Source organism: Corynebacterium jeikeium, from assembly GCA_003955985.1.
GTDB lineage: Bacteria > Actinomycetota > Actinomycetes > Mycobacteriales > Mycobacteriaceae > Corynebacterium > Corynebacterium jeikeium_D.
The window spans coordinates 1,787,818-1,903,160 of sequence record CP033784.1 but is presented as its reverse complement, the minus strand read 5'-3'; the positions used below and the strand labels follow the sequence as shown (position 1 = coordinate 1,903,160).

General features: G+C 59.6%; 99 protein-coding genes, 1 tRNA gene and 9 pseudogenes (2 of these 109 only partly in view). 58 read left to right on the top strand and 51 right to left on the bottom strand.

The annotated features are described in order from the left end of the window. Window positions 1-488, top strand: partial view of a recombinase family protein gene (locus EGX79_08350; protein ID AYX82192.1) — the 3' end only. Its footprint begins 1,024 nt before the window's first position; the window shows 488 of its 1,512 coding nt (coding positions 1,025-1,512); its start codon lies off the left edge, out of view; it ends in the stop codon at window positions 486-488. Window positions 489-1,028: 540 nt separating this feature from the next. On the opposite strand, the gene EGX79_08345 is transcribed toward EGX79_08350, so the two are convergent. After that, the gene (locus EGX79_08345; GenBank protein ID AYX82191.1) at window positions 1,029-1,433 is read right to left on the bottom strand and encodes a MerR family transcriptional regulator; all 405 of its coding nucleotides are present in this window, start codon (window positions 1,431-1,433) and stop codon (window positions 1,029-1,031) included. A gap of 169 nt (window positions 1,434-1,602) precedes the next feature. Here EGX79_08345 and EGX79_08340 point away from each other — a divergent pair, with 169 nt between their 5' ends. Further along, a complete protein-coding gene (locus tag EGX79_08340; protein ID AYX82190.1) occupies window positions 1,603-3,162 on the top strand; it encodes a SulP family inorganic anion transporter in 1,560 nt (519 codons plus the stop codon). Between the two features lie 169 nt (window positions 3,163-3,331). Here the strand turns inward: EGX79_08340 and EGX79_08335 are convergent, their stop codons facing one another. Beyond that, window positions 3,332-3,808 carry a hypothetical protein gene (locus EGX79_08335; protein ID AYX82189.1) on the bottom strand — a complete coding sequence of 159 codons (477 nt, stop codon included), beginning with the start codon at window positions 3,806-3,808 and terminating at the stop codon, window positions 3,332-3,334. A gap of 161 nt (window positions 3,809-3,969) precedes the next feature. Between EGX79_08335 and EGX79_08330 the strand changes: the two genes are divergently transcribed. The 3 genes from EGX79_08330 (at window position 3,970) to EGX79_08320 (ending at window position 6,391) form a co-directional block, all read left to right on the top strand. Then, entirely contained in the window at window positions 3,970-4,377 is a 408-nt protein-coding gene (locus EGX79_08330) for a recombinase family protein (GenBank protein ID AYX82188.1), read from the top strand. Between the two features lie 170 nt (window positions 4,378-4,547). Further along, a complete protein-coding gene (locus EGX79_08325; GenBank protein ID AYX82187.1) occupies window positions 4,548-5,570 on the top strand; it encodes a DUF4192 domain-containing protein in 1,023 nt (340 codons plus the stop codon). 395 nt (window positions 5,571-5,965) lie between these two features. Continuing rightward, the gene (locus EGX79_08320) at window positions 5,966-6,391 is read left to right on the top strand and encodes a single-stranded DNA-binding protein (GenBank protein AYX82186.1); all 426 of its coding nucleotides are present in this window, start codon (window positions 5,966-5,968) and stop codon (window positions 6,389-6,391) included. Window positions 6,392-6,960: 569 nt separating this feature from the next. Here the strand turns inward: EGX79_08320 and EGX79_08315 are convergent. The 4 genes from EGX79_08315 to EGX79_08300 all read right to left on the bottom strand — a co-directional run bounded on the left by EGX79_08315 (window position 6,961) and on the right by EGX79_08300 (window position 10,591). After that, complete coding sequence (locus EGX79_08315; protein ID AYX82185.1) at window positions 6,961-8,307, bottom strand: hypothetical protein; 1,347 nt, start codon at window positions 8,305-8,307, stop codon at window positions 6,961-6,963. Window positions 8,308-8,562: 255 nt separating this feature from the next. Next, window positions 8,563-8,793, bottom strand: a complete 231-nt coding sequence (locus EGX79_08310; protein AYX82184.1) for a hypothetical protein — start codon at window positions 8,791-8,793, stop codon at window positions 8,563-8,565. 1,042 nt (window positions 8,794-9,835) lie between these two features. Beyond that, window positions 9,836-10,135 carry a hypothetical protein gene (locus EGX79_08305; protein AYX82183.1) on the bottom strand — a complete coding sequence of 100 codons (300 nt, stop codon included), beginning with the start codon at window positions 10,133-10,135 and terminating at the stop codon, window positions 9,836-9,838. A 171-nt stretch (window positions 10,136-10,306) separates the two neighbouring features. Beyond that, entirely contained in the window at window positions 10,307-10,591 is a 285-nt protein-coding gene (locus EGX79_08300; GenBank protein ID AYX82182.1) for a helix-turn-helix domain-containing protein, read from the bottom strand. 65 nt (window positions 10,592-10,656) lie between these two features. Here EGX79_08300 and EGX79_08295 point away from each other — a divergent pair, with 65 nt between their 5' ends. After that, window positions 10,657-11,907: an IS1249 family transposase gene (locus EGX79_08295; protein ID AYX82181.1), complete on the top strand. Its 1,251-nt coding sequence runs from the start codon at window positions 10,657-10,659 to the stop codon at window positions 11,905-11,907. A 25-nt stretch (window positions 11,908-11,932) separates the two neighbouring features. On the opposite strand, the pseudogene EGX79_08290 reads toward EGX79_08295, so the two are convergent. After that, window positions 11,933-12,034: pseudogene (locus EGX79_08290) on the bottom strand (DNA-binding protein). Window positions 12,035-13,873: 1,839 nt separating this feature from the next. Here EGX79_08290 and erm point away from each other — a divergent pair. Next, complete coding sequence (erm, locus tag EGX79_08285) at window positions 13,874-14,728, top strand: 23S ribosomal RNA methyltransferase Erm (protein AYX82180.1); 855 nt, start codon at window positions 13,874-13,876, stop codon at window positions 14,726-14,728. A 102-nt stretch (window positions 14,729-14,830) separates the two neighbouring features. Here erm and EGX79_08280 read toward each other — a convergent pair. The 4 genes and pseudogenes from EGX79_08280 to merA form a co-directional block, all read right to left on the bottom strand. Further along, a pseudogene (locus tag EGX79_08280) lies at window positions 14,831-15,152 on the bottom strand (hypothetical protein). Between the two features lie 488 nt (window positions 15,153-15,640). Further along, window positions 15,641-15,910 carry a peptide chain release factor 1 gene (locus tag EGX79_08275; GenBank protein AYX82773.1) on the bottom strand — a complete coding sequence of 90 codons (270 nt, stop codon included), beginning with the start codon at window positions 15,908-15,910 and terminating at the stop codon, window positions 15,641-15,643. A 192-nt stretch (window positions 15,911-16,102) separates the two neighbouring features. Continuing rightward, window positions 16,103-16,453 (bottom strand): hypothetical protein, encoded by a 351-nt coding sequence (locus EGX79_08270; protein ID AYX82772.1) that lies wholly within the window; start codon window positions 16,451-16,453, stop codon window positions 16,103-16,105. Next, window positions 16,450-17,871 (bottom strand): mercury(II) reductase, encoded by a 1,422-nt coding sequence (gene merA, locus EGX79_08265; protein ID AYX82179.1) that lies wholly within the window; start codon window positions 17,869-17,871, stop codon window positions 16,450-16,452. The genes EGX79_08270 and merA overlap by 4 nt, the downstream gene beginning before the upstream one ends. Window positions 17,872-17,969: 98 nt before the next feature. Between merA and EGX79_08260 the strand changes: the two genes are divergently transcribed. After that, window positions 17,970-18,359, top strand: coding sequence for a heavy metal-responsive transcriptional regulator (locus tag EGX79_08260; GenBank protein AYX82178.1), 390 nt, complete (start codon window positions 17,970-17,972; stop codon window positions 18,357-18,359). Between the two features lie 43 nt (window positions 18,360-18,402). Here the strand turns inward: EGX79_08260 and EGX79_08255 are convergent. Continuing rightward, window positions 18,403-18,652 (bottom strand): annotated as a pseudogene (locus EGX79_08255) (LLM class flavin-dependent oxidoreductase). 111 nt (window positions 18,653-18,763) lie between these two features. On the opposite strand from EGX79_08255, the pseudogene EGX79_08250 reads away from it, so the two are divergent. Beyond that, a pseudogene (locus EGX79_08250) lies at window positions 18,764-19,174 on the top strand (recombinase family protein). Between the two features lie 30 nt (window positions 19,175-19,204). Here the strand turns inward: EGX79_08250 and EGX79_08245 are convergent. The 5 genes and pseudogenes from EGX79_08245 to EGX79_08225 all read right to left on the bottom strand — a co-directional run bounded on the left by EGX79_08245 (window position 19,205) and on the right by EGX79_08225 (window position 21,828). Beyond that, window positions 19,205-19,342, bottom strand: a pseudogene (locus tag EGX79_08245) (IS3 family transposase). Next, window positions 19,335-19,567, bottom strand: a pseudogene (locus EGX79_08240) (hypothetical protein). Before EGX79_08240 ends, EGX79_08245 begins: the two co-directional pseudogenes overlap by 8 nt. Then, window positions 19,492-19,686: a hypothetical protein gene (locus EGX79_08235; protein ID AYX82177.1), complete on the bottom strand. Its 195-nt coding sequence runs from the start codon at window positions 19,684-19,686 to the stop codon at window positions 19,492-19,494. The pseudogene EGX79_08240 and the gene EGX79_08235 overlap by 76 nt, the downstream one beginning before the upstream one ends. A 14-nt stretch (window positions 19,687-19,700) precedes the next feature. After that, the gene (locus tag EGX79_08230) at window positions 19,701-21,182 is read right to left on the bottom strand and encodes a multicopper oxidase family protein (protein AYX82176.1); all 1,482 of its coding nucleotides are present in this window, start codon (window positions 21,180-21,182) and stop codon (window positions 19,701-19,703) included. A gap of 70 nt (window positions 21,183-21,252) precedes the next feature. Continuing rightward, complete coding sequence (locus EGX79_08225) at window positions 21,253-21,828, bottom strand: hypothetical protein (GenBank protein AYX82175.1); 576 nt, start codon at window positions 21,826-21,828, stop codon at window positions 21,253-21,255. A gap of 404 nt (window positions 21,829-22,232) precedes the next feature. Here EGX79_08225 and EGX79_08220 point away from each other — a divergent pair, with 404 nt between their 5' ends. The 6 genes and pseudogenes from EGX79_08220 to EGX79_08195 all read left to right on the top strand — a co-directional run bounded on the left by EGX79_08220 (window position 22,233) and on the right by EGX79_08195 (window position 28,372). Further along, a complete protein-coding gene (locus EGX79_08220; GenBank protein AYX82174.1) occupies window positions 22,233-22,955 on the top strand; it encodes a DNA-binding response regulator in 723 nt (240 codons plus the stop codon). Beyond that, entirely contained in the window at window positions 22,952-24,079 is a 1,128-nt protein-coding gene (locus EGX79_08215) for a sensor histidine kinase (GenBank protein ID AYX82173.1), read from the top strand. The genes EGX79_08220 and EGX79_08215 overlap by 4 nt, the downstream gene beginning before the upstream one ends. Before the next feature lie 111 nt (window positions 24,080-24,190). Beyond that, on the top strand, window positions 24,191-24,517 hold the full coding sequence (locus tag EGX79_08210; GenBank protein AYX82172.1) for a copper chaperone: 327 nt from the start codon (window positions 24,191-24,193) through the stop codon (window positions 24,515-24,517). A gap of 51 nt (window positions 24,518-24,568) precedes the next feature. Continuing rightward, the gene (locus EGX79_08205) at window positions 24,569-26,764 is read left to right on the top strand and encodes a copper-translocating P-type ATPase (protein ID AYX82171.1); all 2,196 of its coding nucleotides are present in this window, start codon (window positions 24,569-24,571) and stop codon (window positions 26,762-26,764) included. A gap of 88 nt (window positions 26,765-26,852) precedes the next feature. Then, window positions 26,853-27,538 (top strand): annotated as a pseudogene (locus EGX79_08200) (DUF305 domain-containing protein). 671 nt (window positions 27,539-28,209) lie between these two features. After that, window positions 28,210-28,372 (top strand): annotated as a pseudogene (locus EGX79_08195) (oxidoreductase). Between the two features lie 76 nt (window positions 28,373-28,448). Here EGX79_08195 and cadA read toward each other — a convergent pair. The 7 genes from cadA to EGX79_08160 form a co-directional block, all read right to left on the bottom strand. Beyond that, a complete protein-coding gene (gene cadA / locus EGX79_08190; GenBank protein AYX82170.1) occupies window positions 28,449-30,341 on the bottom strand; it encodes a cadmium-translocating P-type ATPase in 1,893 nt (630 codons plus the stop codon). Beyond that, the gene (locus EGX79_08185) at window positions 30,338-30,697 is read right to left on the bottom strand and encodes an ArsR family transcriptional regulator (protein ID AYX82169.1); all 360 of its coding nucleotides are present in this window, start codon (window positions 30,695-30,697) and stop codon (window positions 30,338-30,340) included. Before EGX79_08185 ends, cadA begins: the two co-directional genes overlap by 4 nt. Before the next feature lie 82 nt (window positions 30,698-30,779). Beyond that, on the bottom strand, window positions 30,780-31,847 hold the full coding sequence (locus tag EGX79_08180; GenBank protein AYX82168.1) for an LLM class flavin-dependent oxidoreductase: 1,068 nt from the start codon (window positions 31,845-31,847) through the stop codon (window positions 30,780-30,782). Between the two features lie 314 nt (window positions 31,848-32,161). Further along, a complete protein-coding gene (locus EGX79_08175) occupies window positions 32,162-32,704 on the bottom strand; it encodes a DUF488 domain-containing protein (protein AYX82167.1) in 543 nt (180 codons plus the stop codon). Window positions 32,705-32,893: 189 nt separating this feature from the next. Next, a complete protein-coding gene (locus EGX79_08170; protein ID AYX82166.1) occupies window positions 32,894-34,606 on the bottom strand; it encodes a SulP family inorganic anion transporter in 1,713 nt (570 codons plus the stop codon). A gap of 394 nt (window positions 34,607-35,000) precedes the next feature. Further along, complete coding sequence (locus tag EGX79_08165) at window positions 35,001-36,212, bottom strand: IS110 family transposase (protein AYX82165.1); 1,212 nt, start codon at window positions 36,210-36,212, stop codon at window positions 35,001-35,003. Between the two features lie 254 nt (window positions 36,213-36,466). Beyond that, window positions 36,467-36,709 (bottom strand): hypothetical protein, encoded by a 243-nt coding sequence (locus tag EGX79_08160; GenBank protein AYX82164.1) that lies wholly within the window; start codon window positions 36,707-36,709, stop codon window positions 36,467-36,469. A gap of 388 nt (window positions 36,710-37,097) precedes the next feature. On the opposite strand from EGX79_08160, the pseudogene EGX79_08155 reads away from it, so the two are divergent. After that, window positions 37,098-37,277: pseudogene (locus EGX79_08155) on the top strand (hypothetical protein). 16 nt (window positions 37,278-37,293) lie between these two features. Here EGX79_08155 and EGX79_08150 read toward each other — a convergent pair. Continuing rightward, window positions 37,294-37,734, bottom strand: a complete 441-nt coding sequence (locus tag EGX79_08150) for an amphi-Trp domain-containing protein (GenBank protein ID AYX82163.1) — start codon at window positions 37,732-37,734, stop codon at window positions 37,294-37,296. 205 nt (window positions 37,735-37,939) lie between these two features. Between EGX79_08150 and EGX79_08145 the strand changes: the two genes are divergently transcribed. Further along, window positions 37,940-38,434, top strand: a complete 495-nt coding sequence (locus EGX79_08145; protein AYX82162.1) for a 2'-5' RNA ligase — start codon at window positions 37,940-37,942, stop codon at window positions 38,432-38,434. A 98-nt stretch (window positions 38,435-38,532) separates the two neighbouring features. On the opposite strand, the gene EGX79_08140 is transcribed toward EGX79_08145, so the two are convergent. The 5 genes from EGX79_08140 to EGX79_08120 all read right to left on the bottom strand — a co-directional run bounded on the left by EGX79_08140 (window position 38,533) and on the right by EGX79_08120 (window position 43,898). After that, window positions 38,533-39,417, bottom strand: coding sequence for a hypothetical protein (locus EGX79_08140; protein ID AYX82161.1), 885 nt, complete (start codon window positions 39,415-39,417; stop codon window positions 38,533-38,535). 146 nt (window positions 39,418-39,563) lie between these two features. Further along, window positions 39,564-40,805, bottom strand: coding sequence for an MFS transporter (locus tag EGX79_08135; protein AYX82160.1), 1,242 nt, complete (start codon window positions 40,803-40,805; stop codon window positions 39,564-39,566). A gap of 51 nt (window positions 40,806-40,856) precedes the next feature. After that, window positions 40,857-41,381 (bottom strand): CBS domain-containing protein, encoded by a 525-nt coding sequence (locus tag EGX79_08130; GenBank protein ID AYX82159.1) that lies wholly within the window; start codon window positions 41,379-41,381, stop codon window positions 40,857-40,859. 295 nt (window positions 41,382-41,676) lie between these two features. After that, entirely contained in the window at window positions 41,677-42,549 is an 873-nt protein-coding gene (locus tag EGX79_08125; protein AYX82158.1) for a patatin family protein, read from the bottom strand. Window positions 42,550-42,647: 98 nt separating this feature from the next. After that, window positions 42,648-43,898 (bottom strand): glutaminase, encoded by a 1,251-nt coding sequence (locus EGX79_08120; protein ID AYX82157.1) that lies wholly within the window; start codon window positions 43,896-43,898, stop codon window positions 42,648-42,650. A 152-nt stretch (window positions 43,899-44,050) separates the two neighbouring features. Between EGX79_08120 and EGX79_08115 the strand changes: the two genes are divergently transcribed. Together EGX79_08115 and EGX79_08110 are read left to right on the top strand one after the other, a co-directional pair. Further along, the gene (locus tag EGX79_08115; GenBank protein ID AYX82156.1) at window positions 44,051-45,484 is read left to right on the top strand and encodes a GuaB1 family IMP dehydrogenase-related protein; all 1,434 of its coding nucleotides are present in this window, start codon (window positions 44,051-44,053) and stop codon (window positions 45,482-45,484) included. Between the two features lie 167 nt (window positions 45,485-45,651). After that, on the top strand, window positions 45,652-46,101 hold the full coding sequence (locus EGX79_08110; protein AYX82155.1) for a nucleic acid-binding protein: 450 nt from the start codon (window positions 45,652-45,654) through the stop codon (window positions 46,099-46,101). Here EGX79_08110 and EGX79_08105 read toward each other — a convergent pair. Continuing rightward, window positions 46,098-47,051, bottom strand: a complete 954-nt coding sequence (locus tag EGX79_08105; GenBank protein AYX82154.1) for a DUF808 domain-containing protein — start codon at window positions 47,049-47,051, stop codon at window positions 46,098-46,100. The genes EGX79_08110 and EGX79_08105 overlap by 4 nt on opposite strands. A 171-nt stretch (window positions 47,052-47,222) precedes the next feature. Between EGX79_08105 and EGX79_08100 the strand changes: the two genes are divergently transcribed. Then, window positions 47,223-47,930 carry an isochorismatase family protein gene (locus EGX79_08100; protein ID AYX82153.1) on the top strand — a complete coding sequence of 236 codons (708 nt, stop codon included), beginning with the start codon at window positions 47,223-47,225 and terminating at the stop codon, window positions 47,928-47,930. Between the two features lie 62 nt (window positions 47,931-47,992). On the opposite strand, the gene EGX79_08095 is transcribed toward EGX79_08100, so the two are convergent. Next, window positions 47,993-48,547 (bottom strand): gamma carbonic anhydrase family protein, encoded by a 555-nt coding sequence (locus tag EGX79_08095; protein ID AYX82152.1) that lies wholly within the window; start codon window positions 48,545-48,547, stop codon window positions 47,993-47,995. 97 nt (window positions 48,548-48,644) lie between these two features. On the opposite strand from EGX79_08095, the gene EGX79_08090 reads away from it, so the two are divergent. The 4 genes from EGX79_08090 to EGX79_08075 all read left to right on the top strand — a co-directional run bounded on the left by EGX79_08090 (window position 48,645) and on the right by EGX79_08075 (window position 52,286). After that, on the top strand, window positions 48,645-48,977 hold the full coding sequence (locus EGX79_08090) for an antibiotic biosynthesis monooxygenase (protein AYX82151.1): 333 nt from the start codon (window positions 48,645-48,647) through the stop codon (window positions 48,975-48,977). Beyond that, a complete protein-coding gene (locus EGX79_08085; GenBank protein ID AYX82150.1) occupies window positions 48,977-49,594 on the top strand; it encodes a hypothetical protein in 618 nt (205 codons plus the stop codon). The genes EGX79_08090 and EGX79_08085 overlap by 1 nt, the downstream gene beginning before the upstream one ends. A gap of 186 nt (window positions 49,595-49,780) precedes the next feature. Next, on the top strand, window positions 49,781-50,647 hold the full coding sequence (locus tag EGX79_08080; protein AYX82149.1) for a 3-hydroxybutyryl-CoA dehydrogenase: 867 nt from the start codon (window positions 49,781-49,783) through the stop codon (window positions 50,645-50,647). 280 nt (window positions 50,648-50,927) lie between these two features. Then, complete coding sequence (locus EGX79_08075; protein AYX82148.1) at window positions 50,928-52,286, top strand: phosphatase PAP2 family protein; 1,359 nt, start codon at window positions 50,928-50,930, stop codon at window positions 52,284-52,286. A gap of 8 nt (window positions 52,287-52,294) precedes the next feature. Here EGX79_08075 and EGX79_08070 read toward each other — a convergent pair whose 3' ends face one another. The 3 genes from EGX79_08070 to EGX79_08060 form a co-directional block, all read right to left on the bottom strand. Continuing rightward, window positions 52,295-53,446 carry an aminotransferase class I/II-fold pyridoxal phosphate-dependent enzyme gene (locus EGX79_08070; GenBank protein AYX82147.1) on the bottom strand — a complete coding sequence of 384 codons (1,152 nt, stop codon included), beginning with the start codon at window positions 53,444-53,446 and terminating at the stop codon, window positions 52,295-52,297. Window positions 53,447-53,542: 96 nt separating this feature from the next. Then, the gene (locus tag EGX79_08065; protein ID AYX82146.1) at window positions 53,543-55,126 is read right to left on the bottom strand and encodes a glycerol-3-phosphate dehydrogenase/oxidase; all 1,584 of its coding nucleotides are present in this window, start codon (window positions 55,124-55,126) and stop codon (window positions 53,543-53,545) included. A 622-nt stretch (window positions 55,127-55,748) separates the two neighbouring features. Beyond that, window positions 55,749-57,443: an FAD-binding oxidoreductase gene (locus EGX79_08060; protein AYX82145.1), complete on the bottom strand. Its 1,695-nt coding sequence runs from the start codon at window positions 57,441-57,443 to the stop codon at window positions 55,749-55,751. 224 nt (window positions 57,444-57,667) lie between these two features. On the opposite strand from EGX79_08060, the gene EGX79_08055 reads away from it, so the two are divergent. Then, window positions 57,668-58,627, top strand: a complete 960-nt coding sequence (locus EGX79_08055; protein ID AYX82144.1) for a diacylglycerol kinase — start codon at window positions 57,668-57,670, stop codon at window positions 58,625-58,627. A 55-nt stretch (window positions 58,628-58,682) separates the two neighbouring features. Here the strand turns inward: EGX79_08055 and EGX79_08050 are convergent, their stop codons facing one another. From EGX79_08050 to EGX79_08025, 6 genes are all read right to left on the bottom strand, one after another. After that, the gene (locus EGX79_08050) at window positions 58,683-60,599 is read right to left on the bottom strand and encodes an ABC transporter ATP-binding protein (protein ID AYX82143.1); all 1,917 of its coding nucleotides are present in this window, start codon (window positions 60,597-60,599) and stop codon (window positions 58,683-58,685) included. Window positions 60,600-60,658: 59 nt separating this feature from the next. Next, window positions 60,659-62,011, bottom strand: coding sequence for a hypothetical protein (locus tag EGX79_08045; protein AYX82142.1), 1,353 nt, complete (start codon window positions 62,009-62,011; stop codon window positions 60,659-60,661). A gap of 32 nt (window positions 62,012-62,043) precedes the next feature. Then, entirely contained in the window at window positions 62,044-63,855 is a 1,812-nt protein-coding gene (gene treS, locus EGX79_08040) for a maltose alpha-D-glucosyltransferase (GenBank protein AYX82141.1), read from the bottom strand. 108 nt (window positions 63,856-63,963) lie between these two features. Continuing rightward, window positions 63,964-65,343: a hypothetical protein gene (locus EGX79_08035; protein ID AYX82140.1), complete on the bottom strand. Its 1,380-nt coding sequence runs from the start codon at window positions 65,341-65,343 to the stop codon at window positions 63,964-63,966. Beyond that, the gene (locus EGX79_08030; GenBank protein AYX82139.1) at window positions 65,344-65,832 is read right to left on the bottom strand and encodes a hypothetical protein; all 489 of its coding nucleotides are present in this window, start codon (window positions 65,830-65,832) and stop codon (window positions 65,344-65,346) included. Window positions 65,833-66,063: 231 nt separating this feature from the next. Further along, a complete protein-coding gene (locus tag EGX79_08025) occupies window positions 66,064-67,338 on the bottom strand; it encodes a carboxylesterase (protein AYX82138.1) in 1,275 nt (424 codons plus the stop codon). A 108-nt stretch (window positions 67,339-67,446) separates the two neighbouring features. Here EGX79_08025 and EGX79_08020 point away from each other — a divergent pair, with 108 nt between their 5' ends. After that, window positions 67,447-69,501, top strand: a complete 2,055-nt coding sequence (locus EGX79_08020; GenBank protein ID AYX82137.1) for a M3 family peptidase — start codon at window positions 67,447-67,449, stop codon at window positions 69,499-69,501. Between the two features lie 75 nt (window positions 69,502-69,576). Beyond that, window positions 69,577-69,792 (top strand): hypothetical protein, encoded by a 216-nt coding sequence (locus tag EGX79_08015; protein AYX82136.1) that lies wholly within the window; start codon window positions 69,577-69,579, stop codon window positions 69,790-69,792. Between the two features lie 361 nt (window positions 69,793-70,153). Here the strand turns inward: EGX79_08015 and malQ are convergent, their stop codons facing one another. Then, on the bottom strand, window positions 70,154-72,373 hold the full coding sequence (gene malQ / locus EGX79_08010) for a 4-alpha-glucanotransferase (GenBank protein AYX82135.1): 2,220 nt from the start codon (window positions 72,371-72,373) through the stop codon (window positions 70,154-70,156). Window positions 72,374-72,527: 154 nt separating this feature from the next. Here malQ and EGX79_08005 point away from each other — a divergent pair, with 154 nt between their 5' ends. From EGX79_08005 to EGX79_07950, 12 genes are all read left to right on the top strand, one after another. Beyond that, window positions 72,528-74,360, top strand: a complete 1,833-nt coding sequence (locus tag EGX79_08005) for a long-chain fatty acid--CoA ligase (GenBank protein AYX82134.1) — start codon at window positions 72,528-72,530, stop codon at window positions 74,358-74,360. A gap of 205 nt (window positions 74,361-74,565) precedes the next feature. Continuing rightward, window positions 74,566-75,252, top strand: coding sequence for a hypothetical protein (locus EGX79_08000; GenBank protein AYX82133.1), 687 nt, complete (start codon window positions 74,566-74,568; stop codon window positions 75,250-75,252). Continuing rightward, complete coding sequence (locus EGX79_07995; protein AYX82132.1) at window positions 75,249-76,412, top strand: coproporphyrinogen III oxidase; 1,164 nt, start codon at window positions 75,249-75,251, stop codon at window positions 76,410-76,412. Before EGX79_08000 ends, EGX79_07995 begins: the two co-directional genes overlap by 4 nt. A 9-nt stretch (window positions 76,413-76,421) precedes the next feature. Then, on the top strand, window positions 76,422-77,459 hold the full coding sequence (gene hrcA / locus EGX79_07990) for a heat-inducible transcriptional repressor HrcA (GenBank protein AYX82131.1): 1,038 nt from the start codon (window positions 76,422-76,424) through the stop codon (window positions 77,457-77,459). A gap of 2 nt (window positions 77,460-77,461) precedes the next feature. Further along, window positions 77,462-78,592, top strand: coding sequence for a molecular chaperone DnaJ (gene dnaJ, locus EGX79_07985; GenBank protein AYX82130.1), 1,131 nt, complete (start codon window positions 77,462-77,464; stop codon window positions 78,590-78,592). Window positions 78,593-78,636: 44 nt separating this feature from the next. Next, window positions 78,637-79,416, top strand: coding sequence for a 16S rRNA (uracil(1498)-N(3))-methyltransferase (locus EGX79_07980; GenBank protein AYX82129.1), 780 nt, complete (start codon window positions 78,637-78,639; stop codon window positions 79,414-79,416). A 12-nt stretch (window positions 79,417-79,428) separates the two neighbouring features. Then, the gene (locus EGX79_07975) at window positions 79,429-80,457 is read left to right on the top strand and encodes a PhoH family protein (protein AYX82128.1); all 1,029 of its coding nucleotides are present in this window, start codon (window positions 79,429-79,431) and stop codon (window positions 80,455-80,457) included. A gap of 16 nt (window positions 80,458-80,473) precedes the next feature. Beyond that, entirely contained in the window at window positions 80,474-81,007 is a 534-nt protein-coding gene (gene ybeY, locus EGX79_07970; GenBank protein ID AYX82127.1) for an rRNA maturation RNase YbeY, read from the top strand. Next, complete coding sequence (locus tag EGX79_07965) at window positions 81,004-82,332, top strand: HlyC/CorC family transporter (protein ID AYX82126.1); 1,329 nt, start codon at window positions 81,004-81,006, stop codon at window positions 82,330-82,332. Before ybeY ends, EGX79_07965 begins: the two co-directional genes overlap by 4 nt. Then, complete coding sequence (locus EGX79_07960) at window positions 82,319-83,278, top strand: GTPase Era (protein AYX82125.1); 960 nt, start codon at window positions 82,319-82,321, stop codon at window positions 83,276-83,278. The genes EGX79_07965 and EGX79_07960 overlap by 14 nt, the downstream gene beginning before the upstream one ends. 4 nt (window positions 83,279-83,282) lie before the next feature. Continuing rightward, entirely contained in the window at window positions 83,283-84,032 is a 750-nt protein-coding gene (recO, locus tag EGX79_07955) for a DNA repair protein RecO (protein ID AYX82124.1), read from the top strand. A 19-nt stretch (window positions 84,033-84,051) separates the two neighbouring features. Next, window positions 84,052-84,783, top strand: coding sequence for an isoprenyl transferase (locus tag EGX79_07950; protein AYX82123.1), 732 nt, complete (start codon window positions 84,052-84,054; stop codon window positions 84,781-84,783). A gap of 36 nt (window positions 84,784-84,819) precedes the next feature. Here EGX79_07950 and EGX79_07945 read toward each other — a convergent pair whose 3' ends face one another. Further along, window positions 84,820-85,314, bottom strand: a complete 495-nt coding sequence (locus tag EGX79_07945; protein ID AYX82122.1) for a transcriptional repressor — start codon at window positions 85,312-85,314, stop codon at window positions 84,820-84,822. Between the two features lie 190 nt (window positions 85,315-85,504). On the opposite strand from EGX79_07945, the gene EGX79_07940 reads away from it, so the two are divergent. Genes EGX79_07940 through EGX79_07930 form a run of 3 tightly spaced genes read left to right on the top strand, consistent with a single transcriptional unit; the run spans window position 85,505 to window position 87,863 of the window. Continuing rightward, complete coding sequence (locus tag EGX79_07940) at window positions 85,505-86,890, top strand: glycine--tRNA ligase (GenBank protein ID AYX82121.1); 1,386 nt, start codon at window positions 85,505-85,507, stop codon at window positions 86,888-86,890. Continuing rightward, a complete protein-coding gene (locus EGX79_07935; GenBank protein ID AYX82120.1) occupies window positions 86,890-87,459 on the top strand; it encodes a hypothetical protein in 570 nt (189 codons plus the stop codon). Before EGX79_07940 ends, EGX79_07935 begins: the two co-directional genes overlap by 1 nt. Then, a complete protein-coding gene (locus tag EGX79_07930; GenBank protein AYX82119.1) occupies window positions 87,447-87,863 on the top strand; it encodes a hypothetical protein in 417 nt (138 codons plus the stop codon). Before EGX79_07935 ends, EGX79_07930 begins: the two co-directional genes overlap by 13 nt. 8 nt (window positions 87,864-87,871) lie before the next feature. Here EGX79_07930 and EGX79_07925 read toward each other — a convergent pair whose 3' ends face one another. Continuing rightward, window positions 87,872-89,887 carry a TPM domain-containing protein gene (locus EGX79_07925; GenBank protein AYX82118.1) on the bottom strand — a complete coding sequence of 672 codons (2,016 nt, stop codon included), beginning with the start codon at window positions 89,885-89,887 and terminating at the stop codon, window positions 87,872-87,874. 46 nt (window positions 89,888-89,933) lie between these two features. On the opposite strand from EGX79_07925, the gene EGX79_07920 reads away from it, so the two are divergent. Beyond that, the gene (locus tag EGX79_07920) at window positions 89,934-91,226 is read left to right on the top strand and encodes a deoxyguanosinetriphosphate triphosphohydrolase (GenBank protein AYX82117.1); all 1,293 of its coding nucleotides are present in this window, start codon (window positions 89,934-89,936) and stop codon (window positions 91,224-91,226) included. Between the two features lie 4 nt (window positions 91,227-91,230). Here the strand turns inward: EGX79_07920 and EGX79_07915 are convergent, their stop codons facing one another. After that, window positions 91,231-91,734: a ribonuclease gene (locus tag EGX79_07915; GenBank protein AYX82116.1), complete on the bottom strand. Its 504-nt coding sequence runs from the start codon at window positions 91,732-91,734 to the stop codon at window positions 91,231-91,233. 120 nt (window positions 91,735-91,854) lie between these two features. On the opposite strand from EGX79_07915, the gene EGX79_07910 reads away from it, so the two are divergent. Further along, window positions 91,855-93,786, top strand: coding sequence for a DNA primase (locus EGX79_07910; protein ID AYX82771.1), 1,932 nt, complete (start codon window positions 91,855-91,857; stop codon window positions 93,784-93,786). A gap of 14 nt (window positions 93,787-93,800) precedes the next feature. Here EGX79_07910 and EGX79_07905 read toward each other — a convergent pair whose 3' ends face one another. Both EGX79_07905 and EGX79_07900 read right to left on the bottom strand, forming a co-directional pair. Next, window positions 93,801-94,433 carry an MBL fold metallo-hydrolase gene (locus EGX79_07905; protein ID AYX82115.1) on the bottom strand — a complete coding sequence of 211 codons (633 nt, stop codon included), beginning with the start codon at window positions 94,431-94,433 and terminating at the stop codon, window positions 93,801-93,803. Continuing rightward, window positions 94,430-95,587 carry an S-(hydroxymethyl)mycothiol dehydrogenase gene (locus tag EGX79_07900; protein AYX82114.1) on the bottom strand — a complete coding sequence of 386 codons (1,158 nt, stop codon included), beginning with the start codon at window positions 95,585-95,587 and terminating at the stop codon, window positions 94,430-94,432. Before EGX79_07900 ends, EGX79_07905 begins: the two co-directional genes overlap by 4 nt. Window positions 95,588-95,863: 276 nt before the next feature. Between EGX79_07900 and EGX79_07895 the strand changes: the two genes are divergently transcribed. After that, a tRNA-Asn gene (locus EGX79_07895) sits at window positions 95,864-95,938 on the top strand. Window positions 95,939-96,365: 427 nt separating this feature from the next. After that, window positions 96,366-96,803, top strand: a complete 438-nt coding sequence (locus tag EGX79_07890) for a hypothetical protein (GenBank protein ID AYX82113.1) — start codon at window positions 96,366-96,368, stop codon at window positions 96,801-96,803. 181 nt (window positions 96,804-96,984) lie between these two features. Here EGX79_07890 and EGX79_07885 read toward each other — a convergent pair whose 3' ends face one another. From EGX79_07885 to EGX79_07875, 3 genes are all read right to left on the bottom strand, one after another. Further along, complete coding sequence (locus EGX79_07885; protein ID AYX82112.1) at window positions 96,985-98,505, bottom strand: aldehyde dehydrogenase; 1,521 nt, start codon at window positions 98,503-98,505, stop codon at window positions 96,985-96,987. Window positions 98,506-98,626: 121 nt separating this feature from the next. After that, on the bottom strand, window positions 98,627-99,352 hold the full coding sequence (locus EGX79_07880; GenBank protein ID AYX82111.1) for a DNA-binding response regulator: 726 nt from the start codon (window positions 99,350-99,352) through the stop codon (window positions 98,627-98,629). Beyond that, complete coding sequence (locus tag EGX79_07875) at window positions 99,349-100,128, bottom strand: sensor histidine kinase (GenBank protein AYX82110.1); 780 nt, start codon at window positions 100,126-100,128, stop codon at window positions 99,349-99,351. The genes EGX79_07880 and EGX79_07875 overlap by 4 nt, the downstream gene beginning before the upstream one ends. A gap of 126 nt (window positions 100,129-100,254) precedes the next feature. On the opposite strand from EGX79_07875, the gene EGX79_07870 reads away from it, so the two are divergent. The 9 genes from EGX79_07870 to EGX79_07830 all read left to right on the top strand — a co-directional run bounded on the left by EGX79_07870 (window position 100,255) and on the right by EGX79_07830 (window position 110,891). Continuing rightward, window positions 100,255-100,971, top strand: coding sequence for an ABC transporter ATP-binding protein (locus EGX79_07870; protein AYX82109.1), 717 nt, complete (start codon window positions 100,255-100,257; stop codon window positions 100,969-100,971). Continuing rightward, a complete protein-coding gene (locus tag EGX79_07865; protein AYX82108.1) occupies window positions 100,968-102,404 on the top strand; it encodes an ABC transporter permease in 1,437 nt (478 codons plus the stop codon). Before EGX79_07870 ends, EGX79_07865 begins: the two co-directional genes overlap by 4 nt. A 188-nt stretch (window positions 102,405-102,592) precedes the next feature. Next, on the top strand, window positions 102,593-103,867 hold the full coding sequence (locus tag EGX79_07860; protein ID AYX82107.1) for a PhoH family protein: 1,275 nt from the start codon (window positions 102,593-102,595) through the stop codon (window positions 103,865-103,867). Window positions 103,868-103,964: 97 nt separating this feature from the next. Then, window positions 103,965-105,101: a sn-glycerol-3-phosphate ABC transporter ATP-binding protein UgpC gene (gene ugpC, locus EGX79_07855; protein ID AYX82106.1), complete on the top strand. Its 1,137-nt coding sequence runs from the start codon at window positions 103,965-103,967 to the stop codon at window positions 105,099-105,101. Window positions 105,102-105,170: 69 nt separating this feature from the next. Beyond that, window positions 105,171-106,394: a DUF4032 domain-containing protein gene (locus EGX79_07850; protein AYX82105.1), complete on the top strand. Its 1,224-nt coding sequence runs from the start codon at window positions 105,171-105,173 to the stop codon at window positions 106,392-106,394. 480 nt (window positions 106,395-106,874) lie between these two features. Further along, the gene (locus EGX79_07845; protein AYX82104.1) at window positions 106,875-108,203 is read left to right on the top strand and encodes a carbohydrate ABC transporter substrate-binding protein; all 1,329 of its coding nucleotides are present in this window, start codon (window positions 106,875-106,877) and stop codon (window positions 108,201-108,203) included. 179 nt (window positions 108,204-108,382) lie between these two features. Then, the gene (locus EGX79_07840; GenBank protein AYX82103.1) at window positions 108,383-109,228 is read left to right on the top strand and encodes a sugar ABC transporter permease; all 846 of its coding nucleotides are present in this window, start codon (window positions 108,383-108,385) and stop codon (window positions 109,226-109,228) included. An 18-nt stretch (window positions 109,229-109,246) separates the two neighbouring features. Beyond that, complete coding sequence (locus tag EGX79_07835; GenBank protein ID AYX82770.1) at window positions 109,247-110,143, top strand: carbohydrate ABC transporter permease; 897 nt, start codon at window positions 109,247-109,249, stop codon at window positions 110,141-110,143. A gap of 115 nt (window positions 110,144-110,258) precedes the next feature. Continuing rightward, on the top strand, window positions 110,259-110,891 hold the full coding sequence (locus EGX79_07830) for a DUF624 domain-containing protein (GenBank protein ID AYX82102.1): 633 nt from the start codon (window positions 110,259-110,261) through the stop codon (window positions 110,889-110,891). A 78-nt stretch (window positions 110,892-110,969) separates the two neighbouring features. Here the strand turns inward: EGX79_07830 and EGX79_07825 are convergent, their stop codons facing one another. Next, entirely contained in the window at window positions 110,970-111,974 is a 1,005-nt protein-coding gene (locus EGX79_07825) for a ribokinase (protein AYX82101.1), read from the bottom strand. Between the two features lie 88 nt (window positions 111,975-112,062). Here EGX79_07825 and EGX79_07820 point away from each other — a divergent pair, with 88 nt between their 5' ends. The 3 genes from EGX79_07820 to EGX79_07810 all read left to right on the top strand — a co-directional run. After that, window positions 112,063-112,635: a thymidine kinase gene (locus tag EGX79_07820; GenBank protein AYX82100.1), complete on the top strand. Its 573-nt coding sequence runs from the start codon at window positions 112,063-112,065 to the stop codon at window positions 112,633-112,635. A gap of 389 nt (window positions 112,636-113,024) precedes the next feature. Next, complete coding sequence (locus EGX79_07815) at window positions 113,025-114,821, top strand: ABC transporter ATP-binding protein (GenBank protein ID AYX82099.1); 1,797 nt, start codon at window positions 113,025-113,027, stop codon at window positions 114,819-114,821. Then, window positions 114,782-115,343: the beginning of an ABC transporter ATP-binding protein gene (locus EGX79_07810; GenBank protein ID AYX82098.1), read on the top strand. Its footprint extends 1,169 nt past the window's final position; only the first 562 of its 1,731 coding nucleotides appear in the window; the start codon lies at window positions 114,782-114,784; its stop codon lies beyond the right edge, outside the window. Before EGX79_07815 ends, EGX79_07810 begins: the two co-directional genes overlap by 40 nt.

The following is a 115,343-nucleotide window of genomic DNA, read 5'->3' as shown; positions in this document are numbered from 1 at the left end:
CCGTGCGCACACATGCCGACCGCTACCGCTGCGCCGCCTGTGGATTAGTGCGCACACATAGCGTCGATGATTTTGTGCTCGCCGTGATCCGCGCCCGCCTTGGCCGTGACGACCTGGCGGACCTGCTGCCGACTGTGGACGACGACGAGGTCAACGCCATCGACGACGAACTCGCTGAGCTTCGCGCAAAGCTCGCCCGCGTCCAGGCTGACTACGATGAGGAGCTTATCGAGGCCCGTGACCTCAAGCGCGCGCGAAACCGTTATGAGCCGCAGATCGAGAAACTCGAAACGCGCCGTGCCCGTCTTGCTGGCGCATCGGCGCTGCTCGACACAACCGGCTACGCCTCGCCCGTGGATGCCTTCGACAACGCAGAGCTTGCCGTGCAGCGCCGAGTCATCAATACCCTGTGCCAGGTGCGCCTGCGCCGTGGCGTGCGCGGCACCAAGACCTTTAACCCTGAATCGGTGCAGATCGTGTGGAACTAGGTTGCAGTGTGTGACACGTCAACAATCGCGCGCATGCGCTGCGGCGCGCAAAGCTCTTACGAAGGAACGCCACGGGAGCCGGCAGTTCGGGGGAGATCTGCCTTCGTGTATCGGGGGCGACACTGCTCAACCGTGGCGTTCGCAGGAAGTATGACACGGCTCTTGTTACCCCAGAGGTCGTAGGTTCGAATCCTGCCCCCGCTACCAACTTCCAAGCCCCTACCAGGAGAAACACTGGTAGGGGCTTTAGTTATTTCTCTTAAGGCGCACGTCCTGGGACTCAAATCGGGACTTTAGCGATGGCATTTTGTCACTTAAGCCGGTTTGGAAGTGATGGGGTTAAGTGACAATTTTCGATTTTGTGACCTTGGATGACTGTGTCGTTTTGAGGAGTCGTCTGCACGGATTTCAGAAGTCCTCTGTACTATCGCCATCCACTCCGGAGAGGCCGCGGGCGTTCGTCCACTTCATCTGGAACGCGACTCGACAGAGCGCATTCAATACGATGGTCTCTTTCTCCCTGCGAAGGATGGGGGCACTTTAGGGTACCAGGGTGTTGACCAGATCGAGGAATTCCTCAGCGTAGGCAATTTGCTTGCGTAGCTTTTCGTAGCGGGTGCGCGTCTCCTCACGAATGTCGGCAAGGGTGGCCTTGGCATTACTCCGTGCCTGCTGTGCGGTATCACTGTCCTGCCCGCCATCTGAACTATGAAGAATCTCCGCAGCTTCCAGGAATTCCCGCATCTGATCCAGAGTAAACCCCAGCGGTTTCATCCGTCGCACCAGCAAAACACGACGTACATCAGCCTCACTATAAAGCCTGAACCCACCAGGGCTACGCCCCGATGGGGTAATCAGGCCGACGTTGTCATAATAACGCAAGGTGGGAATCGACAACCCAGTCTGGTCAACGACCTCGCCGATCTTGAAATTACTGTTTTGCATTGCCTGTTCTCCTTCACGGTGATGTTGCCCACGGGTTCCTGTGCCTGGGTTGGCGGTTGAGTAAAACTCCCGCTACCATGACCACCATCACCAAACCTAAAGTTACTAGAGGGTTGGATTCCTTTCGGGCGTTCGCCCAGTTACCTATCCCCTCAAAGATTGGACATCTATGACTGAAACTAGCACGGCGGCCCCCCGCCCCCTCCTGAGTCCAGACGGCGCTGATGCCCCTACCGGGATCATCGCATCCTTCCGTTACGCATTTTCTTCCCCCGCCCGTATCCGTATAGAGATTCTGGCCGGACTGGCGGTATCCCTGGCGCTGATCCCTGAGGCCATTGCCTTTTCCATCCTTGCCGGTGTTGACCCAGCCATGGGTCTGTTTTCCTCGGTAGTCATGGCCATTGCGATCGCCTTTACCGGTGGCCGCCCGGCAATGATCACCGGCGCCACCGGGGCTATTGCCCTAGTCATTGCTCCTGTGGCGCGTGGTTACGGGATGGATTATTTCATCGCCACCGTCTTGTTGGGCGGTGTCCTACAAATCGTGCTCGGCGCCCTCGGTGTGGCGAAACTTCAGCGTTTTATCCCCCGATCGGTGATGCTGGGTTTCGTCAATGCACTGGGCATTATGATTTTCACCGCCCAACTCGAACACCTCATTGATGTGCCTTGGATAGTCTACCCACTCGTCGGCTTGGGTGTGGTGATCATGATTTTCTTCCCCAAGCTCACCAGTGTGATCCCCGCCCCGCTGGTCACGATTATCGTGCTCACCGGTTTGGTCATTGCCGCCGGTTTGACTGTCCCGACGGTCTCGGACATGGGCAAGATGCCGGAGACCTTACCGTCCCTGTTTATTCCGAACGTGCCGTGGACGTTGGAGACCCTGCAGATCATCGCGCCTTATGCCCTGGCCATGGCCGTGGTCGGTCTCATGGAATCGTTGATGACCGCCAAGCTCGTCGATGACATCACCGACACTCATTCCGATAAAACTCGTGAATCCTGGGGACAGGGGGTGGCTAATATTGCCTCCGGTTTCTTCGGCGGCATGGGTGGCTGCGCGATGATCGGTCAAACCATGATCAACGTCCGCGAATCCGGGGCACGTACCCGCCTATCCACCCTGTTAGCCGGTGTGTTCCTGCTGGTCCTGGTCCTGGCACTGGGCGACATCGTTGGCATGATCCCGATGGCTGCGCTGGTGGCAATCATGATCATGGTCTCGGTCGGCACCATCGACTGGCACTCGGTGCATCCACGCACCCTTAAACTCATGCCGGTCTCTGAGACCATTGTTATGGCCGTGACGATTATTGCCACCCTAGCCACCAGCAACCTGGCCATTGGTGTGGTGTTGGGTGTGGTCACCGCGATGATCATGTTCGCCCGTCGGATGGCACATATCGCTTCCATTGAAAAGGTCTCCGATATCGACGGCGACGGCGATGGCGAGATTGATACTCGTACCTACCGGGTGCATGGCCAGTTGTTTTGGGCATCAAGCAATGACCTGGTTTATCGCTTTGATTACACCGATTCTGCCCGTCATATCACTATTGATCTCACTGAGGCGGAGATCTGGGATGCCTCCACGGTCGCGACCTTTGACGCGATTACGCAGAAGTTCCAGGACAGAGGCAAAACCGTGTCCATTATCGGGCTCGACGGTCCCAGTCAGGACCGGCTGAACCGCCTGTCTGGCCGGCTTGGCACCGGCCACTAACATCCCCCGACTCGAGCACATCGACTTGGCGCCCCAACTTATAACCGGGGCGCCAGTTTATTGGTGCTGTTGCAAAGTTGGGGCATAGGAAGAGCATAAAAGAAGCGTAGCGGTTAACCGCTACGCTGTGTTGTGGGGATTTTTACTTTTTACGGTGCACGTGTTCTAGTTAGTGGTTCGTTTCTTTCCTCGGGTGATTGCGACGGTATTCCTCGACTAAGTGAGCAATACCCGGCGCAGCCTGGGACAACATCCAGGTCATAAGCGCTATAAGAACCCCTATGACGATAAGTGTTAACGCCAACCAGCCCAGTGTTGGGCCGATGCCGTTGGCCTCCTGGACGTGACCCCACAAGGCAGACACGCCGTCGGGTATGCCGAGCATACTTAGCAGCCCGTTCCCCAAGGCTCCGACAGCAACGAGTGCGATAGCAACGAAGAGAACACTGGCTGCAATCCACGAGGCAGACATGCAGGCCTTAATAAAGTTCGTGTTCGACTTTTCCATGTCGTCGTTGTACTTTTTGCGCTCTGCACGTATCTTCTCCAGCAGCTTTTCGTTGGACTCCTTCTCCTGGAGCAGAGCGCTGCGAGCCTTCTTAGAGGCTTCTGCTGCCTCGTGCAGGCTCTTAGGCTCTTTCGACATTGCCTCAGATACAGCTACTTCTACCAGCGGTTCCAGGCTAGAAGTCAGGCTCGAAGTCATCTGAGCGTTCAGGCTCTGGCTGCGACCCGGACCACATCTACTCAGACACCATCTCCGGCACCAACTGGCAACGGCCTGGTCTTGATGACGCGCTGGCGTACATGCGCCCCGACGACACGCTCGTTGTCACGCGCTTGGACAGGCTCGGCCGCAGCCTCGCGGACACCGTGAACACCATCGCTGACCTCGCCGAGCGTGACATCAACGTCAAGGTGTTGGAGCCAGCGCTGGACACGTCGAAGCCCACCGACAAGGTGGTTATCAACGTCATGGCAAGTCTTGCCGAGTGGGAGCGTGACCTGCTTGTCCAGCGCACCCGTGAGGGCGTGGCGCACGCCCGCGCACAGGGCAGGGTCGCCGGCCCCAAGCCGAAGCTCAGCGCTGAGCAGGCGCAGATGGCCAAGGAGCTTATCGACGGCGGCAAGTCCGTCAGCGCTGTAGCGCGCACCTTTAACGTCTCGCGGCCGACGATCTATCGCGCTCTCAAGCGCATCGAAGCCGACGCTTAAGCACAGGCTGCGTCGCTAGCGCTCGCACCCGGCGAGAAGGCATCAGGCTGCGCTAGCGACGCTCGGCACACATGAGTGCTGCACTGCTGGGATACGCCTGCGACCGGCAGAGCCGGGCCGAATACGGGATTGACCACATACACCCCGTATTCGTGCAAAGGAGCACTGCCATGTCCACTCATTCCCACACGCTTGCATCCCACGGTGAGATCCTCGCGAACCTCCCCGGCATCCTCGGCTTCTACCCGAACAACTCGCTGATCCTCGCGTTCTTCGTCGACGACGAGGGCGTCGACACCGTCCGCCTCGGCCCGGTCGCACGGTTCGACCTGGACGAAGCAGTGGAGAAGCTCACCGAGAGCCGCGAGCGGTTCGCAGCGTGGATCAACCACCTGGAACTCGACGCTGTTATCGCGTACATGATCAGCGATGACATTGCGCAACCGATCTTTGACGCGACGGCCACGTACCTCACCAGCGGGGCAGTGCACCTACCGCCGCTGCTCGGGGTGGTGCAGGTGCCCGAGATTGTCACCGGGGCTGCATGGTGGTCTGTGTACCAGCATCCGCTCATCGACGAGCCGCGCCACGGCGTTGTCGGCGAGGTCGCCGCATCAGCGGCGCTGCAGCAGATGCTAGAGCACACCGGCGAGCTGCCGGAGCCGAGCAAAGACGACATCGAGGCACGGTTGAACAGCACCGATCACGGCATCGACGCTGCCGAGCACGCCGACATCATCGAAGACGCGCTGGCGTATATCCCGCCCATGTTCGCAGACGTGCTGCAGCGTGAATACGAGCAGGCGGCGGCAGGAATAACCCAGCCGAGCACGCGCGCTGTTCGATCGGCGCTGAAATGCTTCACTACAAAGCGCTTGCGAGACGCGCTGCTCGCGGCGCTGCTCGATGACCCGCAGGCGGGCCTACGGTTCGCGGAGCAGGTGATGCGCGCTGTTCCAACGAGCTGGCCAGGCATGCGCTCGCAGCTCACCGCCACTGTCGCAGTGCTCGCGCACGCCACAGGCCAGCCGGGGCTAGCTGGCGTGGCTGCGCAGCGAGCCACCGAGATCGGGCCAGACGAGAACTTCCCGTCGCTGGTGGCGAAGCTGATCGATATCGGCCAGGGCGAGCGGATGGTCGAGCTTGTCCGCGAGGGCGCTGAGAAGACCCGCACGATCTTGTTTGCCGAGTAGCACCACACACCCCGTTGTAGCAATGCAACGGGGTTTCTTTTTCTCGCGGGGCCTTGGCTTGCGACGACAGACACCGCAACGAGGCAGGGGAGTGACCTTTAGACAGCAGAGCTGTCTCCAACAGACGGATTGACCATCAATCCGAACAAGGAGGCACGTGATGCGCGACATCACCCACACCGACCTGGAACTGCTCTACCAGCTCGCCGACGGCATCGACGGCGAGGACGCCGATCCGGGCGCAGCACAAGAACTGCGCGACCTAGAGGCGGCAGGCACACCGCTGCCCTGGGCAGTGTTGTAACGACAGCGCAACCGCCCCGCAGCAGCAAAGCAGCTGCTTAAGTACCCAAATTGCACGGCAAATCACACCCACTCACGTAAGGAGAACCAACATGTCCAACCCCTTCAACAACGGCACCATCGTCGGCAACGCAGCTCGCGCACCCAAGCTGTTCGAGCACGCAAACGGCGGCGCGACGGTGAAGCTCAGCGTCTATGCGCGCAACACCTTCAAGAACAAGTCCACCGGCAAGGTGGAAAGCGAGATCGTGGAGCTGACCGGCTACGTCCAGGACGCCGCGAACCCCGGTGTGTTCGGCTGCATCGGCTCCGGCGATCGCGTTGCGGTGAGCTACTCGCTCAAGACCGACGTCTACACCGACAAGGACGGTGTGAAGCAGTACCCGCTGGTGGCGCGCATCGACACGGTGCAGCTGATCGATTCCAAGAAGGAGTCCGCTGCTCGCGCTGCCCGTCGCGGAGGCGAGGCGGCGACCGCCGCCCTGGCTGGCGCTGAGGGCGAAGAAGTACCGTTCTAACTACGAAACCCCGCAGGGAAACCTGCGGGGTTATTTTTTCAACCATTTCACACGCCAATTTGCTGCGAATCACTTGTGCAGTTTTACGGTGCAGTGGTGCGGTGCTTTTACTGGCGTTTCTGCTGCGCAACTCACTGCACTATGTAGTGTCTGTGACATTTCATTAACACGTAGGTTGCACTGTGTATTGGGCACCCATTTCATCGACACGTTTACTGCGCAATCAAATGCCCTGTCACTTTAATGACATGTGAATTGGGCAGTGAAGTGGTTTGTCATCCTATTGACACCTTTACTACGCAACAGAATGACAACGACATTCTGTCGGCCCTTCTACGGACATCTCTTCTGCGCAGCACATGCCCCGTCGTACACACCGACGTGCTGCGCACTATCTCCGCCACTCAACAGGCCAATTCACTGCGCAACGTAGTGACACCGGCCCCGCCTAGCCGAGATTTCTTCGATTTTCGCTGAATACCAGCCGTTTACCCGCCGCCAATGACCTACGACGCCGACGGCCCCCTGTTAGGCCCGCAGAAGGCCGTACAGGGCAGGGGAGAGCAGTGCTACAACTCCATACCGCCATCACGATCACGCTGCTGTTGCTGCTGGCGGCGCTTCTCGATGCGCTCGCGTGCACGCTGCTGCGCCCCGCCCTTCTTGCCTGAGGTCTGCGACTGCCTGAACAGCGTGTAACGCTCAAGCAACTCTGGGCTGCGATGCAGTTCTTGCACCAGGAACTTCTTATCCAAGTGCTCCAACTGTTGTCCTGACTTCACCGCTTCTTCGATGATGATGGCGGCTTCATCTTCGGCGTCCGTGTGCGCGTTGCGGCGGATCTGATCAGCCTCATCGCGGGCATCCTTGCGCGTTACTGCAGCGTCGCGTGTGGCCTCGTCGCGGATGCTCGTGGCCTCATCTCGTGCTTTGCTGCGGATCGTCTCGGCGTCGCGCTCAGCCTGCTTACGGGCCTCGTCGGTCTTGCGAGTGATCGTCTCTGCTTCGCTGCGAGCTGCGGCTGTAATATCGCCCGCCTTGGCCCGCGCAGTCTCTTCGGCTCGTTCGAGCAGCTCGTCTGCTTGCGCTTCGGCCAGGCCCAACTCCTGCTCAGCATCCTTGCGTGCTTCGCTGCGGATCTCTTCGGCTTCTTGCTCGGCCTTCTCGCGTGCTTCCTTGAGCACACGCTCGGCAACCTCGCGAGCCTGTGCTTCAGCATTCTCCTGTACGCGCTGGGCTGCTTCGCGGGCTTCTTGCGCCTGTTCAAGTTCCTTAGCAGCCTGCTCGCGGTCACGATCAATTGCGTCCATGTCGCGCTGCACGGATCGCTTCTTGACTTCCACATCATCCTCGCGCTTGGCGAGATCGCGCTCCCGGTCTTGTTGCTCGGTGTAGCGGTCGAGGTTGAGTGACTCGTCATGACGTTCGGAGACTTCTAGTTCCACCGGATAGCCGAGCGAGTGCATGTGTTCGCGCAGGCCCCGTTGCGCGTCGATGAACTTCTGGTTACCCGAGATCTGCTTGCCCTTCTTCGGGCCGGATGTGTACCGCACTGAGGTGTCAGTGTTGTACGCGATGCCGGGGCGGCAACGGAGCTTGTCGGGATCTTCGGGCTTCGGTGAGAACGTATCCGCCTGGAACTGGATGTGTGGCGTTGATTCGTCAAAGTTCATATCACCGCCAGCGACTGCGTCGATACCGCCGGGGATGAAGTTTTCTGCAAGCCAGCGCATTGACTCTTCGAGGTACTGCTTTGCTTCCTCGTAGTCGCGGGCGACATAGCGCGGACGTTTCACTTCGCGCCCGTCCACCTCACTGGTGTAGTAGTCGGGGATCTCCTTGCACATCGACTTCGGCAGATACACGACGAACAGCGACGTCTTGAAACTGTTCTTCTGCACGCGCACTCCGTCCATCCGAGGCGTCTACGGCCGCCACAGGGCCGTACAGCCGCTGCCACAAAGATGAACCAATCGAGTCGCGGCGCTACACATTTGCATCAACAGCTGCCGCTGGATCTGCTGCAGCGCGACGCGCTGCGAAACACACGTCGCTGGCGGTGCTCATTACATGCGCTTGCGCGCATATCTCCGCCGCGAGCGTGATGCGTCTGCACCGATACTGTGCTTATGGCACGGGCCGATATGGAGTGTGTTACTCAGCCCGTGTCGTTACCCCCGCAGCAGCATCAACACCGCCTGGCGGCGGATGGCTCGCTGCGGGATTTTCACCACCCTGCAATAACCGCCTAACGGCGGTGTCACGGTGCAGGGTGTGGCTGTGCGCACCACGTAGGCGATGTCGGTCTTGCCGTTCAGTTCGACGCCGTGGCACGTTCGCAAGCTCACGTTGCACACGGCGTGCGCGATGACGCGGGAAGACGCCGCAAGCGGCGTTTCCACCCGTCATCGGCCCTTACTTTAAGACCGACATACAACGGACGTAGCCGTATGTGGTGCGCACAGCGTGGCGACCTGCAGGTTTTGCGTAGGCACCATGTGCGCTTCGCGCATCAACGGGCCGTTTCGGGTAAGGGTCGAAGACCACTTTAAGACCCGAAACACGCAGGTCGCAGCCCCCTTCTGTGTCAAAACCCCTATATGTTTGTCGTTATAGGGGTAGAAGGGGGAAAAGGGCATAAGGGGGTGCGACGCCTCCGCTGCGCTCCGGCGCTCGGCATAGCCGAGGCACTGCACCGGGTATTACTGCTCGCTGGCGCTCGCATAACCCGGTGCCCGGCGCTGGCGCGCCGCCCCCTACAGCCCCAGTCTCAGACCTCGCTCGCTCGGTCTGGCTGGTGCTGTCTTGCCCTCCGCTTGCGCTCCGGTCAAGATGCCCAATAGTGCAGCTGGCGCTGCACCTTGTGTGATGACCCATGCTCTGCATCACGACACTGCCGGCAATCCGATATATCCCGTTGATATACATTCGGATATGCCAGCATCGATGTGTCGTGTTTGGGTCATCACGAAACGCTCCATCACGGCAAGCCTGCCGAGATGGATATTGGCGTATCTCACGACGCGGCATTATGCGGCATGCGCCGCATACCATCTGCCGTCGCGGTTGCATCTTCAGCAGCACAGCTGCTGAAATCTGCTCTGTCCACGCTGCTGTCTTTGCTGCACCCACGGCCCCGTCTTCGGCATATTTCACATCCATACAAGACTATGCCGGCCAAAACCGCGCATGACAGCAGCGCGACATACCGCCAGCCATGTGGCGGATGATCCAGGCGACGGGGCAGACGTGTATATGCCCCGTCGCCGATACCGGCGCAAGCATCGTGACAGTGTCACGTGTAGCGGTGCCGCAGCCACCCGCACACACGCGAAAACCCCGCCCTTGCGAGCGGGGTGTGTGGCGACATCAAACGTGACGGCTGTACGTCGTCACGCCGCGTGGCCGTACACACATGAGGTGATTGCGTGTACGGCTAAAGGGTTAGTCGGGTACAACTTCTAGATGCCGCTTCGGCTTACTGCCCTCGGTGCTCTCAGGCGTGTCGCCGTCACCGTTCTCAGGTGTATCGCTGTCCCCTTCGGTGCTGGCGGACTTGTCACCGTCCCCTTCGGTGCTGGCGGACTTGTCACCGTCGAGATTCACCTCGAACTCTTCGGCATACTTGCGCAACTGCGCAAGGCGCTCCTTTGTCGCTTTGTGTGCACGGCGCGCCTCGTTCACGGTATCTTTTGCTTGCTGCTCATCGCGCAGCGCTGCTGCGTAATCGTCTCTGAAAGACATGGTTTGTTCTCCTTGGTTGAATGAACTGTTTATTTGGACTCGGGGCACGACGGTGGAGCGCGCGTGTGTAGTAGCACGGCCATCACCCATCAGCCCTCGCACTCAGTTCAAGACCCAGCCTGACTAGCTGAGCTAAGCGGCGGGATCTCGTCGTAGGCGGGTTTGTCCGCATTAGTGCTTCACACCGCCCAGCACCGTGACGAGCTGCTGGCGCTGCTCATCTGTCAGTTGGGGCGCTGCATTCACGACGGCATCGACGAAGCCGTCGAATAGCTGCGGGGCAGGGCGGCGTGCGGCCGCGAGGTAGGCGTCGAGATCGTCTTGGCGAATCCGATAGGCGGTGCCGAAACGGTGGAATGAAAGACGGCCCTCTTTAATAGCTTTTCGCAACGTGGACTCGGAGCCGACGCCGAGATCGGGGGTTAAGTAGCAAAAAGTGTGTCTGACTTTCAGCATTACTGCTGATTAGGCTGGGTAAATCGGGCGGATATAAGCATCAAGACCTTATATCCGCCCGATTAGTGTTCAATCCACCGGAATGGCACCCGCATGTGCTAATCGGGGGTTGGTGTGCTTTCCGGGTGAGTAAAAACAGACCACGATGCCCGATATGCGCTGGGCAAATGAAGAAAAACGGAACCACTTCTAAAGGCACAACCAGGTGGCGATGCAAGGACCCGAACTGCGGCAGTTCCACGACACGAACCCGCACCGACCGCACGCAGACCCGCGACTTTAAAGCCTTCGTCTCTTATGCCACCTCCACAGCAACGTTGTCTGAACTCGCCCAGCAACAAGGGGTAAGCCGTTGGACACTTGACCGCCGATTCAAACCGTTCTGGCTCATCGACATCCCCAACGACGGTGACCCACAGCGCATCTACGACCAGATCTTCATCGACGGTACCTACACCGCCGCCGGATGCTTGCTCGTCGCAGCCAGCCACGACCACGTCATCGCATGGCACTGGACCAAACACGAAACCGCCCACGCCTACACGCAGCTACTCCGCAAAATCGCTGAGCCGCTCTGCGTCGTCCTCGACGGCGGACAAGGCGCACTTACTGCGATTAAAGCCTGCTGGCCGAACGCGATAATCCAACGATGCCTCGTCCATGCGCAACGCGTCATCCGCCGCTACACCACATCACGACCACGCACCGACGCCGGCAAAGCCATCTACGCCCTGGCGTTGAAACTGACCCGTATCACCACACTCGACCAGGCACGGGAGTGGACGCTGCGTCTGCACGACTTCGGACAGGTATTCAAAGCATTCCTCAACGAGAAAACGCCCGTGTCAAAAGAGCGCCGCACACTCAACAACCAGTGGGAATGGACCCATCTGCGAGTTCGCAAGGCATACAACTCCCTGCTGCACCTCTCACGGAAAGGATGGCTGTTTACCTACCTGCAGCCACCACCGAATGCGCTTGAGCCTCAACGCTGGGCTTCAACGACAAACAGTCTGGAAGGCGGCATCAACGCCGGGCTCAAACGCATCGCCGACGCGCATCGCGGCAGGTCCGGGGAACGCCAACGAAAAATGCTCGAGTGGTACCTGCACTCGAAAACGCAACTGCCTGACGACCCATTAAAGATCGCCAGGCAGTGCAATTTCGGCCAAGATCAACTCGCCAAAGTCAACGATCTTGTCGAAGAAGACCACAACAAAGCCGACCATGAAACAGGCCGACCAGCCTTCTACGACAACGCTATCCCAACCGAGTACGAACACTCGATAGGAATCAGAAAAGGCCCCATGAAGTAACAAACGGTGTGCCCGCCCCGCAACACGCCGAGCGGACACACTTTTTGCTACTTAACCCGAGATCGGCGAGTTCCTGCAGCGTGTAAAAGCGTGGCGCGACGGCGGTAGTCGTGTCCTTTTCGGACATAGAAAAACGCTCCTGGGCAGATTGATCTGTCCCGGAGCGGGGTGCTTTACCGGCTTGCTATTCAGGCGGCTTGGAGTGCCGTGCTCAACTCGCTAGAACGGTGGTCTGCCGTCCCATCGCTTTACGGGAGCGCTTACTCCCTACCTGACCGCTTTTGTGGTTGGCAATGCCGTTGCCGACCGGTCTATCTCGTCGGAGGAACCGCGCCTATCACGGTCGAGAGGCTGTCTCTTTATGAATTATCCTCGGGGTTATCCCCCGTATGCGGCTGGCTAAACCAAAAACGAATTAAAACGCCACATACGGTCTGGGGGCCATCGTACGGAACTTATGCGTCGCGCACAATAGCCTGCGACCTAATCTTTACGAATCGAACCGAGCACGTTTCTACACGCCACGTGGCACGGCTGGGGTGTTGTGGTGGGGCAGCTGTTGTGTGGCGGCATGGTGACACGCAAGGGGCGCGCCTTTTTGTGACCTGTGACACGTCTATAGTGTGCTCGTTTCGTAGTTTTGACCTCGTTTCGTAATTTGCCGATCAAAATACGAAAAAATTACGAAACGCTCTACCTGCGGTTTCGTAGAACTACGAAAATCGGAAAACCAAATTACGAAACACGCGATAACGCTGTGACCTGCACAGACACGTCACATTTCGGGGATGTTTCGTAATTTTGCGGCATTTCGACCCAAACCTTTTAAGGGAGAGACACAGACGCACATTACGGGCACATGTCTACGACATAGACCGTCCTCATTGAGGGCACGCTGCAGGGGTTGTAGCTATGTGACACGGCCGGGATGCTGCGTCACGGTGACACGCAAGGGGCGCGCCTTTTTATGACCTGTGACACGTCTGTAGCGCGCTCGTTTCGTAGTTTTGACCTCGTTTCGTAATTTGCCGATCAAAATACGAAAAAATTACGAAACGCTCTACCTGCGGTTTCGTGATTTCCGCAAACGAAAAGAACAAAACTACGAAACACGCGATAACGCTGTGACCTGCATAGGCACGTCACATTTCGGCGGTGTTTCGTAATTTTGCGGTATTTCGACCCAAACCTTTTAAGAGAGAGACACAGACACGCATTGCAGGCACATGTCTACGACACAGAGCGTCCTCGTTGAGGGCACGCTGCAGGGGTTGCAGCTATGTGACACGGGACACAATCGCAATCAAGGTGTCTCTTCTTATTTAGATTTTCTTCAAAAAGTGGAAAAATTACGAAACGAAAACCATTTACGCTGCTCAACGTATGTTTTTGTGTTTCGTAGTTTTGTTCTTTTCGTTTACGAGATTACGAAATGACCCGCAAATACCTACCGTGACCTGCGGTGATGTGTTTCGTATTTTTCTGCGTAATTTCACGTCGCCCGAAGCAGACACCCTGCCGTGTGCTTGCTGCAGGGCTGCGGCCGTCCCTCCATGTGGAGCGTCAGTGTCGATGCTGTAACTTAAACGTACATACATTTGTGGCGCTCTCGTTACGTGTCTGTGCATTGCCGAGCTCTTTACTGTTGTGTGTGGGCGCGCAGCCGTAGTGTCCGTGCCACTCCGAGTAGGGCGCGTCGTACCCCAAACCCATGTTCAATTAAATTCCAATCCAGAGAGGTCTTGCACTGTTGCGGTGCGGTTGTCTTCTTTCTCACCGTATTGGACCCTGCGAAATTAATTGGATACGATAGGCCCATGTTGATTTCAGGTTCCGTTTTCATGCGGCCGCTCACCAACCGCTAAGGCGGTTTTCTCCCTCCCGCAGGTTAGAAACCGCTCCGGTCCTTTAGCCGGGCGGCTATTTGTCATGCCCGGCTCCCTTTCAAATCCAAGGAGCACACCTGATGTCTGCATACGGACACGGCCGTCACGAGCATGGCCAAAATTTTCTCACCAACCACAAGATCATCAACTCCATCGTCGATCTTGTAAAACAAACCTCCGGCCCCATCATTGAGATCGGGCCAGGAAGCGGTGCCCTCACTCACCCGATATCCCACTTGGGGAGGGCAATAACGGCAGTTGAGGTAGACGCAAAACTAGCTGCCAAACTCACAAAAAAGACCGCCTCGGCGTCGGTCGAAGTGGTCCATGATGATTTCCTTAACTTCCGGTTACCCGCCACTCCCTGCGTCATTGTGGGAAACATTCCCTTTCACCTCACCACTGCCATTCTTCGAAAGTTGTTGCATGCGCCGGCATGGACTGACGCTGTACTCCTCATGCAGTGGGAAGTCGCTCGCCGCCGGGCCGGGGTAGGTGCAAGCACGATGATGACGGCTCAGTGGTCCCCATGGTTCACGTTTCACCTTGGTTCCCGAGTACCAAGGTCTGCTTTCCGGCCACAGCCAAACGTTGACGGGGGGATCTTAGTGATCCGCCGGGTGGGTGACCCGAAGATTCCGATAGAGCAGCGCAAAGCCTTTCAGGCGATGGTGCACACCGTTTTCACTGCCCGGGGACGCGGGATAGGGGAAATTCTCCGAAGGGCAGGGTTGTTTTCATCACGTTCAGAGACACAATCATGGTTGCGCTCGCGAGGAATCGACCCCGCGACCCTACCTCCCAGATTGCACACCAGCGACTGGATCGATCTCTTCCAGGTGACTGGTTCCTCTTCACCGCGCCATCGGCCCATTTCACAATCGGGAAGTAGTCAACGCCCTCCTCAACGGAAAAATCGAGGCCGGCGGCGGTAATCCCCCCACCACCAAAACCGAAATCCACCAGTAGTAGTGAACGACCCATGTTCGTCTACCGTGAGCCGCGTTATGGCAGTGACGTGTTCTCGTCGGGCACAGTCATAGTTCCCGGCGTTGCCAGCGACAGGGTTCTACACCCAGCAGCGGGACCGATCAAAATCACCCGCACGGGGAACGACCCTGCTGGTGGTTTCGATTTTGATGAAAGCGAGGAGACATAGCCCCTCGCCAACTCCCCGTAGCTGGCGAACAGTAGCTCCTGGCGCTGGCGCTCGTTGGTGAGTTTGCGTGCCACATCGAAAGCCTTATCGACTTCCCGGTCCAAGTTGTTGTGAGCCTTGAGCAGAATTGGGTCCATCGATAACGGGTTGTAGTGCTCCGCGAGTGACCGCTGGGGGTGCCGCTCGCGTGCCCGCAGCACCAACTGTCCAGCGTCGATGATTCGCTGCTGCGCCTTCTCATCTAGTTCACACAGAGCTGGTCCGCAGTTGTAGCTCCCGATGTACTCCGAAAAACGGAAAAAATAAATAGTGGGGATACATCAACCTTCCACTTTCCATTCTTCCGGCTCAGAGTATTGAGGGGTCTGGGACCGGGTCCGTAAACCCTTTATGTTTTTCGCGCACAGCGGTTTTTAGCGACGCACCCTATAGGTTTTCCGCAGAACCTATATGTGTTTCTGTGCACCCCCATATGTTGTCTGTTTCTAGCGGTATTTCGTTGTACTTTGCGCATCGAATAGTTATTTATCGACGACACTCCGTCGAGTTCAAGTTCAACGTGTAGTGCTTAACCTCTGCGATGAACTCTTTGATCCCGGGACGTGATGAGGACTGGGGCTATTGTGCTCCCCCGAACGCTACGGCCCGGGGGCACGAGGCTGTGTCGCAGGTGCAGGCGAGAGGACCACTAGCGAAACACAGACCGCTGAGTCGACGCAGTCACGGTAAAGACGGAGCCGTCTAGGCGGTGCTCGAGGTTGCGCGAGATACGGTGACGCTGGGCGTCGGTAAGCGATGCGCATTCCGCGACATCGATGGAAAGCTGGACTTTGCCGTCCGTCGTGTTGACGCCCTGGCCGCCTGGAGTCGACGATTTCGCGAAACGCTCCGCGAGATCGGCGGCGATGACCGCACCGTCGGGGATCCCCGGGCCGGACGCTATGGTCATGTCGTTCATGCCGCCCAGCCTAGGTGCCCACAACCCTTTCTCGTCTCGGCGGAAGCGGAGACCGCGTCGCGACGGCCGGGATCCAGCCTCAGTATTATCCTCGTCACCGGTTGATTCGAACGCTTTTGGCTCCTCCTTCTCCCGTCGGGCTTCGATTTCAGCGGCCTCCGCAGGTGGCAGTGATCGCTGGATCCGCTCGAACTACCGGTTCCGATCAGCGGTCGAAAGATTTTCGCAGCAGCCGGACCTGCGGCGCCGGTGCCGCCGCCGTAGCCTGACGAGCATCCCCGCCATGACGGCCATCACGACGGCGGTCCCGGCACCGATGATCCAGGGATTACCGAGGAGCCCACCGACGCCTGCGAGTGCTCCGCCCGCCGCGATGAACGGCAGGCCGCAGCAGAGCAGCGACGGAAGCGCGCAGGATGCCAGCAAGAGCAGCCCGGTCACTGCAGCGACGACGGGACCGGCGCGCCATTCGTCGCGGTCCTGATCGGCGCTCATCGTCTGCTTCAGGATGAGATCTCCCCGATTGCCTGCGTTGCCGTTCATGCGCAGCACGACAGCAGCGACGGGTCGGTGGTGAAGGCCTTCGCGGCGATCCGGATGCCCTCGGCCATGGTCAGGTAGGGGGCCCAGGCGTTGGCGACCTCGGCGACGGTCCTGCCGAGCACGTGGACGCCTGCGGCGGCGAGCTCCCCGGCGTCCTTGGCGACGGCGGTCAGGCCGAGGATCTCTTTCGTCTCGGCGTTCACGACGATCTTGATGAACCCGCGGGTGTCGCGGTTGACCAAGGCGCGGGGCACGTGGTGCAAGGGCAGGACGCGGCAGTCGCAGTGGATCCCCGCGGCGAGGACGTCCTTCTCGGTCATCCCGACCGCGCCGATCGCGGGCCCGGTGAACGTCACCCGCGGCAGGCGGGCGTAGTCGACGGACCGGTCGGCGTCGGCGAACGCGTTCTCGGCGACGAGGGTGCCGTGGTGGGCGGCGACGTAGACGAACTCGGGGTGCCCGGTCACGTCGCCCGCGGCCCAGACCCGCGGGTTCGAGGACTGCAGCCGGTCGGAGACGACCACCTCGCCGGAGTCTCCGGTATTCACCCCGACCGCATCGAGGTTCAGGCCATCGGTGACGGGACGGCGTCCGAGGGCGACCAGGACCTGGTCGGCGCGGAACTCCTGCGAGCCGCCGGACAAGGCGGCGGTCACGACGGCCTCGCCTCCCGTGCCGCGGGAGACCCGGGTGGGCACTGCGCGGCTGACGACGCGGATGCCCCCGTCGGCGAACACCTCCTGGAGCGCCTTCGACACCTCCGGCTCCTCCTTCGAGGCGAGCCGGGACCGCACGAGCAGCGTGACCTGCGAGCCGAGGCGGGCGAACAGCTGCGCCTGCTCCAGGGCGACGTAGCCGCCGCCGAGCACCAGCAGCGACTCGGGGACCTCCGTCAGCTCCATCGCCGTGGTCGAGGTCAGGTATCCGGTCTCCTTCAGGCCGTCGATCGGCGGTGCCCACGGGCGAGAACCAGTCGCGACCAGGTAGTGGTGGGCCTCGATGGTCTCGACGCTTCCGTCGGATCCGGCAACATCGAGAACCGGCGCATCAGGGGTGCCCACGAACGAGGCGTCGCCGCGTCGGACCTGCCAGCCGTAGGAGTCGGCGACGTCGGCGTACTTCTCGCCGCGCAGCGACTCCACCAACGCTTGCTTCCCAGCGATCAGCGCGGGCATGTCTACGGGATCCGCCGTCGTCGTGATCCCGGGGAACCGGGTTGCGGCGTCGACCGCGACGTGCCGCGCGCCGGCTGCGGCAATGAGCGCCTTCGACGGGACGCAGCCCGTGTTCACGCAGGTGCCGCCGAGCGTCCCGCGCTCGATCATCACCACCGACTTCCCGAGCGTGCTGGCGCGGATCGCAGCGGCGAACGCGCCGCCTCCCGATCCGATGATGGCGAGATCGTACTTCGTAGGCATCGCTGCTCCTGTCAATTCTTGGCTTTCTGCTCTGTCTCAGCCATACTGGACCTTCCAGCGCAGGGGAAGGTCAAGCGCGGCCACGGAGGGAGACAGCATTGCGGATCGGAGAACTCGCCGAGAGGGCGGGCACTACCGCGAAGACCCTTCGCTTCTACGAGGAACAGGGCCTTCTGCCCCCGACCGAGCGCACGCCGTCCGGATACCGCGACTACGCGCCCGAGATGGTCGCTCGGATCGACTTCGTCCACCGCGGCCAGGCCGCGGGCCTCACCCTCGCCCAGATCCGCCAGATCTTCGACATCCGCGACGGCGGCCATGCGCCCTGCGAGCACGTGCGCGACCTGCTTGACGTGCGCCTCGCTGAGATCGAGCAGCAGATCGCGCAGCTCTCCGTGCTGCGCGACACTATCGCGGACCTCAGACAGGACGCCGCGCACCCGGACCCTGAAACGTGCAGCACCGATCAAGTGTGTAGGTACTTGTAGACGACGGGAGTCAATGACTCAAACGCTACAACCCCGATATGCGCTAGCGCATGTCGATGCCGCCGGTGCCCACCTCGATGTTTTTGGTGGTTGGCCGCGACAGCACACAGCAGCGGCATCGGGGCGGAGGCCTGCAGCGCGAAGTGGTGGACTCGGAAGGACGCGTTGTTCACGCCGATTTCGTCCGCAGCCTGGGTGATCTCCAGATGAGTCTTGGCGATCTTTTCCGCAGATGGCCCGCGCTAGCTGCCGAAGGCGTAATGCCCGAAGCTTAAGAAGCCGAACGCTTTCATTGGATAACACTCCTTTTGATGGTGTTAACGAGAGGGAGTAACTTTGCAACGAGATGCCGTCGAGTTCAAGTTCAAGTTCAACGTAACCTAAGGCGAGCTAGTGCTAGTTGTGTGACAACACGTGCTGCCATTTACCTTCGCATCTCGCTCGATGCTGCCATGAACGGTCTTGCCATCGAGCGTCAGCGAGAAGACTGTAAAGCCATTGCAAAGCAGCGTGGCTGGACGGTCGTACACACCTATGTGGATCAGTCGATCTCGGCCTCTAAGAAAGACGTGGAACGTCCCGACTACGACGCGATGGTCGCTAGTCTTAAGCGAGGCGAGCTAGACGCGATTATTTGCTAGGACTTGGATCGTCTAACACGACAGCCCTCGCAGCTCGAAGAGTGGATCGACAGAGCGGAAGAGCACGGGTTGAAGCTTGTTACCGCGAATGGTGATGCGGACCTCAGTACTGACGGAGGCCGGATGTTCGCGCGCATCAAGGCGGCCGTGGCACGCGGTGAAGTCGAGCGTAAAGGGGCTAGGTTGATCGGTGTGCATCATTCACCCAGGTTCAGGCGCACACGTTTTAATCGCCTGAGCTAAGGATTCGGCGGTCAACGCTGTCGTCGGCGATGTAGCCACGGTGTGGGCAACGATTGAACGGTCGAACAGGTCCATCACCGGTGACAGGTAGACCCTCCTCCATCAGCGACGGGTCGGAGAAGTCCGGCAGCGGGGCACGTTCCTCCTCTGCGTAGATAATCTCGGTTTGGCCTCCTGGTGAGTGGAACTGGAAGGTGCCCCCGACGGCGACGGCGTTTCGCCGTCGCCTGAGGAACAGGCCACCAGGGTCACGGCGATGAGCACCGCGGCAACCGCGATGGCGGCTCTGCGGGGGTGTGCTCGGCATGGATTAGATCTCCATATTCCGGGGCGGTGGGGAAGAAGACGGTGTTTTGGTTGTCCCGGAAGACCACAACACCGAGGAAGGTCATCGTGCTGCCCGGTGGGTGGCCTGCAGCGACTCTGCCCACCTCGGCACTCAACCCTGCTGTGGGGGTTACTCGTAGCGAAGCGAGCTGAGCATCCCGGTTTCCATGTGATAGGCGTTATGGCAGTGAAATGCCCACTCACCGGGGTTGTCAGCAATCAGGTCGGCGATCATGGTTTCACCGTGGCGGAGAAGGACGGTGTCCTTGCGTAGCCCGCCGCTGCCGGGCAGCGCCCACGTGTGGCCGTGGATGTGCATTGGATGGGGCATCATGGTCCTGTTGCGCATGACCATCCGCAGGCGCTGGCTCTCCTGCACGGTCGCGGAGGACGATTGGCCGTCGGTGAGAATGCTCCATTCATACGGCATCATCTGCCCGCCCAGGTCGATGCTGACTTCTCGGTCTGGTGCGCCCTCGGGCAGGAGTGCACGGTCTGCTGGCTTCAGGGAGGACAGAAGCAGTCCGGTGGATGACAACTCGGGGAAGTCGACATCGGGGCGGGGGGCCTGGCCGCCGGCGGTGCGGATGACGGCGAAGGCGCGGTCGTCCTTACCCACCGCCAAAGCCGTGAGCGGGAAGATGCCGTCGCCGAGGATGACCTCGACGTCGACACGCTCGCCCATCGACAGGTAGATCGATTCGGTCTCCCGGGGCTGGACGGGGAAGCCGTCGCTGTGGGTGACGGTCATGCGGTGACCACCGAGGGCCACCTTGAAGATGGTGTCACCGCCGGAGTTGATAAACCGCAGGCGGGCCTTGTCGCCCGGGCGAGCCTCGAAGGTCCGGTGAGCACGGGGGATACGTCCGTTGATGAGGTAGTGCGGATACATCACATCGCCGGCATCCCCGCCCAGTACCCGGTCCGGGGTGCCGTGCATCATATGGCCGTGACCTCCCATCCCCTTCTTCCCGTTATGGTCGCCCGAACCCATTCCGGTGAGCTTGTCGAGCTCATCGTCGGGAGTGCCCTGAATGCCATCGACCCAGTCGTCGAGCACGATGGTCCACTCGACGTCCTGGTCTTCAGCGTCTTGCGGGTCACGGACGATCAGTGGGGCGTGGAGGCCGCGATCAAGCTGCAGGCCGGTGTGGGAATGGTAGAAGTAGGTGCCACCGTGGGGGACTTCAAAAACATAGGAGAAAGACTCGCCAGGTTCAATGGGGGCCTGGGTCATGCCGGGCACACCGTCGGCTGCGTTGTGGAGTGCGATGCCATGCCAGTGGATGGAGGTGCTCTCAGGCAGTTCATTGGTGATATCGACCTGGAGGACATCGCCGGCGGTGGCCTCAATGGCCGCATCCCCGGTGTCAGAGACGTATCCCCACGTCTTGGCTTCGATGCCGCCGATATCCAGAGAGAGGGGCCGGGCGGTCAGTGTCCGGCGCACCGTCGGCTCACCGAGCGCAGTGGGGGTGGAAGTGGGGCGAAGGGAGGGACCTGCTGCCGGGGCAGCGGGTCCAGGGTCGCTGGTGCAGGCAGCCACGGCCCCGGTGCCGGCGAGGACGAGCCCGCCGAGCAGAAACTGTCGTCGGGAAAACGCATTCGTCATGATTTAACCTTCCTGGTGTAAGAATTCAGTGACACGGGAGACAGGTGCAGGTGAGGACCCTGCTGAGCCATCACGTCAGGCGCAGGTCTGTGACACAGGTGGCACCGTCGTCGGTGGTGGAAAACTCCGTGGTGCCGGTACGCCCCTGGTAGCTGACCTCAATCAGGCCGGTGACATCATCGGGAAGCCAGAAGCCAATAAACCCGTTGTCGAAGGTGGTTGTCGCCTCGTCCACCAGCACCTCACCGGTCGCCTCATCGGTGATCGTGACCTGGATATCCTCATTGCTGAGTTCCCCCAGGCAGGTCGTGAGGCTGTGGTAGAAGCAGTCGTGGGTGGAGGTGAGATAGGGTGCGATCGAGACATACGTCTGATTGTCGGGAAGATCGACCATGACTTCCTGGTCACCGCTCGAGAGCAGCAGTTCATCGGCACGCACTGAGGCGATCAGATCCGTGGGACGCTCAGCGACCTTCTGCCGGTCAAGGTGATCAATGATCTCCACCGCGTCCATGTCGGTCAGGCCATGGGTAGTCAGGAACGTATCCTGGGACACCGTCCCGTCGGCCGTGGGTTCCGGGTCGGCGGCCGAACACCCCGTGAGGGCGAGGGCAAGGGCGGCGACTGCGATCGCTGCTCGTTTCACGTCAATCTCCTTGGATCGTGGGTAGGACCGTGAGAAGACACCGCCTCAAGGTCGATGCCATACCTTTATCTAGCACGGGTGCCTGACGGGCTAGAAATCAAAAACCCTGCTCACAGCTTTATAGCAGGGCGAAAAGAGGGTGAATTCGGTGAGCTGGGTCACCACCGGGACACCACCCCACAGCCGTGGGCGATGTCCTTCTACCCGCCCCGGGTATGCGGTGCTTGCAGTGAAACCCCTGGTGGCGCCTGCTGAACCGACCAGGGGAGGCGATGCCGCCGGCCCGGGGTGGGGCACAGGGGTGACGGCGGTCGAAGGGTTATATTTGAAGATTTGATGAAGATTCCCCGCCGGGCACTGAGCGAGGATGGTATTCCCCCCTGGCCGGAGCGATACTGGGGTCTATGGCTGACCACACACCGACCACCGCCACGCCCCCGGGGCGGGTGCTGGTCGTCGATGATGAACAACCCCTGGCTCAGATGGTGGCCTCCTACCTCATCCGGGCAGGCTTCGATACCCGTCAGGCGCACACCGGCACCCAGGCCGTGGACGAGACCCGTCGCTTTTCCCCCGATGTTGTGGTGCTGGATCTGGGGCTGCCCGAACTCGACGGCCTGGAGGTGTGCCGACGGATCCGCACCTTCTCGGACTGCTACATCCTCATGCTCACCGCGCGTGGCAGCGAGGACGACAAGATCAGCGGTTTGACCCTGGGGGCGGATGACTACATCACCAAACCTTTTAGCATCCGGGAACTGGTGACCCGGGTGCATGCAGTGCTGCGCCGCCCGCGCACCAGCACCACCCCACCGCAGGTGACCACCCCCTTAATCGTTGGTGACCTCATCCTTGACCCCGTCGCCCATCAGGTGCGGGTGGGGGAGACTACCGTGGAGCTCACCCGCACGGAGTTCGAGCTGCTGGTTGCCCTGGCCCTGCGCCCCGGCCAGGCGCTGACCCGCCACGACCTGGTCACCGAGGTCTGGGACACCACCTGGGTCGGTGATGAACGCATCGTCGATGTCCACATAGGCAACTTGCGTCGCAAGCTCGGCACCGACACCCGAGGCCGGGGGTTTATCGACACCGTGCGTGGCGTGGGCTACCGGGTGGGGCAGCCATGAATCACGGACCCGGCCTGACCTTCCGCTTCCTGGCCGCCCAGGTGTTGGTCGTGGTGATTAGCCTGATGGTGGCCGCGGCCGTGGCCACGACGGTGGGGCCGACCCTGTTCCATGATCATATGTTGATGGCCGGCCGGGAGGACCCCTCGCTGGAGCTGTTCCATGCCGAGCAGGCCTACCGGGACGCCAACCTAATCACCCTGGCCGTCGCCCTGCCCACTGCCTTGATCAGCGCCCTACTGGCCAGCCTGTGGTTATCGCGGCGTCTGCGCACCCCCCTGCAGGATCTCGCCCGCGCCGCTACCAGCCTGGCGGCCGGTAACTCCCGTATCCGCGTGCCCGCCGGAGAAGCAGGCCCCGAGGTCGCCACCCTGGCGGATGCCTTCAACACCATGGCCGACCGGCTGGAACACACCGAACAGGTCCGCCGCCAGATGCTCTCTGATCTGGCCCACGAAATGGGCACCCCCTTATCGGTGCTCACGGTCTACCTCGATGGTCTCCAGGACGGGGTCGTGGACTGGAATAATGCCAACCATACGATCATGGCTGACCAACTCACCCGCCTGACCCGGTTGATGGAAGACATTGACGATGTCTCCCGGGCCCAGGAACACCGGATCGATTTGGACCTGGCAGAGGAAAGGCTCGGGGATCTGCTCCATACCGCCGCTGCTGCCGCGGGGGAAGCTTATGCTGACAAAGGCGTCGATTTACAGGTCGAGACCATTACGGACACCGCCCGGGTGCTCGTGGACCGGCAACGCTTCGGCCAGGTGATGAGCAATCCCCTGTCGAACGCGCTACGGCACACCCCGGCCGGCGGGCAGGTCCAGATTAGCGTCCACCGACAGGGGGCGTCCACCGCGCTCATCCACGTCGCCGATGACGGCGAGGGCATCCCACCTGGCCAGCTCGGACACATCTTCGAACGCTTCTACCGGGGGGATGCCGCCCGTAGCCGGGACAACGGCGGGTCCGGTATCGGTCTGACCATCTCCAAGGCATTAATCGAGGCCCACGGCGGCACTCTCACCGCCACCTCCCCCGGACCCGGTCGCGGAGCGGTGTTTGCCCTCCGCCTCCCGCTGTCTCCTCCCGACAGTGAGGAGGCTGCTCGGTGAGCACACCCTGCCCCGTGTGAGGGCCGTGCCCTCCACTCCTTGAAAATATACCCCAGGGGGGTATATGCTAGCGAGCGTTACCGCATCCCACCGACCCGTAGGAGCTTTCCCATGATCACCTCCCCGCCCCGCCTCTTGCCGATGGCCTCCCACGGCTGCAGCTGTTGCGGACCTGCCTCACGTGCCGACACCGCCTCTATCCCTGCCGCCAGCGACTCGTCAGCAGGAGGGTCCTCCCCTAGCTACCAGGTCACCGGCCTGACCTGCGGGCATTGCGCGAAAAGCGTGACTCAGGCCCTTCAGGGGCTCCCCCAGGTCGACGACGTCCAGATTGACCTCGCTGCTGGTGGTGTTTCCACCGTCACGGTCACCGGTGCCGTACCTCCGGAGATGGTTCGCCGGGCCATCGAGGAGGCCGGCTACACCGTCTTATCCTGATCAGTTTTACCCATCATCTCGACCCCGACCGGGTTGAGCGGAAGGAACGTCATGAGCACTCTCCACCATTCCGGCGATCACCATGGTGATCACCCCGCTCCGGAAACAGACCACACCCACCACCCGGATCATGCCAGCCACGAACACCACACAGATGCCGACACCCACGGCCAGGGGATGCCCCACGATCACCCGCACTCCGCCCTGGACGAAGACCACCACGTTCATGGTCACGGCGAACACGCTGGACACAGCACTGCAATGTTTCGGGACCGCTTCTGGTGGTCGCTGATTCTGTCCATTCCCGCCGTTATTTTCAGCCCCATGGTCGCCCACCTGCTCGGCTACCACCTCCCGGCATTCCCCGGATCCACCTGGATCCCCCCGGTGCTGGGCACGATCATCTTCGTCTACGGCGGAACGCCTTTCCTCAAGGGCGGATGGAAAGAACTGAAATCCCGCCAACCCGGGATGATGCTCCTGATCGCCATGGCCATCACCGTGGCGTTTGTCGCCTCCTGGGTCACCACTCTGGGGCTGGGCGGTTTTGACCTGGACTTCTGGTGGGAGCTGGCCCTGCTAGTGACCATCATGCTGCTGGGTCACTGGCTGGAGATGCGTGCTCTCGGGGCCGCGTCCTCCGCGCTTGACGCGCTGGCTGCCCTGCTGCCGGATGAGGCCGAGAAAGTCATCGACGGGACCACCCGCACCGTGGCCATCTCCGAGCTGGTCGTCGACGACGTCGTGCTGGTGAGGGCCGGTGCCCGGGTGCCGGCCGACGGAACCATCATCGACGGAGCCGCCGAATTCGATGAGGCGATGATCACCGGCGAATCCCGTCCCGTCTTCCGCGACACCGGTGACAAGGTGGTCGCCGGTACCGTGGCCACCGACAACACCGTCCGCATCAGGGTGGAGGCTACCGGCGGGGACACCGCCCTGGCCGGGATCCAACGCATGGTTGCCGACGCTCAAGAGTCCTCCTCCCGGGCCCAGGCCCTGGCGGATCGGGCGGCAGCGTTGTTGTTCTGGTTCGCGCTGATCTCCGCTCTGATCACCGCGGTGGTGTGGACCATCATCGGCAGCCCGGACAATGCCGTGGTGCGCACGGTCACGGTGCTGGTCATCGCCTGTCCGCACGCCCTGGGCCTGGCGATTCCGCTGGTCATTGCGATCTCCAGCGAGCGGGCCGCGAAATCCGGGGTGCTCATCAAGGACCGGATGGCGCTCGAGCGGATGCGCACCATCGACGTGGTGCTCTTCGACAAAACCGGCACCCTGACCGAGGGTGCGCACGCGGTCACCGGTGTCGCAGCAGCTGTCGGCGTCACCGAGGGCGAGCTGCTGGCCCTGGCCGCCGCCGCGGAGGCCGACAGCGAGCACCCCGTGGCCCGCGCCATCGTGGCGGCCGCGGCCGCCCATCCCGAGGCCTCCCGTCGGCAAATGCGTGCAACTGGTTTCAGCGCCGCCTCCGGCCGGGGGGTCCGGGCCACTGTCGATGGCGCTGAGATCCTCGTGGGCGGGCCGAACATGCTGCGCGAGTTCAACCTCACCACCCCGGCCGAGCTCACTGACACCACCAGTGCCTGGACCGGGCGTGGGGCCGGTGTGCTCCATATTGTCCGCGACGGTCAGATTATCGGTGCGGTGGCCGTCGAGGACAAGATCCGCCCCGAATCCCGCGCCGCCGTGAAAGCCCTGCAGGACCGCGGGGTGAAGGTCGCGATGATCACCGGTGACGCGCAGCAGGTGGCCCAGGCGGTTGGCCAGGACCTGGGGATCGATGAGGTCTTCGCCGAGGTCCTGCCCCAGGACAAAGACACCAAGGTCATGCAGCTGCAGGACCGGGGTTTGAGCGTGGCCATGGTCGGTGACGGTGTCAATGACGCCCCCGCTCTGACCCGTGCGGAGGTCGGTATCGCCATCGGTGCCGGCACGGATGTGGCCATGGAATCTGCCGGGGTGGTCCTAGCCAGTGATGACCCGCGGGCAGTGCTGTCGATGATTGAGCTGTCCCAGGCCAGCTACCGCAAGATGATCCAGAACCTGGTCTGGGCCTCTGGCTACAACATCCTCGCCGTGCCGCTGGCCGCCGGAGTGCTCGCCTCGATCGGGTTCGTGCTGTCCCCGGCCGTGGGCGCGATCTTGATGTCTGCCTCGACCATCGTGGTGGCCCTGAACGCCCAGTTGTTGCGCCGGATTGATCTGGACCCGGCCCACCTGGCTCCCACCAGTCCGAAAGAGTAACACACCACGCCTACTCCGAAATCCACCGCCGTCCACTGATCCATCACTTCTCTCCACTGACCCCATATGACCCTGAAAGGGCTCCACCATAAAGCGCACCCTTATTCTTTCCGCTCTCGCCGTGGCCTCCACCCTGGTGCTGGCCGCCTGCGGTGAGGCCACCGACTCAGGCAACACCGACGCCACCACCTCGGCCACCAGCACTGCGACGACTACCGCTGAGACGACCGAGACCACCAGGGCGGCGACTGAGGAGGACGGGGAGATCTCCGCCGATCACAACGACGCGGACATCATGTTTGCCCAGATGATGATCCCCCATCACAAGCAGGCCGTGGAAATGAGTGAAATGCTCCTGGCTAAGGAGGGCATCCCCGCCCAGGTCGTGGAGTTTGCCCAGGGAGTTATTGACGCCCAGGGACCGGAGATTGACCGGATGAACGCCATGCTCGAGGCCTGGGACCAGCAGCCGGTCACCGACTCTGGGGCATGGGGACCATGGATGAGATAGGTGGAATGGATCACGGCGAGATGGGTGGCATGAGCGGGATGATGAGCCAGGAGGACATGACAGCCCTTGAGGAAGCCCAGGGCACCGGCGCCGCCCGCCTTTACCTGGAGCAGATGACCGCCCACCACGAAGGCGCGGTCGACATGGCCCGTGACGAGGTTGCTGACGGCCAGAATCCCCATGCAATCACCCTGGCCGAACAAATTATCAACGACCAGGAGGCCGAGATTGCCCAGATGCAGCAAATGCTCACTGACCTATGACAGGTCCCCGTCTTTTTCTGATCCCGAGGACAGGAATCTGAAAAAGAGGGATAACCGTGACGATTGCCACCTGCTGCGGGCGATGGGTCGTTGTCACCGCAGCGGGTGCACCGGGGTGGATGTTTCTACTCCCTCTGGTCGCACCACTGAGGAAAGGGGAAAGCCCCTGTGTCCAGACCCTTGGAGGACTACGCATTATTGTCCGATACTCACACGGCCGCCCTGGTCTGCCGGCAGGGCAGCATTAATGTTGGGGGTGTCCCCCGAGTAGTGGACACGGCGTTGGTGTCAGTTAGGCAACGAGGCCTACGGTAGCAGCCGTCGTCGCGGTATCGAAGGTTGTACTGCGATCCTAGCTATCGCTTTTTACTTCTTGTATCTACTCAATCTCTAACAGCTTCTACTGTATGTCCATAGGGTAAAGGGTATTTAGCAACGACACGTCGTGGAGTTCAAGTTCAACGTTTAACGCGGGCAGTCGCTGCCGGATTCTCGGTGGCGATTCCGACCCGAACCTCGGGGACATTCTCGCGCTTCCTCATCTTCGTGAGCTCCGCGACGCCGGCCAGCTCACCGCTACCTCCATCTTCGATAGCTTTAGCGAGCTCGACCACGACCATCTAATCTGGTGCACTGGTTTCCGTCCGGCCCTCGGCCCATTCCGCCACCTCATGCGTGGCCGTGAAACCGCGATGAAGAATCTCCATCTAGTTGGTTACGGCAACTGGACCGGCGACGGCTCGGCAACCCTGATGGGTGTCGAGTCCTTTTGCTAAATACGCTGCCCAGGTAGTCGCGGGTCGTGTCGATGAAGCGCGGCATCAAAAGTTTTGAGACGACGCTTGGTCCCTGAGCAGCTCGATCCTTCAAAGATCCGCGCTGGAGAGCAGCGCGCTGGGCGAAGGGCGCGTCAGCGCTTCGCTCGCGCAGCCCGCAGGCCGTTCAAGATCACGATAACTTCAGCGACCTCGTGAACCAATACGACGGCGGCCAGACCCAGCACGCCGCTGATCGCCAGCGGCATCAACACGATGATGATGGCCAGAGACAGCACGATGTTCTGGTTAATAATCCTGCTGCCTCGACGGGCGTGCTGCAGTGCCTGCGGGATCAACCGGAGGTCGTGGCCGGTGAAGGCGACGTCAGCGGACTCGATTGCGGCGTCAGAGCCGGTCGCTCCCATTGCTATGCCCACCGTCGCGCCCGCCAGCGCAGGAGCGTCGTTGATGCCGTCGCCAATCATCGCCGTCGGCGTCTTGGAGGAGAGCTCGGCGACGATGCTTGCCTTGTCCTCTGGACGCAGCTCGGCGCGCACGTCGTCGATTCCGGCGATTTCAGCCAGCGCCCGGGCGGTGCGAGTGTTGTCGCCGGTGAGCATGCTCACTTCCACGCCGTTGGCGTGCAGGGTCTGCACAGCTTCGGGCACCTCGGGCCGCAGTTCGTCGCGGACCCCGATCGCCCCGGCGAGGGCGTCATCGACGGTGACAAGGACGCAGGTTTGACCCTCGGACTCCATGCGCTCAACGTCTGCCTTCAGTGGCCCGGCGTCGATCCACCGGGGACTGCCCACAAGTACCTGTCGACCTTCGACGGTGCCGCCGATGCCATGCCCGGCTTCCTCGCTGATGTCCAAGGCAGCGGGCGCTTCGGGCACCGCTGCCGCGATCGCCGCAGCGAGGGGGTGCGTCGATTGCTGCTCAACTGCCGCCGCGAAAGCAAGCACCTGCGCCGGATCGAATCCGTCTGCCGGGACCACGTCGGTAACCTCGGGCTGGTTGCGGGTAAGGGTTCCGGTCTTGTCCACCGCCAGGTGATGGATGCCGCCGAGTCGCTCGAACGCCGCGCCGGATTTGATGACCACGCCGAACTGGCTGGCCGCGCCGATCGCGGCCACGACCGTCAGCGGCACGGAGATTGCCAGTGCACACGGCGATGCTGCGACCAGGACCACCAACGCGCGGGTGATCCACGTCTCGGGGTCGCCCAGCAGCGAGCCAATCATGCCGACCAGCACCGCCAGGATCATCACCCCGGGCACTAGGGGTTGGGCAATCCGGTCGGCGATCCGGGCGCGGTCGCCCTTTTCCGCCTGCGCCTGCTCGACCAGGTCCACGAGTGTGGTCAGCGAGTTGTCCGTTCCAGCTGCGGTCGTCTCGACCTCCAGCACGCCGGCGGAGTTGATTGCTCCCGCGGGCACCTCGTCGCCGGGCGCAACCTCCTCCGGAATGGATTCTCCGGTGATCGCTGAGGTGTCAAGGCTGGAGCGCCCAGACCGAATGATGCCATCCGTGGCAATCCGCTCTCCGGGGCGCACGAGCATCAGCTCGCCAGCCGCGAGGTCCTTCGCTGCGACCTCAACCGCCGTACCGTCGCGCAGCACGGTCGCGGTTTGCGGTACCAGCTTCAACAGTGCCCGCAGTCCGCCTTGGGCCCGGTCCATCGCCTTGTCTTCCAGTGCCTCGGCGATCGAGTACAGGAACGCTAGCGCCGCGGCCTCTCCGACGTAACCGAGGATTACCGCGCCGACCGCGCTGATCGTCATCAGCAAGCCAATGCCGAGCTTGCGCTTTGTGACAAGGTTCCGGATAGCGCTGGGCGCGAACGTATACGCCCCTAGCAACAGGCCGATCCAGAACAGGACTGTCGCGGGTGTCTCTAGCCCGGACCAATCCAGCGCCAGGCCTATACCGAGGGCTACGCCGGAGAAGATCGGCAGTAGCAACTCGGGGTCCTTCCACCATGGCCGATCGAGATCTTCGATCTCCGTGGCTGGTTCGTGTTCGCATCCACATGCTGAACTCATGCGTCCGCTCCTTTCCCGTCGCAGCCGGGCACCGAGCACTCAGGGTCGATGCACGGGGCGTTTGCGTCGACAGCCAACGTCGCGTTCACTAGCGCGTTGAGCGCTGTCGCAAGGTGCGGATCGGCGATTTCGTAGCGTGTCTTGCGGCCCTCCGGCTCGGCGACGACGATGCCGCAGTCACGCAAGCAGGTCAGGTGGTTCGAGACGTTCGAGCGGGTCAGGTCCAGGTCGCGCGAAAGCACGGCCGGGTAGCTCGGGCCGTCGAGTAGGGTGATCAGGATTCTGGAGCGCGTCGGATCCGCCATGGCCCGGCCGAGCCGGTTCATGACGTCGAGGCGTGAAGCAATAGTCAGCATATGCTGAACTATACAGCAATTACTGAACTTTTCAACACACACTGAACTGACATTGAAGCGAAGAGCTTGCGAACTGGAGGAATTAGTCGATGGGATAGCCGGTAACTGGGCCTTCGTGATTCGGCTGCCAACCCAACGCGGGGGCGACATGCGTGGCGAAGTTGTCCAAGATCTTCACGTTGACGTCGACGCCCATCCCAGTGGGGATGGTGATGAGCAGGGTGTCGGCGGACATGACGGCGGCGTCGGCTTTGAGTTGCTCAATGAGTTTGTCCGGCTCGGCGGCGTAGGTGCGGCCGAAGGTGGAGGCGCCGACGTCGGGAAGCATGCCCACCTGATCGGAGCCGGAGGCCTGCATGCCGAACAACTGCATGTCCGCGCCGTCGACGATGGGGAAGACGGAGCGGGACACCGACACACGCGGCGTCCAATCGTGGCCCGCCTTCTTCCACGCGGCGCGGTAGCGGCTGATCTGATCCGCCTGGATTTCGCCCAGAGTCTCGGCGGTGGTCTCGGAGACCAGGGTGGAGGACATCAGGTTGAGCCCGTCCTTGGCGGTTTGCTCGGCAGAAGCGTGGGTGCCGGAGCCGTAGAAAATGTGCTTACGCAGCTCGGGCACCATGGGGAAGACCGGCAGGGCGGAGCCGGGTTGGAACATGTTGGGGTACTGCCGGTCTAGCGGTGCGGCGGTGGCGAATCCGTTGCCGTCCACTGCAGCCATGAACGCCTCGAGGTGGGCTCGCGCCACGTCCGCGCCGTTGGGCGCTTTACCCTTGTAGCCGAAGGCCTCCCAGCCGCGGTCAGCCACCTCTGGGGCGCCGCGCGAGACGCCCAGGGCCACGCGGCCACCGGAAATTTGGTACAGCGACGCGGCCTCTTCGGCGAGGTAGAGCGGGTTTTCATAGCGCATGTCGATGACACCGGTGCCCATCTCGATGTGTTTGGTGGTGGCCGCGACAGCACCCAGCAGCGGCATCGGGGCGGAGGCCTGCGGCACGAAGTGGTGGACTCGGAAGGACGCGTTGTTCACGCCGATTTCGTCCGCAGCCTGGGTGATCTCCAGATGAGTCTTGGCGATCTTTTCCGCAGATGGCCCGCGCTGGCCACCGAAGGCGTAATGCCCGAAGCTTAAGAATCCGAACGCTTTCATTGGATACCACTCCTTTTCATGGTGCTAACGAGAAAGTAACTTTGCAACGAGATACCGTGGACTTTAAGCTCGATGTCTAGGTCCGTGGCAAGACGGTAGATCGATTTTTCGATTCGGCGCTTTGGGGCGCTACCGGAGTCCCCGGTGGTCTTCTTAGATTGAGCGGTTCAGATTTCCTAACCTAAAGCTCGTTTGAGCGTGCTATCCGCTGGTGCGCCTCCGATACTGCTGCTCATAAGGTGGCGGGCGCTCCATGAATACAAAGCGTAGGTCAGGTCGAGGAGGATGCAGCCCCCTGGGCTCTGGTGTATGCGCTAGCCCCGCTCGGGGTAGCGCACGAGGAGATCGTTGCCGATGACTGCGCCGTCGTTGAGCGTTGCCTCGCTCACCTTCGCCCCGGCTGCACCCAGGCCCATAATGTGGCCAACCTCGTCACCGTGGGCGATGAGGTGGTCGGCGATGATACGCCGGTGGCAGCGCCACCACACCGCCTCGGAGCACATGATCGCGGTGGGAGTTTCGGCTGCGTTCGCCCGTAGCTGCGAGATCGCGTCGGAGAACTCCTCGCCCAGCGCATGGTCGGCGTAATTGTGGAAACTGCGGTTACGCCAGTTGCCGTTAACCTCAAACGGCACCGAGTGGGACACGTTGCGCCGTCCGGTTAGGCCCTCGCTTCTGCTGTAAGTGATGCCACATGTAGGAAGGTGTTCGGCAAGGTGGTCGCCGTTGAACCACGGGTACTTCCTGGATCCGGGCAGCTTGCGCACATCCACGATGGATGCCACACCGGCAGCTTTGATCATTTCAGCGAAGTCCTCGAACTCGAGGTTGGAGTGGCCCACGGTGAAAATGCGCATGTCGCCAATGCTACGCGCCAAGCGATTACACCCACATCGGCTTCACGAATGAGAAGGTGACTTTGCAACGACACGTCGTGGAGTTTAAGTGCAACGTGTAAAGGTTTTTCAAGCGTCGCGCGATGGGGATGTGGACCCACGATTGCAGGGTCGACTGCGACGGAGTGACCATTGTCTGGCTCAGCCAAGCTATTGACTCTGCGATGCCGCGGGTGCGCCATCAGACTCTTCGTGCTGAATGCGTGAGGCATGCAGTCGGGCGTGGGCGATGGCGTCAGGGGTGTTGTCGAAGACGTGATTCTCGTGTGCAAGCTGGTCGAATACGCCGAGTTCGCGCAACACCGGAATATGTTCGGGCTTCGTGGCTGCGAGCAAGACCCTGGTACCGCGGCGTTCGAGGCGCCCAATCGTGTCGGCGAGCATCTGGGCGCCGGTGGCGTCGATCGTCGTAACGTAGCGCATGCGGAGCACGACAACCTTGACCGACGAGACATCAGCGAGCTCGAGGAGGAAATCGTGCGCTGCACCAAAGAAGAGGGGGCCTTCCATACGGAAGGCGGCGATGTGCTCGTCGAGAAGCTCACGCTCCTTGTCGCGGTGGTCTCCCTCGTCTAGCGGGGCGGCCTCTAATACCGCCGTGCGGGCGGTATCGCGCAGTGCGAAGAAGCCCGCCATAATGAGGCCGATGAGCACGGCGACTACAAGATCGAACACGACGGTGGCGGCAGCTGTGATGAGCAGGGTCGCCCCGTCGCCCTTGGTGGCGCGTATCACCGAGCGGAGGTTCCGCGGGTGGAGCATCTGAATCGCAGTGGCGATGAGCACGCCGGCGAGCGCGGCGAGAGGAATCTCGCCCACCCACCGAGCCGCGACGAGTACGGCGACGAGCAGGAGCAGCGAATGGAACACCGCTGCCAGGCGTGTGCCTGCGCCTGCCCGCACATTGACGGCAGTTCGGGCAATCGCGGCGGTCGCGGGAATCCCGCCGAACAGGGGCGCGACGACGTTGGCCACGCCCTGTCCAAAGAGCTCGCGGTCGGGATCGTGCCGGTCGCCAACAGTCATTGCGTCGGCAACCGTCGCAGATAGTAACGATTCCAACGCGCCGAGAGCTGCGACGGCGACTGCTGCCAACAGAAGCGAATCCAGGTGCTCCCACGGGATCTGTGGCCAGCGCGGGGCAGGCAACGTCGACGGGATGTACCCGATTGTCTTCAGGCCGCTGTCTGCCAGCATGTTGATGGCCGTCGCGGCAGCTACCAACACCAGCGCCGCGGGGAAGCCGCTACGAACGCGCGCAGCAAGCACGATTCCAGCCGCCACCGCAATGGTCATCACGGGCGCTTGCCATGCCGGAGCGTCTAACCAAGCTTTGATTGCGCCCCACGCCAACCCGAGGACTTTCTCGCCGTCCACGTCAACACCGAGTGCTGCGGGCAGCTGTTGGAGGCCGATGATTAACGCAATACCGGCGGTGAAACCTTCGACGACAGGTAACGGCATGTACTTCATCGCTCGGCCAGCACCGGTGACCGCCAACACGAGCAGCATGAGCCCTGCCAGCACGCCGACGACGAGCACCCCATCGGCACCATGGTTGGCCACGATGGGGATTAACACGACGGTCATTGCGCCGGTCGGGCCGCTTACCTGGACATTGCTACCGCCGAAGACTGCGGCCAGGATACCCGCGACGATGGCCGTCGTAATTCCGGCCGCCGCGCCGACACCGGACGCAACGCCGAAGCCGAGTGCGAGGGGGAGGGCGACGAGGGCCACCATGAGGCCTGCCGAGAGGTCGCGCCCGATTGTCGCGCGGGACCAGTCCGAGCGGCGCGGTGCGAAACGCAGGGCACGGGACCGGATGCCCACCGTAGAGGCGGCGGAGGAGGGGTGGGTCATGCTACTTTCTTGCTCCTTCAGGGCTCAATGACACTCAAAGGATACACAAGGTGCCATCCTCCGACGGTCACATTCCCGGTTCTGGCCGAGGCCTCATGTCGGGGGAATAAAACTTCCTGACCTGGCGGGAGTTCGCTGGAGCGTTGTCGCGGTGCTTGGAGTGACGTGCGTGAGCCGGTGTCCGAAGAGCAGGTAGCCCAGGAGAACCGGTACCAGTGTCATACAGAGCGCGACACCACTGCTCATGGGTCGGGCCTGACGGCGGGCTGGGGGGGGTGTCCCTATGTTTTTGTCAAGTGCCAGACCGATGTTGACGAGCACAGTCTTGGGAGTAGTTTCTTAGGCGTGCCTAGGAGCCGGCCAGCGTGTGCTGGTCGGCTTCGTCTTTGGGGCTTTATGCGGCGACGGGGCGTGGCGGGATTTCGCGGAAGAACTCCTTGTTTTTCAGCATCGCGTAGATGACATTGCATCGGCGTCGTGCCAGGCAGATGACTGCTGCGTTGTGGCGTTTTCCTTCAGCGCGTTTGCGGTCGTAATACCGCCGTGACGGTTCGTGGCTGCGGATAACTGCGAATGCGGAGTAGAACAAGGCGTTTTTCAGTCGTTTATTGCCTGACCGTGCCGGGAATTCACCTCTGATCGACGAACCGGATCGTCTAGTCACGGGTGCTATTCCAGCATAAGCAGCTAAGTGGCCAGCACTAGCGAAGTCGGAGCCATCACCGATCGCAAGAAGGATCTGCGCTGCGGTCTTGATGCCGACTCCGGGCATACTCATCAAGACCTCACAAAGAGGGAAATCAGCGAGCATCTCTTCAACCTGCTCAGCAATGGTGTTTCGTTGCTCTTTGAGGGCCTGGATGTTTGCAGCCAGTTGAGGAATTACTAACTCGGCGGCATCGCTTCCAGGCACGGTGACTGTTTGAGCTTTCAGCGCTGTAAAAATGTCGTCTACCAGCGGGGTGGGGTCTTTACGTGTGCGCTTGATCATCCAGTTCAACACTCGTTGGTATCCGGCTCTTTTTAGCCCCTGCGGTCCCTTGTAATGGATCAATAATTCCAGGATCGGCGTGCGAGTCAGGGTGCTACCAGCAAAAACTCGTTCCAGGCTGGGGTAGATCTGGGTGAGGACACTGCGAAGCCGATTGACAGTGCGAGTGCAATCGCGGGCGATGTCATCATCGAAGCCGGACAGCATCTTTAGGGCGGAGAGTACCTCATCATTGCGGTCGACGGCACGTAGCGTGTGGGGCATTGTGCGGGCGGTGTCGGCGATGATGAATGCGTCGCGTTTGTCTGTTTTTGCACGTCCCGGATAGAGATCTGCAGCTTTGCGCATCGCAAGACCTGGCAGGTATCCGACTTCGCAACCGCAGTCCCGGGCTACAGCAATCGGTAGTGCGCCGATGGTGTTGGGTTGGTCGACGATCACGAGCACGGTGCCAAGCTTCTGAAGCTGGTGAAAAACGCCTGCTAGTTCGGATTCGAGTTGAGGCAACGGTTTGTCGAAGACCTTGTTGCCATCACGGTCTAAGGCGCAGGCGTGGTGTTCAGATTTGCCGACGTCTAACCCAAGGAATATGTCGATGGAATGCTCCGGAGACATGATGAGCTCCTAGAAAACGAGATGGGTATGGCGTTGTTCCAGTCGCTGGTGTCATGACCTTCGTTGCAAGCACCCACGTTACAAAGAGACCTAGTTTAAAACTGGCCGTGTCCCTATCAGCTGTCATCGAAAGTCCTGGCACCCGGCGGCAACACCCCCCCGGATTATGGAAACTACAGGGCAGGTAAGCCATACCGGGACCAGCGACTATCCCCATTATCGGGGACACTCACAAGGTAACGGGCGAGGGCCGGCTACCGGATCCGGGCTTTCGCAGTGACGAGCAGCAGGGCGGCATGGTCGACTTCGCCGTTTTTGATCTCGCGATTGAGCTTGTGTAGCACCACGGGGCAGCGCAGGCAGCGGATGCCGGATTTGCAGCACTTCTTCTTCGGTGTCATCGCAGCCAGTTTGAAGGGGTCCTTGCCGGCGAGCTTTTTCGCGGCTTTGGCGGCGTCCTTCTTCTTGCCCTTGTCGCCTTTCTTGCCCTTGGCCATGCGCGTTCCCTTCGTCGCGAATTTTCCTGAATTAGGTTAGCGTCACCTCATGCGATGTGGGGAGGCGTGGGTGCCTGACGGGTGTAATTGGGTGTTGCTTGACGACGGCTCGCTTGTCGGCCAGTGCCGCAGCGGTAAATGACGGCCAAAGGACGCAAAATCGACCAAAACGACTCAAATCTGTTCGCTGTGACCTGCGGAAATGGCGAGCGGTAGTGAGTTGTTTCGGCGACGGGCGCTCCTCGGCGTGCAGGAGTTCATTGTGCGACAGATTGGACAGTATCACCCTGGCCGCTGGGCCGATGTCACTGCTGTCAAAAGCCTGAGCCCATTAACTCGAAGCATGCATAGACGGCGTTACAACCCGAGAAACACTCGGCCCGTGTGCGACCACCTGGGGGAGGCACCTGCGGGATTCTGGCGTGATCACCAGTCCTCGAAGGTCAACTCCATTCGCACCCGTACTTTGATTGAGAAGGCGGATATGGTTGTCGTCCGTTTCGGCGACCAGTACAAGCAGTGGAACGCAGCCTTCGATGCAGGTTACTGTGCTGCGCGGAACAAACCGGACAGCAACAAGCCTGCTAGGAGATTGCGAAGCCAGATGCTGGTCCTGGCTTTTCGATGGGCTCGCCAGCCTCGTCGACCATCCAGTCAATTTCCAGCTCTAGCTCGCGCTCGATGCCGGTACGCTTTCGGGAATCGACGACTTCTATCGTGGTATTAAACGATGTCGGCATGGTCGTCGTCACCGCGGACTCGCCAGGGTCGAGAGTCACTTCCCCGGCGCGGATGCGAGCTGCCAGCGTCTCCAGCAAATCAGCGAGCTCGTCGCGACTGAAGCTTGTCTTGCTCTTCACCAGCTTTTGATTCTTCGGGGGCGTAGTCTTTTTAGGTTTCGGTGCCGTGTCTTTACTTACCTTTCCGGCCGTGTCGGTATTTGTGCAGCGTGGAGAATTGGCCGTCACTCCGCACTGTCTTTGAAGATGGTCTAGAGAGCTTTCAGGGAGCCTGCCCATCCCCATTATCCCAATGAAAAAGTGTTTTTACCATGAGAAATAATAAGAGGCTAGAAATTCCTATAGGTAGGTTATAAATTGTGGAAAATCCTTACGCTATGCTCTGGAGTGCAAGGTCCTGAGTGTATTAGGTGAAGAGCTCTAGTAATGCGCCCTTCGTCAGTGCTTCAAGTGGGTCGACCGACAGCAATAGGGGAGGAGTAAACGTCACATGGTGTCACCCGACAACATCCTGATGTACCTTCTGCCTGAGCAAGAGGCGCAGGTTAAAGAGATATTTGTGCAACTGGCAGAGCGTGGATTCCCGCAGCAGAATCAGAAGCCGCACATCACGGTCACCTTCGCACCGACCATGAGCCCAGCGGTAATCCAACGAGCAGCCGAGATTCTCCCACCGCTTATGCCTGCGGAGTTTCGCAGGGTAGGAACGGTAGTGTTCGGCACAAAGAGTAAACAGACTGTCGCATGGTTATTAGAAACAAGCGATGAGCTGGAAGAGGCTGCTCGCGCAATCAGTCGTCTCAACCCTGACGGCCGCGGCTCCCGCTGGATTCCGCACCTGACCATGGGCCTGAGAATTCCACGGGATATTGTGCCGGACTACGTGCGCGCACTTGACGAAATAACGAACCCGCACTTTAAAACTCTCAACGCGCCACGAGCTGCGTTCTGGAGTCCCAAAGTGCAGGAATTGACGGAGTTCTAGGGAGACTCCGGTACTTGTGTGCTGATGCTCCTCAGCAATTGTGTCCCGCTATTTCGCAAAAACTGTGGTTTCAGAAAACAGTAGGCTAAGAAGAAAAACTAAGCAGCATCCATAATCTTCTTTGCCTGGGCATCGAAGACCTCCAACGCACGCTTCTTTGCCGCTTCCTTAGACTCTGGAGTTGCCTCTGGAATCTGCATGGGATCCGTCGTGTTTTCCATGTTGCCAGTTGGTACATCCGGAGTCGGGGCGGCGGACACCATTACCATTACGCCATTGACGATCCTGACAATGTCGTAGCTGGTGGCCGTAGTATCCGTGCCACCGGCGTTGATGTTCGCACTGGTCTCGTGTGCAGTGAACTCAGCTGGCTTGACGGAAAGATTTGGCTCCCACTTTTCTCGGTGCAGTTTCATTGTGGTCGTCATGTCCATGTCATTAAACATGTCCTGCATCTCAGGAGAAATCTCCTGACCTTCCATGGAGTCTTTCAGAATGTCGGAAGCATCCATCGTAGCCGTCACGTCGGAGCACTTTTCGAGGCTGTCCTCGTACTTCTGGTACGCCTCAGGATTCTTCAATACCGAGACGCTGACAGTGACGTTCTCTTCCTTAATGTCCGTGTAAGCGCCGGCAGCATTCTCCAATTCCTCAGTTGAGTTGGTGAAAGTGGCGCATTCGGCCGGTTCAAACTTCATGGAATCTTCTGAAAACATCTCCATGGCATCTTTGAACCCGGTGATCTTGTTTCCGGAGAAGTCCGCCCCTTGAACTTCATTTGTGAGCAGGAGCTGATCTTCGGCTGCAGCAGGAGCTGACCCATCTGCCTTCGTCATCTTGCTGGTCGATTCTTTGCCTGCCTCACCACCGGCATTGCTGCTTTCTTCCCCCGAGCCACATGCTGTGAGCAACGCGGCGCTTGCCAGACCCGCCACTACAGTTGTCGCAAACTTCTCCCACATTCCAGAGCTGCGCTGCTTCATGATTCCTCATTCCATCGAGCTGAATTTCAACAACCTATGCAACCCGCCCAGGAGCCCTGGGCCGGAGCCAAGCTTTTGTGAAAGAAAGAATACAAGAGCTCGTCTCAGCACGCTTCCCAAAAACAAGAATTTCAGTCGCGTCTGCTTTACGACGCTCCGTCGGACCTCACCGCAGACTGCGCAACCTTTGCCACGGGATACATGGATACCAATGCAATAATCGCACCGAAGACGAAAACGGGCACAAACCCGAATTTCGGCGCTGCGAAAGAAATAACAAAAGGAGCGAAGAAACCAACATAGGTCAGCGAATAGTAGATAGCGGTGGCAGCACCCAACTCGGCTGGCGGTGCGATAATTTGCACTTCGCGGAGGCCGGAGACCATCATTACGCCGTACGCAGCACCGAGGGCCAGAGCAGCGGGGAAAACGCTCCACACATTCTGGGTGAGTACGACGATGAGGCTGAGCAGCATTCCGACCGTCGTTAAGCCAAGACCGAAAATAGCTGGCGGGATAAAGCTGCTGGAACTGATGCGAGTGACCAGTGGTTGCACCAAAACGCCGGTGCCCATCGTGATACAGGCGATGAGCCCGGCGAAGGCGATGGGGTAGCGGGATTCGGCGATTGTTGGCAGGACGACGAAGGATGTGCACGCAGCGCCGAAGACCCACGGTGCCCAAGCGGCGACTGCCCACAGGAACCTCGGGCTAAGCGTGGCGGAGGAGAAGAACCGTTGCGGAGAGTCGCTGTGCGCTGCGTTTGGAAGTCCTCCGGAAGCGTTCCATGTTATTGGTGCGATAAAAAGCAGCAGTGCGAGATGAACAAGATAGGGGATGACATCAGGGCGCGGGGTGAATTCTGCGACCAACCCGGAAGCCAGGGGGCCGAGGGAGAATCCGGCGGAGAGTGCAACGGTTGCGCGCCGGGCAGAAATTTGAGGTGCGACGGGCGCAATTTCTTTGATCCACGAGGCACCGGCGGCCATTACCATGCCCATCGAAATGCCGATGATAAGACGTCCTACCAGAAGTGATGGGAAGTGGAACCAGATGCCGGTGAGTAGGACGGCTGAGCCAACGGCAGAGGTTATGAGTGCAGGCCGGATGATGGCGCGACGGCCGAGCCGGTCGGAAAGTGGGCCGCAGATGAGTAGCGCGGGGATGAGTCCTGCGACGTAGATGGCGAAGAGAAAGGTGACCTGGGACTGGTTGAGAGCATCGGTTATTCGATACGCGGGCAGGAGTGGTGCGAAGAGGTTGGCTCCAAACGCAACCGCGAACATGCCCAGGGCTACCCGAATCCAGTCTCGTATCACGGTTGCCTCCTGAGGGCTCTCATCTGTGGGGATAGAACAGTGTGGTAACAACAATAGGCCAGCTAGCAAACGCTAGCTGGCCTATTGAGTTACTCGGGTCGTCTACCCAAGTTAGTCGCCCTAGTTATTGGCGGCGCCGAAAAACGCGGTAATCGGCGAGAAGAATCCCTTGGACTTCTTTGACTTCTTAGCTGCCTTTGTCCTGCCAAGAATGCGCTCAGAGATGCGGTCGGTGAGGACACCTACCAGCTTGCCGCTGCGGACGACGGGCAGCTCGCTGAGCGGCCCGTCAATAAGCTGGCGAGCCCTGATTGCAGCTGGATCCTCGGGCTTGACAAAGACCTTCACCGGGGCGCCGACGGTGTTCATGTAGGCATCGCGGTCGGCGTACTCACGGAGTTCCTTCAGCGTAATATCGCTGGTCAGGTAGCCTTCATCGTCGACGAGGAAGACACAGGTATCGTCATCGAGACCAGCAAATTCGGCTGCGTAGGTGCTCAGTGCCTCACCGACCGTGATGTCCTCCGGCAGCGCAATGTAAGAATCCGTCATGTGCATGCTTACGGTGTCAGGCAGGAGGCTGTACGGGCTGATTGAAGACTTCGGCTTGAAGAAGTTGGCGATGGTGTTCTGTGTCTGTGTCATTGTGGATCCTTTTCCAGGTATCCCAGCTCCTTTGCTAGGAGGGAATTTCTGTTGATTGAAAAATTATGGCTCCCCGCCTAAGAGTGTTGGCAATGTAATGCCGTAACTAAAGGTGGCCACTTGAGATGGACCCTTGCTTCGAGAGTCTTTCGAAACTCTCGATAAAGTGCAGGGCAGCGGCCTATGTGGATATAGGAGCCTTACCTAACGAGGTTGTTCGCTACGCAAAGGTTAACACAAGGTTACGTACACAGTAAAGAGGAATGAACGAAAAGCTTCCTAAAGGTGGCGGGAGTTATAAGCCCATGAACTCTCGAATTGCTGGCCATTCGGCATCGGCTTGCGCCCGGCCGAGCTCGTAGTTGTGCAGCAGCTTCGACCGCCTCCGCTCCGCCTTTGTGATGCTCATGTTATTGGCGTAGAAAACATATGCTTGGCCTTTTCGTTCAAGCTCAGCAGCCCAATCGAGAGAAGCGTTGTAGCGCTCGTGTCTAGTGATAAGCAGCTCAGCCACCACCGGGTTACTGCGGAAAATCTGGCGCAGTAGCTGTGGGCGCTTAGGGGCGGTGCGACGGAATCCTTTCGGGCGAGTCAGGACGATGAGGAACTTCTTGAAACCATCTGCTTCGGCGGCATTAATGGGAATGCCACCTGATGATCCCAGTGCACCGTCGACGAACGGAACGCCATCAATATAGGGCATACGCATGACACCCGGAATCGTCGAACTGGCGCGAGTGTACTTCATCAGCGTAGGTAGATCTGGGATATCGTCCGGCCCCCAGTTGATGGTCTCGCCCGTATCCGCTCGGACAGCAGAAATCCGGTAGGGAGTTGGATTGTTCTTAAAAGTCTCGTAATCCAGGGGCATGGCGCCGTCGGGAAGTCCCGCGTCTTCGTAGATGTACTCGGCATCGAAATAGCCCCGCCCGCGCAACATTGGGCGCCAGCCACTGCTGTTCGGCTGTGCGATGAAGTCAGTGAAGCTATTTATAGAGCGCTGGATATCCCGGGAAAGGTAATTGACCACGTGAGAGGCGCCGGCGCTTACGCCACCGACCCAGCCGACATCGATGCTCTCGCGAAGTAGCCGCTCGACGAAAGGTGCCGTGTAACTATTGCGAGTCCCTCCGCCCTCGAAGACTAATGCCACATCGCTGACCTGCATTTACATCCCTCCGGTTGTTCTCGCGCTGCTGCCTTTCGAGCGTTACGATCGTTCAAGACTACCCGAACGTCACCATATTGGATTTCGGTTAGCGTAGTTTACGGCGCATCTTGGAGGATGACCGGCAGCAGCCCCTCTCCCATATCTGGGTTCGGCAGTACGCCCTCCGGGTCGTAGAACAAGATCTCCTTGCCCTCGTGGCTCAGACGTCGCATCGCTTCCAGAATCAACGTGCGTCCCACCGGGTTGACAATGCCAACGCGGCTGACGTCGAAGACAACTTCGCTTTCCGACGGTGTGGAAGTCGCCAACCTGTTGAGAACAATCTCGGCCGCAGTGAAGTTGACGGGGCCCTGAATCTCGATGATCGAGCGGCCATTGCTGACGCGTGTACCGCGCAGCGCACGCGAACCAATCGCATCGGCATCCATGAGATGAAGACCCAAATCTTCGGAGAGCTTCCGGAAGATGGCAATGCTGCGGACGCTATTGCCGTGGTCGTTCAATCGCGGCGAAAAGGCTGCGAGCCCCGCCTGTCCAGGCAGCGCTCCCAGCAAGCCGCCGGCGACACCGCTCTTGGCGGGAATCCCGACGTCGGTAAACCATTCACCGGCCTCGTCGTACATGCCGGCAATAGCCATCACGGACAAGACTCTGCGAACAACCGAGCGGCCGAGCACAGTCTGATTGGTAACCGGGTTAACGCCACCGTTGGCCAACACTGCGGTCATCATGGCGACATCGCGAGTGTTGACCAGCACGGAGCACTGTGCGGTGTAGCCGCGGACAGCATCGTGGGGCGTGGTTTCGATGAAACCGTAAGCTGCCAGCATATGTGCGATGGACATGTTTCGATGGGCAGTGTCCATTTCGCATTCATAGGCATCGTAGTCAACGCGAAGCTTACGGCCAGCCAAAGTCGAGAGAAGCTCCACCATGTGCTTCGTGCGAGTCTTCCAGTTGGCACCTGGCTGGCATACGAACTGGTTGATGGCCAGTGCGCCGACATTAATCATCGGATTTTTTGGTCGGTGCGTGCCCTGCTCCAGCGACAGCTCGTTGAAAGCCTCACCGGAAGGTTCGGTGCCCACAATGCTGTCGATTTTGTCTGTGCCGTGCTCGGTGATGGCTGCGGCATAAGCGAAGGGCTTGGACATCGACTGAATGGTGAATTCAGTATCGGTGTCGCCAGCGGTATAGGTGCGCCCTGACACGGTGGTCATAGCAAGCGCGAGGCGGTCGGGATTAGCTTGGGCAAGGGTGGGAATATAGTCCGCTACCTCGCCAGACTCATCGGGGCGGACGGATTCGACGATTTCGGACAAGTAATCTTTGATCGGCGTTTTCATCAGATTCTGCTAAGCATCTTTCCTGGGCTGAAAAATCCCGGTTGAGTCAATGGAGTCCCGTTCGAACCTACACCAGGCGAGGTCAGCCACTGATGCTCACCTCTGTGCACTCTCACCGTGCGCGCCGGAAAAATCGGCATATCCTGGGGTGTGTGAAATTCCTCAACAATCAGTCCGCGCCCTACGAGTTGACCTACAGCGATGTCTTCATGGTGCCGTCAAAGTCATCCGTCGGCTCTCGCATGGGTGTCGATTTAGCCACCGATGATGGCACCGGCACAACCATTCCGATTGTCGTCTCCAATATGACGGCCATCTCCGGTCGCCGGATGGCCGAAACCACCGCTCGCCGAGGCGGAATTGCCATCCTGCCGCAGGACGTCCCAGCTGACATTGCTGCTGAGACCATCCGCAAGGTCAAGTCCGCTGGGTTGGTTTTCGACACTCCAATCGTCGTCAAGCCTCACCACACCGCGGGGTATGCGCGCCATCTTCTGCCGAAGCGCGCGCACGGTGCGGCAGTGGTGGTGGAAGACAACAAACCGGTTGGTCTGATTACCGGCCGTGATCTGGCGGGCGTTGACAACTTTGCGCAGGTGGGGACGCTCATGTCCACTTCGCTATTTACGCTTCCGGCCGATATTGAGCCCCGTGACGCTTTCGACCAGCTCACCGCATCCGGGCGCAAACTCGCTCCGGTGGTGGATGCCGATGGCGCGCTGGTGGGTATCCTCACGCGTAAAGGCGCGCTGCGGGCGACGCTTTACAAGCCGGCTGTCGACGCGGAGGGCAAGCTGCGCGTCGGTGCGGCGCTTGGCATCAACGGTGATGTTGAAGGGCGCGCGAAGACACTGCTCGACGCAGGTGCCGACGTGCTCGTTGTCGATACCGCCCACGGTCATCAGGAATCGATGCTCCGTGCTTTACGACGAGTCCGCGCGCTCAACCCACCTGTGCCAATTGCCGCTGGCAATGTCGTGACCGCCAATGGTGTTCGCGACCTAGCGGAGGCGGGAGCCGACATTATTAAGGTCGGCGTCGGTCCGGGTGCGATGTGCACAACCCGAATGCAGACCGGAGTTGGGCGTCCACAGTTTTCTGCCGTGCTCGAATGCGCTGCAGCTGCCCGTGAATGCGGCGTGCATGTCTGGGCTGATGGTGGAGTGAAGGATCCTCGCGATGTTGCGCTTGCGTTGGCTGCGGGTGCGTCCAACGTGATGATTGGTTCGTGGTTTGCCGGTACCTTCGAGTCCCCAGGGGATGTCCAAAAGGACGTCGACGGGCGCATGTTCAAGGAGTCCTTTGGCATGGCTTCACACCGTGCGGTGGAGAGCCGAAATGCACAGGTAGAGGCCTTTGAGAAGGCCCGGCGCGAGATGTTCGAAGAGGGCATCTCGACTGCGAAAATCTACCTGGAGCCAGGCCGCGAAGGCGTGGAGGACCAGATCGATCGCATTATCTCGGGCGTACGTTCTTCGTTCACATACGCGGGTTCGGCCACCATCGAGCAGTTCGCTGAGCGGGCAGTGGTGGGAATTCAATCCGCTGCGGGCTTTGCGGAAGGAATGCCGAGGGCGACGCGGTAGCCGTCGTCAAGCCTCTCGGGGCTAAGCCGACTAGCGGTGCTGCGGGCCAATTGGTAGGTATGTAAAGACGTTGTTAGGACGTGTTTAGTACCACGTGCAAGATTGGGGAGGGGCTGGCGATTATGGGTCGGCAGGTAAGAGAAAACAGTGCTGTAACGGAGTCTGGATTGGTAGCAGGAAACGGTGCTAGAGCAGGAAGCGGGAACGCATTTTTCGCCCGCGCCCGCGTTACTGATTCCGATTTGTGCCCGTGTGGTGGGGGACTCTACGGGCAGTGCTGTGGCCCGCTGCACCGCGGTGAGCGGGAGGCGGTGACCGCAGCTGAGCTGATGGCAGCGAGGTACAGCGCTTACGCTGCCCACGAGGCGGACTACATCTGGCGGACGTGGCATCCGCGCTACCGCCCGGAAGTTATCAATGTCGATGACGGTGTGGAATGGGAAGGACTCACCATCATCAACGCTGTCGATGGCGGCGAGGATGACCGCGAAGGCATCGTGGAATTTGAAGCGGCCTTTCATGACCATGACGGTGTCGGCACGATGCACGAGCGTTCCCGTTTTGTTCGTCGTGCGCGACGTTGGGTCTACGTCGACGGCGAGGTCACGTACTCCTAAGCATCAGACTTGTTGTGCTTGCCGTGGCCGAATGGCAGCACGGCGACAATCGCCACAATGATTGCTCCCCAGATGGCGCCGAAAATCAGTGAGCCGGTGGTGTTGGCCAACCAGCCGAGGAAGCCACCGGTAAACAGCTGCTCAAGGTTGTGGACCAGCTGGTAGGGGAGATGCCAGCCCAGCTCGTCGAGGCCGACCACCATGATGTGGCCACCGACCCACAACATGGCAAACGTGCCGATAATACCGATTGTGTTCAAAACGATTGGCATGGCTTTGACCAGCGCCGCACCAAACTTGCTGATACCGGCTGACTTCTTGGACTGCAGGTGCAGGCCAATATCATCAATCTTGACCAAGAAGCCCACCACGCCGTAGACCGCAAGCGTGATGATGAGTGCGACCACAATAAGAATCAGCGCGCGATTGAGCAGTGGCTGATCAGCGACCTCATTGAGAGAAATCACCATGATTTCCGCAGAGAGAATCAAGTCTGTGAAAAATGCAGACTTCACCAGGGAATCTTCATTCTGTGGTGTGCGGTTGGTCGCCGCCTCCATCCGCTCCTGCTCAGTCTGATCGGGAGAGATTCGGTGCTTAATCTTCTCCCAGACCTTTTCCATGCCCTCAAAGCACAGGTAGGAGCCACCGAGCATCAAAATCGGCGTCAGCGCCCAGGGCAGAAACTGACTTAGCAGCAATGCAATCGGCAGAATAATGACAATTTTATTGACCAAGGAGCCCTTGGCGATACGCCAAATAATCGGCAGCTCGCGTTTCGGCGAGACACCCTCGACGAATTTAGGTGTCACCGCAGCGTCGTCAACCACAACACCGGCGGCTTTAGCGCTAGCTTTGCCGGCCGCAGCCGCAATATCGTCTGTTGTTGCCGCTGCAGCGCGTGCAATCGTGGCAACGTCGTCAAGCAGCGCGACAAGTCCGCCTGCCATAAAAACCTCCCGTATTGGAGGACGCGACCAGGAGCCGTCGTCGTATCAAAGAATTACCGGAGCAATTTTAACCGCTTTCCCGGATTGACTCTGTGTTGTCGGTAGGGCGTCGATGTCCGGTCGATAGTTCACGTGCTCCTCTGAACGTGGGCACGTGGCAAGATATAGGCCATGAACGCTTCCTTCTCCGAAATCTACCGACAGGTCAATGCGGACAACTCGGATAACGCTGGCACCGAGGCAGACACCAGCAATGACGCCCACTCCGAGGAACAGCAGCGCCCGGCGCGTCCCCGCATGGCACTGGTAGTCGTCGACGCTCAGAATGATTTTTCCGCGGGTGGCGCACTTGCCGTCGACGGTGCTGAGGCAGCGTACACCGCTACATATCTGCATGTTGCGGGCACAGCTAACAAGTACTCGGTTCTTGCGACCACCCGTGACAATCACATCGACCCAGGCACGCACTTCTCTGAAACCCCGGATTTCGTCGATACCTGGCCGAAACACTGTGTTGCAGGTACCCCGGGCGCAGAGATTCACCCCGGCATGCAGCGCGCCATCGCGTTTTTTGAGCAGCTCAACCCCGCTGCTGTGCGTATCGATGTCACAAAAGGGGAGTACGCCGCCGCCTACTCCGGTTTCGAGGGAACAACGGAGGCTGGCGTTTCGCTTGCCGACGCTCTCCGCGCCTCTGACATCGAAGAAATCGATGTGGTGGGAGTTGCGACTGACCACTGCGTCCGCGCCACAGTGCTCGATGGCCTCAAGGAGGGCTTTTCCGTTCGTGTTCTGAGCAATCAGGTCGCGGCGGTGGACCCGGAGCGCGGCAAGGCTGCACTAGCGGAATTGGCCGCGGCGGGCGCGACAGTGGTGTAGTGCTGCGACGCTGACCGTCAAACAATCCGCCTAGCCGCTTAGCTAGGCGCCTCGGCAGCCGCCTAGTTAAAAGTCACCATATCCAGGTCGACCTCGCGGAGGTGGCGGTGGTTGGACGCTGTTTCCACATAACGCCCTGCATGGGCGATGAAGCCCTCTGCTTCCTCGACGGAGAGTTCACGACGCACCTTGGCGGGAACGCCTGCAGCCAGCGACCTGGGGTCGATAATCTGATCTTCCAACACCACGGCACCTGCAGCAATGAGGCTGCCAGCGCCGATACGGGAACGCGAAAGCAGGGTGGACTTCATGCCGATGAGGCAACCATTTTCAACCGTGGTGCCGTGGACCAAGGCCATGTGTCCGACGGTGACATCATCGCCGAGAATTGTGGGCACACCTCGGTCGACATGGACTGTGGAGTTGTCCTGAATATTGGTGCGCTGGCCGATGCGGATCGGTGCGACGTCTCCTCGGAGAACAGAACCGTAGAACACGGAGCTATCCGCACCGATTTCGACATCACCGATAATGACCGCGCCGGGCGCAATCCAGGCGCTGGAATGAATGCGTGGGGTCTTATCTTGGTAGGTGAGAATGAGCGGAGTGTTCATCATACAAACCAATATAACTGTCACCTGAGGTCAGCGTAAGAAAAATTCTCAGCGAAACTCTATTCGTCGAAGGGTGCAATTCTGCTTGGACGCGCCTACAGTGGGCGACATGATTTTTATCGTTGTGAATTACCAAGTTAAGCCGGAATTTGCCGACGAATGGATGGACCACGTCGCTGAGTTCACCGCTGCCACCCGCGCAGAGGCTGGCAACAAGTGGTTTGAATGGTCCCGCAGCGTAGAAGACCCCAACCAGTACATCCTCGTCGAGGCATTCGATGATGACGCTGGTGAAGCCCACGTCAATTCCGAGCACTTCGCCAAGGGCCTGGAGGCGATGAAGCCGCTGCTCGCTGAGACCCCGAAGATTGTCTCGCAGGTACTGCCAGATAAGCAGGACTGGGATCGCATGGGCGAGCTGCAGGTCGACTAATGTCCTCAGACACCATTCGCGATAGCGCAGCCGCTTCCAGCAGTGACACCTATTCTCTGATTGGGCGTGGCCTGCGTATTGGCTCCGCTGTGCTGGCCTCTGCTCTCGTCGTTGGTCTCAGTGCTTGTGGGGATAGCGATGAGGCAGCCCTGGAGGGTAGCCAAAATCAGTCAAGCCAGGAGCAGAGTGCTGTTGCCTCCACTGCCGCCATTCGGGATAACTTGGCTCAGCTGGCGGCAGATACTGCGGCGCTGAAGAAAGCATCGCAGACACTAATTGCAAAGGAATCGGTCTCGGAAGAGACTCGAAAGATTGCGCAGCAGGCGGAGCCAATCTTTGCTGAAGAGGAAGCGCAGCTAGTCAAGACTCTCGGCGTCGATGTTGATCCGTCGGAGACCAAGCTCGACACCGCCACCATGACTCGCCTCGAGAACGAGGAGGGGCCACACGCAGATATGGCTTATCTGACGTTGATGGAAGGCAGCCTGGATAAGATGCTCGGACAGTGGGAAGAGCTGGAAAAGCATGGCGGAAACGACCTGCAAGAGTTGGCACGCTCTTCTCAGCAGCAGCTGGAAGATATTCAGCAGGCGCTGGAAAAACGTATGCAGTACTAGCCGCTGCCCAAAGCTCGTGGGGGGCAAATTCAAGTAAAAAGTCCTGCAAAGCGTGCCCGGGGAACCGGGGAAGTGAGTAGCGTGTAAATAAAGCCAGTGCGCTGTGATCGTCGTCAAGCGAATGCGCACTCGGATGAAGCACAATGCTGGCTAATAACCCAGAGTAGAAGGTAGGAAAACACGCCAATGGCAAATAGTATCTCGCGAGTAGGTATCGTCGGCGCCGGTCAGATGGGCTCCGGAATTATTGAGGTCTGTGCGAAGGCCGGTAGCGATGTCAAGGTCTGGGAGGCCAAGGAGGAGTTCCTTGAGTCCGGTCGCGCCCGTATTGAAAAGTCACTGGATAAGGCCGTTTCCCGTGGCAAGCTAGAGCAGTCTGCACGTGATGAGATTCTGGGACGTATTAGCTTCACCACCAAGCTGGAGGACTTCGCTGACCGTGAGCTGGTCATCGAGGCCATCGTGGAGAACCCGGAAGTAAAGGCCAGCGTCTTCTCGCAGCTCGATGAGATTGTTGAGTCGGACGATGCCATCCTGGCTTCCAACACCTCCTCGCTGCCGATTCAGTCCATTGCCGCAGCCACCAAGCGTCCGGAGCGCGTCATGGGTCTGCACTTCTTCAACCCGGTGCCCGTTCTGCCTCTGGTAGAGCATGTCGTTACTCTGACGACCGGTGATGTTCAGTCGGAGCGTGCGTACGAGTACGCTTCCGAGGCGCTGGGCAAGACCGTCATTCGCGCTAAGGATCGCTCGGGCTTCATTGTTAACGCCCTGCTGGTTCCGTACATCCTCGGCGCTATCCGCATGCTGCAGGACGGCATTGCTACCGCAGAAGACATCGATGCCGGAATGGTCAATGGCTGTGCGCACCCGATGGGTCCGCTGACTCTGGCCGACATGGTTGGTCTGGACACCATCAAGTTCATTGCCGATGCCATGTTCGATGAGTACAAGGAGCCGACTTACGCGGCACCTCCGCTGCTCAAGCGCATGGTTGAGGCGGGTCACTTCGGCCGCAAGTCCGGCCGTGGCTTCTACGACTACTCCAAGTAGTCCACGCTTTTAGCCCCGTTTGGGGCGAGTATTGAATTCTTACCGGTTGACGGGCTTTTATCCCGCCAACCGGTTTCTTTTATGCATTTATCAGTGAAAATCCGGAGTCTGAGGGGGAAAGTTCCCACGATTGGCCCTAGCATTTTGAAAACTTGTTTCTTTTCAACGCGCCGAAACCTCACAGTGCGCTTAACATAAGTGAAGATTTTGTCAGACCTTGGCTTATAGAGCACTTCACAACTGGTGCCTCCCACGCAGCAATCTGGAAAGGAATGCTTCAGTGTCTTCTTTGAAGCCGCACAAGCGCACTGCAACACGTACTCGCGTCGGCGCTGCTACCGCAGCAATGGCAGTTGTAATGGGGCTTACACCGGCAACGGCCGTGGCAGCTCCGGTCAACCCGTTGGCCGAGCTCGGCAACCGCCTGGACTCTGTTTCTGATCTTCCAGCTAATGTGGCCGCTCCAGAGGGAATCAAGCTCCCCGGCGGTGGCTTCGAGGTCCCGGATTCCATCTCGCTGCCGTCATCTTCCGGTGAAAACACCGACCCGAATGCGCCGAAGCCAACCTCGTATCGCCCGGACCAGATTGCACGCGCGTACCCGTCGGATGCCGCCACCGATAACTGGTTCTACTTCTACGTTGTGCATCCTTTCGTGGAGCTGGAGAAGAACCACCCAGAGGTTATGGACCAGAACCTCGAAACGGTCGTCCGCATTAACAACGCTGCCAAGAATGAACCGCAGGCACAGGAACTCGCTCTTGATGACGACTACCTGGACCCACTGGCCAATATTTCCACTGCTTTCGGTGCAAACCTGGGCCAGTACTTCCGTGATGCCTACGACGAGGATCGCCTGCCGAAGGTAAAGGCCCTGCTGTCCGGCAACCTTGCTCGCGGCGGCGGTCTGGTCAGCTCGACCTTCTTCGAGAAGTACGTCTACGGCTACGATCGCCCGTTTGTGGTGGCGCCGGAGCGCATCGAGCGCTACTACCGCGAAGGTCAGGACGACCCGTACTCGACCACCCCGTCCTACCCGTCGGGCCACACCAACAAGGCTGCATGGACTTCAACCATGCTGGCTATGATGCTGCCGGAGGTTGCACCGCAGATTCAGGCGCGTGCGTCCGAGGCTGGTCATTCTCGCCTTGTCATGGGCGTCCACTACCCGCTGGACGTTATGGGCGGCCGCATGATGGGCAACCAGGCCGCAGCTGATCGTTGGGCAGACCCAGAGTTCCGCCCACTCATCGAAGAAGCCATGGATGAGCTGCGTACGGAGCTCGAGTACCGCTGTGGCGACACCATCGCCAACTGCGTTGCCAAGGACACTCCGTACATGAGCACCGCAGCTGCCGTTCAGCAGTACACCGAACGCATGACCTACGACTTCAAGCAGGTTGGCCCGGCTAACGAGCCAGTTGTTGTTCCGAAGCGTTACGCAGGTTTGCTGGAGACCCGCTTCCCGCAGCTGACTGAGGAACAGCGCAGCTCCGTCCTCGCTCAGACCGCAATCCCATCCGGCTACCCGCTCGATCGCACTGACGGTGAGGGCCAGCACGTTCGCATGAACCTGGCTCGCGCTCTGGCCGCCAACGTTGTTGTCAACGCCGACGGCAGCGTCACTGTCACCAACTAAAACGTCAACTACAAGCGCAGGGCCGCGTCAAGACGGTCCAGGGCCTCACCGAGGATTTCCGGGGAGGTCGCAAAGTTAAGCCGCACATGCCCAACCCCGCCTTCGCCGAATGCGAAGCCGGGGTTGAGTGCTATTTTGGCGTTTTCAACCAGCCACGCAGCTGGGTCCTCACTGTCAACACCAGGCACGTCACCCAAGTCCAACCACGCCAAAAATGATGCTTGCGGTGGGGTAAAGCGAGCCTGTGGCGCAATAGTGGACAAACGTGTTCGCAGAGTCTCACGGTTGGTGCGCAGGACATCGACAAAATTGTCCAGCCAGGGCACGCCATCGCGGTAGGCGGCGGTGGCCGCGGCGACACCAAGAATAGAAGCGCCTTCGCGAACAATGAAGGGCAGCTCCAGCCAGGTTTTGGCATCTTCGTCGTTAAAGATGATTTGCGCACACTTGAGGCCGGCGGTATTCCAGCCCTTCGAGGTAGCAGTCACCGTGATAGTCACGGCCGCCGCGGTATCCGACACCGACGCGGTTGGAGTGTGAGTGCCATCTAGAACAACTGGGCCGTGAATCTCGTCTGAGATAACGCGCGCACCAAAGCGAGCGGCTAAATCGGTAATCTCACGCAGTTTTTCGGGGGAGTAGGTAAAGCCGAGAGGATTATTCGGGTTACACAAGATCAGGCAACCGGCACCGTCGGCGAAGGCGCGTTCGAGGGCGCCGAGATCCGGGCCGTCGGCAAGCGTGGGAATGCACACTGTCTCGCGTCCCAGCGCGGGACCTACCTGGAAAAACGGCATGTAGGCGGGAGTGGGGACGACAATTGCGGAATCGGGGCGGGTGAAGCGTTCAACCGCGAGTGTGACACCGCGGACGACGTCAGCGACGGCAAAGATATTGTCGGGGTTCGGGCGCCATCCGTAGCGTTGTGCAGAAAAGTCCGCGGTTGCGGTCGTAAGCGCGGTGATGTCCTGCGAGAGGTATCCGAATTGTTCGCGCTGACACGCCTCGTCGATTGCGGCACTGACGGCAGGGCAGGTTGTGGCATCGGATTCGGCGATCCACAGTGGCAGCACGTCCGGTGAATATGCGGTCCATTTGACTGTCCTGCGGGAGCGGAGTTCATCGAGGGAGGGGAAAGTGACAGCGTTATTTACACTCATAGTTTCCGTGTATACAGAAAAAGCGGGAAGTCCGAAGACCCCTGCTTTAACCAGTAGCTACGGCCGCATCAGAAGCAGCCGCGGCAATGGCCAGCGCTAGGCCAGCCCCAGTGCCTCCTGAGCAGCTGGCAGGGCAGCTTCGCGATCAGCCTTGACCAGCCCCAGACGTGTGCGGCGATCGAGAATATCGTCGACGCTGAGAGCTCCCTCGTGCGTCACATGCCAGGCGAACTCGGCGCGGGTGACATCGAGACCCTCCGCTACCGGGTCGAGCGGTCGGTCGAGCGGACAGGATTCGATGACCTCGAAGGATTCGGCACCGTAGCGGTTAAACAGCGGCATCGGGATACGGCCGGCAGCGGCAGCGGTGCGAGCGCGGTCGAGCTCCTCTGGCTCGGAGCCCAGCACAGGGATGGTGCGGGTGGAGCACGGAGCAAGCGAAACACCGAGCTTTTCCGCAACCTTGTCCACGGTTTGCTCCGCCATTAGACGGTACTCGGTGAGCTTGCCCCCAGTAATGGAAATCAGGCCGTTCGGGGCCTCCAACAAGGCGTGCTCGCGGGAGAGGTCAGCGGTGTGTGCCTCGCCGGCGTCGATGAGCGGACGCAGGCCGGCGAAAGCACCGATGACATCGTCACGAGTGAGCGGAACCTCGAGTGCCTGGTTGATGACATCGAGCAGAAAAACGATGTCATCCTCCGGCACTTCCGGCTCGTCCGGAATCGGGCCCGGTGCATCCTCATCGGTCAGGCCAATGTAGACGCGGTTGTGCTCTGCGGGAAGGACAAAACAGAAACGGTTGGTGTGACCAGGAACCGGTACCGTCAGAGAGCCGGTAGGGTTGCCTAGCTTCGCGGCGTCAAGAACCAGATGCGTGCCGCGAGATGGGCGAATCTTGATGTTCGTCGCTAGGTTTGCGGCCCACACACCAGTGGCATTGACCACAGCGTGAGCCGGCAGCTCGAAGGAATCGCCAGTGAGCTCGTCGCTTAGTGTGGCGCTCGTTCCAGAGGCAGTCTCGCAGCGGACCCGGGTCAAGATAGTTGCACCGTAGCTAGCGGCGGTTCGAGCGATAGCGGTGACCAAGCGTGCGTCGTCACGCAGCTGACCGTCGTAGTTGACGTAGCCGAATTTCACGTCGCGCTTACGGACGGTCGGCGAAAGCTGGCTGACTCGGCGGGAACTGACAGTGCGGGACAATGGCAGGGTAGTGGCGGAGGTACCAGCGATAATGCGCAGAAAGTCACCGGCCAAAAAGCCTAAACGCGGCAAAACCCTGGTCAACGGTGCAAAGTTATCCATCACCGGTACAACCTGCGGCAGGTTACGCACTAGGTGCGGAGCGGTGACGTCGAGCAGCGCACCACGTTCAATAGCTGAGCGGCGAGCGATACCGACATTGCCACTGGCAAGGTAGCGCAGTCCGCCGTGGGCGAGCTTCGATGACCAACGAGAGGTGCCGAAAGCGAGGTCCTTCGATTCGACGAGAACGGTTTTCAAACCCCTCGACGCCGCATCTAAAGCGATGCCGACACCAGTGATACCGGCGCCGATGACCAGCAGATCTGGGATGTCGCCCTTAGCGGTTTCTTCGCGTAGACGATTCAAGTCCGCTTGCCGACGAGCCTTGTTCAAAACCGCAGCTGAGCGATCGCGCTGAGGAGCGTGCGTGGCAGTCATAGTCTTTCTTCCTCGACTTTCCCGAAGACGGTGATAGTGATGAAACTATCTGGCGTAAGTGATGAAGTTGTGGAGTGCGTAGTGAGTGTGAACTATTTCGGGCGTACCCCATTGCAAGGCGCTTAGAAATAGACTAAGTTGTTCATTATCAACGACCGGCACGGATATTGATTCAAGAGATCTTTCTTAGTTGCGAATCATTTCCCGGGATTACAAGGAAGGAGACACCCCGATGGCTATGCACCCAGCGTCCAACCGCTCTGAGTCCATGAACCGAGCTTTCGCTGCTATTGCACCATCGCTGCAGATGTGTTGCTGCTGTCTCCAGTCCGTGCCACCCCAGACAGGTCGTAACTAGAAAAGCGCGCTTAGGCATTTAAAACGCCGCGCTGTTTGCGGTCGCACGGACGAAATCGCAGCGATTGAGCCGACCATCCCACTATCCGGGCATCTTCGCTTGGGATCCCAGGAAGAAGCGACAGCGACAATGACCGCAGCACTTGAATCTTTTACCCTTGACGATTACGTTTCACTGTTTATTTATGACGGCCCAACGTCGCCGGAAATCTACGCCAGCGAACTGGTCAGTCTAGCTCGCTAGCCGAAGCCGGCGGCAACAGGGTTAAATCATGTTGCCGTCGTAACGCTCTTCCAAGGAGCGCGGACCGGTAGCCAACTTGCCCGGGTTGAGGATGCCAGCAGGGTCGAGTTCGTCCTTAATTGCACGCATGACCTTGGCGAACAACTCGGTGTTCTCCTCGTAGTACTGCGGGCTGTGATCCTGGCCAATGCCATGGTGGTGCGTGATGGTGCCGCCAAAGTTCATCATGGCCTCCGACGCCGCGGTCTTGATGTCCATCCACTGCTGGAGAATCTCGCCCTCGGTCTCGCGGAAGAAGTACGTGAAGTACAGCGAGCAGCCGGATTCGTACATGTGAGAGATGTGGCAGAAGACGTACACCGGGGTGCCGTGCTTCTCGCCAGCGGCTTCCATTGCGGAGGCGATTTCGCGGCGCAGTGTAGCGGCGTTATCCCAGGTGGTGGCGGTCTCCAGGGTGTCGACGCCGACGCGGCGAGTCATCATGACATCGCGCAGGTACGGCGAGGAGAAGCGGTGGTTAACCCAAGCCATGCCCGGGATGGAGCCCATGCGGACGCACTTCTTGGTCAGCAGGCGAGCGGCCAGGCGCTCACGGGTGACGCGGGCGCCGACCGGATCCGTCTGTGCAAAGCCAAAAATCACCATGCACGGGGTGTCGATGCCACGCAGCTTCAGGTACTTTGTGACCTTCTCGGACATGCTGGCGGAGCCCAGCTGAGTGAGGCCGAACAGCGTCTCCTTCTCGTCGGAGATGCGTGCTAGGTGCGGGATATTGCCGCTCTGCTCCAGTTTGCGCAGCTCCTCGGCGGCTTCCTCAAAGGAGTTGAAGAAGTAGGTGTCGAAGAGCATCTCCTTTTGTGGACGCTGATTCAGGGCAATCGTCACATGCGTGATGATGCCCAGGGTGCCCTCCGAACCCAGGAAAAGCTCACGCGGGTTCGGGCCGGATGCCGACGACGGCATGTCGCGGAATTCCATGGTGCCGGCTGGCGTGACGACGCGCATGCCAATCACGTTGCGGTCGATACGACCGTAACCAGAGGATTCTTGGCCTGCCGAGCGGCAGGAAACCCAACCGCCGACAGTGGAGTACTCGAAGGACTGCGGGAAGTGACCAGCGGTGAAGCCGGCCTTGGACAGCTCCTTTTCCAGGTCGGGGCCGAAAACGCCGGTCTGGGCGGTGACAGTGCCAGCGACTTTGTCGATGTCGATGATCTTGTTAAAGGCGGTCATGGACACTGCGATGGCCTTACCCATGCCTCCGTCAACAGCCTCCACGCCGCCGACGACCGAGGTGCCACCACCGAAGGGGACGACTGCAATCTTGCGCTCAGCGCATACCTTGAACAGGTCTTCGATGTGCTTTTCAGTTTTCGGTAGCACTACAGCATCTGGGGCGACATCGAGCTTGGCTGCGCGAAGGCGAACCAGGTCGGGGTAGGAGCGTCCGACCGCGTGCTTGACGCGGGTGTCGTGGTCGGTGGCGACGGCATCCGCGCCGACAACAGCGCCCAGGGCTTCGATATCCTCGGCGCTGAGGCGACTATTGGGGATGGTGACGTCGGCGATGTTGCGCGGCGGGTTGTTTGCGTCCAACGACATACCGATTTCGCGCTGCAGTAGCTTCTCGCTGGCCGTGGTGATTGGCTTGTCGTTGCCGTCAACACCCCAGCCCCACCAGCGCATGCGGTACGGAATCGTGAGCTTGTTAGACATCCTGAGCTTCTCCTTGGGCATCGGTGCTGCGAGTCTGAACTGCGGAATTATATGTAACTTGCGCGGAAGCACATCTTTACATCTTTTATTATAGCGGTATTACGTTACGTTTTCTCAAAAAATGTCAATCAATCTTGGTAAGCTTTAGTTAGATGCATTAACGCACTCCCATAAAGGCCAGTATTGACCGGTCAAAAGCCCACGTAAAAGTAGGTATTTCTTCGATGAACGCTAACGACAAGGATCTCAACTACCCGCTGGGAACAACTGAGATTCGTACCCTTGCTCTGGTCACTAACCCCCACGCGGGTCATGGCGCCTCGCAGATTGCGTCCGCCCGGGCGAGCCGGGTGTTCGCGGATCGCGGCATCGATGTCATCGCTCTCCAAGGTGCTAACCCCGACGACGCCCGCAAGCTCATTCGTGAGGTCATCGCCGACGGCCGAATTGATGCCCTGGCAGTCTGTGGTGGCGACGGCATGATTAACCTCGCACTGCAGGAGCAGGCACAGACCGGCATCCCCCTCGGTATTATCCCGGCCGGCACCGGAAACGACCACGGTCGCGAATACAATCTGCCGCGTGGCAATGCTCGCGATGCCGCTCACGTTATCGCCGATGGCTTCTGGACGACCACTGACCTCGGCCGCATCATCAATGAGGCAGGGGAGCAGCGCTGGTTCGGCACTATCATGTGTGCCGGCTTCGACTCGATTGTCTCCGACCGCGTCAATCAGATGACCTGGCCGCATGGCCGCAACCGCTACAACCTGGCTATCGTCCGCGAGTTCTTGGCTTTTCACTCGCTACCATTCCGCATCACGCTCGATGACGATCGGGTTCTCGAAGATCCAATCACGCTGGCCGCCTTCGGCAACACCCGTTCTTACGGCGGTGGGATGAAGATTTGCCCGTCCGCAGACCACTCCGACGGACTGATGGACATCACTGTCATCGGCAAAGCCGGGCGCATCAAGGCCGCCCTGGCCTTCAAGTCCGTGTTCGACGGCACCGTTGAAAAAATCGGGGAGGTCAGCACCTACCGCGCCAAGAAGGCTTACGTGGAATACATCGGCCCGCCACGCCAGATGAATGCCTACGCTGACGGCGACCTCATGTTCCCGATGCCGGTCACCGTCGAAATTGTTCCGGGCGCTGGCCGCTACATCGTTCCCCGTCCGTAAAAGGGCGCAGGGGTGCCCGTCGTCAAGCGTTTCCTGCATGCTTGACGACGGCGCGTTACCCCTTGATGCCGTATTTCTTCAGGCGCAGACGATCCGCCGCCGAGGCCGAAGCCGTCAGGCGTAGCAACTCGGCGTAGATACCGTCAGTCTGCGCCAATTCTGCGGGTGCTCCGACCTCGTCGACGTGACCGTCACGCAGCGTCACGATGGTGTCCACATCGGAAATTGTGGACAGGCGGTGGGCGATGATAACCGTTGTGCGTCCCTCCATCAGCTTGTCCAAGCCTCGCTGAACTTCGCGTTCTGCCTTGGTGTCCAGCGCCGAAGTGGCCTCGTCCAGGATGAGCAGGGGAGCATCCTTCAAAATTGCGCGCGCGATGGCGATGCGCTGCTTCTGGCCACCCGAGAGCTTCATACCTCGCTCGCCGATAGTGGTGTCGTAGCCGTCGGCGAAGCTGCGGATGAAGTCGTCGGCGTTGGCCTTCTTCGCGGCGGCAATGATTTCTTCGTCGGTGGCGTTGGGTTTGCCGTAGGCGATGTTTTCCCGAATCGTGCCGGAGAACAGTGACGAGTCCTGGAACACGACGGCAGAGCCAGCACGCAGAGTGGAACCGGAAACCTCGGAGACATCCGAACCCAGCACGCTCAAGCGGCCTGCGGTCGGGGCGTAGAAGCCGAGCAGCAAGTTGACGATGGTGGACTTGCCGCCACCCGACTCGCCGACCAGGGCGATTTTCTGGCCCGAGTACGCCCGGAAGCTGACATTGGAGAGCACCGTCTTGTCCTCTTCGTAGGCAAAATCCACTGCGTCGAAGTCGACAATGGGAGCGCCAATTGCCTCCTGTTCGGCTGCGCGTTCCAGGGAGGAACGGTGGGCGCTGTCGACGGACTCTGCGTCTGCGGTGGAACCAACGGACGCGGAGTCGAAGTCGCCGTTATTCGCGGTCGCTGCACTGAGCAGCTCCGGCTGCGTGCGGGTCTCTGGAGTAAGCTCCATGACCTTGAAGTAATCGCGCGAACCAGCGACTGCGCGCTGGGCAGCGTCGACCAGGAAGCTCATCATGGTCACTGGTTGGCGCGCCATGTTAATCAGCTGAATGAGCATGACCATGGTGCCGATGGAGAATTCTCCCGACAGCGTACGCAGGAAAAGCAGCAGGTAGATGCCTGCGAAGATGATGTTCAAAATGCCCCCGCGAAGGGCATCCATGCGGTGCCACCACGTTGACTGATCGCGGGTCAGGGAGATGGTGCGGCGGAAGCGGGAACCAAAGAAAGCGATTTCGCGCAGCTCCGCAGTGAAGGAGCGGACAACCTTGACTTGGCCGATGACCTCGGCAAAACGGCCACCGGCGATATCGATTTGTTCGTTCTTTTTCGCTTCAATCTTCTGCCAGCGCTTCGAGGTCAGCGCGGTCAGCAGGGTGTAGACCGGGAAAACGATAATCAATAGCACCGCCAGGGGCCAGTAGTGCCAGGCAGTGATGCCCAGTACCGCGCCGACGGTCAACAGCATCGGGAAGAAGTTGTTGGAAAACGCCTGGAGGAACTGCGTGATATTGCTAATCGAGCGTTCCAGGCGGGCGATAATTGTGCCGGTGACCTGACTGTCGAAATAGCGTTGCGGCAGCGACAGCAGCTTTGCATAGTAGCGGGTCGACAGAATCTCGCGCATGCGCGCAGTCATCACATCGCCCAGGTAACCACCGATGTTATGCACGATGGTTTGCGTCAGATCTGCGATTAGCAGCCCGATGACCAGCCAGATTACCGTGCGAGTGGTATCGGACATCGCCGCCTGGCTCAAGCCTTCATCGCTGGACACCGCGCCGACGATGGCGTCGGTGGCATCGCGGATGAGGAAGGGGCTAATCAACGACGCGGCGGCGGTGGCCAGCGAACAGATGATGACCCCGATATAGAAAGGCCAGAGCACTCGTGTAGTGGACAGGATTCTGCTGAGCAGACGCACGAAAGACCTCTATCTTGCGGGAGGATCACTCCCGCGATGAAATTACTGCGACAAAAGCCCTATCCTAACAGCGAGCGCACAGCACCAAGCGGCAGCGGCAGCCAGTTGGGGCGGTTCTGCGCTTCGTAAAGGCACTCGTAGATGGCCTTATCCAGTACAAAGGCCTCCAGTAGCGCCGGGTCACTGGCATCGCCATAGCCCTCCAAGAACGCATCGATATTGCGGCGAGCCCACTGCTCAACACGCTCGGTAGCTGCCTCGGTGTCTTCACGTCCGGTCAGCAGCGGGTAATGAGCGGCGTAATCGAAGGAGCGAATCATGCCGGCGATATCGCGTAGGCGGTGATCCGGCAGCCGGCGCTCCTCCCACGGGCGCGACGGCTCGCCCTCGAAGTCAATCAAGCGCCAAGAGCTCGGCGTGCGCAATACCTGCCCCAAGTGCAGATCACCGTGGATTCGCTGGACGACGGCACCACCTTCGGGAACCGCAGCCTCCGCGCGATCGAAGATAGCCTGCGCTTTATCCTTGACCTCAGCAATTTGTGGCACCACACCAGCGACGAAGTCCAGTCGAGCTCGCAGTGGGGCTACCAGCTCCGCACCGGCCAGACGCTTCTTTACCGCGACAGCGGCAGCGAGGCTGCTGTGTACCGAGGCCACTGCTTCGCCGAGCGCACGCGCTTCGGATGTAAAGTCGGTGCCCAAATCTTCCAGCGGGGTCTGACTGTCGCGGATGGCATCGCGCACTGCGCCAAGAGCCAACTCCCAGCCATCGACTGAGTTCGGTGCGAATTCCTGCAGCATGGCGGTGGTGTAGGTGTCTTCGCCAATGGTGGTCTCCACCCAGGAGTAGAGCTCAGGGACGAACTTGCAATCCGCCTGGGCCAGTGCGGCCAGCAGCTCCACATCGGCATTAGTACCGGGGTAGAGGCGACGGAAGAACTTGCACATCACGCGGTCGTCGAAAATGACCGAGGTGTTCGACTGCTCGACTCCCATGGGGCGGCCGGATTTCGGTCGGAGCTGCTCAGAGCCCGGCACACGTCGCAGTTCCATGCGGCCGAGCTTGCCTTCGTCGGAAAGCTTCTGGCCGAGTGCTGTGATGGCATCCGAATCAATCAGAGCGTCGTAGCCGACGATGCCCTCCGCGCGAACCAGCAGGGACTGCTCGTGGCCATCGGGGACGTCCTCCGCCCAAGCGATGGGCAGCTGATAGGTCGGTGCGGAATGCGCGGTGTGCACCCTCACCAATGCGATATCGACATCGGGACTGTCGGGATTGTCGCGCAGTACGGGGTCAAGCGCGAGGATCTCGACGTGGTCGATGTCAGAGACCTTGTCAGCGAAAAAGCGCATCTTGACCAGTGTGTCTGCCAGCTCTTCGGCAATGAAATCGGCGGTGGGAATAGTCATTTCAGTTCGTTCGCCTTTCGGGACTTAAAAGATCACTCTTTATTATCGGCGTTTGTGACGGCATCGGCTGCGGCATCGGCGGCGGTGCCTGAGTGCTCGCGTGATGACGTCACCGGCGCGTCCGATATCGCCTGCGCAACCGGGATTGTCGGCGCCGACATGGAGGCGCTCGATTCGAGGTTTGTCTCTGGCGGCAACTGGATTTCGAACCAGTAGAAACCGTGACCAGGAAGCGTGATCTGGTAGGGATCAGTGCCAATTGTGGGGAAGGGAACCGAACCCGTGAGCTCTACCGGGGTGGCGCCGGCGAACTCGGACAGATCCAGCGAGACGGCCGCGGGGTAAGAGGACAGGTTGTTGACGCACAGCAGCACTTCGTCGCCGTATGTGCGCAGATAGGTCAGAACAGAGGCGGTGTCGCTATTCAGCTCGCGGAAGTCACCGAGGCCAAAAGCCTCATAGCGCTTGCGGACCTGAATCAGTCGACGCACCCAATTCAACAGCGAATTGGAGTAGCTCGCTTGGTTCTCGACATTGACCGCCTGGTAACCGTAGGTCGCATCCTGAATGGTCGGCAGATAGAGCCGACCGGGGTCGGCCTTGGAGAACCCGGCGTTGCGGTCGGGCGACCACTGCATCGGTGTGCGCACGCCATCGCGGTCGCCGAGCCAAATGTTGTCGCCCATACCAATTTCGTCCCCGTAGTAGAGCACCGGCGAACCCGGCAGGGAGAGTAGCAGGGCATTGAAAAGCTCGAGCTGTGTGCGGTCATTTTGCAGCAGTGGCGCTAGACGACGGCGAATGCCGATGTTGGCCTTCATTCGCGGATCGTGCGCATACTCGGCGTACATGTAGTCGCGCTCGGCATCGGTGACCATTTCCAGCGTCAGCTCATCGTGGTTGCGCAGGAAGATTCCCCACTGAGCCGAAGACGGAATCTCTGGCGTAGACTCCAGGATCTCCGAGATGGGGAAGCGGGACTGCTTTCGCACCGCCATGAAAATGCGTGGCATGAGCGGGAAGTGGAAAGCCATGTGGCATTCGTCGCCGCCGACCTCCGGGTCGCCGAAGTATTCCACCACATCGGAGGGCCACTGGTTGGCCTCCGCCAGCAGGACGCGACCCGGGTATTCCTCATCCATGACCTTGCGGCAGCGCTTCAGAAAAGCGTGGGTCTCGGGCAGGTTCTCGCAGTTAGTGCCTTCGCGCTCGAAGAGGTAGGGCACAGCGTCGAGGCGGAAGCCATCGATGCCGAGATCGGACCAGAAGCGCAGCACATCGAGCATCGCTTCCTGCACCGCCGGATTGTCATAGTTCAAATCCGGCTGGTGGGAGAAGAAGCGGTGCCAGTAGTACTGGCCACGCACCGGGTCATAGGTCCAGTTGGAATCCTCGGTATCGACAAAGATAATGCGTGCGCCCGAGTAAGTGTCCGGGTCATCAGTCCAGACATAAAAGCCGCCGTAGGGGCCATCCGGATCAGTGCGCGACTGCTGAAACCACTCATGGGTATCGGAGGTGTGGTTCATCACCAGGTCAGTAATAACGCGGATACCGCGCGCATGGGCCTCGTCGAGAAGCACCTTAAAATCCTCGACCGTGCCAAACTCGTCGAGCACGGCGCGGAAGTCGCGGATATCGTAACCGCCGTCGCGCAGCGGGGAGTCGTAGAAAGGCGGCAGCCAGAGGCAGTCAACGCCCAGCCATTGCAGATAATCGAGCTTCTCCGTCAGCCCTTTGAGGTCGCCGGAGCCGTTGTTGTCGGAGTCGAAGAAGGCCCGGACGAGCACCTCATAGAACACCGCGCTGCGGTACCACTCGTAATCTTCCTTGGCGATAGTCATGCATCCCAGCGTAATGACTATGCCACTAGCCTGCAGAGAGAGTTTTCCTGCGAGATCCCACAAGACCGCGCGAGACGGCCGTCCTGGGAGACCTCATTAAATAGCATTCTAAACAACCTTGTGTTCCTGAATCAGCGCGGTGAGCTGGTACGCATCATCCAACTTCAACTCCGTTGCCACCGGAGTGACCGCTCCCGGCACCATGTCGATTCGCACGTTTGCCACTCCCGCCGCTTTCTTCAGCGGAGAAATAATCAGTGTATGTCCTTGAATACGCTGCCAGGGAACGATGAACCGCGTATGCCAGAACCGGCCCTTTGTCACTAAAAGACCCCGCCGCGTGGCCTGCACCTTTTGGAATTTCCAGTCAATTGGGCTGAGCCACCATGCCGTGCGTGGAGTCTGCCAGGAGCCCAACAGGTCATCCGCGGAGGACGGTCCCGCAATCTCATTCATCAGGTAATCGACAATCGCGTCCGTCTCCGGTGCCGGTGCCACTGGCACCAGTGTGTTGTTCGACTGTGTGCTGTCCAGGCCATAGCCCGCCACCGAGACATCCGCACGGGACCATCTCCACGGACGCCACCAGAGCGGTTGCACCACTTTAAAGCCATGAATGCGATCAATGGGAATGGTCTGAGCGCGCGTCGACAACAGTCCGGCGGTAATCGCCAGACGCCTGCTTTCCGACGATACCTTCAGCGTGAAATCCCACGACTGATTTAGTACCCCGAAAAGGCCGACAGCGAAACTGCCAATCACAATCAGAGTAGTGATGGTTACTCCGCTGAGGATTTCTACGATGAGGTCGGTAAACAGCGCAGAGACAACGGCGAGGAGGATGAGAGCTATGCCGACGAAAAGACCGGGTCCAATGGCCACGGATGCAATCAGCCGTCCGACATCGACCGGGCCAAAGATGGTCTTCGCTTCGGGCATGCGAGAGGACATGTGAGCGCCGGAGTCGAGGGGCGCGGTGGAGCTGTCGCCGTCGTAAAGCGAACGTGCCAGCTCGGTGTCCAGCTTTTCTACCTCACCCAACACGTCAGCGCGGAACTGTTCGCACTGCGGGGGAGTGAGGTATTTGATTGTGAAGTGTGAATCGGAGCCGCCGGCTGTTTCAATGACAATTTCGGCGAGCCCGAAAATGCGCGCCAACAATGGTTGGTTGATATCCACCGCCTGCACGCGGTCGAGCCGTGCCGCGCGTCGAGAACGCAGTAGCCATCCGGAGCCGTAGCGAACCTCATCGTCGGTGAGCTCGTAGAACGTATACCGCCAGGACAGCCACGAGAAAAATGCAATCAGACCAATAATTATGGCGACCGCACCGGTACCGACAAGGAGACCGAGCCATGCCCAGTCGTAGAGCTGAGTCACGACCGCAACGGCCAACTGCCACTGATTCGCGACTGCGAATGCAGTCACCGCAGCGATTGTGGCAAAGCTTTTGAGCAGCGGAGATAGGGGATGAACTCTATGCCTCATTTAGAGACCCGCCATCCGGTCGTGGGCGCGCTGAGATAGACGAGCGCGCAGGGCGAGCGCTTCTTCACGTGGCAAACCGTGGACGGCTGCATCCGAGCTCGCCGATGCTGTGTTGAGCTTCAGCGTTGCCAGTCCGAATAGTCGAAGGAGAGGTCCTTCATCGATGTCGATGAACTGGATTCGTCCGTAAGGGACGACAGTGACCGAGCGCCACCAGCGTCCGGACGCAACAATGAAGTCGTTGTCCTCTTCGAGGTATCGGTGGGCACGAACTTGTCGACCGATGAGCCAGTAGATATATGCGAAGTAGAGCACGCAGGCGAGGACGCCCAACCACATCCACGGAGTCCACATCACAGCGGCGACGACGGATGCAATCGTGATAACTAGCAGGGGAGCGGCGTGCGCGACTCGCTTCACCTTAGCCAGCGCGGGGTCGACCGGCTGCAGCGCGGAATTCTCGGGGACTAATAAATCAAGCGGCTCCATAGTTGACAGTTAACCACAGAGGGTAAAGCTTGCGTCTGGCCTGGTGCTTCGGTAAGAACGGTGGCTATGGATCGCAGGAAACTCATAGCAGTACTTATCACGCTGATCACCATTTTGGTCTGCGTCGAGATTTATCGGTACATGCAGACTTTGCCAGCTTAAGTCGCTGGGCTCAGTTGTTGAGCACAACAGCACAGCGCTAACCAGCGCAAGCTTCACCCGCCTTATTCCCTATGCACCAAAGAGCTGGCGCGGAGCCGCCCACGCATCGATGGCAATGCCCTCGACTGCCTGGGCGTCAGCGCCGGTAAAGGTAGTCACCTTGCGGTCGTCGTTGTAGCGGGGCATGTGTGAGGTGCCTTCGCGGATGAACTCGACCGCCACTTGGTGGAATGGATGGTTGGGTTCTTTCATACCGAAGAAGCGTGCAATGTCGATGCAGTGCGGAGCACCACTGGTGCGGCCAGCAGGTGCATAGCCCAACCCTTCTCCCGGTTCGAACTGTGCCGCCCACACATCCAGCTCAGCCGCCACGGACCGTTCGGCGACTTTAACAGCGTATGAGCGAATCGCTGAGTCAGAAATGACATTCCCCATCGGACGCTCGGCATAGGCGGTGGCCGGAAATTCGCCGTGGCCGCGATGCCCCTTGGCGTAGCGCCGAGCCATCCACTCTCGCATGGGCAACTTGTCCATCGCCACAACCGGCGGTTCTGAGAAGAACTCTTCGCTGGTGGCGGTCACCATCGTCGGCAGTGTGGGAGCAAAGCTGTCGAAGCGAGGCCCAATTGCCGGATCCGAAGGCGAGGATGCCGACACCAATTTCTGGGCCCGAGCGACCCTGCGTTCGTCGGCACGCGAAAAGACGTCGGTGGACGGCACACGTCCCACGCCGATGCCGGCCAACGTGCGGCGGAGGCGCGAGCCCGACAGCAGCGAGAAGGCCGGCGACATGGCAATGGTGCGTTGGATCTGGCCGCGCGTGCGATCGTCGGCAGCCAGAGTGAGCGCCAGCGCCGCACCCGCCGATTGCCCCGAGATAGTGATGTTGTCGATATCGCCGCCGAAGGCAGGCGCGTTACGACGAGCCCACTGCAGCCCCAGATACAGGTCATCAATGGCCCGGTAGGTCTCTGTTTCACTGTCACGCCAGAAGCCCTCGAGGCCCTTGCGGTATCCAAGCGAAACGGTGACGATGCCCGCCTGTGCGAAGGCCGTCGCGTCCGTCCAGGGTTCGGAGGGATGCCCAAACTCGTAGCTACCACCGTGAATCCACAGCAATACCGGATAGGAGGCGTCCGCGGGCTCAGCCGGTGCGGTGACGGTGAGAACTAATTCGCGCTCGGGTTCACAGCGCCGAGTGCCCGACTGTGGGCCGTCTGCCACCGGTGCCGACGCGGCGAACGGAGCAGCATCTGCGTAATCGATATTGAAAACTTGTATTGCGCCATCGTGAATACGGCCGGTTAGCCTCCCGCAGGGAGCGGAAATAGTCGTCTCTGTCATGGCGGAAAACGCCTCCTCGTCACGGTTGGTCCTGCCAGAAGGGCGGGGAGTCTGTTTCAGACGGTAGGCGCACTCTGGTTTTTCGAGCACGCTACAGTTGAATTCACTATGACCAATGATGCACGAAATCCACTGTTGACACCGTCGGAATTGTTCTGCGAATTGCCAGATTTTGCGGCAATCGATGACAGCCACGTCCGCGAGGCTTTTAGCGAAGCAATGCGCAGCCATGCGCGCGAGATTGACGCCATCGCCACGTCGTCGGAGGCTCCGACCTTCGTTAACACCATCGAGGCAATGGAGAAGGCGGGCCAAGATCTGGACCGCGTCGCTGCTTATTTCTTCAACGTTGCCGGGACGGACGCCACCGACGTCCGCATGGAAATTGAAGCCGAGATCGCCCCGCAGCTCACAGCACACCTGGATCAGATTCGCATGCGCAGTGACCTGTGGCAGCGCATCAATGCCATTGACAGCGTTGACGATGCCGCCACCCCGGAAGAGGCGAAGCTGCTGCTGAAGAAAGTCCGCGAAGACTTCCAGCGCGCCGGTGCGGACCTCAGCGACGAGGACAAAGCCGAGCTCAGCCGCATCAATTCCCGCCTCTCTGAGCTTTCCACGGCTTTCGGCGAAAACCTGCTGAAGGACACCGTTGCGCGCGCCGTGGAAATCTACGACCGCGAGGAGCTCGCCGGGCTTTCCGACGACGCCATTGCGTCCTTCGCCGCCTACGCGAAAAAGGCCGACACCGATGCGCCGTGGCTGATTCCGCTGGACCTACCGTCAACTCCGGCACAGCTGGCTGACCTGGATAATCCGGCTACTCGCGCCAAGCTCTACGAAGCCTCACTGGGGCGTGCGGGTGCTGCCTCCGGCAAGTTCGACAACTCAGACATTGTGCTGGAAATGGCACGCCTGCGTGCCCGCCGTGCCAAGCTGCTCGGCTACGACACGCATGCGGATTACGTCATTGCCAAGGAGACGGCAACCACCGCAGAAGCTGCTCGGAAGCTCATTGCAGACCTGGCGCCAGCTGCCATTGCGAATGCTGAAGGCGAGTACAAGCGGGTCGCTGATCTGGCTGGCGATGAGACGGTCACGGGCGCTGACTGGCCATACTGGGAGCGCCGTCGTAAAGCGGAAGAATTCGCAGTCGACACGGAGGAACTCAAGAACTACTTCGAGCTCCACCGTGTTATCGAAGACGGCGTGTTCTACGCTGCCCGCAAGCTCTATGGCATCGAGGTAGTCAAGCGCGAGGACCTGCAGGGATACGCGCCGGGCACGACCGTGTGGGAGGTACGCCAGGGCGGAGGCGAGACCATCGGCCTGATTATTACGGACTACTTCTCGCGTCCGACCAAGCGCGGTGGTGCGTGGATGAGCTCGTTTAGGGACCAGTCCCGTCTGCTGGGGCGCCTGCCAGTCGTGGTCAACGTGATGAACATCGCCGAAACCGAACCGGGCACCCCGGTGCTACTGACGCTCGACGAGGTCACCACTGCTTTCCACGAGTTCGGGCACGCCCTCCACGGTCTGCTTTCCGACGTCACATACCCGACCTTCTCGGGCACTAACGTCCCGCGCGACTTCGTGGAATTCCCCTCCCAGATCAACGAGAACTGGGCGCTTGAACCGTCCATTCTGGCCAATTACGCCGTCCACGTTCGTACCGGTGAGCCGATCCCGGCCGAGCTAGTCGAGTCGGTGAAGAAGGCCCGCACCGCTGGTGAGGGATTCGCCACGGTTGAGTACCTCGCCGCGTGCGCCATCGATCTGGCCTGGCACAGCCTCACCGAGGAGGAAGCAGCTCAGGTCACTGATGTTGATGCCTTCGAAGCGGAAGCACTTGCCGAACTCGGCCTCGACGTTCCCCACCTGGCTCCGCGTTACCGCTCCCGCTACTTCAACCACATCTTCGCCGGTGGTTACTCGGCGGGCTATTACTCCTACCTGTGGGCAGAGGTTCTCGACGCGGACGGTTTCGGTTGGTTCACCGACAACGGCGGTGCCACAATCAGCGGCGGCAGCCACTTCCGCGAGGAGATTCTCTCCCGTGGTGGCGCCATCGATTTTATGGCCGCCTACCGCGCTTTCCGAGGCCGCGACAAGGACATCCAGCCGCTCCTCGAACGCCGCGGGCTGTCGGGCACTGATGCCTAGCTTCACGCTTTACGACGAGCGCCGCGACCGCCGCCCACTGGTTATTCCGGTCACCGGCAGGGTAGGTTGACACTCATGGCAGAAGTATTCGACAGAGTAGGGCAGTGGCTTATCCAATTGCCACTGCTTGCGCAGGTCAGCGTGCTATGCGTGGTTCTGCTGGTAGTCGGAGGGTTTGTTGCTTTCGTTCTCGTTGGCGCAATCGATGTTGTCAGCGGTCGCCTGTGGCAGAGGTCAGTGCGCTGGCGGGAGCGTTCGCAGGAGCGTCGAGGAGCGGGCAGCGAGAGCTAGTAGCCGATGAGGTAGTGGCCTGTAGATAGCTCACCGGGAGTCCCGATGAATTGAGCTGGGACAAGCCCCCTTTAAGTGTTGGGTCGCTATCGCTGCCCTAAGGTATGTCTTAAAGTATTAGGAAATTTGCCCAACAGGCTAGAGTTGGGTAGTTCGCAAATATTTCGCAGTAGGGAGCTGAGTTAGCATGCATCGGTCGAGGCACTCGAAGGTCCTACTTGCCCTAATCGTTTTGCTTCTTCTCATCCTCATCGCTGGTGCAGTCACCGATTTCCAGTTTTAGCCTCGGTTTTAGTGCCGGGCACATAACTTGAAAGATCGGTGAACAGCAAAAATGAGGGATTAGTCGCTCACGAACCAATTAACGCTTGAATCCGGGGAAGCGAGGCAGGTCCTCGACAAGCACGGCCTTGCCCTCGGCATCGGTTAGCGGAATGCACCAGTTCGGGTACTGGTCGTGGCTCGTGCCCGGCTGGTTCTGAGTACGACGATCGCCGACCATGTCCACCAAGGCCTCACACTTCAGCGCGGATGGCGTCTGGTCGAGGAAGCGGTGCAGCCCCGTGACCAGTGCGTCAATTGGTGGCAGATTATCGCGGGTAAGGGAATGAACATCCATGTCCGCCGCAGCCGTGTCACCAAAGCAGCCGGCTTCCTTGGCCGCACCCAAAACCTTTCGAATCCACTCGAAGTCCCGGCGGTCTTCCTCCGCGACGTCGGAAAGCAATAGTCTCAGGCGTTCCCGTAGCTTGATGTGCTCGCCTGCGAGGTAGCCTGCCGTCGGCGGCAGATCGTGCGTGGTGACGGAGGACAGGCACAGGCTGCGGTAAGCGCTTGGTGGTTTCGGCTGGTCGCCCTCGGATTCAAACCACACGATCGAGGTGCCCATGATGCCCCGCGAGGCCAGGTAGTCCTGCACCCACGGCTCGAAAGTGCCCAGGTCTTCGCCTACGACGACGGCCCCAGCGAGCTCGGCCTCAAGTGCGAGAATGCCGACCATTGCCTCGTGGTCGAAGTACAGGTAGGTGCCATTGACGGGGGACTCCATCCGCGGCATGACCCAGAGGCGGAACATACCCAGCACGTGGTCAACACGAATGCCACCTGCGTGGCGAAGGATTGTGCGCAGCATGTCGCGCCAGGGGCGGTAGCCGGCCTCGGCTAGCTTGTGCGGGTTCCACGGCGGCTGCGACCAGTCTTGGCCGCGCTGGTTAAAACCGTCTGGCGGTGCGCCAACAGAGATAGCAGGAGCGAGCCAATCCGCAAGGTTCTCGGCATCCGCGCCGCCAGGGTGCACGCCGACGGCAAGGTCGGCCATGATGCCGATGCGCATACCCGCATCCAGGGCTGCCTCTTGTGCCTGGCCGAGCTGCTGATCGAGAATCCACTGCACCCAGAGGTGGAACTGGAAGATTTCCTCCCGCAGAGATTCGACACTGGCGTGGTTACCCAACGGTGGAACCAACTCGATATCGTTCTCGGTTACGGCACCAGAATCGGAAGTGGCAGCGCGTGCAGCATCGCGGGCAGCAGCGCGATCCGCGAGCTCGCGCTCGGTGCACCACGACGCGTAGTCGTATATGCCACGGCCCTCGGCCTCCAGCCAACGGTCAAATTCCGCCTGGCGTGCGCTGGACAGGGGGATCTTGTGAATTGCCCGCAATACCTTGAGCTTTGCAGCGTAGATGGGGTTGCGGTCAATCTCATCAGGGCTGTGATTGAGCTGGTGGAAAGAGTTCGCTAGCGCACGGGCTTCATCGGCCTCGTCCTTGTCCAGGTACCCGAACTCGTCGATAAGCTCTGGGCGCGCGTACAGCGGATTGACATAGCGGCGCGTGGTGGGCAGGTACGGCGAGTCTTCTACCGGAGGCAGTGGCTCTGCGGCGTGCAACGGATTGATGAGGACGAAATCAGAGCCCGCGTGCTCTGCACTGACCTGTGCCAAGTCGCCGAGGGTAGCGAAATCGCCAATACCCCAGCTGCGGCTGGAGCGTACCGAGTACAGCTGTGCCATGACACCATGCGCAGGATTCTGCACGTACTTGTCGGCAGTGGCGAGACGGTTGGGGGTTACGGCCACATCGCACTCAGCGACGTTGTCATCGTTGACTGCGCGCAAGCGATGCCAACCAAGTGGCAGATCCTCTGGAATTGCGAAGGCGGCTTCACCCATCAACACATCGCCGACCTGGCGTGGCGGTACCAAGTGGTGCACCTGAGCGCAGGGCCATTCTGCGCCGTCCTCCAGTTTCACAGTCACGCTGACATTGCTGCCGTGCGGTACGTGAACCAGAACTCGGTGGAAGATGCCCTGGCGGGTAACTACCACGGGCGGGAGAAGGCGAGACCACTGCGTGTCTGCCCACTCACGACGGGCGTCGTTGATGTCGGCATCGCTGGGATCTGGGCCCAGATCGATGTCGAGAGCAGCGAGAGTTTTTAGCACTGTCTCACGAGAGACGTGCACGAGTTGGCCCTCGGTGGAGTAGTAGGAAACCCCAACTCCGACATCTTTAGCGAGGTCGGCGAGTGGAGAGGAAAGGGGAGGATTGGAAGCTGCCTGTGTCACCCTTTCCATCATGCCAGTTTAGAAAAACTTTGCCAGTAGTAAGGTAAATCACTTCGTTATCGAAATATTTACTGAAATCACAACGGCGCAGGGTTTGATGTTCTAAGTTGATTCCTAACGAAACCAACGACGGACAGAACTACCGAAAGTAGGGGTTTGTAACTCGATGCGTGAATATACTACCGAGGCGAAATACGTCATCGGCGAGGACGAAACGATTATTACCTCGCTGCAGGAGCTGGTGCAGAAGCGCCCGAAGCTGGTGCTTTTCACTCGCCCCAAGAACTTTGAGTGGGTAAATGTCACTGCTCAGGAGTTCTATGACGAGGCAAAGGGCGTCGCTAAGGGGCTAATTGCCAACGGTGTTCAGCCGGGCGACCGCGTAGCGCTGCTCAGTGAGACTCGCTACGAGTGGAACCTGATCAATACCGCTATCTGGATGGCAGGCGCTGCTGTTGTCCCGATTTACGGCTCTTCTTCGTCTGGCCAGATTCGTTGGATTATTGAAAACTCCGGTGCTGTTTTCGCATTTACCGAGTCGCGTGAGCACACCGACCGCATGAAGCCTCTGCTGGTCGAAAAGGGCACCGAGAACCCGGAGGGCGAGTCTCAGCTGCGTCGTGTACTGGAGATTAACGCTTCCGCTACTGACACCATTAGCTACGAAGGCCGTGACATTGACGGCGACGAGGTCGAGCGCCGCATCAAGGACACCAAGGCCGACGACCTGGCAACCGTGATTTACACCTCCGGTACCACTGGTCGTCCGAAGGGCTGCGTGCTCCTGCACAGCAACTGGCTGGCGGAGGCCCGCGCCATCCTCACCAACGAGATTGGCCTGATTGCCCGTCCGGGGAACCGCATTCTGACCTTCCTGCCGTTGGCGCACGTGTTGGCTCACGCAGTGTCCCTGGCTTCGATGATTTCCGGTGCTACCCAGTCTCACTGGGCTGATACCAAGACCGTCACCCTGGAGTTCCAGCGTTCCCGTCCGCACATGATTCTCGGTGTGCCGCGCGTGTTCGAGAAGGTTCGTGACTCCGCCTACGCCTCCGCTAAGGAGAAGGGCGCATTCGGCCTGGCCATGTTCGAGCGTGCTGAGGCCACCGCCATCGAGTACTCCAAGGCACTGGATACTCCGGCAGGTCCGTCGCGTGTCTTGAAGCTGCGTCGCCAGCTCTACGATCGCCTGCTGTTCTCGAAAATTCGCGCAGCTATGGGTGAGGCCGTGCAGTACACCATTTCCGGTGGTTCGGCTCTGTCCTCTGACCTCGGGCACTTCTTCCGTGGTCTCGGTGTGCCTGTCTACGAAGGCTACGGTCTGACTGAGTCCACGGCTGCCGTCACCGTGAACAACCCGAGCGAGCAGATTATTGGTACCGTTGGTCGTCCGGTCGGTGGTTGCTCCGCCGCTATCGCTGATGACGGCGAAGTTCTGCTCCGTGGTCCGGTTGTGTTCGACCGCTACTGGAAGAACGAAGAGGCAACCAAGGAAGCCTTCATCGACGGCGAATGGTTTAAGACTGGTGACCTCGGTGAGCTGACCGAAGAAGGCCACCTGAAGATCACCGGCCGCAAGAAGGACCTCATTGTCACCGCTGGTGGTAAGAATGTCGCGCCGGGCCCGATGGAAGACCGCATGCGTGCGCACCCGCTGGTGTCCCAGGCAGTCGTCATCGGCGATGGTCGTCCGTTCGTCTCCGTGTTGGTCACTCTCGATGAGGAGGCACTGGAGAAGTGGAAGATTGAGCACTCCGTCCCCGAGCACACCTCGATCCGTGAACTCGCTGCCTCCAGCGCAGTTTTGCGCGCCGAGATTCAGGACGCCGTCAACTCCGCTAACGAGCTGGTTTCTCACGCAGAGGCCATTAAGAAGTTCCATATTCTGGACAGTGACTTCACCGAGGAAAGCGGCGAGCTGACCCCGACCATGAAGGTCAAGCGCAACATTGTCATGGACAACTACTCGCGTGACATTGAGGCTCTCTACCAGCGTTAATTCACGGTCTACCCGCTGCCGATAGAAAACGGCAGCGTGTTGTTACCGCGCTAGCGCCCCTCACCCCATTAAGGTGAGGGGCGCTAGAAATTTTTAAGGAGTTTTCAGTTTTCGAAAGTCGGCATTCGTCAATGTTCGTCGATATTCGAAAGCGGAAGACTGCAATGATGTCACCGGCGCCGAAGATGTCGTGGGAGGGCGGGCAATGATTAACCACTTCGATGCTCGGCTACGCCTGCGCGAAGTGACCCAAGAGCTCTACGACATTGGTGACGAAGTTGCCGAACACATCGAGCACCTTGCTCAGGCGGTTGCTGATGTAGATCGTGAGCTGGTGGACGAATGTGTCCTCGAGCTCGCTGACATCGTCGACGAGGCCGTTGAGGACTGCCGCCCTCTGATTGGTGAGCTTGATGGTCTACGCCAAGCGTTTACCTCCGGCATTCGCTCGGGGCGCATCGGTACTCTTTCCTCCGCTTCGACACCGCGTCGACACCCGCATCCGGCACCGAAGTCGCCGGATGTGCAGTCACTGTCGCTCATTCCGGCTCCTTTGAAGCATCCGGTTGCAGTCCCTACGGTCACGCAGGCAATGATTGCTCGCTCCGATGCCGTGGCTTCTTACCTGGAGGAACTCGCCGACTGGGTTTCCGCCGAAAACATCCGAGGCGTGGAAAAGCTCGGTAGTGTGGTGCTTCCGCAGCTTTACGCACAGTCTGGCCGCCGTGCACTGTCCGCTGCCGCCGCTTGGTGTGTTGCTGTTCCCGAGACTCATCCGGCAGTTGCCAATGCGCTGCGCGGCCGTAGGCCTCCGGAGTTCCTGATGGAACGTGCCCGCATCGATGAAATTGTCCGCCGCGTCAAGCAACGTCGAGCCAAGGAGCATGCGTGAGCGAAGCCTCCGCACACACCGATTCCTTCGGTGTCTACTTACACGTCCCATTCTGTGCCACCCGTTGTGGCTACTGTGATTTCAACACGTACACGCCAGGTCAGCTGGGCAGTGGCGCAACGCAGGGAGACTACCTCGATGCCATCGTGGCTGAGCTCGAGATGGCCGTCGTAAAGCACCCCGAACTAGCGCGTGGCGCCGATACCGTATTCGTCGGCGGTGGTACGCCGTCGATGTTGGGGGCGAGTGGTCTTCGTCGCCTGCTCGACGGTGTGCGCAACAGCTTTGGGCTTGCCGACGACGCCGAGGTCACCACCGAGTCGAATCCCGAGTCGACCTCCCCGGAGTTTTTCGAAGGCTTGGCCGAGGCAGGGTTTACCCGGGTGAGTCTGGGCATGCAGTCGGCTGTGCCGCATGTGCTGGCCACTCTGGATCGTACGCACACGCCGGGGCGTCCTGCGGCGGCAGTGGCGGAGGCACGCGCGGCCGGCTTTGAGCACATCAACCTCGACGTTATCTATGGCACGCCAGGGGAGTCGATGGCGAACCTCGATACGACGTTGGAGGCAGTCCTGGCCACGGACGTCGATCATGTTTCGGCGTACTCACTGATCGTCGAGCCGGGTACCGCGATGGCGCGTAAGGTCCGTCGTGGTGAGCTGCCGATGCCTGACGACGACGATCTCGCCGACCGCTACGAGCGCATCGATGCCGCACTGAGTCAAGCCGGTTTTTCCTGGTACGAGGTGTCCAACTGGGCAAAACCGGGCGGCCAATGTCGTCACAATATGCTCTACTGGCGCGATGGAAATTGGTGGGGTGCGGGCCCCGGTGCACATTCGCACCTGGATGGCACGAGGTTTTACAACGTCAAGCATCCGGCTCGCTACGCGGCGACCATTTCCGGCGGAGAATTGCCGATTAAGGATTCAGAAGGGCTAACGGCCGAGGATCGGCACACTGAGAAGATTATGCTGGGCCTCCGCTTGGCCGAGGGTATCGATGCCAATCTGCTCGGTGAGGATGAGCTGGGCAAGGCACGTCGGCAAGCGGAAGCGGGCATGGTGGAGTTTGTTTCCGTCGATGGTGGCCAGCGGATTCAGCTGACCAATCGCGGTCGTTTGCTGGCCGACGCAATAATTGTTGATATCCTTAGTTAAACTATCCGCATGTCATCTCAGACGGATAAGCGCAGGCAGGAAGTTCTTCGGGCAATTGTCTCGGATTACGTAGCTTCCCAGGAGCCGGTCGGCTCGAAGGCTCTGGTGGAGCGCCACAATCTGGGTGTGTCCTCGGCGACCATTAGAAATGACATGGCGGTGCTGGAGGCTGAAGGTTATATCCAGCAGGAACATGCATCGTCCGGGCGTATCCCGACTGAGAAGGGCTACCGCCTTTTTGTGGACAATCTTTCGCAGATTAAGCCGCTGTCCCGGGCCGAGCGCCGAGCTATCCTCGAGTTCCTCGAAGGCGGCGTCGATCTGGAGGACGTGCTGCGCCGCAGTGTGCAGCTGCTGGCCCAGCTAACTCGTCAGGTCGCAGTGGTGCAGGTGCCGACGCTGGAGGTCTCCCGCGTCCGGCACTGCGAGGTCGTACAGCTCGCCGACGCGCGATTGTTGCTGGTAGTCATCACTGACACCGGGCGCGTGGAGCAGCGCAATGTTGAGCTGCCAGCACCGATGGATCCCGATCTCGTGCCGCTCTTGCGTGAGCATTTCAACCGCGCAATGTCGGGGCACACGCTTGCCGACGCGTCGATTGCGATCTCCGATCTTGCGGCTAACGCCCCGCGTGATTTGCGGGATGTGCTTATTCGCTGCTCGACGGTGCTGGTGGAGTCGTTGATTGAGAAGCCGAATGACAGACTCATCCTGGCCGGGGCATCGAATTTGACCCGTGGTAATATGGCCGGTCGCTTACCTTCTACGTTGCCCATGGTTCTTGAAGCTCTCGAAGAACAGGTGGTCGTGCTGAAACTGCTGTCGGCCGCGCAGGATTTGCACCACGTTCGCGTTTCCATCGGTGAGGAAAACGAGGACGAGGAGCTGCGCGCTACCTCAGTTGTTTCAACTGGCTATGGAACCGGCACCGAAATTTTGGGTGGCATGGGCGTAGTTGGCCCCACATTTATGGATTATCCGGGAACAATTTCCTCGGTTGCTGCTGTTGCACAGTACGTTGGCCGGGTATTGAAAGGAAGTAGCTAAAGTTGGCACGCGACTATTACGGCATCCTCGGAGTGGAGAAGGACGCTACGGACGCTGAGATTAAGAAGGCGTACCGAAAGCTGGCGCTCAAGTACCACCCAGACCGTAATCCGGGTGATGAAGAAGCTGCGGAGAAGTTCCGTGAGGCCTCTGAGGCGAACGAGGTCCTGCTGGATCCTGAAAAGCGCCGGATTGTGGATATGGGAGGAGATCCTCTCAATCCGCAGGGCGGTATGCCAGGCGGTGGCTTCGGCGGTTTCGGCGGCGGCGGAGTCGGCGATATCTTCGAGGCATTCTTCGGCGGTGCCGGCGGTACCCGCCAGCGCCGCTCGCGTGTGCAGCCAGGTGCAGATGCGCTGCTGCGTATTTCTCTGGGCCTCGATGAGGCATTCACCGGTGTCCGCAAGCCCATCACGGTGGACACCGCGGTGCTGTGTGAGCAGTGCGAGGGAACCGGCTCGAAGTCCAAGTCCAAGCCGAAGATGTGTACCAGCTGTGATGGCACTGGCGAGATTCAACAGGTCCAGCGTTCTTTCCTGGGCAATGTGATGACCTCGCGGCCGTGCCCGACTTGTGAGGGCACCGGCGAGATCATCCCCGATCCGTGTAACAACTGCGGTGGCGATGGCCGCGTCCGTGCTCGCCGTGATCTGACGGTCAACGTTCCGGCAGGTATCTCTGATGGCATGCGTATTCGCATGGCAGGGCAGGGCGAGGTCGGTCCGGGCGGTGGCCCGGCGGGTGACCTCTACGTGGAAGTTGCCATGGACCCGCACCCTGTATTCGAGCGTGAGGGCGATGATCTGCACTTTAACGTGCAGGTGCCCATGGCTGATGCCGCACTTGGTACCGAGTTTGAGGTCGACGACCTGCTCGGCGAACCAATGACCATCAAGGTTGATTCGGGCACCCAGCCGGCAGAGCAGATTCGTCTGTCGGGTAAGGGCATGCCGCATCTGCGCGGCGAGGGCAACGGCGACGTGGTCGCACACGTCGATGTCACGGTGCCGACGAAGCTGGACCGCAAGTCCCGCGAGCTGCTGGAGAAGCTACGCGAGCACCGCGATGATGATGCCAAGGTGGCAGACTCGAGTGAGCGCAACGGTTTCTTCTCCCGATTCCGCCGCCGTTAGAACACGCCATCCCCAAAGCCCCCTCCAGTGAGTGTGAAGCACACATGAGTTTGCCCGTATTCCTCGGTGAGTTCACCGAGCTGCCGCGCCCGGAAGAAATCATTCGAATCCTCGGGTCGGAGGCAAAGCACATCAGCGTTCGCAGGCTGAAGGAGGGCGCGGAGATTCTTCTTGCCAATGGTGCGGACAAGGTGGTGCGGGCACAGCTCATGCACGTAGATCCGCGTGAGGTCCACGTTCGCGTAGTTGCCGCCGAGGAACGTCCACGTCCGCGCCCGCACGTCACTGTGGTGCAGGCACTGCCGAAGTCGGATCGTGCTGAGCTTGCGGTCGATTTGATGACCGAGGCTGGGGTCGATGAGATTATCCCCTGGGCGGCCGTGAATTGTGTGGCCCGATGGCAGGGTACCGCGAAGGTCACTAAGGCCCGCGCCAAGTGGCAGTCGGCTGCGCGCGAGGCAGCCAAGCAGGCTCGTCGTGCATGGATTCCGCCGGTCGCTGACCTGCATAGCTCCGCTGATATTGAGCAACTCATCCAGGAAACCACGTCAGCAGGTGGTGTGGCAGCAGTTTTGCACGAGGAGGAAACAGCTCCGTTCGTGGACTTCGCCGCGCAGGCAGCAAACGCTGACAAGGTTCTTTTCATCGTCGGCCCAGAAGGGGGAGTCAGCCCTGGGGAACTCGAGGCCTTCCGCGCCGCAGGTGCTAGCTCGGTAGTACTCGGCCCGACAGTTCTCCGCAGCGCCCTCGCGGGAGCTGCTGCTCTTTGCGCACTGGGCCCGTTGACAAAGCGCTGGGGCGGCGCACCCACGCCTGGTCAGTAGGATAGACGCATAATGACAAAGTATTCAGTAACTGCTCGTACCACTGCCGTCGTCGAGCTCGATGACAATCTCGCGCCGATTGTGGTCGGTCATGCGGATCAGAACCTACGTCTGCTGGAATCTCTGCTGGCAGCGGATATTCATGTCCGCGGCGGAGTTGTGACAATCAAGGGTGCTCCGGCGGATGTTTCGTTGGCTGTCCGCGCGTTCAAGGAGCTAGAGGCAATGGCCCGTCGTGGGCACGAGCTCTCCCCGGAGTCGGTGCGGCACGCGGTGGGCATTGTGGATCGCGGGGAGAAGTCCGCCAGCGAGGTGCTCGGTGGCGGCATCGTGACACATCGTGGCAAGACCGTGCGTCCCAAGACCGAGGGACAAAAGAACTACGTCGATGCCATCGACCGCTATAACGTTGTTTTCGGTATCGGCCCAGCCGGTACGGGCAAGACCTTCTTGGCCATGGCCAAGGCGGTTGCTGCACTGAAGAATAAGCAGGTAGAACGCATTATTCTGACTCGCCCCGCAGTGGAGGCGGGTGAGAACCTGGGCTTCCTGCCGGGTACTCTGCACGAGAAGATTGACCCCTACCTGCGCCCATTGCACGATGCGATGCGCGAAATGCTTGAGCCAGAGCTGATTCCAAAGCTGATGGAAACTGGGGTAGTGGAGGTCGCACCGCTGGCGTACATGCGCGGTCGTACCTTGAACAATGCGTTCATCATTCTCGACGAAGCACAGAACACTACTCCGGCGCAGATGAAAATGTTCCTCACCCGCCTGGGCTTCGGTTCGAAGATGGTCATCACCGGTGACGCCAGCCAGGTCGACCTGCCTCGAGGGCAGAAGTCCGGTCTAGCTGTCGCCCGTGAGGTGCTGCGCAGTGTGCCGGGAATCGCTTTTCCGGCGCTGGCGGCTGCGGATGTGGTGCGCAACCCGCTGGTAACCGCAATTGTCGAGGCCTACGATGACTACGATGCCTATAACGAAGGTATTGAACAGGGCGCCGAGTCCCCACAAAAGCGACAGTCCGCCACAAAGCGATAAAGGACGCTGAAATTACATGAGCATTGAAGTTTTCAACGAGTCCGGTCAGGGCGTCAATGAAGAGTCGCTTATCGACGTTGCCCGTTATGCGCTGGGCCGCCTGGACGTGCATCCGGCAGCTGAGCTGAGCATTCACATTGTCGACTTGAAGACGATCGAAGACCTCCATGTGCGCTGGCTGGATCTGCCGGGGCCGACTGATGTGATGAGCTTCCCGATGGATGAGCTCACTCCTGGCTCTGGCCGACCAGATGCAGCTAGCCCAGGGCCTGCGATGCTGGGCGACATTGTGTTGTGCCCGGAGTTTGCCGCGGGGCAGGCGGAGCGTGCAGGCCATCCGCTGAGCCACGAGTTGGTACTGCTCACCGTGCACGGCGTACTGCACCTGTTGGGTTATGACCATGTCACGGCGGAGGAAGAGCGCCAGATGTTCTCCCTGCAGAATGGCCTGTTGGCGGATTGGTACGACGACATCGATCGTCGTGGCGTGAGCTTTTCCGAAAAACCAATTAACCCCAATGCGTTCCCGGAGCGTTCTAACGAGCGATGATCACTTTGATAATTGTCGCCGTTGTGGCGATGATCTGCGCTGGCGGACTTAACACAGTCGAAACTGCGGTCGCAGGCATTTCCCGTGCGCGCGTGGCAGAGCTGCAGCGTGACGAGGTCGCAGGTGCTAATGCGCTTCTCAAGGTCGTAGAAAATCGCGCTCGGCACGTCAATGTGCTGGTGATTTTGCGTACGCTGTGCGAGTCAATCGGTGCAGTGACGCTTGCGGCAGTTTGTCTTAAGCTTTTCGAGCCGGAGCGCTGGGCCATTGTGGCTGCAGTGGTGTTGTTGGCTCTGTTCACCTTCCTGGTCCTCGGGGTGTTTTCCCGCACGATGGGTCGGAAGAATCCGTACTCGATTTCCCTCGCCACCGCGGTCGTTCTGAGTTTTATGGCCAAGGTGTTGGGGCCACTGGAAAAGTTGCTGATTTGGTTCGGCAACATCATCACCCCTGGTGGTGGCTTCCGCGATGGCCCGTTCGCCACTGAAGTCGAGTTGCGCGAGATGGTCGATATCGCCCAGGAGCGCGGCATTGTGGAGCACGATGAGCGCCGCATGATTCAGTCTGTGTTCGATCTCGCGGAAACGTCGGCACGCGTTGTTATGGTTCCGCGCCCAGAGATGGTGTGGATTGAGGCGGATAAGCACTGTGGTCAGGCAGTGGCCCTATGCGTGAAGTCGGGTCACTCGCGACTGCCGGTGATTGGCGAGAGCGTTGAGGACATCGTCGGCGTCATTTACTTGAAGGACATTGTCCAGCAGACGTACTCGCGTACTGATGGCGGTCGCGGTGTTCGCGTCTCCGAGGTCATGCGTGACTGCGTTTTTGTGCCCGATTCCAAGCCACTGGATGACCTGCTCGATGAAATGCAGCGCACCCGCAATCACATCGCCATTCTCATCGACGAATATGGATCGGTCGCCGGTCTTATCTCTATTGAGGACATCCTCGAGGAGATTGTCGGTGAGATTGCCGACGAATACGACGAGGCCGAGCAGGCCCCCATCGAACCACTGGGGGATGCCTCCTACCGCGTGCAGGCGCGCCTCAGCTTGGGCGAGCTCATAGAGCTTTACGACGAAGCCCACGGGCGCCAACTCGTCTTCGATGACGAGGTCACCGATGAGGTGGATACGGTCTCCGGTCTGTTGGCATATGAGCTTGGACGTGTGCCACTGCCCGGTTCGTACGTAGAATATGCAGGACTGAAGTTTACCGCCGAGGGCTCGCGTGACCGTCGTGGTCGTATGCGGGTACGCACTGTGGTGGTGGAGCCGACTGCGGAGTTTTACTCCGAGGAAGAAGATACTGATGGGCAATCTTGATGACATGCTGGCCAATGCTGGACTTGGCGGAGATGCTGATGATTACAGTGCGCCGGAGGGCTTTCGCTCTGGGTTCGTCTCTATCGTGGGGCGTCCGAATACCGGTAAGTCGACGCTGACCAATTCCCTGGTGGGCGAGAAGATCGCTATTACCGCTAACCAGCCGGAAACCACGCGTCATCCAGTCCGAGGTGTAGTCCACCGCGAGAACTGTCAGATTGTTGTCGTGGATACGCCAGGTCTGCACAAGCCACGCACGCTGCTCGGTGAGCGCCTGAATGACATGGTTCAGGAGACCTACTCCGATGTGGACTTGGTCGCGATGGTCGTGCCTGCCGACGAGAAAATTGGCCCCGGTGACCGCTGGATTTACGAGAACGTCTCCAAAGGTTGCAAGAACATCATGGGCATTGTGTCCAAGGTGGATAAGGTCTCGCGCGACACCATTATTGAGCGCCTGATCGAGCTGCAGGAGTTGCTCGGTCCGGATGCCGAGCTGGTGCCACTGTCGTCGAAGTCCGGCGAGAACATCAACACGCTGATTGATGTCATGGCTTCCCAGTTGCCGGAGGGACCGCGCCTGTACCCGAAGGGGCACATCACCGATGAGGATCTGCACACCCGGATGGCAGAGCTCATCCGCGAGGCGGCCCTCGGCGGTCTGCGCGATGAGTTGCCGCATTCCGTGGCAGTCCAGATTGATGAGGTGCTGCCAAACCAGGACCGCGAAGGCGTCCTGGATGTCCACGCCGTTATCTATGTCGAGCGTTCGGGGCAGAAGTCCATCCTCATGGGGCGCGACGGTCGACGCATGGGCACCACCATTCATAAGGCTCGTAAGGAACTCATTGCGCTGCTCGGTCAGAATGTTTACCTTGACCTGCGGGTGAAGGTATTGAAGGACTGGCAGTCGGACCCGAAGCAGCTGGGCAAGTTGGGATTCTAAAAAGTTGGTCGAGCCGTATCGCGACCGTGCGCTGGTCGTACGCCGCTACGACCTCGGCGAAGCCGACCGCATCATCGTCCTTTTCACCCGCGACCACGGCTTAGTCCGCGGTGTCGCCAAAGGCGTGCGGCGCGCGAAGAGCCGCTTCGGCTCGCGCCTCTCACCATTCGTCGACGTGGATGTCAACATCTACCCACGCCGAGGACTGTCCACTATCGCAGGCGCAGATACCGTGCGCACGTGGGCAGCACCGCTTGTCGACGACTATGCGCGCTACACCTGTGCGTGTGCAGTCCTGGACGTCGCCGAACGCATTGTCGGCGAGGAGCAAGTGCCGGCTCCCGAATTGTGGGATCTCACCACTCAATCGCTCGACGACGTTGCGGCCGGTCGCCATCGCCCCGATTTGTTGCTGACCTCCTACATTCTGCGAGCAATGGCGCAGGCCGGTTGGCAGCCAAGCCTCTTTGAATGCGCAGGCTGCGGCAAAGCCGGCCCTCACCACGCGTTTTCTCCCGCACTGGGCGGAGCAGTGTGCACCAACTGCAGGCCACCGGGTGCAGATACTCCGCCGACCGAGGTTCTGCATCTGATGTGGCAGCTTGCTCATGAGCAATGGGCGGGCATCGATACGTCGTCAAGCGATTTTGAGGGGCGGATTGCGACGGCGCGTACCCTAACGGCGAAGTACCTGCAGTACTACCTGGGCCGCCGGGTGCCGGCGCTGGAACATGTGGATGCTTTTTGGCAGTAAGCAGTAGCGGTGGGGCACAATAGGAAGCGTGTTGAATCCTCCTGTACCGCAGCAATTCGTGCCCAATCACATCGCGCTCGTGATGGACGGCAATGGTAGATGGGCCGAACAGCGTGGGCTCAAACGCACCGAGGGGCACAAGCGTGGTGAGGCCGTGCTGATGGAGTGCGTCGATGCTTGTTTGGAGATGGGCGTCAAGCACCTGTCGGCTTACGCATTTTCCACTGAGAATTGGCGCCGTTCGGTCGATGAGGTCCGATTCCTTATGGGCTTTAATCGCGATGTGCTGCGCCGACGTCGTGATGAGTTGGATTCGAAGAACGTTCGCGTGCGTTGGGCAGGGCGTCGCCCGCGACTGTGGCGCTCGGTTATTAAGGAACTTGAGATTGCCGAGGAGCAGACGAAGGACAATGACGCGCTAACTCTGTATATGTGCGTCAACTACGGTGGTCGCGCTGAAATTGTTGATGCTGCTAGAGAGATTGCTCGTCAGGCAGCAGCGGGGGAGCTCAGCGAATATGACTTGACCGAGAAGTCTTTCGCACAGTTCCTGGATGAGCCGACTATGCCGGATGTTGATCTGTTCCTGCGTCCATCGGGCGAGCAGCGCACGTCCAACTTCTTAATCTGGCAGTCCGCCTATGCGGAGATGGTCTATCAGGACAAGCTTTTCCCGGATTTCGGTCGGGATGACATGCGCGCCGCAGTGGTGGAGTACGCCAAGCGCGACCGTAGGTTCGGCAAGGCCTAGAGCCGAAATTTTTTAGGGGGGGGGAGGGAGCCCGGGCTACTTCTTCTGGCAGTCCCTGCACAGGCCGAAGACCTCAGCAGTGTGCCCGGTCAGATTAAAACCGTGCTCCTCCGCAAGGCTGTGAGCCCACTGCTCGACAGGGCCGCCGGCGACTTCAACGGTGCTGCCGCAATCGGTGCAGACCAGGTGATGATGGTGGTGGTCACCGCACAGCCGGTAGAGAGCCTCTCCGGAGGCATTGTGCAGAACATCGACAATGTCCATTTCTGCAAGGGACTGGAGCGTCCGATAGACCGTCGTCAAGCCGACCTTGTCCCCACGTTCCGTCAGCGACTTATGAATGTCAGCAGCGGAGCGAAAATTAGGGGCCTCACTCATAATCGACACGACGGCGCGGCGTTGGCGAGTACTGCGCTGGCCGATGCGGGTTGCGGCCGGCCGCGCGGAGGCGTGTGCCCCGGTGCTAGCGGGGGAGCCCGTACCACGTGGGTTTTCGCCAGAACTAACTTCGTGCATATCTTCGCCAGCCATGTAACCGACACTACCCGGTATCGGTTGGACAAGATGCGCTAGAGTATAGGGGAACTTTTAACTGGCCTGTTGGGGTCAGTACATTTTGCTTTTCATTATGTCGTTCGCCGCACGGAACGGGCTGAATTGTGTGCCCGGAAAAGGCGTGTGGTGTGCGATGCGAAGCCATTTATAAGGAGTGGTCTAGACCGTGGCACCTAAGTCAGTTGTCGATACCGTCGCCAACCTGTGTAAGCGCAGGGGGTTCGTTTACCCGTGTGGTGAAATTTACGGCGGTACCCGCTCGGCATGGGATTACGGTCCCCTGGGTGTGGAGCTGAAGGAAAACATCAAGCGCCAGTGGTGGAAGACCTTCGTCACCGGCCGTAAGGATGTCGTCGGCCTGGATTCCTCCATTATCCTGCCGCGCCAGGTCTGGGAAGCTTCCGGCCACGTCGCTACCTTCACCGACCCGCTGGTGGAGTCCCTGCACACCCACAAGCGCTACCGCGCTGACCACCTGCTGGAGGCCTACGAGGCCAAGCACGGTCACCCGCCGGCCAATGGTCTGGCAGACGTTCCGGACCCGGAGACCGGTCAGCCGGGCAACTGGACCGAGCCGCAGATGTTCTCCGGTCTGATGAAGACCTTCCTCGGCCCGGTCGACAATGAGCAGGGCCTGCACTACATGCGCCCGGAGACCGCTCAGGGTATCTTCGTCAACTTCAAGAACGTTATGACCACGGCTCGCCTGAAGCCACCGTTCGGTATCGGCCAGACCGGTAAGGCATTCCGCAACGAGATCACCCCGGGTAACTTCATCTTCCGTACCCGCGAGTTCGAACAGATGGAGATCGAGTACTTCGTCGCACCGGACCAGGCGGAAGAGAAGTTCGATGAGTGGGTCGACGCCTGCTGGAACTGGTTCATTGACCTGGGCGTTAACCCGGAGAACATGCGTCAGTTCGACGTTCCGAAGGACGAGCGCGCTCACTACTCTGCACGCACAATCGACTTCGAGTACCGTTTCCACTTCCAGGGAAACGAGTGGGGCGAGCTGATGGGTGTCGCCAACCGTACGGACTACGACCTCGGCTGCCACATCGAGCACTCCAAGGAAGACCTGCGTTACCACGACCAGGTTACCGGCGAAAAGTACGTTCCGTACGTCATTGAGCCGTCCTTCGGTCTGACCCGCGCCCTGATGGCCTTCCTGTGTGATGCCTACACCGAGGAAGAGGTGCCGAACGCAAAGGGCGGCACCGACACCCGTACTGTGCTGAAGCTGGACCCGCGTCTGTCGCCGGTTAAGGTTGCTGTTTTGCCGCTGTCGAAGAAGGACACCCTGACTCCGACTGCTGAGGCTGTCGCCGACAAGCTGCGCCAGTACTGGGCCGTCGATTACGACACCTCCGGTGCTATCGGCCGTCGTTACCGTCGCCAGGATGAGATCGGTACTCCGTTCTGTGTCACCGTTGACTTCGATACTCTCGAGGACAACGCTGTGACCGTCCGTGACCGCGACACCATGGAGCAGGAGCGCGTCAAGATTGACGAGCTGGAAGGCTACCTCGCAGCTCGCCTGGTGGGCTGCTAATGGCCGAAGAAGTTTTTTGGGAATCCTATAGTCTCGGCGACGGCTCTCGGGAAAAATCCGAGCAAACCTGGCCGATTCTGAAGGAAAGCACCGAAGTCGGCACGTACATCCGTGATGAGCAGGGCGATCGCCTCAACACCCCGGAAGGGGAGTGGGTCATTGATGCCTCTGCTAATCACCGTGTTTCCGCCACGCTTCCCAACGGCCGCGTGTTCTCGACCGTTGCTGCTGACCGTGACAAGATTTCGCGAGCCAAGCAGCTTTCAGTGACCTTTGGGCCGGATCGTCCTGAAGGCAAGCTGGTGTGCGAGGGATCGACGAACTACGTCATCGAGAATGCGAAGACCGGCGAGAAGTGGGGTCAGTTTACCGGTGCGTCCCGTGGCGTGCGCCACGCAGAGGTGCAGTTCGACACCGATGAGGGCCGTGCGCTGCCGGAAGAGGAGAAGATCTTCCTGGTCTACAGTGCTCGTCGAGTGCTGGAGTCCCGCATGGTTTCCTCTACCTGGATTCTCACTGTCTGCTTGCTCTTGCTGATTGCCTATATGATTTGGGTGTGGATCGTGTAGCAACTATTGCAGACGGCGTCGTTTACGACGAGAACCAAAAGGCCCTGTCCGACGGCTGGAGCTGTCAGGACGGGGTCTTTAGTGCTTTCTGGATCACCTCGTCACAAGGGCGTGGCTGGCAGGTGAAAGCCCGCTTTTTTAGCACGAACGCGCTAGTGATGACGAATCCGGATGAGGGGGATTCTTTCGTCCTAAACAGAGAAGGACGGGGAATTCGCACGGTCTTCGACATCGAGCGGCCAGGCTATGAGCTCGCCCGAATCGTCAGAGAGGACAGTCTAGGCCGAGGGGTATTTGGTGTCTATGCCCAGAAAGGAGACTTCCGGGGGAGTTTCGAAGACTGGCTGATTGCCGCCGCTCTGGCGACGTGGTCTGTGGATGGACCACGCCAGATGCGAATTTAGGCGGGAATCTAGAAGCCCATTGTGCTGCCGGAGCCGCCTGGTCGGCTCGAACCTCCGCCGAAACCGCCGAAGCCACCGATGCTGCCACCAAAGCCGCTGTTGTTGCTGAGCATGCTTCCCAGCACCATGCCGGCGACCATCGATCCGTTGCTGCCGCCACCGCGGCGCTGATCCTGGTAGCGGCGGATGTCACGGCGGGCCAAGTCAGCGGCCTCAGCCGCGAGCTTGCGCGCACGACGTGCGTAGGCCAACGCCTTTCGCGGATCGTCGTTGGCCAAGCCCTGAGCAGAGCCGTAAGCACGCTGCGCCTCCGCGAGGCGAGTGCGAGCCTCAGCGCCAACCACACGGCGGCGGGTAGCAATTAAGTCAGCCGCGGCGCGAATGTGATTGTCGGCATCCTGCATGCTGTGCTGCAAAGTAGCGGTAGCGCGGGCGAACGACGCGGCCTTGTCTCGAGCGGAGTCGAGGGCTTCGTCGAGTAGCTCATCGGCATCGGTCAGTGCGGTCCAGGAACTCAGTGGATCCACTTCGGACTTATTGGCTGCCACACCGAGTGCTTCACGGCCTGCTTCGATGGCCGCATTGAGACGCTCGCGGTTGATGTTGGCGCCTTGCGGTGCCGACATCAGGTGCGAGGCCTCATCGATTTCACCGCGGACCTCGGCGATAAGGGAAGCCAGTCCAGCGACTGCAGCGTGAATATCGCTATCGGCGTGTTCAATGGCCTCCAGAAGACTCTCTGCCTGTGTGAGCGCAAAGTCGGTGGCCGACAGCGCATCAATCAGACCACCTTGCTCACCGGCAGGTAGGTCCGCGATGCGGCGGGCCTCAGACATTGACTGGTCAGCCTGATTCAGGTGCTCCGTGGCCATGTCGATATTGTCGGTCACAGAGCTGAGCATCTGCTCTTCGTAACGTGCGCGCAGACCATCGAGAATTTCGCCGGCACGCGGCATACGTGAACGCAGCTCGACACTTCGCTGAGTGAGCTTCGAAATCGTCGCTTCAGCATTCATCAACTCCTGGCGGAGTTTCTGGAAGTTTGCGGCCTCGCCGTCGAGCTGGTCATCCGCAACACCACAGGTGGAGATAATCTCCAGCAGGACACTGCGGCGCTCGATTTCGTCGGACACGGAGCCGTCGTCAAGCTGTTGGCGAAGTGCAAACGCACGCTCGAGCGTGGACTGAGAGTGCTTCAGTGCGTTGTCGAAGCTGCGGATGCGTTCGGTGCCGAACTCAGCGCGGGCGAGGTCGAGCTCGGTGCGGGCTTTGCGAATGGACTCATCGGTACTGACAATCTCATCGTGCGCAAGAACATCGAGCGAGCTGGTGCTCAGCGAGTCCAGCGAAGAGACATCCTTGGGGTCGATGTTGCGGCCACGAGCGATCTCCTCCTCATCGCGCTTCTTCTTATTGCGGCGGCCCACGGCCCAGGTGGCGCCACCGACAACGGCGGCACCACCGAGGCCGGCGCCGAGTGCCCACCCACCGGCGGAGCCGCTGCCACCGCCTGCCTCGGCGATGGCAGCTTCACCCGCAGCTGCCCAGTTGTCATCCTCTAACAACTGCCCTTGAGCTGCTCTGTTGATGGCCTCCGCGTTGCGGGGGAAGGAGTCTCCGACGAAAGCGCCGAGGTTTCGGTCTTCCACGGCGACGACCAGGACACCGCGGTTGTCGGCAGCTCCGAGGTGCTCCCAGGCCTGCTGCGCCCACTGTTCGCCCTGAATGCCGTCGAAGCTCTTGATGTAAAACACCGAGAACAGGAGTCGCTTCTCTGTCTTGAGCTGCTGAATCTGCTCCTTCAGACGAGCTTCATCGCCGCCGCTCAGCACACCTGCGAGATCAGCCACCTCGCCCGACACATCCGCCGGTGCCTCGGCGTGCGCCAGGGATGCTGACGGCGCGAGTGCCAGCAGCGAAGCAGGTGCGTGAACCGGTGGCTGTGCCGGTAGTGCGGCAGTAATTAGCGGCATGCTCAGGCCGAGAAAAGCACCCGATGCGGCAAGGTAAAGGGGGCGAAACACGCGATTCCTGTCAGACATATCTACAAGGATACGTAACAATAATTACGTGGCCGGTAAATTTTCGTATTCATCTTTTGAACTCGCTCGTATTGTCGAGGAGTCTCCGAAGCAGTCATTGCTGCCCGGGGTGCAGTCCTTGGAAACCCACCGGGCGGCGTTTGCACGAGATCGCGCCCGCGTCCTGCACTCCGCAGCGCTGCGCAGGCTGGCTGACAAAACCCAGGTTGTGGGGCCAGGGGAGGGCGATACTCCCCGCACACGCCTGACTCACTCGCTGGAGGTCGCGCAGATTTCCCGCGGAATCGCCAGCGAGTTGGGTGCAGATGAGGATCTCGCAGAGCTGGCCGGCCTGACCCATGACATCGGGCATCCGCCGTATGGCCACAACGGCGAGCGCGCTCTCAACGAGATTGCCGCTGGGTGCGGCGGGTTTGAGGGCAACGCGCAGACGCTGCGTATTCTCACTCGCCTCGAGCCGAAGGTGCTCGATGGTACAGGTGAGCCCTGCGGACTCAATCTCACTCGGGCGGCGCTCGATGCGGCTTGTAAGTACCCGTGGACGCCAATCGGTCCCGATGGTCAGCTCCGCCACAAGTACGGGGCCTACCAGGAAGATGCCGCAATTCTGCAGTGGATTCGCCAGGGCGTTCCGCACGGCAAGCAGTGTCTTGAGGCGCAGATCATGGACTGGTCTGACGATGTCGCCTATTCCGTCCACGATGTCGAGGATGGCATCGTCTCTGGCCGCGTTGACCTGGGTGTTCTGTGGGACACGGTGGAACTGGCCGCACTCGCTGACAAGGGCGCTGCCGCATTTGGTGGCGATCCAGCGGAGCTCGTCGAGGCTGCCGGGCGTCTTGCCAGCTTGCCGGTGGTATCAGCTGCGGCGTCCTATGATGGTTCGCTGCGCTCGCTGGTCGCGCTGAAACGGATGACCTCGGAGCTGGTCGGCCGTTTTGTCACTGCTTCCGTCGCGGGTACGCGTGCTGCCTCCGGGTCGACGCTTCCGCTCGGGCGTTACGACGCGGACCTCGCCGTGCCCAGCTCGATTCTGGCCGAGGTCACCATGCTGAAGACCATCGCCGTGCTGTATGTGATGGATCTTCCGCGTCATATTCGCCGTCAGGAGCGTGAGCGCGATCGCCTTTTCCGGGTGGCCGAGTATCTGCAGGAGGGTGCTCCGGGAACGCTTGATCCGATGTTCCAGTGGCTCTATTCCCGCGCGGAGAGTGACCAAGCGCGGCTGCGGGTGATTGTTGATCAGCTAGCGTCAATGACGGAGTCGCGTGTAGAGCGGCTTGATCGCCAGATTGCTGGTGTGGCCGCGGCGTGGGGATAGTTGTCTACTCCTCCGCGTCAGGAATTTCGCAGAAGCTCTCGTAGTGGTCGTCGGTGTAGTACCAGACATCCGGATCGTTTTCGGAACCGCCGCCGACAACGATGCGGCGTGCACCGCGGCTGGAATTGCCCGGGGTGGTCACGGTGTATTCGCGGTAGTAGTCACCGCGCTCCTTCGGCAGGCGTCCCTCGTAGTTGCCGAAGTGCTTGCCGTCGTGCTGCGAATAGATGTGGTCCTGGTCGGTCAGGATGCGGTCGATAACATCGTCGGCCTCCTGCGGCAGGGTATCTACTGCGCAGGTGGCACCCTTTGTGCCGGCCTTGTTGCTGCCCAAGTTGGGGCCAGGTTTAGGGCCTGGTTTCGCGCTGGAGGCAGTGGAATCCTGCGACCCCTGTGAGTTCTCGGATGCCGTAGAGTTCTGGTCTCCGCCATCGAGCCCGAAATAACTACCAGCCAGCACCAGGGCGGCAGCGCCTACACCGCTCGCAATCTTCTTCCACTCAGCCATGGCTAGTATCTTTCCATATCTGTCGCCGCCGGCACGCTTTTGGGTTGAGCGCGGGCGGCTCGTCGGCAAGCGAAACCTCTACGGCGGAGTCGATTGGACGGGTTGGGTAAGGTTATTTTCATGGCTAGGGGAAGAATTCCGGACTCCGACATCGCGGCAATCCGCGAACGGACTCCGATTGAGGAGATCGTTGCAGAATACGTGAACCTCAAACCGGCTGGCGCGGATTCTCTGAAAGGGCTATCGCCTTTTAAAGACGAGCGCACGCCGTCGTTCCACGTACGCCCCAATCATGGCTACTACCACTGCTTTTCCACCGGCAAGGGCGGTGATGTATTCAGCTTCCTCATGGAGATGGAACACCTGTCTTTCCCGGAGGCTGTCGAAGCCTGTGCGGAGAAAATTGGCTTCCACATTAACTATGAGGGCGGCGGCACGGGCCGTCGCGAGGAACCGGGAACTCGCCAGCGTCTCATCGCCGCAAACCGCGAGGCACAGAAGTTCTACCGCGAACAGTTCTCCACGCCAGCGGCAGCGCCCGCGCGCGAGTTTCTGGAAAACCGCGGCTTCACCGCCGAGCACGCGGCCCAGTTCGGCTGTGGTTACTCGCCAGCCGGCTGGGACACTCTAACCAAGCACCTGCAGCGCCTGGGCTTTAGCTTCGAGGAGCTGGATAAGGCGGGTCTTTCCAAGATGGGGCGCATGGGGCCGATCGATCGTTTTCACCGTCGTCTCATGTGGCCGATCCGCAATTTGTCCGGCGATGTCATCGGTTTTGGTGCCCGCAAGCTTTTCGACGATGACAATCTGGGCAAGTACATGAACACGCCCGAGACCATGCTGTACAAGAAGTCCAAGGTCCTTTTCGGCTTGGATCTGGCAAAGAAGGACATTGCCACTGGTCATCAGGCTGTAATCGTGGAGGGCTACACTGACGTCATGGCCATGCACGCCTCAGGCGTGACCACGGCCGTCGCGTCCTGCGGTACCGCTTTCGGCGAGGAACACCTCCAGCTGCTGCGCCGTCTCATGCTCGACGACAACTTCTTCCGCGGCGAACTCATCTACACCTTCGACGGCGACGAGGCAGGACAGAAGGCCGCCATGCGCGCCTTCGAGGGGGAGCAGAACTTCACCGGCCAGTCCTACGTCGCGGTCGCGCCGGACGGCATGGATCCGTGCGATCTGCGCCAGAAGAAGGGCGAGGCCGCAGTGCGCGATCTCGTTGCTTCACGACGGCCATTGATCGAATTTGTCCTCCGCACACTTCTGGCCGACTATGACCTGACCACCGCTAATGGCAGGGTCTCCGGGCTGCGCCGAGTGGTGCCTGTCCTGGCCCAGCTCAAGGACGCGGCGCTGCGCGATGAGTATGCCCGCGAAGTTGCCGGCTGGATCGGCTGGAATGATGAGGCCGAGCTGGTGCAGCGCGTCCGCGAGGAGGCCAGTCGGCCACAGAATGAAAAGCGCACCCCCTACCAGCGTCGCCAAGAAGAGGCCCGTGCCCGTGAAGAGGCGGAGGAAGCGCGGCGCCGGCGCAACCCGGCACTGCCGTATCCAAATCCGCGGGACCCTGTGCTCTATGCGCAGCGTGAGGCCCTTAAGCTGGCAATTCAAGAGCCCGCCACCACCGGCCCGGTATTCGATGCGCTCGCACCCGAGACCTTTGGGCATCCGACCTACCGGGCGGTATTCGATGCCATCATGGCTGCAGGTGGTGCCTGCGGGGAAGCGGCCACACAGCCACATAGTTGGGCGACCGCAATTATGGATCAGGCGCGGGAGGACGTCGTCAAGCATCTCGTGACTGAGCTGGGCGTGGAGCAAATCGCCGTCGATGCAGAGACGCTGCGCCCGTATGCGCAGGCGATTCTGGCGCGGTTGCAGGAGGTGTGGGTCGGTGACCAAATTGCACAGCTGAAGGCGATGCTCTCACGAATGCGCCCCTCAGACGACGAAACCGCCTACAACTCGCTGTTCGCGGACCTGCTCGCGATGGAGCAGTACCGCCGCGAACTGCAAGCAGAGGCGGTCAAGGTCGTGTTTGAGTAGCTAGTGGCTAGCGACTAGTAGCCGCGGCGAATCCACTCTTCCAAGTGCGGAGCCTCGCGGCCAATCGTCGTGTGGTCGCCATGACCCGTGCGGACAGTCGTTTCCGCAGGCAGAGTCAGCAGATTGTCGCGGATGGAGTTAATAATCGTGTCGAAATCCGAGTAGGACCGACCGGTCGCCCCCGGACCGCCGGAAAACAGCGTGTCACCAGAGAACAGCTCCGCGGCCTCCGGTACGTACAGACAGCACGAGCCAGGGGAGTGGCCCGGAGTGTTAATAATGACAACCTCCGTGCCCGCAATCTCCAGGCGCTGACCATGCGCGAGATCCTCGTGCGCCAGATCCGGCCAGGACTGCTCCCACAGCATCTGGTCGCCCGGGTGGACGAGCAGGGGAGCGTCGAGCTTCTCCTGCAGTTCAGGGGCCACAGTGATGTGGTCGTTGTGTGCGTGGGTGCACACGATGGCCTTTACCTTGCGACCATCCACCGCATCGATAATCGGCTGCGCCTCATGCGCCGCGTCGATGACAATGACCTCACGGTCATCGCCGAGCACCCATACGTTGTTGTCTACGTCCCACGTGCCACCATCGAGCGAGAACGTGCCCGACGTGAGAACGTGGTCAACCCTCAAATCCTTGTTCACAGCGTCACCACCGATCGCAGTACCTTACCGGCCTTCATAGTTTCGAAGGCCTCATCAACATCCTCAATGCCAATGCGCTCCGTCACGAAGCCCTCTAGTGGCAGGCGGTTCTGCAACGACAGATCCACCAGCATCGGGAAGTCGCGCTCTGGCAGGCAGTCGCCGTACCAGGACGACTTCAACGCACCACCGCGGCTAAACACATCCGCCAGCGGGATATCCAGCTCCATTGTCGGCGCCGGAACGCCGACCAGAACAACGCGTCCAGCCAGGTCACGGGCGTAGAACGCCTGCTTGTAGGTTTCCGGACGGCCGACCGCATCGATCACGACATCAGCACCGAAACCATCGGTCAGCTCACGCACTCGCTTAACGACGGGATCCTCTTCCCCGGTGCCCTTATCGCTCTTAGCCAGCTCCGCAGAGTTAATAGTCTCGGTCGCGCCGAATTCGCGGGCGGTGTCCAGCTTCTCGTTCGAGATATCGATGGCAATAATCTTGCTAGCGCCGGCCAGCTTGGCACCGGCGATAGCGGCCGTACCAACGCCACCGCAGCCGATGACGGCTACCGATTCACCGCGCTTGACCTCGCCGGTGTTAATAGCCGCACCGATGCCGGCCATGACACCGCAGCCCAGCAGGCCCGCAACGGCCGGATCGGCTGCCGAATCGACCTTGGTGCACTGGCCCTCGTGGACGAGGGTGGCATCCGCAAAAGCGCCGATTCCAAGTGCTGGGGTGAGGACGGTGCCGTCGGCAAGCGTCATGGGCTTGGAGGCGTTGAAAGTGCTAAAGCAGTACTGTGGCTCACCACGCTTGCAGGCGCGGCACTCGCCACAGACGGCGCGCCAATTGAGGACAACGAAATCGCCGACGGCAACATGCGTGACCTCTTCGCCAATCTCGGAGACCACGCCTGCGGCCTCGTGGCCGAGGAAGAACGGGTACTCGTCGGTGATATCGCCGTCGCGGTAAGCCAGGTCTGTATGGCAGACGCCGCAGGCCTGGATGTCAACAATGACATCGTTCGGGCCCGGGGACGGGATGTGGATATCAGTAAGTTCTACAGGTGCGCCTTTTTCGCGGGCGATAACGCCGCGCACAACGCGTGCGGTTTGCTCGGTGTTTTCGGTTCCGTTGGTTTGTTCAGACATAAGCCCCATCGTATGAGCGCGGTATGAAAAGTGCATGATGGAAAGCATTTTCAGTACTGGTAGGAGCTTTGTGGGCGCTGTGTGAGGTTGCGTGGATTGTGTGGATTGCGTGGCTCTGAGAACTCACAACGGTGTCATGACGTGTGGGAAAAGAAGGTATAAATTGACCTTTGACCTGGCGATTTGTGAGTTTCAAGGGGTCTGGGTAAAGTATCTATCCGTCGCAAGGAACGGCATGGCCGAAGTTCGGTTTAGCCGGTTCTGTGCGGTGGATATTCCTCCATAGCTCAATGGCAGAGCATTCGACTGTTAATCGAAGGGTTGCTGGTTCGAGTCCAGCTGGAGGAGCAATTAAGCCAGGTCAGAGAGTTTTTCTCTGGCCTGGTTTTCGTTTAAGAAGACGAAGAAGACAAAAACAGACAGAAAATAATCCAAGCCCTAGGAAAGTCGGAAAAGCGTGTCTGGGCGGTGCGTCGCCGGTGGGCACCTTTCGCCACTTACCCCAGTGCGAGTTACTGACTGCGTTTATGGCTGATGGCGTTGGGTGGATGCGAGTTACTGACTGCGTTTATGTCAAAAATGGCTCGAAAAATGCCCTGAAAGTGTCATAAACTCACACAGTTTCACATTTGCAGCCCATAATTTTTCGGGGTTGTCAGTTTCTCTCCTTACCCCACTTTATGCTCGGAGATCTTTGTTCTTGTGGGCGTGACTCGATTCTCCACTGAGGAGGGGAGATTCAGCATTTTTGGAGGTCATCTCACGTAACCTGGGACGCATGAGGCTCGACAATATAACCCGCCCCTTGCTGGCGTCCTTTTTCGCCGCGGTCGCGTGGAGTGTTTTAGGTGGGCTAATCTTGCCGGAGCCCAATCTCGCCTACGACGAAGGAATTGCGTCGTGGATTGTGTCCATGCTGGTCTCAGTAATGCTGGTCGGAGCAATAGCCGTTTTCGCCGGTGATGGGTCGTTGGCTCGGGGGATGACCAGCGTGCGGAGCATTGTCGCAGCAGCTACCGGCGCAGGAATTGCCGCGCTTGGCGATCTGGCATTCCTATTTCTCACCACGCCGCCCGATGGTCAGGACGGCCTGGTCGTCGCCTATGTTGTGTTCTTTTACATCCCGCTACTATTTCTCGGCGGATGGGCCGCTAGTGCCGCGATTAATCGGATGCGTAGGTGGTACCGGCAAGTGAAGAAAGAAAGAGAGGCCTAGCTGGCGGCCGTGAGTTAGGCCTCTAACTTTGGAGCCGCCAGCGCCTGGTGCGTCAGGTTAAGGCCGACCATCGTAACCTGCCAGGCGCGGAGGGCGTTTTTTGGGGCAGAGGCGATTGTCGACACCTTCATCGGACGTGAATCGGAATCGACAAATCGCCTAGCCCCAAGGGGTCGGATTCTTAGAACAGGCCAGTCGGGTTCTCGTCGTAAGAGACGAGCATGCACTTGGTCTCCTGGTAGTGCTCGAGCATCATCAAGTGATTCTCGCGGCCGATACCGGACTGCTTGTAACCGCCGAAGGCTGCGTGAGCAGGGTAGCTGTGGTAGTTATTCACCCACACGCGGCCGGCCTGGATACCGCGGGCAGCGCGGTAGGCGTTGTTCTGGTTGCGGCTCCACACGCCGGCGCCAAGACCGTAGATAGTGTCGTTGGCAATCTCGAGAGCCTCGTCCAGGGTCTTGAAGGTTGTCACGGCCAGGACCGGGCCGAAGATTTCCTCGCGGAAGAAACGCATCGAGTTGTTGCCCTTAAAGATTGTCGGCTCGACGTAGTAGCCTCCCTCCAGCCCTTCGAGCTTGGCGACGTTGCCACCGGTGAGAACCTGTGCGCCCTCCTTCGGTCCGGACTCCAAGTAGCCGGAGATCTTGTCCAGCTGCTCCTGGGATGCCTGGGCACCCATCTGTACCGACGTATCCAGCGGGTTGCCGGTCTTGATTTGCTTAACGCGCTCGACCGCGAGCTTCAGGAACTCATCAGCGATGTCCTCGTGGACTAGAGCTCGCGACGGGCAGGTGCAGACCTCGCCCTGGTTCAGCGCGAACATGGCCAGGCCCTCGATGCACTTCTCGCGGAACGCGTCGTCGGCGTCCATGATGTCGGGGAAGAAGATGGATGGGGACTTGCCGCCGAGCTCCAGCGTGATTGGAATAATCTTGTCGGACACTGCCTTGTTGATTACCTGGCCAACGGCAGTCGATCCGGTGAACGCAATCTTGGAGATTCGGTCGCTTGCGGTCAGCGCAGCACCGGCTTCGGTGCCGAGGCCATTGACGATGTTGAGGACGCCGTCCGGAAGCAGATCGGCGATGATCTCGGTGAGCATGAGAATCGACGCGGGGGTCTGCTCTGCAGGCTTGAGCACGATGCAGTTGCCGGCGGCGAGGGCCGGGGCGATCTTCCATGCGGCCATCAGGAGGGGGAAGTTCCACGGGATGATCTGGCCGACGACGCCGAGTGGCTCGTGGAAGTGGTAGGCGACCGTGTTGTCGTCGATCTGCGAGATGCGCCCCTCCTGCGTGCGGGTGGCGCCGGCGAAGTAGCGGAAGTGGTCGATTGCGAGCGGGATGTCAGCGGCGAGGGTCTCGCGGATGGCCTTGCCGTTCTCCCAGGTCTCGGCGACGGCAATCTTCTCAAGGTTCTCCTCTATACGGTCCGCGATGCGGTGGAGGATCAGCGCCCGCTCGGCCGCAGAAACCGAGGCCCAGGAGTCCTTCGCTTTGTGTGCGGCGTCGAGGGCGAGCTCAATGTCTTTCTCGTTAGACCGCGGAACCCGGCAGAAAACCTCGCCCGTAACCGGGGTGGAGTTGTCCATGTATTGCCCGTCTACTGGAGGTGTCCACTTACCGCCGATGAAATTCTCGTACTGCTCCTTGTACGTGAAGATTGCATCGGGGGTGCCGGGGTTGGCGTAAACAGTCATGTAGACACGTCCTTTCGATAGGGAAACAACAAGCGTATGTGCCAACTTTAAATTGTGACTCGTGCCACAATCAACACTTATTTTTTCATCGCCTTTGCGAGAGATGCGATTGCTGCCGACCCTAAATCTGCCCCGACGTTGCCGTGAGGAACTCCAAAATTGCCCGCACACGGCGGTTTTCCTCACCGGGCTCCAGATGCAGCTTCATAAAAATGTTGGACACGTGTTTCGCCACTGCCGCCCCGGAAAGCACGAGGTCATCGGCAATCTGCTTATTGGACTTGCCGCGTGCCATCAGCTCGAGCACTTCGCGTTCGCGCGCCGTTAAACTGGCTAGTCCCGATTTGCCGGACTGCATCAATGCCGTCGCCACATCAGGGTCAATCACCACGCCACCACCGGCGACGACTTCGAGCGAGCCCAAGAAGTCCAACACCTGGCCAACGCGGTCTTTGAGCAGATACCCGGTCCCGCCACTCGAGCTGCTGCCACTCGAGCCAACCCCAGTACCAACCCCAGCACTACCTCCAGCACCGCTCGACGAGAACAACTCGCGCGCATACGCCGGCGCCACATACTGCGACAGCACCATCACATTCAGCTGCGGATAACGCTCGCGCAACTCGACCGCCGCCCGCAGGCCGTCATCGCTCATCTTTGGAGGCATGCGCACATCGGTTATCACTAAATCTGGCAGCTCGCCCGTGTCATCAAAACGGTCATCGATGTCCGCCACCAGGCCGTGGGCAGTGTCGACCATCGCAATCACTTCATGTCCACGCTTTTCGACGAGCCCCGCGACCCCCTCCCGCAGGAGTGCCGAGTCATCCGCAATGACAATTTTCATTTCTTCTCCGCACCTTTCATTTCCACGTTTTCCATTTCTCCAATACCTGATTCCCAGCGGTTCAACATCAAAGGAATTCTGGCTATTACCTGCGTTGGCCCACCTTCGGGAGAGTGCATGGTCATCGCACCGTCGAAAGTGGCTAGACGCTCTTTCATACCCCGCAAACCGCGCCCCAATTTTGCGCCGCCAGGGCCTTGGTCCGTAATTGAAATATTCAGTGTTTGATCCGAGGTGAGCAGCACAGAAACAGGAGCGTTCGGTGCATATTTCGCCGCATTAGTCAGCACTTCTGCACAGAAAAAATACGCCGCGGCGAGCACACTTTCTTCCAATTCAGGCAGGGGATAGGGAGTGTGCACAACAACGTGAGGGCCGTATCCTTCAGCAATCTCTTCAACAGCCGCTTGCAGACCGCGATCGCGCAACACCTGCGGGTGAATTCCGTGGACTGTTCGCCGCAAAGCACGTAATCCATCATCCAAATGGCCGCGAGTTTCCGCGAGAAGCTGCATTAGTTCCTCATTGTCAGTATTGGATGCTTCCAATTCTGCAAGTCCCAATTTCATTGAAGCCGCAACAATGTATTGCTGAGCTCCGTCGTGGAGGTCATTTTCAATGCGGCGACGTTCAATCTCGAAGGCTTCGGCAATTGTTCGTCGTGAAGCGGTAAGTTCGGCGATGCGAGCGGCGGCGGATTCCTCGTAGCTGCGTTTATGCGCTTTTTCGCGGCGGTTCGCGCCGATATATTTGCGGAAATAATCCTTCAGCTCCATAGTTTCCTATGGTACGAAAGCTCTGTCTGCGGAGGAATTAATTTCCGGCATAGTAGACCTAGCACTACCGCAAAAGGAAAGTGGGCACGGTGTTGAAATCGCCTCCGTGCGAGTGAAATGAGTGCCATGACAGACAACAACAGCCCAAGAAACGCACGACTTTGTATTCGTGACATCACTAAGTCCTACAATTCCGCTCCCGTTCTCACCGGCATTTCGCTGACCATTGAGCCCGGCGAAACCGTTGCAGTCATGGGACCGTCAGGTTCTGGTAAGTCCACGCTGCTGCACTGCATGTCCGGCGTGTTGCTGCCGGACGACGGCGACGTCATCTTCGGTGACACAAAGATCAATTCGCTTTCTGACGCCGACCGCTCCGCCCTCCGCCTGCACGACTTCGGCTTCGTTTTCCAAGATGGCCAGCTCCTTCCCGAGCTGACTGCCAGGGAAAACGTTGCTCTGCCAATGATTCTGCAGGGCAAGAAGCGCTCGAAGTCACTCGCGCTTGCCGACGATGTCCTCAACCGCCTGGGGCTCAAGGACCTCACGCGCCGTCGCCCAGGACAGATGTCCGGCGGTCAAGCACAACGTGTGGCAATTGCCCGCGCGATGGCCGGCGAGCCAGGTGTCATCTTCGCCGATGAGCCGACTGGCGCGCTGGACCAGTCCACAGGCCATGAGGTCATGCAGCAGCTCACCGCGTTGGTGGAGCAGACTGGCACGACATTGGTGATGGTCACGCACGATGTGAAGGTGGCCGACTGGTGTCGTCGACGTGTGGAGATCCGCGATGGCCTGATTCACGACGACCGCATGCTGGCAGGAGCGGAGGTTACAAAGTGAGCACCGTAACTGAAGCAACAAAACCCCAGAGAATTCCTACCGGCGCACTAGCGGACTTGAGCACGCGGCTGCAGCGCGCCGGGCGTGAATCCCATTCGGGAAACGGCTGGCTGTCCGCATTGTCCGTGGTGGCCATGACCGTGAGTACCTGGTTGGCGTTGGTCGTCGTCGGTGGCACGGCGATGTTTTACCGCCGTTGGCAGGCTGAGCCAAAGCTGCCGCCGAACCCAACGCCCGAGGATTACATGAATCAAGGTCAGGGCGAGATGTACCTGCAGCTGGCACTCGTGGCCTGTGTGTTTGTGATTCCGGCAATGGTTTCGCTGGTGGCCCAGTCGGCGGTGCTTGGCGCTGCGGGGCGTGAGCAGAGGTTGGCAACTCTGCGCTTAATTGGTCTCTCCAACGGGGCAGTTACACGCATGGTAGTTATCGAAACCCTCGTCTTGGCAGCTGTTGGGCTTGTGGTGGGCACGTTGTTGTCGGTGGCCACTGCGCCATTCTGGGCGATAATCAAGTTCGACAATGACTACCTGGATACCTGGGACATGTTGCTGCCCTGGTGGGGCTACCCGCTGGTCTGGGTTGCCGTGGTGCTACTCGCACTCTTTGCCGCTGTGGTCGGTTTGCGAAGGGTGATGATTTCACCACTCGGCGTTAGCCGCAAGGAAGTGCCCAAGTCGATGAAGGCATGGCGCATGATTGTGGCCGTTGTTATCGGTGCGATCGTCCTGTACGTGATTGCCAACTCCAATATCGCGGGTGGAACCGTCACTGCCACGCTTGGTGTCGCAGCGATGATGTACCTGATGGTCTGGGCAATTGGCCTGGTGGCGCCTTTCTTTATCCAGCTTGTTGCCCGCATCTCCAGCTTCTTCGGTACTTCAAGTGATTTTGTGGCGACGCGACGAGTCGCGACTAACGCTAAGGAATCGTGGCGTCGAGTAAGTTCCATGGCCTTCCTGTCCCTGCTGCTTGGCTACACAATGATGGTGCCTGGCGAAGACAAGATTGAAGAGGTTGCAGATGTCACATTCGCGCACGATATTGCAACCGGTGTGACTATCACTTTCGTAATCGGTTTCGTTCTGCTGCTGGTGTCAACGCTTTTGACTCAGGCCTCAGCCGTCTATGAAGAGGCATCGCTGACAAAGGCGCTGGACTTCATCGGTACGCCAATCAACTTCCACCGCACGGTCACTTTCAAGCAGACATTCTTTCCCATGCTTGCGACCAGCATCTTCGGCTTTGTCATGGGTGCGCTGTTGGGAGCCACCATGTTCGGCCCGATTGCGAACGAAATCACGTTTGGTCAACGCTCCCTTGTAGTTGCGCTGGCGTACCTCGTGGGAGTTGTATCAGTTGGCGCTGTGACCTTGGCGGTTGATCCGCTTCGCCACAAGTTGCTGGGTCGCCAAATCCGTCACAACGACTAGTCACCATTGCAACGACTAGTTGCCATTAAAAGGGCAGTGGAGTGGCCGGGCAGTGGTGCTCGGTGCTCGGCCAGTTCCTTAGGGTTCAACTTGAGGATTAGAGCCTGTAACCAACTGTGGTTCATCTGATAACCAAGCATTCATCTCACAACCACGTAATTTCTACCTCTGACTTTTAGCCTGAGGGCATGCGTACCTACGTGCTTGATACCTCGGTCCTGCTGTCCGATCCCCACGCCACCAAGAAGTTCGATGAGCACCAAGTTGTGCTTCCGCTGGTCGTGGTGAGTGAGTTGGAGGCCAAGCGCCACCACCCAGAGCTGGGGTGGTTCGCCCGAGAAGCGCTCCGTTTCCTCGAAGAGCTGCGTTACCGCTACGGCCACCTGGACCGGCCTGTGCCCGCCAATGATCTTGGCGGGTTTATGCATATTGAGCTCAACCACTCCGATCCCTCCATCCTTCCCGCAGGCTTCCGCACCGCCGAAAACGATCACCGCATTCTCGCTTGCGCCCTCAATCTTCAGCACGATGGCCATGATGTCGTGCTGGTCACCAAAGACATTCCGCTTCGCGTCAAGGCTGGTGCGGTCGGCTTGCCTGCCGACGATTACCGCGCCCAGGACGTCGTTCTGACTGGGTACTCGGGAATGGTGGAAGTGGACGTCGACCCGGAGGAAATTGATCGTCTCTTCGCCAATGGGTTCCTTGAGCTCGAGCAGATCCAGGATCAGCCGCTGCACTGCGGCGTGCAGCTCAGCGCTGGTAGCCAGTCTGCGCTGGCACGGGTGAGCGCCCCGGGCGTCGTCAAGCTTGTGCGGGGCGATACGGAGGCGTTTGGCCTGAAGGGGCGGTCGGCGGAGCAGCGTGTGGCGCTTGACCTGCTGTTGGATGACTCGGTAGGGATTGTGTCCCTCGGCGGCCGAGCCGGTACGGGTAAGTCGGCGCTTGCGCTGTGCGCGGGACTGGAGTCGGTGCTGGAGCGCGGACTGCATCGCCGGATTGTGGTGTTCCGTCCGCTCTACGCGGTAGGTGGTCAGAACCTTGGCTACCTGCCAGGTAGTGAGGACGAAAAGATGAACCCGTGGGCGCAGGCTGTTTACGACACCCTGGAGGGATTGGTTTCAGACAACGTGATGGATGAGATTGCCTCGCGCGACATGCTGGAGGTACTGCCACTGACACACATTCGCGGTCGTAGCCTGCATGACAGCTTCGTGATTGTCGATGAGGCACAGTCGCTGGAGCGCAACGTACTGCTGACGGTGCTGTCGCGTCTTGGTAGCAATTCCCGGGTCATCCTTACGCACGACGTGGCGCAGCGTGACAACCTGCGCGTCGGCCGCCATGACGGTGTGCAGGCGGTGATTGAAAAACTCAAGGGCAACGAGCTTTTTGCACACATCACGCTGAAGCGCTCGGAGCGCTCGAAGATTGCGGAGCTCGTGACGGGGCTGCTCGATTAAGAGTAAGCTTGTGAGGCAGCTACGTAGGAGCTGTTCCTGCGATTACTTTCACTCGGATCGTTCGGCACGTACCTGCTGATGAAAGGTTTGTATTCACATGGCTACTGTGACTTTTGCTGATGCCACTCGCATTTACCCTGGTGCGACGAAGCCTTCTGTGGACAAGTTCAACTTGGAAATTGCCGATGGCGAGTTCCTGGTTCTGGTGGGCCCCTCCGGTTGTGGTAAGTCCACAACACTGCGCATGCTTGCCGGTCTGGAAGAGGTCAATGAGGGCAAGATTTTCATTGGAGATCGTGATGTGACCAATGTCTCGCCCAAGGATCGCGATATTGCGATGGTCTTCCAGAACTACGCCCTGTACCCGCATATGACGGTGCGCGAGAACATGGGCTTCGCGCTCAAGATTGCTGGTGTGGACAAGGACGAGATTGACCGTCGTGTCGAAGAAGCTGCGAAGACCCTGGATCTAACTCAGTTCCTGGATCGTAAGCCTAAGGCTCTATCCGGTGGTCAGCGTCAGCGTGTGGCAATGGGGCGTGCGATTGTGCGCAAGCCGCAGGTGTTCCTGATGGACGAGCCGTTGTCGAACCTGGACGCGAAGCTGCGTGTTCAAACCCGTACTCAGATTGCGGCCATGCAGCGTCGGATGGGTGTGACCACCATGTATGTCACCCACGACCAGACTGAGGCGCTGACCATGGGCGACCGCATCGCGGTCATTAACTTCGGTGTTCTGCAGCAGGTCGGTACCCCGCGGGAACTCTACGAAACCCCGGCAAACGAATTCGTCGCGGGCTTCATTGGTTCGCCTGCGATGAACCTGGGCACGTTCAACGTCTCTAATGGTTACGCCACGTTGGGCGAGGCCAAGATTAAGCTGCCGGAAGCCACACTTGCTGCAATCACGCCGGAGGATCAGAACCAGATTATCGTGGGCTTCCGTCCGGAGGCATTCGACCTGGTCGAGGGTCCGGGCGATGACGTCATTCCGGTGCAGGTTAACTTGGTCGAGGAGTTGGGCTCCGATGCATTCATGTATGGAGACCTCGTCGGTGGCGGAGCACTGAGCTCCGGATCTTCCTCTAACCCGGACGAAGAGGAACACGGTCAGGTGGTTATTCGTACCGCCCCGCGCACCGCGCCGAAGTTGGGCTCGGTAGTTTACGGCAAGATTCGTCCGGGCATGCTGCACCTGTTCTCGAAGTCGACTGGTATGCGCCTTCCGGCCTAAAATCTTTCGTTTAGATGAAATGAGTAGCTGGTAGGGCAGTGGGACAGTAAGACAGTTTTAGGAGCCACCGTGTCGGAAACTATGAAAATAGCCGCGACAACGGTGGCTTCAAAGCTTTTGCGCCTTCCTTGGCATATACCTCTGGAACAGTGGCCAGATGATTTGTTAGCCGCCTTGCCTCAGGGAATTTCGCGACACATTGTTCGATTCGTCAACTTAGATGACCGCGTCATTGCAGTGAAAGAAATTGGTGAGTTCACTGCTCATCATGAGTATCGAATGCTGCGTGACCTGGTCAGGCTCGGTGCTCCATCGGTTCGCCCGCTCGCGGTAATCACCGGCCGGAAGGATCCAGATGGCGAACCGTTAACTGCCGCACTCGTCACAGAACATCTCGAGTATTCGCTGCCGTATCGTGCAGTTTTTTCTCAACAGGTCACCCGCGAAACTGTGGTCCGCCTGATTGACTCGCTGGTAGTCCTGCTAGTTCGGTTACATCTCCTTGGTTTTTACTGGGGCGACGTGTCACTGTCGAACACATTGTTTCGTCGTGACGCAGACGCTTTCTCCGCCTACCTTGTCGACGCGGAAACGGGAGATTTGCAAGGCACACTCTCAGATTCCCGCAGGCTTTACGACGTTGACGTTGCCCATACCAACATCATCGGAGAGCTCATGGATCTGCAGGCCGGCGGATTCCTCGATCCTGAGTTGGACGTAATTGCGGTGGGTAGGCGCATTATTGAGCGTTATGAGGACTTGTGGCAAGAGCTGACGGGGGAAGAATCTATTGGTGTTGAGGAGCCTTGGCTTGTCGATGAGCGGATTCGCAGGCTCAACGACCTCGGTTTCGATGTTGGCGAGCTGAAAGTCACCAGTGATGGTGGCCGTGTTGTGTTCCGACCACGAGTGGTTGACGCAGGGCATCACCATCGGCAGTTAATGCGACTGACGGGGTTGGATGTTCAAGAACGGCAAGCGAGGCGGATGCTCAATAGTATGCAGACCTTTCGGTTGGCGGAAGGTCTTGAAGGGGTTCCGCTAGAGCAGGTTGCGCACCGATGGCTGCGTGAAGTTTTCGAGGCCACAATTCTGGCTGTGCCCGAGGGGCTGCGTGGAAGGCTGCAGGATGCGCAGGTTTTCCACGAGGTCTTGGAGCATCGCTGGTACATGGCAGAAAAACGCCGTGCGGATGTGCCGCTTCAAGAAGCGGTGCAGAGCTACGTGGATCGAGTGTTGCCCGGGCATCGCGACGAGTCCGTATGTCTTCCCGCGAGCGATGAGGTCGAGTAGCTCTCTAGAAGCAGACTGTCGAGCGTACGATTATTTCAAAAGTGACAAGTAAACGACTCGCCAGGATATTATAAAAATATACATTCACGCCAAACAGGGGTGCTTTTGGTGGTCGGGTGGTTGTCGGGTCTGCGTGTGATTGTCGCGGCCAGGTGCTTACTTTGGTGCCGGTAGGCGGCTCTGTTCAGCGAAAACAGCTCGAAAACAGCTCAAATTCTAGGTGTGCTTTCGAGAGCTTTTGCTATTTTTCTCCTTTGCATTTGTTCACAGCTGGCTGAAGGCCAACCTAAATTGGTTTTGGTCAAGTAAGATTTTGGTGAGACCGAATACCCGCGTGGGTGGCGTCGAAGTTCGCATGAAAGGCTACTTCTAGCCGCAGGGCGGGATAATCCAATTAGGCCACGGCTGCTGGCAAATATTCGTCCGAATTGCTCGGAGGATGCCATTGAAGTGGCCTTTCTTCTCAAGGGAGAAAATATAGTGAAGAACTTCAAGCGCCTTTCAGCTCTGTGTGCAGCAGGCCTGATGGCAACCGCTGGTTTGGTTGCGTGCTCGAGTGATGATGCGGTTGCAGATGGTGGTGTCTACTTCCTTAACTTCAAGCCGGAGCAGGATGCCGCATATCAGAAGATTGCGAAGGCATACACTGACAAGACTGGTGTCCAGGTCAAGGTCGTTACTGCTGCTTCGAATTCCTATGAGCAAACTCTGAAGGCCGAGATTGGTAAAAAGGACGCGCCAACACTGTTCCAAGTCAATGGTCCGGCGGGCCTGCGTACTTGGCAGGAATACATGGCAGACATGTCTGACACTGAGATCGCACAAAACCTCAACGAGGGCATCGAGCCGCTGAAGGGCGAGGACGGCAAGGTATACGGCGTCCCGTTTGCAGTCGAGGGGTTTGGCCTGATCTATAACGAAGAGATCATGGACAAGTACTTCGCGCTGCCCGATGCCAAGGCCAAGAGCATCGACGAGATTAAGGCCTTCGGAAAGCTGAAGGAAGTTGCTGAGGACATGCAGGCCAAGAAGGACAAGCTGGGGATTTCCGGCACCTTCGCTTCCACCTCGCTTGCATCCGGTGAGGATTGGCGCTGGCAGACACACTTGGCCAACGGACCGGTTCATTATGAATTCGAGGACCTTGGCACCAAGGAAACCGCTGATGTGAAGTTCAAGTACAACAAGGAGTTCAAGAACCTCTTTGATCTGTACCTGAATAACTCCACTGTCGAAAAGACTCTGGCCCCGTCGAAGGCTGTGTCCGACTCGATGGCGGAATTCGCCCAGGGCAAGGCCGCTATGGTTCAGAATGGCAACTGGGCATGGTCCCAGATCAACGATGTCTCCGGCAACGTGGTCAAGCAGGACAAGATTAAGTTCATGCCTATGTACATGGGCCTGAAGGACGAGGATAAGACCGGCATCTCGGTTGGTACTGAGAACTACCTGACGGTCAACTCCAAGGCTTCGGAGGCTTCCCAAAAGGCAACGAAGGACTTCGTCAATTGGCTGTTCAACACCGATGAGGGCAAGAAGTACGTCGTCGAGGATCTCGGATTCATCGCTCCGTTCCAGAACTTCACTGAAGCCGACACTCCGAATGACCCGCTGGCCAAGGAAGTGGCCGCAGCAATTGAGAACGAGGACCTGACCACCATCCCGTGGGACTTCCAGTACTTCCCGTCGCAGCAGTTCAAGGATGATTTTGGCGCAGCGCTGGCGCAGTACGCTTCCGGAAAGATGCCGTGGGACAAGGTTGTCGAGACTTTCGCCGACAGCTGGAATGCGGAATCTCCGAACAATTAAATACCAGCAAATCAATGGTGATCCATTCCATCGGTGAGTGTGAAGCGAAAGCTTCTCGCGCATGAACAACCGACGGAATGAGTTCATCCAATGGCAAGGCGGAGCTCGGGGCTCGGTGACCTGTTAAACCGGTCTCGAGGCACCGGGCTCCGCCTTTAGCTTTAGGAGCGGTGTTGTAGATGCAAGCAACATTGAAAAAGTATTTCCCAGTTTTCGTGCTACCCACGCTGATTGCCTTTGCAATCGCGTTCCTGGTGCCGTTCGTTATCGGTTTCTTCCTATCATTTACTGACTTCACAACCATCACTAATGCGCAGTGGGTTGGTATCGAGAACTACCAGAAGGCCTTTAGTGAGCGCGAGGGCTTCGTCGCCTCCTTCGGATTCACTCTCATGGTGGTTGTTGTTTCCATCATTACTGTGAACTTGTTCGCGTTCTGGATCGCATGGATTCTGACGCGCAAGCTGAAGGGCACGAACTTCTTCCGCACAGTCTTCTTCATGCCGAACCTTATCGGTGGCATCGTGCTCGGTTATACCTGGCAGTCGATGATTAACGCCGTGCTGGCATCGTACGGTACGACGATTGTGTCCGACTGGAAGTTCGGTTACGCCGGTCTGATCATCCTCATCAACTGGCAGCTGGTCGGTTACATGATGATTATCTATATTGCCGGTCTGCAGAATGTCCCACCGGAGCTCATCGAAGCTGCGGAGATTGATGGCGCCGGACGCTGGGAGATTCTGCGGCACGTTACTATCCCGATGGTCATGCCATCGATTACCATTTGCCTCTTCTTGACTCTGTCGAACACTTTCAAACTCTTCGATCAAAACTTGGCCCTGACCAATGGTGCGCCGGGTTCAGAGACAGAAATGGTTGCTCTGAACATCGTCAACACCATGTTCAACCGAATTGGTGTGGAGGGCGTTGGTCAAGCCAAGGCAGTAATATTCGTCGTCGTGGTCGTAGCGATCGCGATGCTGCAGCTGCGTGCTACTCGCAGCAAGGAAGTGGAGGCATAAATGTCTGTCGACGCTGCAATGACCACTGAAACGGCCACCAAGCTCCCCAAGGCCAAGCCCGCTAAGCAGGACGAGGCCAAGGTGGGAGGTGTATCTAAGGTCATCATCTACGCGATTCTGGTGTTTTTGACCGTCGTGTTCTTGGGGCCAATCGCGTTCATTATCTTCAACTCGTTCAAGTCCAAGTTCGCAATTTCAGATAACCCCTTCCAGCTGCCACTAGGTGACATGTGGGTCGGGTTCGAAAACTACGCCGTCGGCCTGATGAAGGAGGGCTTCGGCTGGGCGATCGTGTGGTCCTTTGTCATCACGATCCTCTCGGTTATTGCGATTGTGTTCTTCTCTGCGATGACGGCTTACTACATCACGCGAGTGAAGACGTGGTGGACCTCGCTGCTGTATTACCTGTTTGTGTTCTCGATGGTCATCCCGTTCCAGATGGTGATGTTCCCGACCGTCAAGATCGCCGACATGCTGCATTTGAACAACCCAATCGGCATCGTGGTTCTCTACTTGGGCTTTGGCTCCGGCTTGTCGGTCTTCATGTTTGCCGGCTTCATCAAGTCCATCCCGATTGACATCGAGGAAGCCGCGATGATTGATGGCGCATCTCCGATGCAGAACTACTTCCGCATCGTTTTGCCCATGCTCAAGCCGACTGCAGTGACTGTCGCCATTCTGAACGCTATGTGGGTATGGAACGACTACCTGCTGCCGTACCTGGTCATTGGCCTGTCTACTAAGTACAAGACCATCCCGGTTGTCGTGCAGAGCTTCGTTGGCTCCAACGGTAACCGTGACCTTGGCGCGATGATGGCAATGCTGGTGCTCGCAATCATTCCGATTGTGATTTTCTACGTCGCCACCCAGAAGCACATTATCGAGGGTGTTGCTGCGGGTGCCGTTAAGGGATAGCTGCCTAAGCGTTAGCGCATAGGACGCCAAGCACCGCGTTTTACGAAAGCGAAAGCCTCAACCGCGTAGGTTGAGGCTTTCGTCTGTTAATCAGCCTTTATTAGGATATGAACCCGTGGATAGATTTTTCAGCACCGATACAAAGTTCTACGCAGCCTGGTCGCTGTTAGCAGACCTTGTAATCATCAACCTGCTGATGATCGTCGCATCCATCCCGATAGTCACTGCAGGCGCCGCAACTCGCGCTGGGGTAGTGGTCGCTCGCGACATGGTCCGTGACGAAGGCTCAAGGCCCGTACGGCGCTTCTTGCGCGCACTGTTGGACAATTGGCGCACACCAACCGTGTGGTGGCTATTCACCTTGGTTCTCGCCAGTGGCATTGGCTATGAGTTTTACGTTATCTCCCGCGCGGACCTCGGCACTGTCGGCCTGATCTTCGCCGCAGGAGTTACCTCCGGGGCGCTAATCCTGCTGGGAATTACCGCGTGGGTCTACTCGCTGTGCTCGCTTTCCGACGGTCAGTCGTCGCTACGCCGAACCCTGGCAACGGCCACCAGCATGACCGTCAAAAACCTGCCGCGGACTGCGCTCGCAGTTTTGGCGCTTCTCATCGTGCCCGCGGCCATATTCTTTTTCCCGGCGAAAATCTACGCGATTGCTACCTATGTCTTCCTCATCGGGTACGCGTTGAGTTGGTACTTGGTGATGCTGGCGCTTGAGCCCGTTCTGCCAGACAATGCTGGGTAGGTTCTCCCGCTGGCCCCACTGGCCCGGCTGGCACTGACTTAATCGGTGCCAGCTCGCACACCAGGCTGTTGACAATTCTTAGCCCGCGTACTCTTTCACAGAGGGAAAATCCTCCGCCTCGACCATCTCCAGCAGTTTTTCGCGACGTGCAAAAGCGGAGCATGCGCCGACCGCCTGTACAGCTGCTGCGCCTGCTGCGGTGGCCAGGGGGACGGCGTCGTAAAGCGAGGTGCCCTTAGCCAGTTCCGCGGTGAGCGTGCCGACGAACGCATCACCGGAGCCAGTGCCGTCGACAATCTTCTCCTCTGGCAGCTTGAGCGCGGGGTGCTCGTAGATTGTCGGCTCGTCGTCGAGACCGTCGGAGTGCTGTGCGAAGAGACAGCCGTGGTCGCCCCGGAGCATGACGACACTGGGGCAGTACTGCAGAAGTGCCTCGAGCTGTGCGCGGTAGTCGGTAGCGCGGATGCCCTCGGCGATGTCCAGGCGACGGATTGTTTCCCAGGCGCCCTTCATGTTGACGATCAGCGGATCTGCATGGTCAATCAGCGCAGGTGTAACGGTTACGACCGGATTGAGGTTCAGTACCAGACGCGCGCTGTACATGGATGCGACGGACGCGATGGCCTCAGTTGCTTCCGGAAGTAGCTCGCCTTGCGCGAGCACGACATCCGCTGATGCGAACTCGTCGACGAAATCGGTGGGGTCGGTTAGCGCATCGGCACCGCGCTGGACAAAAATCACCGGGCGACCCTTGCGGTTCGTTGCGACGAAAGCGCTGCCGGTCGGCAAATCCCAGGAAGTCTGAATGGAGTGGACATCTACGCCGTGTGCGTTGAGTTCCTCGACCACGAAATCCGCTGCGCGGTCCTCGCCAACAGTTCCGGCCATGATCGCACGGACACCGTTATAAGCGATAGCAACGGCCTGGTTGGCGCCCTTGCCGCCCAGCATATTCGTGCCGTCATCAACGATGAGCGTGCCACCTTCTGCGGGTACGCTATCGACCTGTACCAGGGTATCTAGGTGGATAGATCCACATACAACAACTGTTGGATTCTCATTCAGGTCAGGAATCGGCTGCATAAAAATATAGGATAGTCGGGAATTCAAATCCGTGTTGGCGGCCCGAGTTTACAGCCGTCAGAGCCCGCGAATCGATGCCCTACAATCGATGGCTATGGCAAAACTGTACTTCCGCTACGGAACCATGAACAGCGGAAAATCCATCGAGGTCCTCCGCGTCGCCCACAACTACCGCGAGCGCGACATGCGACCGTTGATCGCCAAGCCGGCCGTGGATACTTTGGCTGATGGTGACGTGCACTCCCGCATCGGAATCGCGGAACGCGCGCACCTCATCCACGACGGCGATGACCTCTCCTCGCTTGCCGACGGCCACGATTGCCTTATCATCGATGAAGCACAGTTTCTTACCCCTGACCAGGTCGATCAGTTGCTGGGCATTACCCTTCGCGGTACCCCGGTGCTCTGCTACGGCCTGCGTACCGACTTTCGCACCCATGCCTTTCCAGGCTCCCAGCGATTGCTCGAAGTTGCCCACACCATTGAGGAAATTAAGACAATCTGCACTTGTGGGCAGAAGGCCATCTTTACTGCACGGTTGAATCCGGACGGCAGCATTATCCTCGACGGCGAAACCGTGGAAATTGAGGCACTCGAAGCGCCGAAGTACATCTCCCTGTGCGCCAGCTGTTACAACCGGATGTCGGGGAAGTGGGCGTGAGCTGCCTAGGGTAGTCCCGGGAGCTAGGAGTGGGACAAGAAAACGGGCGAAGAGGAAAAGGGACAAAAAGGGAATAGCCCCGGCAGTCGATGAACTAGCCCCCTTAACCTCCAACCCTGCCCAAAGACCGAACGCTTCGGGTGTTACTCGAAACTCACCATGGTGTCGTCAAATACGTGCTCTAAACACAAAGCGCCTACACGGGGCTTGACCTCTACGGACACCTGAGCTTCTTCAGTCACACCGCGATGTCCTCGGCGGTACCGGCTGTCCACCGCTCATGGCTGTGGGTGCCTCGGAATCACCGACGTACTTACAGACGCGTTACTAGTTAGGTTAGGATAGCCTTATATAAAACAAGAGTGGTTGTCTACTGAGGAGGTAACGCAGTGTCGGACGCGACTGACGAACCCACCACGGCGCCCAAGGGGCCGACAAGTCAGCCGACGGAGGATAGTGCGAACACGGGGAAACCCGCCTGGCGCATTCTCCGCCCGGTGTCCGCCCCCATCGCCGTCGCCCTTTTGCTGCAGGTGCTCGGGAGCTTGGCCAGTGCCATTCCACTGCTGGCGTTGGTCCGGATCGTCAATGAACTACTCCTAGGCACTGACAAGGTGTGGCCAGCAGTATGGTGGTTCATCGGTGGACTCGGTGGCGCACTCGCCCTGGGGTCGCTGGCGCTGCTCATCACCCATCTGGTCGACCTGCGGCTACAGGCCGAGTTGCGCGTGCAACTGGCCGACAAGCTGAGCCGACTCCCACTGGGATGGTTCGATCAGAGCTCCTCCGGACGCGTCCGCCGCATAATCCAAGACGATGTCGCGAGCCTCCACCACCTTGTCGCCCACGCGCTGGTCGAGATCACCGCGGCGGTTCTGACACCGGTGGTCGGCGTCATCGTCGCACTGACCATCGACTGGCGACTCGGGCTGTGCTGCGTGATCAGTCCGGTGGCCTACATGGTCCTGTTCTCCGTGCTCGCGCCCGGAGACATGCGCTCTGTCATGGCCCGGATTGCCGAGTCGCTCTCCGAGGTCTCCGCCGCGGTAATCGAGTTCGTCGATGGGATCGCAGTGCTGCGCGTGTTCGGGGCTGAGGAGACTGGCTCGGCGCGCTTCACCAGGGCGTCAGACGACTTCACCTCGGAGTTCCGCACGCTTGTCACACCCCAGATGCGTGCCCACGCCATCGCTCTCACGGCCCTGGGGTTGCCGGTCGTCGCGCTGACTGTCGTCGTTCCCGGTGCTGCCATGGTCGCCGCCGGGTGGAGCGATGTCGCCGACGTCGTCGTGGTCACCATGATCGCTCTGTCGCTGCCCGCCACGCTGCTCACGGTCGGGGCCGGGCAACAACACATCAACGACGGGCTAGAAGCCGCCGGACGACTCATCACCCTTCTCGACGAGCCCGAACTCCTCGTGGCTGAACATCCCCTCGAGCCCGCCGGGACCGATGTCTCGATCGAGAACGTGACCTTCGGGTACGCGCCAGATGAGCCGGTGCTGCATGGGGTGTCGCTCACCGCACGAGAAGGATCGGTCACCGCGTTGGTCGGGGCCTCTGGCTCGGGCAAATCGACCCTCGCATCTCTCATCGCCCGCTTCCGTGACGTTGACGCCGGTGCGATCCGGATCGGCAACGTCGACGTGCGCGACATCGACCCGCACGTGCTCCATCAACACGTCGGCATCCTGCTGCAAAGCCCGAGCCTGCCTTCCATGAGCATCCGCGACAACATCGCGCTCGGGCGTCCGGGCGCGACCGACGAGGACATCCAGCACGCCGCCTCCCTAGCGGCGATCGACGCGCGGATCCGCGAACTACCCCGCGGATACGGCAGCGTTGTCGGAGAAGACGCTCGGCTCTCCGGCGGTGAGACCCAGCGCGTGGCCATCGCGCGGGCCATCCTCGCCGACCCTCACGTGCTCATACTCGACGAGGCCACCTCCGCGATCGACCCCGAGAATGAGGCCGCGATCGGGCAGGCCCTCGCCGAACTGACCCGGGGACGCACGGTCATCATGATCGCCCACCGCCTTGGCACGATCACCCACGCAGACCAGATCGTCGTCCTCGACCAAGGGCGAATCGTCGAACAAGGCGAACACGAATCCCTGCTCGCCGCCGATGGGCAGTACGCCGCGCTATGGCGCAACCAGGCCGCCGTCACGGGAGGTGCTCGATGATCACGCAGATTGAACGGATCGCTGGACAAGAAGGACGCTCAACACTCCAGCGATTCACAGCAGTGGCTGTGGCGGCCGGAGTCGCACAGGGACTGTCACTGGCATGTCTGGTCCCAGTACTGGCCCACCTGGCCCAGGAGACTTTCAGCTCGACGCTCTGGTGGTTGATCGCAATGGTGGTTTGCGCCGGCGTCCATGCCCTACTCACGGTGTGGGTCACGCGCGGGAGCGTCGATTTGACCATGTCTCTGATGTCGTCGATGCATCGCCAACTGGCGCGGCAGCTCATGCGTCTGCCGATGGGGTGGTTCGATGGCGGGTCCGCAGCCAACGCCTCACGGCTCTCGGTCCGCGGCACAATGTTCGTCGCCACCGCGATCGGCGACGTGCTTGCTCCGCTCATCGGTTACGTGGCGACTCCGTTGACTCTAGTGCTCGTGACCTTCTTCCTTGACTGGCGGCTGGGACTCTCGCTCGCCGTCGGGGTCCCGCTCGTGTACGCCTCGACTGTGCTGGCTCGCT

Coding starts and splice junctions, on each gene's coding strand:
- EGX79_08065 (AYX82146.1), bottom strand. CDS start 55,126: ATGACTGCCACGCACGCTCCTCAGCGCGATCGCTCAGCTGCGGTTTTG.
- ugpC (AYX82106.1), top strand. CDS start 103,965: ATGGCTACTGTGACTTTTGCTGATGCCACTCGCATTTACCCTGGTGCG.
- EGX79_07835 (AYX82770.1), top strand. CDS start 109,247: ATGACCACTGAAACGGCCACCAAGCTCCCCAAGGCCAAGCCCGCTAAG.
- EGX79_08175 (AYX82167.1), bottom strand. CDS start 32,704: ATGCGCATTTTCACCGTGGGCCACTCCAACCTCGAGTTCGAGGACTTC.
- hrcA (AYX82131.1), top strand. CDS start 76,422: ATGTCATCTCAGACGGATAAGCGCAGGCAGGAAGTTCTTCGGGCAATT.
- EGX79_07820 (AYX82100.1), top strand. CDS start 112,063: ATGGCTATGGCAAAACTGTACTTCCGCTACGGAACCATGAACAGCGGA.
- EGX79_07975 (AYX82128.1), top strand. CDS start 79,429: ATGACAAAGTATTCAGTAACTGCTCGTACCACTGCCGTCGTCGAGCTC.
- EGX79_08130 (AYX82159.1), bottom strand. CDS start 41,381: ATGACACAGACACAGAACACCATCGCCAACTTCTTCAAGCCGAAGTCT.
- EGX79_08145 (AYX82162.1), top strand. CDS start 37,940: ATGGTGTCACCCGACAACATCCTGATGTACCTTCTGCCTGAGCAAGAG.
- EGX79_07900 (AYX82114.1), bottom strand. CDS start 95,587: ATGTCTGAACAAACCAACGGAACCGAAAACACCGAGCAAACCGCACGC.
- EGX79_07980 (AYX82129.1), top strand. CDS start 78,637: ATGAGTTTGCCCGTATTCCTCGGTGAGTTCACCGAGCTGCCGCGCCCG.
- EGX79_08160 (AYX82164.1), bottom strand. CDS start 36,709: ATGGCCAAGGGCAAGAAAGGCGACAAGGGCAAGAAGAAGGACGCCGCC.
- EGX79_08205 (AYX82171.1), top strand. CDS start 24,569: ATGAGCACTCTCCACCATTCCGGCGATCACCATGGTGATCACCCCGCT.
- EGX79_08335 (AYX82189.1), bottom strand. CDS start 3,808: ATGTCGAAAGAGCCTAAGAGCCTGCACGAGGCAGCAGAAGCCTCTAAG.
- EGX79_08215 (AYX82173.1), top strand. CDS start 22,952: ATGAATCACGGACCCGGCCTGACCTTCCGCTTCCTGGCCGCCCAGGTG.
- EGX79_08060 (AYX82145.1), bottom strand. CDS start 57,443: ATGTCTAACAAGCTCACGATTCCGTACCGCATGCGCTGGTGGGGCTGG.
- EGX79_08140 (AYX82161.1), bottom strand. CDS start 39,417: ATGAAGCAGCGCAGCTCTGGAATGTGGGAGAAGTTTGCGACAACTGTA.
- EGX79_08015 (AYX82136.1), top strand. CDS start 69,577: ATGGCAGAAGTATTCGACAGAGTAGGGCAGTGGCTTATCCAATTGCCA.
- EGX79_08180 (AYX82168.1), bottom strand. CDS start 31,847: ATGAAAGCGTTCGGATTCTTAAGCTTCGGGCATTACGCCTTCGGTGGC.
- EGX79_07960 (AYX82125.1), top strand. CDS start 82,319: ATGGGCAATCTTGATGACATGCTGGCCAATGCTGGACTTGGCGGAGAT.
- EGX79_08005 (AYX82134.1), top strand. CDS start 72,528: ATGCGTGAATATACTACCGAGGCGAAATACGTCATCGGCGAGGACGAA.
- cadA (AYX82170.1), bottom strand. CDS start 30,341: ATGAGTTCAGCATGTGGATGCGAACACGAACCAGCCACGGAGATCGAA.
- EGX79_08325 (AYX82187.1), top strand. CDS start 4,548: ATGTCCACTCATTCCCACACGCTTGCATCCCACGGTGAGATCCTCGCG.
- EGX79_08000 (AYX82133.1), top strand. CDS start 74,566: ATGATTAACCACTTCGATGCTCGGCTACGCCTGCGCGAAGTGACCCAA.
- EGX79_07860 (AYX82107.1), top strand. CDS start 102,593: ATGCGTACCTACGTGCTTGATACCTCGGTCCTGCTGTCCGATCCCCAC.
- EGX79_08125 (AYX82158.1), bottom strand. CDS start 42,549: ATGCAGGTCAGCGATGTGGCATTAGTCTTCGAGGGCGGAGGGACTCGC.
- EGX79_08275 (AYX82773.1), bottom strand. CDS start 15,910: ATGAACGACATGACCATAGCGTCCGGCCCGGGGATCCCCGACGGTGCG.
- EGX79_07910 (AYX82771.1), top strand. CDS start 91,855: ATGGCTAGGGGAAGAATTCCGGACTCCGACATCGCGGCAATCCGCGAA.
- EGX79_07825 (AYX82101.1), bottom strand. CDS start 111,974: ATGCAGCCGATTCCTGACCTGAATGAGAATCCAACAGTTGTTGTATGT.
- EGX79_07965 (AYX82126.1), top strand. CDS start 81,004: ATGATCACTTTGATAATTGTCGCCGTTGTGGCGATGATCTGCGCTGGC.
- EGX79_07890 (AYX82113.1), top strand. CDS start 96,366: ATGAGGCTCGACAATATAACCCGCCCCTTGCTGGCGTCCTTTTTCGCC.
- EGX79_07870 (AYX82109.1), top strand. CDS start 100,255: ATGACAGACAACAACAGCCCAAGAAACGCACGACTTTGTATTCGTGAC.
- EGX79_08300 (AYX82182.1), bottom strand. CDS start 10,591: ATGCTGAAAGTCAGACACACTTTTTGCTACTTAACCCCCGATCTCGGC.
- treS (AYX82141.1), bottom strand. CDS start 63,855: ATGACTATCGCCAAGGAAGATTACGAGTGGTACCGCAGCGCGGTGTTC.
- EGX79_08185 (AYX82169.1), bottom strand. CDS start 30,697: ATGCTGACTATTGCTTCACGCCTCGACGTCATGAACCGGCTCGGCCGG.
- EGX79_08120 (AYX82157.1), bottom strand. CDS start 43,898: ATGAAAACGCCGATCAAAGATTACTTGTCCGAAATCGTCGAATCCGTC.
- EGX79_07945 (AYX82122.1), bottom strand. CDS start 85,314: ATGGCTGGCGAAGATATGCACGAAGTTAGTTCTGGCGAAAACCCACGT.
- EGX79_08035 (AYX82140.1), bottom strand. CDS start 65,343: ATGAGGCATAGAGTTCATCCCCTATCTCCGCTGCTCAAAAGCTTTGCC.
- EGX79_08270 (AYX82772.1), bottom strand. CDS start 16,453: ATGAACGGCAACGCAGGCAATCGGGGAGATCTCATCCTGAAGCAGACG.
- erm (AYX82180.1), top strand. CDS start 13,874: ATGTCTGCATACGGACACGGCCGTCACGAGCATGGCCAAAATTTTCTC.
- merA (AYX82179.1), bottom strand. CDS start 17,871: ATGCCTACGAAGTACGATCTCGCCATCATCGGATCGGGAGGCGGCGCG.
- EGX79_08220 (AYX82174.1), top strand. CDS start 22,233: ATGGCTGACCACACACCGACCACCGCCACGCCCCCGGGGCGGGTGCTG.
- EGX79_08230 (AYX82176.1), bottom strand. CDS start 21,182: ATGACGAATGCGTTTTCCCGACGACAGTTTCTGCTCGGCGGGCTCGTC.
- EGX79_08045 (AYX82142.1), bottom strand. CDS start 62,011: ATGACTATTCCCACCGCCGATTTCATTGCCGAAGAGCTGGCAGACACA.
- EGX79_08020 (AYX82137.1), top strand. CDS start 67,447: ATGACCAATGATGCACGAAATCCACTGTTGACACCGTCGGAATTGTTC.
- EGX79_08330 (AYX82188.1), top strand. CDS start 3,970: ATGCGCCCCGACGACACGCTCGTTGTCACGCGCTTGGACAGGCTCGGC.
- EGX79_08150 (AYX82163.1), bottom strand. CDS start 37,734: ATGGGGATGGGCAGGCTCCCTGAAAGCTCTCTAGACCATCTTCAAAGA.
- EGX79_08095 (AYX82152.1), bottom strand. CDS start 48,547: ATGATGAACACTCCGCTCATTCTCACCTACCAAGATAAGACCCCACGC.
- malQ (AYX82135.1), bottom strand. CDS start 72,373: ATGATGGAAAGGGTGACACAGGCAGCTTCCAATCCTCCCCTTTCCTCT.
- EGX79_07915 (AYX82116.1), bottom strand. CDS start 91,734: ATGGCTGAGTGGAAGAAGATTGCGAGCGGTGTAGGCGCTGCCGCCCTG.
- EGX79_08210 (AYX82172.1), top strand. CDS start 24,191: ATGATCACCTCCCCGCCCCGCCTCTTGCCGATGGCCTCCCACGGCTGC.
- EGX79_07880 (AYX82111.1), bottom strand. CDS start 99,352: ATGAAAATTGTCATTGCGGATGACTCGGCACTCCTGCGGGAGGGGGTC.
- EGX79_08070 (AYX82147.1), bottom strand. CDS start 53,446: ATGAGTGTAAATAACGCTGTCACTTTCCCCTCCCTCGATGAACTCCGC.
- EGX79_08055 (AYX82144.1), top strand. CDS start 57,668: ATGAACGCTAACGACAAGGATCTCAACTACCCGCTGGGAACAACTGAG.
- EGX79_08030 (AYX82139.1), bottom strand. CDS start 65,832: ATGGAGCCGCTTGATTTATTAGTCCCCGAGAATTCCGCGCTGCAGCCG.
- EGX79_08165 (AYX82165.1), bottom strand. CDS start 36,212: ATGTCTCCGGAGCATTCCATCGACATATTCCTTGGGTTAGACGTCGGC.
- EGX79_08105 (AYX82154.1), bottom strand. CDS start 47,051: ATGGCAGGCGGACTTGTCGCGCTGCTTGACGACGTTGCCACGATTGCA.
- EGX79_08170 (AYX82166.1), bottom strand. CDS start 34,606: ATGACCCACCCCTCCTCCGCCGCCTCTACGGTGGGCATCCGGTCCCGT.
- EGX79_07875 (AYX82110.1), bottom strand. CDS start 100,128: ATGGAGCTGAAGGATTATTTCCGCAAATATATCGGCGCGAACCGCCGC.
- EGX79_08100 (AYX82153.1), top strand. CDS start 47,223: ATGAACGCTTCCTTCTCCGAAATCTACCGACAGGTCAATGCGGACAAC.
- EGX79_07935 (AYX82120.1), top strand. CDS start 86,890: ATGGCCGAAGAAGTTTTTTGGGAATCCTATAGTCTCGGCGACGGCTCT.
- EGX79_08080 (AYX82149.1), top strand. CDS start 49,781: ATGGCAAATAGTATCTCGCGAGTAGGTATCGTCGGCGCCGGTCAGATG.
- EGX79_08345 (AYX82191.1), bottom strand. CDS start 1,433: ATGCAAAACAGTAATTTCAAGATCGGCGAGGTCGTTGACCAGACTGGG.
- EGX79_08085 (AYX82150.1), top strand. CDS start 48,977: ATGTCCTCAGACACCATTCGCGATAGCGCAGCCGCTTCCAGCAGTGAC.
- EGX79_08305 (AYX82183.1), bottom strand. CDS start 10,135: ATGTCTTTCAGAGACGATTACGCAGCAGCGCTGCGCGATGAGCAGCAA.
- EGX79_08320 (AYX82186.1), top strand. CDS start 5,966: ATGTCCAACCCCTTCAACAACGGCACCATCGTCGGCAACGCAGCTCGC.
- ybeY (AYX82127.1), top strand. CDS start 80,474: ATGAGCATTGAAGTTTTCAACGAGTCCGGTCAGGGCGTCAATGAAGAG.
- EGX79_08315 (AYX82185.1), bottom strand. CDS start 8,307: ATGGACGGAGTGCGCGTGCAGAAGAACAGTTTCAAGACGTCGCTGTTC.
- EGX79_07885 (AYX82112.1), bottom strand. CDS start 98,505: ATGACTGTTTACGCCAACCCCGGCACCCCCGATGCAATCTTCACGTAC.
- EGX79_07840 (AYX82103.1), top strand. CDS start 108,383: ATGCAAGCAACATTGAAAAAGTATTTCCCAGTTTTCGTGCTACCCACG.
- EGX79_08340 (AYX82190.1), top strand. CDS start 1,603: ATGACTGAAACTAGCACGGCGGCCCCCCGCCCCCTCCTGAGTCCAGAC.
- EGX79_08025 (AYX82138.1), bottom strand. CDS start 67,338: ATGACAGAGACGACTATTTCCGCTCCCTGCGGGAGGCTAACCGGCCGT.